The sequence below is a fragment of the Collinsella sp. An271 genome, assembly GCF_002159695.1.
GTDB classification, from domain to species: domain Bacteria; phylum Actinomycetota; class Coriobacteriia; order Coriobacteriales; family Coriobacteriaceae; genus Collinsella; species Collinsella ihumii.
On record NZ_NFJE01000002.1, the window covers coordinates 1 to 115,343 of the forward strand.

At 62.6% G+C, this 115,343-nt stretch carries 98 protein-coding genes, 1 other RNA gene and 1 pseudogene (1 of these 100 running past the window's edge); 23 read left to right on the forward strand and 77 right to left on the reverse strand.

Translation table 11 applies throughout. The features are described 5' to 3' along the window. Positions 1–78 precede the first annotated feature (78 nt). The 14 genes from B5F74_RS01645 to B5F74_RS12330 form a co-directional block, all read right to left on the reverse strand. Positions 79–786, reverse strand: a complete 708-nt coding sequence (locus tag B5F74_RS01645; protein WP_158095659.1) for a helix-turn-helix domain-containing protein — start codon at positions 784–786, stop codon at positions 79–81. Between the two features lie 2,236 nt (positions 787–3,022). Then, positions 3,023–3,856 carry a hypothetical protein gene (locus B5F74_RS12175; RefSeq protein WP_143753726.1) on the reverse strand — a complete coding sequence of 278 codons (834 nt, stop codon included), beginning with the start codon at positions 3,854–3,856 and terminating at the stop codon, positions 3,023–3,025. 26 nt (positions 3,857–3,882) lie between these two features. Beyond that, complete coding sequence (locus tag B5F74_RS01650) at positions 3,883–4,455, reverse strand: hypothetical protein (RefSeq protein ID WP_143753727.1); 573 nt, start codon at positions 4,453–4,455, stop codon at positions 3,883–3,885. Positions 4,456–4,765: 310 nt separating this feature from the next. Beyond that, positions 4,766–5,245 (reverse strand): 3-deoxy-D-manno-octulosonate 8-phosphate phosphatase, encoded by a 480-nt coding sequence (locus B5F74_RS01655; RefSeq protein WP_087199500.1) that lies wholly within the window; start codon positions 5,243–5,245, stop codon positions 4,766–4,768. 51 nt (positions 5,246–5,296) lie between these two features. Then, positions 5,297–6,886 (reverse strand): aldolase catalytic domain-containing protein, encoded by a 1,590-nt coding sequence (locus B5F74_RS01660; RefSeq protein WP_087199502.1) that lies wholly within the window; start codon positions 6,884–6,886, stop codon positions 5,297–5,299. Between the two features lie 54 nt (positions 6,887–6,940). After that, positions 6,941–7,585 carry an acylneuraminate cytidylyltransferase gene (locus B5F74_RS01665; protein ID WP_087199505.1) on the reverse strand — a complete coding sequence of 215 codons (645 nt, stop codon included), beginning with the start codon at positions 7,583–7,585 and terminating at the stop codon, positions 6,941–6,943. A 23-nt stretch (positions 7,586–7,608) separates the two neighbouring features. Continuing rightward, positions 7,609–9,012, reverse strand: a complete 1,404-nt coding sequence (locus tag B5F74_RS01670; protein WP_087199507.1) for an oligosaccharide flippase family protein — start codon at positions 9,010–9,012, stop codon at positions 7,609–7,611. Then, the gene (locus B5F74_RS01675) at positions 9,012–10,070 is read right to left on the reverse strand and encodes a hypothetical protein (RefSeq protein WP_087199509.1); all 1,059 of its coding nucleotides are present in this window, start codon (positions 10,068–10,070) and stop codon (positions 9,012–9,014) included. Before B5F74_RS01675 ends, B5F74_RS01670 begins: the two co-directional genes overlap by 1 nt. A gap of 47 nt (positions 10,071–10,117) precedes the next feature. After that, a complete protein-coding gene (locus B5F74_RS01680) occupies positions 10,118–11,251 on the reverse strand; it encodes an O-antigen ligase family protein (RefSeq protein ID WP_143753729.1) in 1,134 nt (377 codons plus the stop codon). Positions 11,252–11,379: 128 nt separating this feature from the next. Further along, positions 11,380–12,372, reverse strand: coding sequence for a glycosyltransferase family 2 protein (locus tag B5F74_RS01685; RefSeq protein WP_143753731.1), 993 nt, complete (start codon positions 12,370–12,372; stop codon positions 11,380–11,382). A 68-nt stretch (positions 12,373–12,440) separates the two neighbouring features. Further along, on the reverse strand, positions 12,441–13,259 hold the full coding sequence (locus B5F74_RS01690; protein ID WP_087199515.1) for a DUF4422 domain-containing protein: 819 nt from the start codon (positions 13,257–13,259) through the stop codon (positions 12,441–12,443). Beyond that, positions 13,259–13,996 carry a sugar transferase gene (locus tag B5F74_RS01695; protein WP_239283314.1) on the reverse strand — a complete coding sequence of 246 codons (738 nt, stop codon included), beginning with the start codon at positions 13,994–13,996 and terminating at the stop codon, positions 13,259–13,261. The genes B5F74_RS01690 and B5F74_RS01695 overlap by 1 nt, the downstream gene beginning before the upstream one ends. A gap of 84 nt (positions 13,997–14,080) precedes the next feature. Further along, positions 14,081–14,602: an antiterminator LoaP gene (gene loaP, locus B5F74_RS12325; protein ID WP_158095660.1), complete on the reverse strand. Its 522-nt coding sequence runs from the start codon at positions 14,600–14,602 to the stop codon at positions 14,081–14,083. 206 nt (positions 14,603–14,808) lie between these two features. Next, complete coding sequence (locus B5F74_RS12330) at positions 14,809–15,408, reverse strand: hypothetical protein (protein WP_158095661.1); 600 nt, start codon at positions 15,406–15,408, stop codon at positions 14,809–14,811. Positions 15,409–16,087: 679 nt separating this feature from the next. Between B5F74_RS12330 and B5F74_RS01705 the strand changes: the two genes are divergently transcribed. Next, positions 16,088–17,203 carry an ATP-binding protein gene (locus B5F74_RS01705; RefSeq protein WP_087199518.1) on the forward strand — a complete coding sequence of 372 codons (1,116 nt, stop codon included), beginning with the start codon at positions 16,088–16,090 and terminating at the stop codon, positions 17,201–17,203. Positions 17,204–17,207: 4 nt separating this feature from the next. Then, a complete protein-coding gene (locus B5F74_RS01710; protein WP_143753733.1) occupies positions 17,208–17,993 on the forward strand; it encodes a hypothetical protein in 786 nt (261 codons plus the stop codon). A 395-nt stretch (positions 17,994–18,388) separates the two neighbouring features. Here the strand turns inward: B5F74_RS01710 and B5F74_RS01715 are convergent. Together B5F74_RS01715 and B5F74_RS01720 are read right to left on the reverse strand one after the other, a co-directional pair. Then, positions 18,389–18,688: pseudogene (locus tag B5F74_RS01715) on the reverse strand (peptide chain release factor-like protein); the annotation flags it as partial. Between the two features lie 270 nt (positions 18,689–18,958). Then, positions 18,959–19,537, reverse strand: coding sequence for a xanthine phosphoribosyltransferase (locus tag B5F74_RS01720; protein WP_066832947.1), 579 nt, complete (start codon positions 19,535–19,537; stop codon positions 18,959–18,961). Positions 19,538–19,903: 366 nt separating this feature from the next. On the opposite strand from B5F74_RS01720, the gene B5F74_RS01725 reads away from it, so the two are divergent. The 4 genes from B5F74_RS01725 to B5F74_RS01740 all read left to right on the forward strand — a co-directional run bounded on the left by B5F74_RS01725 (position 19,904) and on the right by B5F74_RS01740 (position 24,406). Next, entirely contained in the window at positions 19,904–20,986 is a 1,083-nt protein-coding gene (locus tag B5F74_RS01725; RefSeq protein WP_066832950.1) for an ATP-dependent 6-phosphofructokinase, read from the forward strand. A gap of 152 nt (positions 20,987–21,138) precedes the next feature. Continuing rightward, positions 21,139–21,618 carry a large conductance mechanosensitive channel protein MscL gene (gene mscL / locus B5F74_RS01730; protein WP_087199521.1) on the forward strand — a complete coding sequence of 160 codons (480 nt, stop codon included), beginning with the start codon at positions 21,139–21,141 and terminating at the stop codon, positions 21,616–21,618. 256 nt (positions 21,619–21,874) lie between these two features. Then, on the forward strand, positions 21,875–22,150 hold the full coding sequence (locus tag B5F74_RS01735) for a metal-sensing transcriptional repressor (protein WP_066832956.1): 276 nt from the start codon (positions 21,875–21,877) through the stop codon (positions 22,148–22,150). Between the two features lie 144 nt (positions 22,151–22,294). Next, the gene (locus B5F74_RS01740; RefSeq protein ID WP_087199522.1) at positions 22,295–24,406 is read left to right on the forward strand and encodes a cation-translocating P-type ATPase; all 2,112 of its coding nucleotides are present in this window, start codon (positions 22,295–22,297) and stop codon (positions 24,404–24,406) included. Positions 24,407–24,960: 554 nt separating this feature from the next. Here B5F74_RS01740 and B5F74_RS01745 read toward each other — a convergent pair. Continuing rightward, positions 24,961–25,911: an alpha/beta fold hydrolase gene (locus tag B5F74_RS01745; RefSeq protein ID WP_087199524.1), complete on the reverse strand. Its 951-nt coding sequence runs from the start codon at positions 25,909–25,911 to the stop codon at positions 24,961–24,963. A 196-nt stretch (positions 25,912–26,107) separates the two neighbouring features. Next, positions 26,108–27,388 carry an O-acetylhomoserine aminocarboxypropyltransferase/cysteine synthase family protein gene (locus tag B5F74_RS01750; RefSeq protein WP_066832964.1) on the reverse strand — a complete coding sequence of 427 codons (1,281 nt, stop codon included), beginning with the start codon at positions 27,386–27,388 and terminating at the stop codon, positions 26,108–26,110. Positions 27,389–27,797: 409 nt separating this feature from the next. Here B5F74_RS01750 and B5F74_RS01755 point away from each other — a divergent pair, with 409 nt between their 5' ends. Beyond that, the gene (locus B5F74_RS01755) at positions 27,798–30,503 is read left to right on the forward strand and encodes a cellulose biosynthesis cyclic di-GMP-binding regulatory protein BcsB (RefSeq protein WP_158095662.1); all 2,706 of its coding nucleotides are present in this window, start codon (positions 27,798–27,800) and stop codon (positions 30,501–30,503) included. 332 nt (positions 30,504–30,835) lie between these two features. Here the strand turns inward: B5F74_RS01755 and B5F74_RS01760 are convergent, their stop codons facing one another. From B5F74_RS01760 to B5F74_RS01770, 3 genes are all read right to left on the reverse strand, one after another. Next, complete coding sequence (locus tag B5F74_RS01760) at positions 30,836–31,471, reverse strand: YigZ family protein (protein ID WP_087199527.1); 636 nt, start codon at positions 31,469–31,471, stop codon at positions 30,836–30,838. A 231-nt stretch (positions 31,472–31,702) separates the two neighbouring features. Then, positions 31,703–32,326, reverse strand: a complete 624-nt coding sequence (locus B5F74_RS01765) for a DUF47 family protein (RefSeq protein WP_087199529.1) — start codon at positions 32,324–32,326, stop codon at positions 31,703–31,705. Between the two features lie 96 nt (positions 32,327–32,422). Further along, positions 32,423–33,475, reverse strand: a complete 1,053-nt coding sequence (locus tag B5F74_RS01770; protein WP_066832973.1) for an inorganic phosphate transporter — start codon at positions 33,473–33,475, stop codon at positions 32,423–32,425. Between the two features lie 295 nt (positions 33,476–33,770). Between B5F74_RS01770 and rnpB the strand changes: the two genes are divergently transcribed. Beyond that, positions 33,771–34,132: RNase P RNA component class A (gene rnpB, locus B5F74_RS01775), an RNA gene on the forward strand. Positions 34,133–34,270: 138 nt separating this feature from the next. Here rnpB and B5F74_RS01780 read toward each other — a convergent pair. The 21 genes from B5F74_RS01780 to B5F74_RS01880 form a co-directional block, all read right to left on the reverse strand. Beyond that, positions 34,271–34,969, reverse strand: coding sequence for a DivIVA domain-containing protein (locus tag B5F74_RS01780; RefSeq protein ID WP_087199531.1), 699 nt, complete (start codon positions 34,967–34,969; stop codon positions 34,271–34,273). Between the two features lie 60 nt (positions 34,970–35,029). Further along, on the reverse strand, positions 35,030–35,275 hold the full coding sequence (locus B5F74_RS01785; protein ID WP_273341262.1) for a YggT family protein: 246 nt from the start codon (positions 35,273–35,275) through the stop codon (positions 35,030–35,032). Between the two features lie 36 nt (positions 35,276–35,311). After that, a complete protein-coding gene (locus B5F74_RS01790; protein ID WP_066832981.1) occupies positions 35,312–36,037 on the reverse strand; it encodes a cell division protein SepF in 726 nt (241 codons plus the stop codon). Positions 36,038–36,107: 70 nt separating this feature from the next. Further along, positions 36,108–36,842, reverse strand: coding sequence for a YggS family pyridoxal phosphate-dependent enzyme (locus tag B5F74_RS01795; protein WP_087199535.1), 735 nt, complete (start codon positions 36,840–36,842; stop codon positions 36,108–36,110). Between the two features lie 135 nt (positions 36,843–36,977). Beyond that, positions 36,978–37,835 carry a PhoU domain-containing protein gene (locus B5F74_RS01800; RefSeq protein ID WP_087199537.1) on the reverse strand — a complete coding sequence of 286 codons (858 nt, stop codon included), beginning with the start codon at positions 37,833–37,835 and terminating at the stop codon, positions 36,978–36,980. Positions 37,836–38,142: 307 nt separating this feature from the next. Beyond that, a complete protein-coding gene (locus tag B5F74_RS01805; protein WP_087199539.1) occupies positions 38,143–38,925 on the reverse strand; it encodes a polyphenol oxidase family protein in 783 nt (260 codons plus the stop codon). A 178-nt stretch (positions 38,926–39,103) separates the two neighbouring features. Next, positions 39,104–40,246 (reverse strand): cell division protein FtsZ, encoded by a 1,143-nt coding sequence (gene ftsZ / locus B5F74_RS01810; RefSeq protein WP_087199541.1) that lies wholly within the window; start codon positions 40,244–40,246, stop codon positions 39,104–39,106. Positions 40,247–40,678: 432 nt separating this feature from the next. Then, the gene (locus B5F74_RS01815) at positions 40,679–42,238 is read right to left on the reverse strand and encodes an FtsQ-type POTRA domain-containing protein (RefSeq protein WP_239283316.1); all 1,560 of its coding nucleotides are present in this window, start codon (positions 42,236–42,238) and stop codon (positions 40,679–40,681) included. Next, complete coding sequence (gene murB / locus B5F74_RS01820; RefSeq protein WP_087199543.1) at positions 42,195–43,106, reverse strand: UDP-N-acetylmuramate dehydrogenase; 912 nt, start codon at positions 43,104–43,106, stop codon at positions 42,195–42,197. The genes B5F74_RS01815 and murB overlap by 44 nt, the downstream gene beginning before the upstream one ends. A gap of 3 nt (positions 43,107–43,109) precedes the next feature. After that, a complete protein-coding gene (murC, locus tag B5F74_RS01825; RefSeq protein ID WP_087199545.1) occupies positions 43,110–44,534 on the reverse strand; it encodes a UDP-N-acetylmuramate--L-alanine ligase in 1,425 nt (474 codons plus the stop codon). Positions 44,535–44,651: 117 nt separating this feature from the next. After that, positions 44,652–45,779 carry an undecaprenyldiphospho-muramoylpentapeptide beta-N-acetylglucosaminyltransferase gene (murG, locus tag B5F74_RS01830; protein WP_087199547.1) on the reverse strand — a complete coding sequence of 376 codons (1,128 nt, stop codon included), beginning with the start codon at positions 45,777–45,779 and terminating at the stop codon, positions 44,652–44,654. Continuing rightward, complete coding sequence (gene ftsW, locus B5F74_RS01835) at positions 45,769–47,355, reverse strand: putative lipid II flippase FtsW (protein WP_143753735.1); 1,587 nt, start codon at positions 47,353–47,355, stop codon at positions 45,769–45,771. The genes murG and ftsW overlap by 11 nt, the downstream gene beginning before the upstream one ends. 8 nt (positions 47,356–47,363) lie before the next feature. Then, a complete protein-coding gene (gene murD / locus B5F74_RS01840) occupies positions 47,364–48,770 on the reverse strand; it encodes a UDP-N-acetylmuramoyl-L-alanine--D-glutamate ligase (RefSeq protein WP_087199551.1) in 1,407 nt (468 codons plus the stop codon). A gap of 9 nt (positions 48,771–48,779) precedes the next feature. After that, positions 48,780–49,811, reverse strand: coding sequence for a phospho-N-acetylmuramoyl-pentapeptide-transferase (mraY, locus tag B5F74_RS01845; RefSeq protein WP_087199553.1), 1,032 nt, complete (start codon positions 49,809–49,811; stop codon positions 48,780–48,782). After that, positions 49,812–51,248: a UDP-N-acetylmuramoyl-tripeptide--D-alanyl-D-alanine ligase gene (gene murF, locus B5F74_RS01850; protein WP_087199555.1), complete on the reverse strand. Its 1,437-nt coding sequence runs from the start codon at positions 51,246–51,248 to the stop codon at positions 49,812–49,814. Between the two features lie 142 nt (positions 51,249–51,390). Then, complete coding sequence (locus B5F74_RS01855; protein ID WP_239283317.1) at positions 51,391–53,238, reverse strand: penicillin-binding protein 2; 1,848 nt, start codon at positions 53,236–53,238, stop codon at positions 51,391–51,393. 22 nt (positions 53,239–53,260) lie between these two features. After that, complete coding sequence (locus tag B5F74_RS01860) at positions 53,261–53,740, reverse strand: hypothetical protein (RefSeq protein WP_066833020.1); 480 nt, start codon at positions 53,738–53,740, stop codon at positions 53,261–53,263. A 95-nt stretch (positions 53,741–53,835) separates the two neighbouring features. Continuing rightward, complete coding sequence (gene rsmH, locus B5F74_RS01865) at positions 53,836–54,801, reverse strand: 16S rRNA (cytosine(1402)-N(4))-methyltransferase RsmH (RefSeq protein ID WP_087199557.1); 966 nt, start codon at positions 54,799–54,801, stop codon at positions 53,836–53,838. 27 nt (positions 54,802–54,828) lie between these two features. Then, positions 54,829–55,263, reverse strand: coding sequence for a hypothetical protein (locus B5F74_RS01870; protein WP_066833023.1), 435 nt, complete (start codon positions 55,261–55,263; stop codon positions 54,829–54,831). 725 nt (positions 55,264–55,988) lie between these two features. Then, positions 55,989–56,957 (reverse strand): site-specific tyrosine recombinase XerD, encoded by a 969-nt coding sequence (gene xerD, locus B5F74_RS01875; protein ID WP_087199559.1) that lies wholly within the window; start codon positions 56,955–56,957, stop codon positions 55,989–55,991. A gap of 13 nt (positions 56,958–56,970) precedes the next feature. Further along, positions 56,971–58,632 carry a CTP synthase gene (locus B5F74_RS01880; RefSeq protein WP_087199561.1) on the reverse strand — a complete coding sequence of 554 codons (1,662 nt, stop codon included), beginning with the start codon at positions 58,630–58,632 and terminating at the stop codon, positions 56,971–56,973. 301 nt (positions 58,633–58,933) lie between these two features. On the opposite strand from B5F74_RS01880, the gene B5F74_RS01885 reads away from it, so the two are divergent. Genes B5F74_RS01885 through B5F74_RS01895 form a run of 3 tightly spaced genes read left to right on the forward strand, consistent with a single transcriptional unit; the run spans position 58,934 to position 61,549 of the window. Continuing rightward, entirely contained in the window at positions 58,934–60,217 is a 1,284-nt protein-coding gene (locus tag B5F74_RS01885) for a hypothetical protein (protein WP_087199563.1), read from the forward strand. 4 nt (positions 60,218–60,221) lie between these two features. Continuing rightward, the gene (locus B5F74_RS01890; protein WP_087199565.1) at positions 60,222–60,926 is read left to right on the forward strand and encodes a hypothetical protein; all 705 of its coding nucleotides are present in this window, start codon (positions 60,222–60,224) and stop codon (positions 60,924–60,926) included. Then, positions 60,914–61,549 carry a PrsW family glutamic-type intramembrane protease gene (locus tag B5F74_RS01895; protein ID WP_087199568.1) on the forward strand — a complete coding sequence of 212 codons (636 nt, stop codon included), beginning with the start codon at positions 60,914–60,916 and terminating at the stop codon, positions 61,547–61,549. The genes B5F74_RS01890 and B5F74_RS01895 overlap by 13 nt, the downstream gene beginning before the upstream one ends. Before the next feature lie 152 nt (positions 61,550–61,701). On the opposite strand, the gene B5F74_RS01900 is transcribed toward B5F74_RS01895, so the two are convergent. The 3 genes from B5F74_RS01900 to arcA form a co-directional block, all read right to left on the reverse strand. Further along, complete coding sequence (locus B5F74_RS01900) at positions 61,702–63,183, reverse strand: DUF1846 domain-containing protein (protein ID WP_087199570.1); 1,482 nt, start codon at positions 63,181–63,183, stop codon at positions 61,702–61,704. Positions 63,184–63,479: 296 nt separating this feature from the next. Beyond that, on the reverse strand, positions 63,480–64,475 hold the full coding sequence (argF, locus tag B5F74_RS01905; RefSeq protein WP_066833057.1) for an ornithine carbamoyltransferase: 996 nt from the start codon (positions 64,473–64,475) through the stop codon (positions 63,480–63,482). Positions 64,476–64,595: 120 nt separating this feature from the next. Beyond that, a complete protein-coding gene (gene arcA, locus B5F74_RS01910; RefSeq protein WP_087199572.1) occupies positions 64,596–65,846 on the reverse strand; it encodes an arginine deiminase in 1,251 nt (416 codons plus the stop codon). Positions 65,847–66,619: 773 nt separating this feature from the next. Between arcA and ppk1 the strand changes: the two genes are divergently transcribed. The 5 genes from ppk1 to B5F74_RS01935 all read left to right on the forward strand — a co-directional run bounded on the left by ppk1 (position 66,620) and on the right by B5F74_RS01935 (position 73,522). After that, positions 66,620–69,655 (forward strand): polyphosphate kinase 1, encoded by a 3,036-nt coding sequence (gene ppk1, locus B5F74_RS01915; protein ID WP_204212390.1) that lies wholly within the window; start codon positions 66,620–66,622, stop codon positions 69,653–69,655. A 240-nt stretch (positions 69,656–69,895) separates the two neighbouring features. After that, positions 69,896–71,209 (forward strand): 23S rRNA (uracil(1939)-C(5))-methyltransferase RlmD, encoded by a 1,314-nt coding sequence (rlmD, locus tag B5F74_RS01920; protein ID WP_087199574.1) that lies wholly within the window; start codon positions 69,896–69,898, stop codon positions 71,207–71,209. Positions 71,210–71,320: 111 nt separating this feature from the next. Continuing rightward, on the forward strand, positions 71,321–71,866 hold the full coding sequence (locus B5F74_RS01925; protein ID WP_066831816.1) for a DJ-1 family glyoxalase III: 546 nt from the start codon (positions 71,321–71,323) through the stop codon (positions 71,864–71,866). Between the two features lie 9 nt (positions 71,867–71,875). Next, positions 71,876–72,460: a Maf family protein gene (locus B5F74_RS01930; protein WP_087199575.1), complete on the forward strand. Its 585-nt coding sequence runs from the start codon at positions 71,876–71,878 to the stop codon at positions 72,458–72,460. A 66-nt stretch (positions 72,461–72,526) separates the two neighbouring features. Then, complete coding sequence (locus B5F74_RS01935) at positions 72,527–73,522, forward strand: P1 family peptidase (protein ID WP_087199577.1); 996 nt, start codon at positions 72,527–72,529, stop codon at positions 73,520–73,522. 492 nt (positions 73,523–74,014) lie between these two features. Here the strand turns inward: B5F74_RS01935 and hydF are convergent, their stop codons facing one another. From hydF to B5F74_RS01955, 4 genes are all read right to left on the reverse strand, one after another. After that, positions 74,015–75,253 carry a [FeFe] hydrogenase H-cluster maturation GTPase HydF gene (gene hydF / locus B5F74_RS01940; protein ID WP_087199579.1) on the reverse strand — a complete coding sequence of 413 codons (1,239 nt, stop codon included), beginning with the start codon at positions 75,251–75,253 and terminating at the stop codon, positions 74,015–74,017. A 100-nt stretch (positions 75,254–75,353) separates the two neighbouring features. Further along, positions 75,354–76,802 carry a [FeFe] hydrogenase H-cluster radical SAM maturase HydG gene (gene hydG, locus B5F74_RS01945; RefSeq protein ID WP_066831826.1) on the reverse strand — a complete coding sequence of 483 codons (1,449 nt, stop codon included), beginning with the start codon at positions 76,800–76,802 and terminating at the stop codon, positions 75,354–75,356. A 78-nt stretch (positions 76,803–76,880) separates the two neighbouring features. Further along, positions 76,881–77,975 (reverse strand): [FeFe] hydrogenase H-cluster radical SAM maturase HydE, encoded by a 1,095-nt coding sequence (hydE, locus tag B5F74_RS01950; RefSeq protein WP_087199581.1) that lies wholly within the window; start codon positions 77,973–77,975, stop codon positions 76,881–76,883. Further along, a complete protein-coding gene (locus B5F74_RS01955) occupies positions 77,965–78,243 on the reverse strand; it encodes a TM1266 family iron-only hydrogenase system putative regulator (RefSeq protein ID WP_066831830.1) in 279 nt (92 codons plus the stop codon). The genes hydE and B5F74_RS01955 overlap by 11 nt, the downstream gene beginning before the upstream one ends. Positions 78,244–78,590: 347 nt before the next feature. On the opposite strand from B5F74_RS01955, the gene B5F74_RS01960 reads away from it, so the two are divergent. After that, positions 78,591–79,997 (forward strand): serpin family protein, encoded by a 1,407-nt coding sequence (locus B5F74_RS01960; RefSeq protein ID WP_158095663.1) that lies wholly within the window; start codon positions 78,591–78,593, stop codon positions 79,995–79,997. Between the two features lie 119 nt (positions 79,998–80,116). Here the strand turns inward: B5F74_RS01960 and B5F74_RS01965 are convergent, their stop codons facing one another. Then, entirely contained in the window at positions 80,117–81,163 is a 1,047-nt protein-coding gene (locus B5F74_RS01965; RefSeq protein WP_204212392.1) for a glycosyltransferase family 2 protein, read from the reverse strand. After that, entirely contained in the window at positions 81,156–82,358 is a 1,203-nt protein-coding gene (glf, locus tag B5F74_RS01970; RefSeq protein ID WP_066831839.1) for a UDP-galactopyranose mutase, read from the reverse strand. Before glf ends, B5F74_RS01965 begins: the two co-directional genes overlap by 8 nt. Before the next feature lie 164 nt (positions 82,359–82,522). Here glf and pta point away from each other — a divergent pair, with 164 nt between their 5' ends. The 5 genes from pta (at position 82,523) to B5F74_RS01990 (ending at position 87,073) form a co-directional block, all read left to right on the forward strand. After that, complete coding sequence (gene pta, locus B5F74_RS01975) at positions 82,523–83,509, forward strand: phosphate acetyltransferase (RefSeq protein ID WP_087199586.1); 987 nt, start codon at positions 82,523–82,525, stop codon at positions 83,507–83,509. A 663-nt stretch (positions 83,510–84,172) separates the two neighbouring features. After that, positions 84,173–84,439 (forward strand): PqqD family protein, encoded by a 267-nt coding sequence (locus B5F74_RS01980; RefSeq protein ID WP_087199949.1) that lies wholly within the window; start codon positions 84,173–84,175, stop codon positions 84,437–84,439. Between the two features lie 3 nt (positions 84,440–84,442). Beyond that, positions 84,443–85,516: a radical SAM protein gene (locus B5F74_RS01985; RefSeq protein ID WP_087199588.1), complete on the forward strand. Its 1,074-nt coding sequence runs from the start codon at positions 84,443–84,445 to the stop codon at positions 85,514–85,516. A 17-nt stretch (positions 85,517–85,533) separates the two neighbouring features. Then, complete coding sequence (locus B5F74_RS12335) at positions 85,534–85,701, forward strand: hypothetical protein (RefSeq protein ID WP_158095664.1); 168 nt, start codon at positions 85,534–85,536, stop codon at positions 85,699–85,701. 241 nt (positions 85,702–85,942) lie between these two features. Next, complete coding sequence (locus tag B5F74_RS01990; protein ID WP_087199590.1) at positions 85,943–87,073, forward strand: radical SAM protein; 1,131 nt, start codon at positions 85,943–85,945, stop codon at positions 87,071–87,073. 216 nt (positions 87,074–87,289) lie between these two features. Here B5F74_RS01990 and B5F74_RS01995 read toward each other — a convergent pair whose 3' ends face one another. The 26 genes from B5F74_RS01995 to rnd all read right to left on the reverse strand — a co-directional run bounded on the left by B5F74_RS01995 (position 87,290) and on the right by rnd (position 115,231). Then, positions 87,290–87,664: a hypothetical protein gene (locus B5F74_RS01995; RefSeq protein WP_143753737.1), complete on the reverse strand. Its 375-nt coding sequence runs from the start codon at positions 87,662–87,664 to the stop codon at positions 87,290–87,292. Positions 87,665–88,131: 467 nt separating this feature from the next. Beyond that, positions 88,132–88,995: a LytTR family DNA-binding domain-containing protein gene (locus B5F74_RS02000; protein WP_158095665.1), complete on the reverse strand. Its 864-nt coding sequence runs from the start codon at positions 88,993–88,995 to the stop codon at positions 88,132–88,134. A 122-nt stretch (positions 88,996–89,117) separates the two neighbouring features. Further along, the gene (locus B5F74_RS02005) at positions 89,118–90,869 is read right to left on the reverse strand and encodes an ABC transporter ATP-binding protein (RefSeq protein WP_087199596.1); all 1,752 of its coding nucleotides are present in this window, start codon (positions 90,867–90,869) and stop codon (positions 89,118–89,120) included. After that, positions 90,866–91,381, reverse strand: coding sequence for a S24/S26 family peptidase (locus tag B5F74_RS02010; protein WP_087199598.1), 516 nt, complete (start codon positions 91,379–91,381; stop codon positions 90,866–90,868). Before B5F74_RS02010 ends, B5F74_RS02005 begins: the two co-directional genes overlap by 4 nt. 2 nt (positions 91,382–91,383) lie before the next feature. Further along, complete coding sequence (locus B5F74_RS02015; protein ID WP_087199600.1) at positions 91,384–92,211, reverse strand: hypothetical protein; 828 nt, start codon at positions 92,209–92,211, stop codon at positions 91,384–91,386. Positions 92,212–92,600: 389 nt separating this feature from the next. Then, a complete protein-coding gene (locus B5F74_RS02020) occupies positions 92,601–93,464 on the reverse strand; it encodes a LytTR family transcriptional regulator (protein ID WP_087199602.1) in 864 nt (287 codons plus the stop codon). Positions 93,465–93,680: 216 nt separating this feature from the next. Then, positions 93,681–94,562 carry a LytTR family DNA-binding domain-containing protein gene (locus B5F74_RS02025; RefSeq protein ID WP_158095666.1) on the reverse strand — a complete coding sequence of 294 codons (882 nt, stop codon included), beginning with the start codon at positions 94,560–94,562 and terminating at the stop codon, positions 93,681–93,683. A 710-nt stretch (positions 94,563–95,272) separates the two neighbouring features. Next, the gene (locus tag B5F74_RS02030; protein WP_087199605.1) at positions 95,273–96,394 is read right to left on the reverse strand and encodes a radical SAM protein; all 1,122 of its coding nucleotides are present in this window, start codon (positions 96,392–96,394) and stop codon (positions 95,273–95,275) included. A 2-nt stretch (positions 96,395–96,396) separates the two neighbouring features. Next, positions 96,397–96,663: a PqqD family protein gene (locus tag B5F74_RS02035; RefSeq protein WP_158095667.1), complete on the reverse strand. Its 267-nt coding sequence runs from the start codon at positions 96,661–96,663 to the stop codon at positions 96,397–96,399. Positions 96,664–96,831: 168 nt separating this feature from the next. Next, entirely contained in the window at positions 96,832–98,286 is a 1,455-nt protein-coding gene (locus tag B5F74_RS02040; RefSeq protein ID WP_087199608.1) for a bifunctional dTDP-4-dehydrorhamnose 3,5-epimerase family protein/NAD(P)-dependent oxidoreductase, read from the reverse strand. 29 nt (positions 98,287–98,315) lie between these two features. Then, complete coding sequence (gene rfbA, locus B5F74_RS02045; protein ID WP_087199610.1) at positions 98,316–99,200, reverse strand: glucose-1-phosphate thymidylyltransferase RfbA; 885 nt, start codon at positions 99,198–99,200, stop codon at positions 98,316–98,318. Between the two features lie 123 nt (positions 99,201–99,323). Continuing rightward, positions 99,324–100,862 (reverse strand): lipopolysaccharide biosynthesis protein, encoded by a 1,539-nt coding sequence (locus tag B5F74_RS02050; protein ID WP_087199612.1) that lies wholly within the window; start codon positions 100,860–100,862, stop codon positions 99,324–99,326. Then, positions 100,859–102,109 (reverse strand): nucleotidyltransferase family protein, encoded by a 1,251-nt coding sequence (locus tag B5F74_RS02055; RefSeq protein WP_158095668.1) that lies wholly within the window; start codon positions 102,107–102,109, stop codon positions 100,859–100,861. The genes B5F74_RS02050 and B5F74_RS02055 overlap by 4 nt, the downstream gene beginning before the upstream one ends. Next, positions 102,102–103,511, reverse strand: a complete 1,410-nt coding sequence (locus B5F74_RS02060; RefSeq protein ID WP_087199616.1) for a polysaccharide biosynthesis tyrosine autokinase — start codon at positions 103,509–103,511, stop codon at positions 102,102–102,104. Before B5F74_RS02060 ends, B5F74_RS02055 begins: the two co-directional genes overlap by 8 nt. Before the next feature lie 96 nt (positions 103,512–103,607). After that, complete coding sequence (locus B5F74_RS02065; protein ID WP_087199618.1) at positions 103,608–104,657, reverse strand: glycosyltransferase family 2 protein; 1,050 nt, start codon at positions 104,655–104,657, stop codon at positions 103,608–103,610. Then, on the reverse strand, positions 104,654–105,814 hold the full coding sequence (locus tag B5F74_RS02070; RefSeq protein WP_087199620.1) for an EpsG family protein: 1,161 nt from the start codon (positions 105,812–105,814) through the stop codon (positions 104,654–104,656). Before B5F74_RS02070 ends, B5F74_RS02065 begins: the two co-directional genes overlap by 4 nt. Positions 105,815–105,883: 69 nt before the next feature. Further along, entirely contained in the window at positions 105,884–106,846 is a 963-nt protein-coding gene (locus B5F74_RS02075) for a glycosyltransferase family 2 protein (protein WP_087199622.1), read from the reverse strand. Continuing rightward, positions 106,839–107,807 (reverse strand): glycosyltransferase, encoded by a 969-nt coding sequence (locus tag B5F74_RS02080; protein ID WP_087199623.1) that lies wholly within the window; start codon positions 107,805–107,807, stop codon positions 106,839–106,841. The genes B5F74_RS02075 and B5F74_RS02080 overlap by 8 nt, the downstream gene beginning before the upstream one ends. Continuing rightward, on the reverse strand, positions 107,804–108,412 hold the full coding sequence (locus B5F74_RS02085; RefSeq protein WP_158095669.1) for a sugar transferase: 609 nt from the start codon (positions 108,410–108,412) through the stop codon (positions 107,804–107,806). Before B5F74_RS02085 ends, B5F74_RS02080 begins: the two co-directional genes overlap by 4 nt. A 220-nt stretch (positions 108,413–108,632) precedes the next feature. Further along, positions 108,633–109,148, reverse strand: a complete 516-nt coding sequence (loaP, locus tag B5F74_RS02090) for an antiterminator LoaP (RefSeq protein WP_202615094.1) — start codon at positions 109,146–109,148, stop codon at positions 108,633–108,635. 426 nt (positions 109,149–109,574) lie between these two features. Then, complete coding sequence (locus tag B5F74_RS02095; RefSeq protein WP_066831883.1) at positions 109,575–110,744, reverse strand: acetate kinase; 1,170 nt, start codon at positions 110,742–110,744, stop codon at positions 109,575–109,577. Positions 110,745–110,927: 183 nt separating this feature from the next. Next, positions 110,928–111,263 (reverse strand): histidine triad nucleotide-binding protein, encoded by a 336-nt coding sequence (locus B5F74_RS02100; protein WP_087199627.1) that lies wholly within the window; start codon positions 111,261–111,263, stop codon positions 110,928–110,930. 128 nt (positions 111,264–111,391) lie between these two features. Then, positions 111,392–111,661, reverse strand: coding sequence for an exodeoxyribonuclease VII small subunit (gene xseB, locus B5F74_RS02105; RefSeq protein ID WP_066831887.1), 270 nt, complete (start codon positions 111,659–111,661; stop codon positions 111,392–111,394). Between the two features lie 2 nt (positions 111,662–111,663). After that, positions 111,664–113,151: an exodeoxyribonuclease VII large subunit gene (xseA, locus tag B5F74_RS02110; RefSeq protein ID WP_087199629.1), complete on the reverse strand. Its 1,488-nt coding sequence runs from the start codon at positions 113,149–113,151 to the stop codon at positions 111,664–111,666. A gap of 81 nt (positions 113,152–113,232) precedes the next feature. Then, complete coding sequence (locus B5F74_RS02115) at positions 113,233–113,943, reverse strand: zinc metallopeptidase (protein ID WP_087199632.1); 711 nt, start codon at positions 113,941–113,943, stop codon at positions 113,233–113,235. 154 nt (positions 113,944–114,097) lie between these two features. Continuing rightward, positions 114,098–115,231: a ribonuclease D gene (rnd, locus tag B5F74_RS02120; protein ID WP_087199634.1), complete on the reverse strand. Its 1,134-nt coding sequence runs from the start codon at positions 115,229–115,231 to the stop codon at positions 114,098–114,100. A gap of 90 nt (positions 115,232–115,321) precedes the next feature. Between rnd and B5F74_RS02125 the strand changes: the two genes are divergently transcribed. Then, a protein-coding gene (locus tag B5F74_RS02125) for a diacylglycerol kinase family protein (protein ID WP_087199637.1) crosses the window boundary here: on the forward strand, positions 115,322–115,343 show its 5' end (the start). The gene runs 908 nt beyond the window's last position; 22 of the gene's 930 nt are visible here — the first part of the coding sequence; it begins with the start codon at positions 115,322–115,324; the stop codon falls past the right edge of the window.

The following is a 115,343-nucleotide window of genomic DNA, read 5'->3' on the forward strand; positions in this document are numbered from 1 at the left end:
GCCCGTTGGTCGAATCGGTGAAAGTACGTTGGTGCGATCGGCGGATATACGTTGGCGGAATCGGCGCCGCCCGTTGGCCTAAACGGCGAATCTTAGATTAGCGGTAACAACGTAGCGGTAGCCGCGCGAGCGCCCGGCGCCCTCGAACTCCTCGACGACCGCCGCGCGCGCCTCGGCCCACTTGTCGGGCGCGGCGGCCGCGGCCCGGGCGTAGTGGTAGCTGGACGCGGCGATGCCGAGCCTAGAGGCCAAACAGCTCAGAGAATACGTCCCCCTCATCGCGTCGATCACCCGGGCCTTCTCCCTGTTCGAGAGGCGCGTCGGGTCGACGCAGGGGTCTTTTTTTACGAGCTCGACCACCTGCCGCATGAGGTCGTTCTCGAGCTGGAGCTCGAGGACCATCCGCTTGAGCTCCCCCGCGTCGTCGGGCAGCGCGCCCGCGTCCGCGCGCGGCCCCGGCGCGACCACGTCCCCCTTGGCCATGAGTGCCCCGATCCCTCCCTCTGCATAGGCGTCCCGCCAGCGCAGGACCGCCGAGGCGGAGGCCCCGACGTCGGCGGCGACGGCGGCGCAGCTCTCCCCGGACAGGACGCGCCTGGCGGCCGCCGCCTTCTCCTGCGCGGGGTATCTTACCGCACGCGGACGGGCGCAGGCGCCGTCCCGGCGGGCGATCCAGCCGTAGAGGCAGCGCTCGCTGGGGTAGCCGAGCTCGGCGACCACGGCGGGGACGCTCCCGAGCCTGTCGTAGAGCTCGAGCGCCGCCTCCCTCTCCTCGGGTGTGAACATCGCAGTTCCTTTCCGCCCCGGCGCTCCAGGATTCCTGCCGCACCCCCCTTTCAAAAGCATCGATCAAGAACGAGATACATTTTTCAACTGAATAATCTCTCCGCGGATTCAGACTGACCAACACGGCTTCCACAATCGGATCCGAAATCGATAGTTCCAATGCGCTCGTTGAGAAAAAGTAGTCAAGAGCCCCATCCCATATGCTCATCAGGAGATGAATGAAGGTGAGAAGCACCTCCGAAAATCTGTCTCCTAGGTTCTTGGCTATAAACGCGTCAAACGTCTCTCCCGCATCATTATCCTGATCGTGAATCACCATATCTACAATTGATCGTGCAACATCTTTCCTATATTTCAGGGCATAAGAGAGCACATCCAGATTTAGAAGTCCTTTCCTACTCCACCCGAGTTCCTTGGACATATCGAGAACCTCTCGAGCATCCTCATCATCCAAACGATAATGCAAGTTAGGAATATCTCGACGAAGATGATGGATGTAATAATTCACGGCTCTACAGCGCCCTCCCACAGGATAGGTTGCCGCGTAGAGAGCATAATCCTGACGAATGTATCCGAGCTCAATCAGCTTACAACAAAGCGGGTTGCGGACAATCTGCGATACAGCTGAACCAAATGTCGCCATCGGCTCATCTGATTGCCCCTCGAGCTCCAGCACAATGTCCCAGCAATCAGAGAAATCAAGCCACTTCGGTCGTCGCATGTCGCCGTCAGCACTATGGACTACTCTTTGTCCGGAAACCAACGTTGTTGAGCCCTCTCCTGTTCGCTCGGGCTCCTCAAGAAGCTTCTCCAGCAGCCGTTGATGCAAATCGTATACATGATCCAAATCGCTACTTCCGCAGCAGGCAATGATCTCATAATCGGATGGACGGGCGCACTTGTAGGCAGCCATAGCCAGCACGCCCTCCTCCGTGATGCCCAATTCGCTCGCCGATGAATTGTCCGTATGGCCCAAAAGAACATTCGTCATCAAAAGATATTCATTCCTGAGCTCTTTGAGCACTCGCATGTCGACAAGACGCGGCGCGACGACCCTCAGCACATCCCTAGATTTCTCCGATTCCAGCAATCCATCGAATAGGGGCAAAGCCATTTCAAAAGCGTTGACAGACGAAAGGAACGGAATGACAGGGACAATGGCGTCAAAGAACTTTACCCTGTTGCTGCCGGGAATCTCCGACATTCCCGCATCGGGATGGCAGCCTTCAGAATCCCATGCGGCAATCCTGTTTTCAAATACCCCATCCTTCAAAGCGTATATAAAACGGATGGGCTTGCCACTTTGAAGTAGACCGCGCTTTACGACTCCGGGCGCATTGTTCAAGATAAGATTGAGGTCTCTAAGCCCCATGTAAACATGAGGATTGTCAAAACGATCAAGGTCCTCGAATATCACCGTATCGAATGGATTGGTCTCAAGAAATAGATTATCTCATCCAAATACTTGTCGAAATAAGAACTCTCATCGCGCTCGACCGTCAACGACGCAATGCCGGTCGAGATTTTTCCACCCCTCAAATGACCTGCAATCCATGGAAGACAGCTAAACACGCTATAACAAAGTAGTAACAGGCCCTCACGGCAGTGGCGAGGGAAGAAGGCGCCTGAGAAAACAACTTAAGGGCAAGGTTCTCATCATGAATAAGAACTCCGAGGAAAACAAGAAACGCTATCAGAACCGCGTAAGCTGCCCTGCACAATCGCCCAACCGGGTGTATACGGTTGAAACGCGAGTACGGCATCTTTCTGTGTTTGCCGCTATACAAAATTTGTCGAACGATCTCTTGCTCGATTCTGCCAGCAGGAACCTCATGAGAAGACCCCTCAGAATCGTCCGATTGCGAGGTTAGGGACCACAAGCTGACAGCAAGCGTGCTTTTCTGATTCCGCCTTCTGTACTCCTCGAGAATGCTGCTCTTGCCGCAACCATACGGGCCAGAGAGCGCCACATTGAGGCAACGAGGATCACTAAGCGCATCAGTAAGCATGTCAAGATACGCCCCATGGCGTTCTTCGTCATACTCTGGACCTAGGTACTCATAGCCCGATTTGGGACCGGCTTCATCATGAAGGTCAGTAGAATTCATGTGACCAACTTCCGATGCTCTCGATTCAGGATGCTATTAACGACTGCCTTATTCAGAAATTCAGAATATTTATTTTAAACTGTGTATTTCTTACAGACCTACTAAACGGCAATGGATATAGAAAAGGGTTATATCAGATCGCTCTCGTCTATGGTTATGCCCCAATCTCTTGCTAACTGCCTAGCTTTCTGCAGCCTCCATTCATGAAAATGAACCAAGCTAATTACAGCAACAATCACGTCTATGACAGCAGAAACAAATAGAGAGATATTATTCTCAACTGTGTTATTTATATATATCGATATGACTGTGAGTAGTACAGAGGCAATTAGTATTGTGAAAACCAATTTCCTGATAGCATACATAGTACTAATGATGCTAATAAGCGCCTTCGCAGCACCATTCAGACTATTAATCGTAGAGGAAAGAGAATCGGTGCTTTCCTCCTGTTGTTTGCCAAATTTCTCCAGATCTTGGAGTATCTTTCCATACTTCTCGTCAAATGAATTCTGGTTTGCTGCCTCCGAATCTCGTAGATGATGAATATCTGATTTTATGTTGTAGATTTCCGATATGGTGCGATCATAATCGCTTTCTAAGCCTCTTATCCTGTCGTAGTTTCTGTCAATATCTTTTTGCAATGCTTTACTTATAATATTAAGTGGTGTTTCGTTGAAATCATTTGACGATGTATCTCTATCTTGTTGCGCTTTCGCATCGCCTATCTTTCCATCATCCAAGTCCTCGTAACTATCGTTTACATTAATCACGATTTTCTGCTGTTCAACTTTTACGGTGTTTACATTCGGCTCAGCATGCTTAATTACATCATAATACAGACCTGAAAATCCTTTTTCCGAATCAGATTTGGCGGGGCCATCCTTATTGGGCCCCTCATCTTGTTTTAATGAAGCCGGTTGATCATCCTCAAGATTGCTAATATCTTTATTACCTTCTAACATGGTATTAGTCTAAAGCAATATGCCTGTTATGCAAGCGAGCTTATAATATCAGACATTAACGTTATCCTGTTCTTTGTTTTCGGACGACGTCCTTCGGAATTAACCCTGCGAATACCCCTTTCTAGTATCAGTGAAGCCTTTGCTACCATCTTCCCCTCAATTCCGCCTACGGGCGCCTCGACGTAAGAAAAACGAACGACGGCGTCAAACGTGCATCCATCCGACCCTCCCGCATCTACGGCAGTTTGCAGGAGCCATGTGGCAGCATCGCCTTCTGCAAAAATGTCAACTCTGTCGTCATCGCCAATAAGACCGGGCCCAAACTCCACAGACCCTTCCACATTGACTGTATCTCCCACCGTCAAACCAAGCGACTCGACAAGCTCGTCTTTAAGCTTCCATCCTGAGAATTCTCCTCTTATGCAGAAACGGATTGTTGCTTCCTCACCTTTGTACCTCAACGGCCGAAGCCAGAAAAACTCAAACTTTTCCGCGCCTTTCCTGAGCTCTTCCTCCGATAGCTCGGATCGATCATCACTAGCTGTATTCTCAGACTCCATCTCTAAGGCATCATTCTCGATTAAGATTCCATCGGTCATGTCCATCCACCTTTCTTGTTTCGTACTTATTAAGCCTTTTCACAATACTCCTATCATCCACCCCCGTTTCGCATAACATTTTGCCGCCCACCGAAGGCTGCAAACCCGTGATATCCTTTCTGGAAGCCACTCGTCCGAGCGGCATGCGTCGCAATGACGCCGCGAGCAATATGCCGGTTGAGCGGAAAATAAGATTGGCGCATCTCGCAAAGTCGGCAGTCTGATTCGAAAGCAGTGCACTGCGCCAAGGTACGCACGTAAACACTCATGCCACGCGATGGAGTCGCGTATCCAGACACCTCCCCGTAAATTAGGGCAGCGAATCGCGGAGCCGCTCGATGAACTCCCTCACGGCGCCGCGACCTCCGTCCCTTGCACTCACGAAGTCGGCAATCAAGCGGACCTCGGGAACCGCATCCGCGGGGCAACCGACAACGCCGCCGGCACCCTTGACTGCCTCCATGCAAGGCAGGTCGTTGACGTCATCGCCGATGTAGGCGCAGCCGCCCAGACCGACACCGTGGCCCACGGCGATCTCGCAAAGCAACGGCAGCTTGTCGGAGACCCCCTGATGAAGCTCTGCGATGCCGAGCTCCGCGCACCGCCTTTCCAACATTGCGCTACTGCGACCCGTGATGATGACAGGAACGATGCCGAGGGCAGGAAGGATGTCGTGGATACCTAGGCCGTCCTTGATATCGAATGCCTTGAAAAGCTCCCCCTGCTCGCCGATATACACGCGACCGTCCGTCAGCGTGCCATCAACATCCATCACAAGCAACTTTGTCATACAGGCACACCCCTCCCCAATGAAAGAATGGCTGGAATCAAAGGCCAATGCCTACAACTCGTATTTTGAAGGCGTAACGAATCGCACCTTAATCCCGGATTCCGCCACCCTGCGAATAAAGCCCTTATAATATGCATTCCTCCGAACAGCTTGCGCCGAGCTGACCGGATGCCGCATCTCGGGGTTGCAGTAATTCTCATTGATATCTGCAGAGAACCCGTCGAATCCAGCAAGGAGCAGTTCTTCAACACCGCACGTCTTCAGCAGATTCATCGCAATGACTGCCGAGGAATCATGAGTCCCCTCGTCAACCTCTATCCACTTTGCGTAGTCGAGGACCCTGACATCGCCCCTGCCGCCTTTGGAGACATTCGACGGGACTATGACGCTCCTGCCTTCGGCGACCGCCCTTTCATATGCATCCTGCCTGGTCGTAAGTACGTAGTCAAACGGCAGGTCGAGGATCGAGTTGAGCCCGATGGATACCGTATCGGGCTCCCCCATGATCGCAAGGATGCGATTGGTTGCACCCAAGACGCTCTTCCCGGGCGCAACCAGGAGGACCTTCTTGCCCGCAAGACGCGCGGAGATTTCCCCTACCGCCGGGGAATCGTCGACCCGCTTCTCCTCGTTGAAGCGGCGGTACAGTCCCTCCGCATACTCCCTGTCAAATGAGACGCGCTTCTCCTCTTCAATCATAGCGAGCAATTCCCCAACCTGATCGATGGGGAGCATATGCTTATTGTAGAAATGGCTCGCATAGCTCGGCGTGCAGTGGTTGGCCGATGAAAGGTAGTATTCCACAGCGTATCCCCAGTAGTACTCAGAATGGAGCTGATTTATCACCTTGTCGATCACCTCGAGCAGAGGGGCTATCCTGTAGCTCTTTCCATAGAAGAGATTGAGGTGCTCAAGGAGGAGCTCAGTGTTGAGATTGCCCGCGCCCTTTCCCATCCCCATGATAGAGCTGTCAAGCATCAGATCCCTATTCGTGGGAAACTGCAGGAGCGCTACGGCGTTGGAATACGACATCTGTAGGTTGTTGTGCGAGTGAAACCCAAGCGTCATTCCAGGCGTTAGGTTGTGATCCACGAGATTCAGCACGCGGTCCATATCGTTCGGACGCATCTCGCCGAAGCTGTCGACGATATAAAAGCCGGAGGCGTCGGGCAGCTCCTGGTTCACCAGTGCGATGAGGTCCAGGAGCTCGGCGTCGCTGTAACGAAGGGTGATCATCGGCTGGATATAGAACTGATACCCTTTCTCGATTATCTTACGGCCCAGGGAGACGATTTCCCGCATATTCCTCTTATGGAACGCCAGGCGAATACCGTCTATGCCTTCAGGAACACGCGGTCCAAGCTCGTCCACATCGAATTTGCCGTAATCCATCATCGCGACGTACATCGTTCCAGGTTTTTTATGCTTAAGCAGGCACTCGGTTATCGCGCGCTCGTCAGCGTACTGGGTGCGGCCGCTTCGGCTGCCTTTCTTCTCATCGAGATATCCCATCTCGATAACATCCACGCCTGAAGCCTCCTGAGCAGCGAGGATCTTCTCCATGTACTCCTGACCGAAGTTGAAATCATTGACGCAGCCGCCGTCACGAAGCGTCACGTCCAGCACCTTAAGCGAACCCATCTCTCTCCTTTTCTAACAGATTATTTGGTAGGGCAATTCGGCGAAACAACGAGCTCAGACCTCAACATCGCAGAGCGCCTCTGCGAGAGCGAAATCCTCCTCGGTGTCTATGTCAACGGCCTCCCTGAAGGTGACCTCCTTGATGAAGGGACGGACCCCCACCCTCCGTCGATGCCTCTCGAAAACCTCCCTCGTGAAGACGTACACCCCCGATGTCTCCTTGAAAATCGGGTCGAGGTCCTGGGTGCGCGGCAGGTTTTCGGGATCGAAGTTGAGCGGTCGTCCGTTTTGCCAGAGGTAGTCTTGGAGCCTTTCTGCGCAGAATGCGGAGTCGTATTCCCCCGAAGTGACGGCCTGAATGCATTCCCGCATGGTGTCAACTGAAACGAAGGGCGCCGTCGCGTGGGCGTACACGTACGCATCCGCAGGGTGGGAGCTTGCGAACTCTTCGAATATCTGCGTGAAATTTGATGTTGGCAAGTCGAGATACGGGGGCCGCCTCTCGAATTCCACCCCAACGGGAAGATACGGAACGATAGCCTCATCGCTGCAGTAGACGATAATCCGCCCCACAAGGCCAGTTGCCTTGAGGCTCTCGAGTTCGTGCTGAAGCAGAGGCGCGCCTCCTAGACGCCTCGTGTTCTTGCCGGGGCATCTCTCGTTATGAAGCTTGATTGGCATTACCGCTATAACTTTCATACTTTTCGCTCCTATTCGAGCAACTATCTCCTGAACCGTTTCATAACAAGCTTCAACCCCCCAGCCATCTCATGCCTGAGAAGGAATGAAAGCGCAACCAAAAAGGCGGCCTGACATGCGATGACAGCCCATACCGACAACCCGCACACCATAAGCCCCGCCTGCATGCCCAAAAGGACATAGAGAAGAAGCGACCTCGCGGGCGCGAAACTGACCCTCATGTGCCTGCGCGCCCTGTGCGCTCGGAGCCCCCAGTTCGCCAGACCCGCGAGGGCACTCGAAAGGCACGCCCCCTGAACGCCGAGCGCAGCGACCAGCGGCACACCAAGGGCCACGTTCACCGCCCCCGCGAGGAAGGTCGACGTCGCCATGGGGCCCGGATCGTAGGCAGCAGAGAAGAACGGCCCCCACATGCCCGCCATCGTGTTCAGGACGGCGTAGACGAGCAGCAGGGGCACGTACGCCCACGCCGCGTAGAACTCACCGGAGAACATGAACCCGGCGATGAGGGGCGACAGCGGGATCATGAGCGAGCAGAGCAGGACGACCCCCGCCTCGACCGCCCTGTAGGTCCCGCGCAGGAAACCGTCGGCATCCGAGGGGTCGAACCCCTTGATGGCCGCGACCTGCCACGCCTGGATGAATATCCCCGCCACCGTGTTCAGGATGGAGGGGATCTTGTAAGCGGCGGAGTACAGGCCGTTCGCGTCTACCCCGCAGAACCAGAGGACTATGTAGCGGTCGGAGGTGTTGATGAGCCACCAGCCCACAGTGGTCGCGGCGAGAGGCAGCGAGTAACGCACCATCTTGGACGCGAGCGGCGCGAGGCCGCCCCTCGCCCTCCCGAATATCGGGCCTCGCATCCGGAAGACCAGCCAGGCGGAAGGCAGAAGCAGGCCCGCAACACTGGAAACGAAATACCCGTCCAGCCCCATGCCGGCGAAGACGAGAAGCAGGACGTTGAGCCCGACGGTGACCGCGGAGCTGGCCACGCCCGCGACGGCGATGTCGCGCATGCGCTCCAGGCCTCGCGCAAGGAGCGCGAGCGACTGGTACAGGGAAGTCGCCGCGAAAAGCGGCCCGAGCCAGCCGACGCCAGCGAACGAGGACCAGGGCGTCCCTGGAACGACCTGGGCGGCGAAGACCAGAACGCTGCCCGCCAAGGTAAGCAGCAACCCGATTCGGGCGATCGCAGGAACGTCCGCGTCCCCCTCCATCGGGAACCTGAGCAGCGCATCGGAGATGTTCATAGTGAGGATGGGGACGAGCAGGCTCACCGTGCTGTAGATGACATCATACGCCCCGTACTCCTCCGTCGACAGGACCGCCGTATACAGCGGCACCATCAGGAAGACGAGGAGCTTCGAGCTGAAGCTTCCGATAGCAAGGATGCCGGTGTTCCTGATCAGCGACGATGCCTTGCCCATCAGTCCAGAACCTCGAGGTCGAACCCTTCACTAATCGTTATATTCTCGCACTCGCCCTCGGACTTCAGCTTCCGCACAACCTCGCGAATCCTCTCCTCCTGCTCCCAAATTCGAGGTGGAACCTTCTCATGATGAGGCAAGAGGAACACGCCTCGCGTCCCGTCATCGAGCATCGCCGTCGACGTAAGGAATGACCCGGATGTAGCGGTAAGGAGAATCTTGCCGGTTACTTCGCCACAAATCTGAATTGCCTCCCAAGGGGTGCTGGAGTTTCCCATGACCGAAATGCCATAATCCTGAAACACCCTTCTCCCGTCTCGCGGGTGCATCTTCACAAGAAGGTTATCCCTTCCCACGTGATCAGCAAGTTTCATGACCAGTTCGGTCTCCCCAAACGGGAAACCATCGATATCGGAGGAAGAACAGAAGTAGATGTATTTCTGCTGACGCAATCCGGGGCCCGTCTCGAAGGCATCACGCAGAATACCCGTCAACTTCTCCCTAGTCTGCGACCAGCTTGGAATTTGAACGACTTCACACCCCTTTCTGTCCGACCGGTAAAGTACGGGATAGTAGCAGTAATACTTCTGAAGACCCGGGTAGGTCTTGAGTCTCAATGCCCCCCTGGCTCTGTTTGCTATAGCGACGGAGTTTCCATGCGAAATTTGACCAGTAGATAGAATCCCTTCATCGAAACCGGAGCAAATCAGACGGACATTGTCGGCCCTCAACGAAGTGATAATTGTGTACAGACTTTCGTCTAAATTGTAGAAAACCACCTCATCATAACCAGCAAAGGCACCGTAACGCTCGACTATCATATGAAGAGTTCTCAAAACCTTCGCTCGAAAGCTCGCATCCGAATCCCTTTCAACCGTCCTAGCGAAGCTCACGCTATGAAATAAGCCGACTTCACCGATTCTCTGCGCTACTTTCTCTGCGTGGCAGCTATGATCCGATAGAATCAAGTCAATCTGCTGTTCTTGAAACAGAGTCAATGCAAGCTGGATTGCAGATATTAACTGGTAATATGTATTGCATACAATCAGTTTTTTCACAATACTCCAGTCATATTTCGTAGAATATATTGCATTATTGTCTAATATTAGATATTAGAATATATCCTTTTTAGGGGCGTAGAACTACAAACTGGGAGACAGGACACGTTGCATGAAATCGCGAATATCATATGCATCAATGAAAAATCCATCGTATCGATAAGGGCGGCTAGGAAAAAGCAGGACAGGCCCGCTGCGAGACATCTCGCATAAGGCAAATCGCGGTTTTTATCGATGGACCTAATGGCGTTGTAGCATAATGCGCCGTACAATATCATCGCCGGAAAGCCGCCGCGAAAGGCGTAGTACAGAAAATTGTTGTGCGGGTGGTTGACCATGCAAGCAAAAACATAACCGGAGCTTGAATAGAAGAAATCTATTGCGCTGTCATTGGCCAATGCGCCCATCCCCGTCATAGGCTTGGTCTCAAGCAAACGAAGCACCGATTCCCAAAGATATGTTCTCCCAGCAAGGGTGATGTCTTTATGGAGCACATCAACGATTAGCCAGCGCAAAGACGGAAGAATTATATCGGCTGTAATCAATACATTTAATGCAATGACCACTATGAATATTACGCCTAATCTGCGTATCGCAAATCCGCCGGTGGTTTTTTTTGCCATGAAGCAGCCCCATAGCAACGGCCACATCAATATGCTGACCATTGCGCCTGCAGACCAAACCGCTGCCAGCTGAAGCAAGCAGACAAGCCAAACTGCCCAGGCGCCAACCGTGGCCTGGCCCCGTTCATAAATCGCCACTATGAACGAAACCACGATCCAGGGAAGGAAGTAATAGATCCAGCGATTGTCAATCCCCAAAAATGTGATAGGTATGTTTGCCATACCCGTTTCCTTGATGATATAGCTCAGCAGATTGAGGAAGTAGTAAAGCGATAGCAGATTTCTGATCCATTTCAAAAACGTAATGAAATCATGCTTCGATACGATATCGAACAACATGAAAGTGGAAATAAGCCCAACCGCCGGACCAAGAAAGGTCACGATCGAAGTACGAGTCAAAACCGTAGCCAAGCCGAGCCAAAAACAAAGAGCCGCCACTACGGTAGTGGCGGTCGAGGGCCTCTGCCTCAAGTACAGGACTATGATTATCAGCGCAGACGCGGCCTTCAGCCAGGCAAACACATCGTCCCAGAAGCTTAAACCGGAGTATTTGAACATCTGCGGCTCTGTGAACGGAAGAAACAACGCAAAGCACAGCCAGCTCCAATGAGCCCCGCCTAGCCGTGCGGGTCGCTCGTCACGTACTCCCCGGACCTCCGCCGCGGTAACCACTCTCGCCGTCAAATCTATCTCATCTTTCTTATAATATGGTTAATCTTTAAATACATTGCACTGATAATCAGTGCCGCTATTTTTCTGTTTATAGGCATGGGCCCTTTGAGGAGCATCGCCATATTGCCGCGCAGCCGACCGAGACAGGCATCGCGCTCCTCGGAATACCGCTTATCCGATTCTTCATCGCCGTGAAGGAGCATGTCGCACAGAATGGTGAAGTCCGCACGCATCACATTGTAGCCGCACGCCTCCGCCCATTCGGGAGCCCTGGACTCCGCAATCGCTTCGACGCGCTGCCAGACATGGCTCAAGTTGAGATAATTCTCCCCGAAAGATGAACCGGTGATGCTCGATGCGTTGCGGTAATAGTAGTAGAGAACTCGCCCAGTCTCGGCCACCCGCGACGCGTTCAGAGCGAACTTGAACGCCCCCTCGACGTCCTCGTTAAGAATCCCGAGCGGGAAGTGCCCATCCTCGACGACGGACCGCCTATACAACTTGCTGGGAGCGTAATGCAGGGCCCGGTTGCCCCGGATCCTTAGGAGCATGCTCATGTACTCGTCTGCTTCGTATACGCGCTCCCGGGACCGCCCCACCTTGCTGCAAGCCGGGCATCCGTCTTCTCCGTCCGTGCGAACCCACTGACCTATAGCGATATCGCTATCCGTTCGCACGAGCAAGTTCAAAAGAACCTCGACGAAATCCTTAGCGATCCAGTCGTCGCTATCAATGAACGCGACGCAATCGCCGGTATAGAGCTCAACCCCCTTGTTCCTTGCAGCGGAGAGCCCGCCGTTGCGCTGGTGAACGACGTGAAACGTCGGATTACTGAACGCCCATTCTTCGCATATCTTGCCGGATCGGTCGGTCGACCCATCATCAACCAAAATAACCTCATCGAAAGGACGGGTCTGATTCCTGATAGATTCCAAACAACGCTCGAGATACTGCTCGACGTTGTACACGGGAACAATTGCGCTGACCGTCATGTCATTAATACTCAAGTTAAATTCCAAGCTCTTCGCATGGGCATAGAGAACCTACACCCTCCTAACTCCCCTGGCTCAAAGATTCAGAAGCTGCTCCCGTACTTCCTCCCGAGGAACTTCGCCGCGAGGAACGACGAGCCCTTCCTGACCCAGTCGACCGGCTCGGGGCTCACCGTCGGCATCTCCGCATAGGGAACATGCTTTTCGGACATCCAGGCATCCAAAAGGAGCTCGGATATCCTCCCGGGGTACCTGGCGGCAAAGGCGTCGTAGCGGTCCGGATCGTGCCTCTCCACCAGCTCGAAGATCAGCGGGAACAGCCACGAGCAGTACGCGTCGAGCACGTCGTCCCTCATGACCATCATGTTGAACATGTGTGCCCCGCGGGAGGAGAGAACCCTGTCGAGGCTCCCGAGGTAGCGGGGCTCCATGTCCGCCACCACGCCCCGGGCGGAGGCGAGCTGCCCCGAGGGCTGCGTGTGCTCCCAATGGGAGCCCACGGTCTCGATGACGTAGTTCCTCCTGGAGGGGAGAATCGCCTCCGCACCCCCGGACATCGCCCGCAGGAAGTCCCGCTCCGAGGCGATCCTGCCGAACCGGTCGCCCGCCCCCTTGCCGCCGGCCCGCCTCGACGCGAAGTGCCTCCTGTAATGGACGAGCCCCTTCCAGTCTGCGTCGACGTTCCTCCAGAGCCACCACAGGCCGGTCAGCTCGCAGAGGGAGGCGTTCGAGCCCGAGATGGAGTCCCCGCTGTCGTCCCCGAGAAAGCCCTGAGCGTCCATCTCGGCGGTGAGCTCCGGGTGCAGGGAGCGGCCGACGTGGAGGGGGATGTAGACGGAGTCGGACGGCATCCTGTAGGGCTTGTGGGACGCGACAGCGATGCGGATCTTGGGGCGGGGCATCAGTGCGCCCCCTTCCCGGTGAAGACGACGGCGACCGTCTGGATAATCAGGACGAGATCGGCCTTCACGCCGCGCCGTGCGATGTAGCCGAGGTCGAGCCTCACCATGTCGTCGAAGTCGAGGTTGCTGCGCCCGCCCACCTGCCAGGGGCCGGTGAGGCCGGGCTTCACGGCCAGGCGCTGCATGGCCCACTCGTCGTACTGCTCCACCTCGCGGGGAAGCGGCGGCCTGGGGCCCACCACCGACATCTGGCCCAGCAGGACGTTGACGAACTGCGGGAACTCGTCGATGGAGTGCTTTCTTATGAAATGACCGATGCGGGTGACCCTGGGGTCGTCGGCCATCTTGAACATGGGGCCCTCGACCTCGTTCCGGTCGAGGAGCCCTTCCAGCTGCTTGTCGGCGTCCTTCACCATGGAGCGGAACTTCCACATGGTGAACTCCCTCGGCCTCCCGTCGGGGCCTATGCGCCCCACGCGCTTCTGACCGTAGAGGGGCCAGCCCGGGGACTCCAGGCGGATGGCGATGCAGAGCAGGATGGACGGCACCAGGGCAACCAGGATGACGGCCAGGCTGAACATGATGTCGAACAGCCTCTTCACGACCCGGTACCCGAGCCGCGAGCGGTCCCAGGCCTCGGCGGAGCGCATGAGCGAGTAGCGCTTGCCCTTGCGGGTATCCTTCTTTGCCCTCTCGCGTGTGCCCGAAACAGACGCACGCACCTCAGCCGGAACCACAAGACCGCCTTCGCCTCGCGCCTCCCCTATTCGATTCTCATCAGTCAGATCCGACACACTCGACCCAACGTGGCTACACGACCGTCAGCGCTTGCTCACGATCTCCAACCCGACCCGAATCCTCTTCACCCGGCCGAGCATCGGCACCTCCAGCTCCGCCTCGCGCTTGTGGCGGTCGATCTTCTTGATCTCGAACTCGTGGCCCTTCAAGGGCCCGCGCAACACGATGACCCGGTCGCCCTCGATGACGCCCGAGCTCATCCTCACCACGTGCTCGTCGAGGTCCGCGTAGCGCGTGAGCCACGCGACCTCGTCGGCAGAAAGCGGCATGAACTTCTCCCCTTCCGCACCCAGCAGGCGCGCGAACACCGGTGCCGCGCGCAGCCGCTCGAGCACCGTCTCCGGGCGGCGCGTCTGAACGAACACATAGCCCGGCAGAAGCCTGAGTCTCACGGTCCGCCACTCACCACGCTGCGCCCGCAGCGCCTCGTAGGACGGCGTGAAGACGTCCTCGGCGGCGTCGCCGAGCGCGCGCTCAAGCAGTCGGCACATCCGGTCCTCGGTGCCGGAACGCACCTGGACCACGTAGAGCTTCGCTTGCGCCATAGGACCCCCTGGGTTCGTATGGCCGGGCCGCCCCGCACCGACTGCACGGCACATGGGAAGATATTCATGCCCTCGCTGGATCCGCCAACGCGATACGCGACGATTGCCGGCCGGAAGGATTGTTCTCATGCAGGGCAGCTCCCTGCGCGCGCCCCGCGGGCCATGTCCCCGTGGAGCGCGCGAAAGAAGCTGCAAGCCCGGAGCCGCTAGGTCTTGATGGGCACGTCTATGGCCATCAACTCCGAGAAGCCCCCGAGGGCGCCGTCGCCCACGTCCACCATGCAGCGCCTGCGATGACGGTCCACATCGCGCACGTGCGCCTCCTGGCCCATGAGGGGGCCTTCGGTCACGTGCAGGATGCCGTCCTCGATCACCGCGGTGGAGCCCCGCAGCACGTGACGCTCGTCCATGCTGTGCGCGAACCACGTCTGGGCCGCGGGCGACAGCGGCATCCAGGCACGGCCGTCCGCCCCGCAGAGCTCGGCGTGGGCGTTGGTGCCTGCAAGCTGCTTGTACAGCGCCGCCGGGTCCGAGGTCACCGCGAACGCGTAGCCCCGGTACGCGGGAATCGTCTGCAGCGACCACGCTCCCCCGCGCTTGAACCAGCGCTCTTTCTTGATGCAGAAGCAATCGGTCAGGATGTCGCGCGGCACAAGGCGCAGCAGCTTCTCGCATGTGGCGTCCTCCGCGCGCTCACGGACCCTGAGGAGGTACCAGCGCTCGCTGCCGCGCGGCACGCGACGGCCACACGGGAGCCCCATGGCCATGCGCGACGCGCGCTTGACCTGCGTCTGTGCGACGACCATTCCGACCCTCCCTTGTCCGTGCCCGCCTGCGCGCAAAGCGCAAAAAGGTACACCTTTTGAAACACTTACGTTCGACCCAATTATACACATCGTTGAGGGGTGGCGTGTAAAGAAACCGCAGCTTCACATAGCGGCGCTGACCTTAGCGTTTGTTAATTCAACCCTCCTCAAAAGGTGTACATTTTGACGAAGGTCATACCCTTGCTGACCTGCGGAGTATGGCCTGAAGCAGCGTGTCTGCTCTCCCCTACGGCCTATTGCGATCCCTTACCAACGCTTCGCAGACTGCGCACAAATGGGGTCCAAGGCAACACGAATGGCCGCACGTCCCGTGTCTAACCGACACCTTCACTGACAACTTCAGGCGCCCGATGCGGCACGCCCAAGCTATACCGTCACCGCTCATACGCCCCGGTCTCCACTCATCCTGACTCTCCGCGAACCGAACAAGGATAGGTTGAATTCCGAGATGCAGCGGTGTTGCGTCTCCAGGAAGGGATCGTATTTGGCGAAATCGTTTTGCATCTCGATGATCGTTGTTACCAAGCGGGCCTTTCTCAGAAGCGTAGCTTTCTTACGTAATGCCCGTAGAATAACTACGATTGAAATTGACCTAAATACGCAGCAGGCATAACCTAGCAGTATCGAGAGGTAAAATGCAGAGAAAGGGAGTTCGGTCGTGCTGAGGAAGTTCTCGGTTTCCAATTTCAAGTGCTTTGAAAAGTGGACCACGTTCGACTTGTCCGACCCCGCAAACTACGTCTTCAACCAACAGGTCATTCACGAGGGAACTAAGACCAAGGGCATCGTCTACGGTGCCAACGGCAGCGGCAAGTCAAACCTGGCCCTCGCCATATTCGACATAATCCTCCATCTCACGGACAAGGAGAAGCTTCTTGCGAGGTACTCTCCCTACCTCTGCTTGGACTCGAAGAATCTCATGGCCGAGTTTGAGTACGAGTTCCGCTTCAATGGGACTGAAGTCGTCTACCGCTACGGGAAGACGGACCCCCTCACGCTGGTGTACGAACGCCTCTCCATCGGCGGCGAGGAGGTGCTGGGCTACAACTTCGCATCGCGCACGGGTTTCGTCTCCCTGGCCGGCACCGAGTCGCTGGCGCTTTCCTCCGAGCTCCCCGCCGAGACCGACAGGCTTTCCCGCGTGAAGTACGTCAGGAGCAACGCCATACTGCAGGAAAGCGACGCCACTAGGGCGTTTATCGCATTCATGAACTTCGTCGACAACATGCTCATGTTCTACTCGCTCGATCAGCGCGGGTACCAAGGGCTCTCGGTCGGCCCGGACAGCTTCACGCAGGGGATCATCCGGGAGGGGAAGCTCGAAGACTTCCAACGATTCCTGGAGAAGCAAGGCATCTCGTACGACCTTGTCTCCGTTGACGTCAACGGTTTGCCGGAGCTGTATTGCAGATTTGAGAACAGCAGCGTTCCGTTTATGTCGGTCGCGTCCACCGGGACCACGTCCCTTGCGCTGTACTACTACTGGTACATCAGGATGGGGAAGGCGTCTCTTGTGTTCATTGACGAGTTCGACGCCTTCTACCACTTTGAGCTCGCGCGGGCTATCGTCGAGATGCTGCGAGACCTCGAAGGCGTACAGGTCTTTATGACCACGCATAACACAGACCTCCTCTCGAACGACCTCCTACGGCCCGATGCGTATTTCATCCTTCAAGACGGCAAGATCCAATCGCTCGAAAAGCTCACCAACAAGGAGCTGAGAGCCGCGCACAATCTGCAGAAGATGTTCAAGGCGGGATCCTTCAATGAATAGCCCTGTGACGCTCTTCATCGTTGAGGGGGAGGCGCGCGACCGTCGCTTTGCCAACGAGATGAAGCAATGCTTCCTAAGACCACGCGATGATTTGAGGGTCGTTTGCCTCCCTGCGAGCCAGAACATCTACATGCTCTACCAAAGGCTCGCGGCCGATGACTTTGAGACGGATGTCGTTGAGGTGCTGAGGGAGTCCGTGCCTGCTGCGGCGAAAAGCTTGGAAGGGGTATCGCGAGACTCCATCGAGCAAGTCTATCTGTTCTTCGACTACGACCCGCATCAGGACAACGCCGCCGATGGCGAAGCGGACGATATGCTCGAGAAGATGATCTCCGCTTTTTGCGATGAGCATGAGGGCGGGAAACTGTACGTGAGCTACCCGATGGTTGAGGCCCTCTACGATTACCGCGCAGGGCAATGCCAGTCGCATTCGGGATGCTTCGTCAGCAGGGAAGGCATTCCATCGTATAAGCGGCTTTCCGGCGAGGGCAACCTGAATACGAGCAAACGCATGGAGTTCGAGCAGTGGAAGGATTCCATTTCGTGCTTTGTCCTGAGGTGCAAGTGCCTATTTGGGATGGATGAAATCTCATTCGATCTATATCGGGAACGGGTGACTGTCGAAGCGATCTTCGACAAGGAGAGAGGGCTGCTGCGCAAGGAGGGGAAGGTTTTTGTGCTGTCGGCCTTTCCCGAGTTCCTGCTGGACTATTTCGACAGCAAGTTCTTCACGGCCATTGCCCCGCTGCGCAATCTGAAGTTTGACGAGTGCCCACTTGAGCGGGGTTGACGCTACGGAAACGCCGATTGATTCCGCCCTGAAGCCGGTCCGGTCACCTGCATTTCCCGTGTTTTACCGACACCTTCACCGACGGCCTTCGTCGGTGAGCAACGCGGTCAGGCCTTGCCGTCTCCGCACAGGTGCATTGGTTTCCGAGCGAACCGCTTCTCGCAGACCGAACGAATCGCGTGCCCCCCTAATAGGCGTCGTCCCTTTCAAAGAGATCGGAGCACCGCCCGCAGCGGACTTTGCTGATGCAGACTCAAGTATAGCAAAATCTATTATGTTTTATGCTGTTTTTTAGTTGTTAGATATGAGTAAGGTGTTGCAGGGACTCTGTTGGGACGTGGTTGGGGCTGCACCGATGCCAGCCGTTTTCATGCAGGCAGCCGATACCGCCGTCCCTACTCCTCCCCCATTACGCGGCGGCGCAGCATTTTCGTTTGCGCGCGCTGGCGCTTGTCTGCGAGGCGGCGGCGTTTGGCGGACGCGGGAACCTTGGTCTTCTTGCGCCGTTTTGGCGGACGGCTCCGCTGCTCGAACTGTTCGCGCAGCTTGGCGATGCACCGCGCGCGATTTTGGAACTGGCTTCTGCTCTCACGAGACGTGACGGTGATCCCCGTGGGAACGTGACGCATGCGCACGGCAGAATCGGACGTGTTCACGCCCTGCCCGCCCGGCCCGTGCGCATGAAACACCTGCACCTCGCAGTCGCGGGCGATCTCGTCGGCCGTCATCGCCGCAAACGCCGCAAAGTCCCTATGGGTCAGCTTCTGTCCCTCATCCATCCCGTCATCTCCCCTATATACGTAAAGAAGGCCCTCGACCAAGCCGAGGGCCCATCAAGAACAATCCGAAACCCGTCCGAAACCCAGGCGGTTCCCAGGTGCGTCGATGTAATGCGAAAGAGGAGGGAGCACGCCTCAGAACGTCGACCGACGATCGAATGCCGAATCAGCACGCCTAAAAACCTGCTAGGCGAAGGTGAGCTCGCCCGTCTCGCAGTCCATCCCGACCAGCTTGGCCAGGCTCTCCACGCGGTACCCGCGCTCGCGAAGCTTGTCGCCACCGCCCTGGAATCCCTTCTCGATAGCGATGCCGATGCCCTCGACCGTGGCCCCCGCGCTCTCGACGATGGCGATCAGGCCCTCGAGCGCGCAGCCGTTGGCCAGGAAATCGTCGATGATGAGCACGTGATCGCCCGGGGACAGAAAGCGCCGACCCACGATGACCGGGAACTCGCGCTTCTTGGTGAACGAGTAGATGGTCGTGGAGTACTGCTCGCCGTCCAGGTTGATAGACTGGGCCTTCTTAGCGAACACCACCGGCACGTTGCCGAAATGCTGCGCGGCGATGCAGGCAATACCGATGCCGCTCGCCTCGATCGTCAGGATCTTGTTGATGGGAACACCCTCGAACAGGCGGGCCCACTCGGCGCCCATGTGGTCGAACAGCTCGACGTCGCACTGATGGTTGAGAAACGCGTCCACCTTGAGTACGTCCCCCGCTTTCACGATGCCGTCCTGGCGGATGCGATCCTCAAGCTCCTTCATTGCAGCCCCTCTCTTATGCATGCGCGCGCCCGTGACGCGCATCCCCTGTGCCCCCATTGCGTTGTCTAGAGAAGCGCAGATCGATCGCTTTCGCGGCGCCCGGCACGGAGCCGCCGTCGTGTAAGGAATTGGTCAGCGCTTTCCTAGCAGAATATCACGTTCGCGTATAAGGCAGCGCGAAAGAGCCCGACCCGAGGCAATTTTGCGCAGGCATCTCGACTGTTTTGTCCGCTTCTTTATGGATGCCGCGTGGTGGGTGCGTAATGGTCCAGAAAAGGTTTGGCGATACCCGGTCTTGCCGGCCGCACCCCGCATCTGTTGCGCTACACTTTTCAAGTTCTACATCACCTTGTATGAGGGGGAATCATGCTGAGGATCGGTCTTCTCACGAGCGGCGGCGACTGCCAGGCGCTCAACGCCACCATGCGCGGCATCGTCAAGACGCTGGAGAACAACGTCGGCGCCGACAATCTCGAGATCTACGGTTTTGAGGACGGCTACCAGGGCCTCATCTACAGCCGCTTCCGCATCATGACGCCGCACGACTTCAGCGGCATCCTTACCCGCGGCGGCACCATCCTGGGCACGAGCCGCACGCCGTTCAAGCTTCTCGACACGCCCGAGGCAGACGGCGTCGAGAAGGTCCCGGCCATGATCCACACCTATCACAAGCTGCAGCTCGACTGCCTGTTCATGCTCGGCGGCAACGGCTCCACCAAGACAGCCAACCGCCTGTCCGAAGAGGGCCTGAACGTCATCGCCCTGCCCAAGACCATCGACAACGACACGTGGGGCACCGAGCGCACCTTCGGCTTCTCCTCCGCCGTCGAGGTCGCCACCGAGTGCATCGACAACATCCACACCACCGCGAGCTCGCACGGCCGCGTGTTCGTCATCGAGATCATGGGCCACAAGGTCGGCTGGATCCCGCTGTACGCGGGCGTCGCGGGCGGCGCCGACGTCATCCTCATCCCCGAGATCCCGTTCGACATGAAGAACGTCATCAACACCATCGAGCGCCGCATGGAGCGCGGCAGCCGTTTCACCATCGTGGCGGTTGCCGAGGGCGCCATCACCAAGGAGGACGCGAAGCTCTCCAAGAAGGAATACAAGAAGAAGGTCGCCTCCCGCACCTCGCCGTCCATCGTGTACGACATCGCGCGCGAGATCGAGGAGCGTACGGGCCGCGAGACCCGCGTCGCCATCCCCGGCCATACCCAGCGCGGCGGCGAGCCCGACGCACAGGACCGCGTGTTCGCCACGCAGTGCGGCGCCGAGGCCGCTCTCGGCTGCATCGCGGGCGAGTTCGGCTACATGATCGCGCAGGTCGACGGCAAGATGACCCGCGTGCCGCTCAAGGATGTCGCCGGCAAGCTCAAGTACGTCGACCCCACCTGCGACCTCGTGCGCGAGGCCAAGGCGCTCGGCATCAGCTTCGGCGACGAGTAGCTTTTGGCACCAGGCGGCGCCGCGCAACCGTTTTTCATCCGCTGTTGAGTGCGGTGCGTGCATGTCCGTCGCCCACCCGATCACCTGAGAGCGGCTGGAGGCCACACGGCTTCCAGCCGCTTTTTCGTACGCGTCCATCTGAAGGAGTGGATATGGCTCGAGCCAACAGGGGTATCATCCAGGAATTCGTCGAGTTCATCAGCCGCGGAAACGTAATGGACCTGGCCGTCGGCGTCATCATCGGCGGCGCGTTCACCTCCGTTGTGAACGCGCTCGTTTCCACGATCATCCAGCCGCTTATCGCGGCGATCGGCGGAAGCCCCGACGTCAAGGGCATGGCGGTCGTGCTGAACAGCCAGACCATCGACTTCGGCGCCTTCATCTCCGCCGTCATCAGCTTCCTGATCACCGCGGTCGCCGTGTTCGCCATCGTCAAGTCCGTGAACACGATGAACGACCTCAAGGAGATGGCGATCAAGAAGGCGGGCCTCGCGAGCATAATCGAGAAGGAGCAGGCTCCTGCGCCGCGCACCTGCCCGTATTGCAGGCAGGAGATCGCCGACGATGCGACGCGCTGCCCGCACTGCACCTCAAAGCTCGCAGGGTACGAAAACGCCATCGAAGCGCGCTGAGGGAACGCCGGTTGACGCTCCCCTGCGGCGGTCCATGGCACGTTCCGTATATTCTCGGCCCGAACCTGCATAAAAATCGGGGAAATCGGCCCCGTTCGGGCACTGCGGATCGGGAGGGGTCGAGGCCGCCGCGCGCGACTCCGTCCATGCGCTCGGCGCGGCGGCGGCGAACACGTAACGAATTGTTCAGCGGTTCCTTAAGGATTGCGGGCCCTCTTTTGGGTACTATGGGCACAACGCCAAAAGAGGAGCTGCAATGAGACAATGCATGGATGCCGACAACCTGCACCGCCGCCTGAGAAAGATCATCGGACAGGTTCAGGCGATCGACCGGATGGTGGACGAAGACGTCCCCTGCGAAGACGTGCTTTCGCAAATCAACGCCGCCAAGAGCGCGCTGCACCGCTGCGGGCAGGTCGTGCTCGAGGGTCACATCCAGCATTGCGTGCGCGACGGTATCGAGCACGGAGACGCCGACAAGACCATCGCCGATTTCACCAAAGCGGTCGAGCGCTTCGCGAACATGGGCTGACATCCGCAGCCAAGCCGCCAAGCCACCTCGTCTCGCACTCCGTACACCTTTTCCAAACCTTGACTTTATACCCCTGGGGGTATATAACTCGATTTGATACCCATAGGGGTATTGGTAATCGACGTGTAACGGAGGAGTTCGGCCATGAAGCAGCGCATCGACCGCATCATGGGGCGCCTCGAGGAGGCGCTCGGCTGGGGTGGTGTCAAGAAGGACATCGCCCTGTTGGCCATCGGCGGCATCGCGCTGCTCATCAGCCTGTTCGAGCCGCAAGGCATGCGCGAGGCGCTTCCCTTCGACCCGGCGTGGATAGCGATCGTGCTGTGCGGCATCCCCATCCTGTGCGAGGCGGTCATCGGCCTCGTCACCGAATTCGACATCACCGCAGACGTGCTGGTGGCCATAGCGCTCATCGCGAGCGTCGCCATCGGCGAGACGTTTGCCGCAGGAGAGGTCGCCTTCATCATGCAGCTCGGCGGCCTGCTCGAAGAGCTCACGGTCGAGCGGGCGCGCGCCGGCATCGAGAAGCTCGTCCACCTGACGCCGCGCACGGCGCGCCTCATCGCCCGCCCCGGCGCCGAGCTTGCCGAGCGCGTGCAGAACGCGCTGTCATCCGCCCGCATCGACGGGACCCCGGCCGAGCTGGCATGCGCCGCCGTCCTTCCGCGACTCGACCATGCATCCGGGGAGCAAATCGCGGCGGAGAGCGTGCAGGTGGGCGACCTTTTGCGGGTGAACCCCGGCGAGACCGTCCCCGTCGACGGCGTGATCGTGGCGGGACAGACCTCCATCGACCAATCCGTCATGACCGGTGAATCCATCCCCGTCGACAAGGCCGCCGGCGACGAGGTCTCCTCGGGCACGCTCAACCAATTCGGCAGCTTCGACATGGTGGCAACGCGCGTGGGCGAGGACAGCTCGATTCAGCGCATGATCCGCCTCGTGCAGTCGGCCGACGCGAGCAAGGCCAACGTCGTGCGCCTTGCCGATCGCTGGGCAGTCTGGATCGTCATCATCGCGCTGAGCGCAGCCGCCGTAACGTGGGTCGCAACGGGCGAGATCATCCGGGCCGTCACGATCCTCGTGGTCTTCTGCCCGTGCGCGCTCGTGCTGGCGACGCCCACGGCCATCATGGCAGCCATCGGCAACGCCACCAAGCACGGCTTCATGGTGCGCGAGGGCGATGCGCTCGAGCGCCTGGCGTCCGTGCGGGCCGTGGCGCTCGACAAGACCGGCACGCTCACTTACGGAACGCCGCGCGTCGTGGCCGTCGAGAGCGCAGACGATGCGGACGGGCGCGCGGCCGAGGAGCTGTTCGCCCTCGTCGCATCAGCGGAAACCAAAAGCGAGCATCCGCTGGGACGCGCCATCGTGGAAGGATACCGCGCGCGCTCGGACGCATCGGGCGCCAGCGAGACGCTGCGCGCACCCGCGTCGTTCTCCATGATCCCCGGCCGCGGCGTCGAGGCGGTCTGCATGGGCGAATCGGGTCCCGTCACGGTGATCGCGGGCAATCTCGAGCTCATGGCGGAGCGCGGCATCGACCTTTCCGCGTCGCTGCTCGAGCGCGCGCAGCGCCATCTGGATACGGGATGCACCGTCACCTACGCAGCCTGCCTCAATCCCCGCAGCGCGGACGCGCTCACCGTCGAGGTGGACGGCGCGCCGGCATCCGTGTCGCCCGTCGAGATCGCCTCGTGCCTCATCGCCCTCTCCGATGTCGCGCGCGAGAACGCCCGCGACACCGTGGCCCGCATCCGCGCAACCGGCGCAGAGCCCGTGCTCCTCACCGGAGACAACGAGGCGGCAGCCGCCGCCATGGCATCCCAGCTCGATATCCGAAGCTTCCGCTCGGGCTGCACGCCCGAAGATAAACTCGCCTGGATAGACGAGAGCGAGCGTGCGGGCCGGGCCGTCTGCATGGTCGGCGACGGCGTCAACGACGCGCCGGCCCTGAAGCGCGCCCGCGTGGGCATCGCCATGGGCGGCATCGGTTCCGACATCGCCGTCGATGCCGCCGATATCGCGCTCGTCTCGGACGACGTCGCCGAGCTGCCCCACCTGCTGGCGCTCAGCCGTCGCATGATCTCGACCATCAAGATCAACATGACCTTCTCTATGGCGCTCAATTTCATCGCCATCGCGCTCGCCATCACAGGCGTGTTGAACCCCGTCGTCGGCGCGCTGGTCCACAACGCGGGCTCGGTGCTCGTCATCTCCAACTCGGCGCTGCTGCTCGGCTGGAAGCGCCGCTAGCGGCGGGGTTACAGCCCGTGGAGGGCACCTGGATCTCTGGGCTGGCAGGGGCGACCCGCGCGTTCCCCTCCCCGCCGACCGGGCTCCCGGGGTGCGAGAGGGCCGCTGTATCCGCTCGTGTGCAAAACCGCACCTTGATAAAAGGTTTTCCAAGGTGCGGGGACGCCCCGTTTTGAATTTGGCATCAAATCTTGGACAAGAAGGGCCTCTTGAGAGCGAATCGGAAGCCCCTCCCGGGTCCACTAAGATCGGCCGGCCAGAGAAACCGCAGGTCAGAAGCTTGTCAGATATGGCCGTTTTCCATGTATACTTCCCGATTTGATACCAAATTCATTTTCAGAAAACTTTGACCCCCTCAATCCTGCGGATTTGCGGTGCGGTTTCCCCACCGCGCGCATACAGGACCCCGGAATCCGCCCGTCGCGCGGTGGCGGAGCGCGAAAGGCGCCCCGGAAGACCGCAGCTCACGTATAGGCCATCCATCTTTGCGCGCAGCGCCCCGCGCGACCGTGCCTCCGCGTCCTACACGAGGGGACGGATTGGTCTACGCTTCCCTAGAGCCTGTGGCGCTCGAGCCATGCGAGCACGTCGGTCTCGACCTGGGCACGGATGGGCTCGTTGAGGATCTCGTGGCGAGCCCCGGGATAGATGATCTCGTCGACGTCTTCGATACCCGCCGCACGGCACTGCTCGACGGCGCGATGGACACCGCGCCCGCGCTCCCCCACCGGGTCCTCGCCGCCCGCGATGAACAACATGGGAAGCCCGTGCGGGATGCGCGCGACCAGCTTGGGCGATTGCGCGTCGGCAGCGAGCCTTGAAAGCGTGCCGTACCCGCCGACGGTGAACACCTGGCCGGAGAGCGGATCGGAGAGATAGTCGTCGACGACCTCGGGGTCCGTAGAAATCCAGTCGACATCGGTCCGCGCGTCCTTGATGGCGCGGCCGAATCCGCCCGCCCCGAGCGCATGCGCGATGCGGCTCCGATGGCGCTCGCCGCGAACCGCCGACACGATACCCGTGAACACGCGGCCGACGCCCGTGAGCAGAAGCGGCTGCTGGCCGGTGCCGCAGATGATCGCGGCGCGGACGCCGAAGGCGTAGCGCGTGAGGTAGATGCGCGCGATGAAGCTGCCCATCGAGTGGCCGAACAGGATATAGGGGGTGGAGATGCCGAGCCGGGCGATCGCCTGCATGCGCAGCGCATGGACATCGCCGATCAGGACATCCTCGCCGTCCTTCAACGGCATATGGCCGAGTTCCTCCTCGGAGGCGGCGGTGCGGCCGTGGCCCACATGGTCGTTGGCGCACACCGCGAAGCCGTGGTCGCACAGGTACTCGATGAACGGCAGGTAGCGGCCCGCGTGCTCGGACATGCCGTGGATGATCTGGACAAGGCCGCGCCTTGCCGCAGGAGCCTCGGCATTCCCGTCGGGCTCCCACAGCCAGGCGCGCACGGTGGAGACGCCGTCGGCGCTGAGATAGGACAGGGCTGTGGTCTTCATGGGCGGACACCTCGCAACACGCGGTCGTTTCCCTACCATCCTAACGGGTCGCCCCGCCTTTGCGAGACCCTCATCGGTATCCGGCAGGCGGCGCCCCGGATCGGTCGCACAGCCCGGCAAACGACCGCGGGTCAAGAAAAGGGTGCCGGCGAGATCCAATCCCGCCGGCACCCTATCGACAACGATTGCTCGGCCGCTACACGGCGGCGAGGGCCTGCTCGACGTCGGCAATGAGGTCTTCGGTGTCCTCGATGCCGCAGGACAGACGCACCATGTCGGGCGCGATGCCGGCGGCAGCCAGCTCCTCGTCATTCATCTGACGGTGCGTGGCGTTGGCGGGGTGCAGCACGCAGGTGCGGGCGTCGGCGACATGGGTGGCGATCTGAGCGACCTTGAGGTTCTTCATGAACTCCTCCGCGGCAGCGCGGCCACCGACGAATCCGAAGCTCACCACGCCGCACGAGCCGTTGGGCAGGTACTTCTGGGCGAGCTCGTACCACGGGTCGGTGGGCAGGCCGGGGTACTTCACGAAGCGGACCTTGGGATGCTGGGCGAGGAACTCCGCCATCGCCTGGCCGTTCTTGCAATGCTGCGGCATGCGAACGTGCAGGCTCTCGAGGCCGAGATTCAGGTAGAACGCGTTTTGCGGCGACTGGATGCAGCCGAAGTCGCGCATGAGCTGCGAGGTCGCCTTGGTGATGTAGGCGCCGGCCTGGCCGAACTTCTCGGTGTAGACCACGCCGTGGTAGGTCTCGTCGGGCGTCGTGAGGCCGGGATACTTGTCCGCATGGGCATCCCAGTTGAAGTTGCCGGAGTCCACGATGGCTCCGCCCACGGCGGCGCCGTGGCCGTCCATGTACTTGGTGGTCGAATGCGTCACGATGTCGGCGCCCCACTCGATGGGGCGGCACATGATCGGCGTGGGGAACGTGTTGTCGACGATCAGGGGCACGCCGTGCGCATGCGCGGCGTTGGCGAAGCGCTCGATATCGAGCACGTCGAGCGCAGGATTGGCGATCGTCTCGCCGAAGACTGCCTTGGTGTTGGGCTGGAACGCCGCCTCGAGCTCCTCATCGGTGCAGTCGGGGGCCACGAACGTGCTCTGGACGCCCATGCGCTTCATGGTGTGCGCGATGAGGTTGTACGTGCCGCCGTAGATGGCGGAGCTCGCCACCACGTGGTCGCCCTCGCCTAGGATGTTGAACAGCGCGAAGAAGTTCGCCGCCTGGCCGGAGCTCGTCAGCATACCGGCGGCACCGCCCTCGAGCTCGGCGATCTTGGCCGCAACGGCGTCGTTGGTGGGGTTCTGCAGACGGGTGTAGAAATACCCCGCCTCCTCGAGGTCGAACAGACGACCCATGTGCTCGGACGTATCGTACTTCCACGTCGTCGACTGGTAGATGGGGACCTGACGGGGCTCGCCGTCGCCGGGACGATAGCCGCCCTGCACGCAGGTCGTTCCAAGATGCTCTGCCATGCTCTGCTCCTTTTGCTTGAGACGTTGCGTCGTTAGCAAGGATACTGCAAGGCGGCCGGTGCGGACACAGATGGCGAGCGATGTTTCGAACAAAAGTCATGCCGCGCCCGCGCGAAGATTGCGCGCGCGCCGATCATTGGTACCGCATAGGCCCCACGTTCGATGCCCCATCCGCCCGCCCAGGCTCCATTTCTAGGCATTCTCCCTGCTCTAGGCTATAGTTTTCTCTATATGGAGCATGCCTTCTTCTCACTGCAGCATAAACGGACCGGACAAGGGGGCGATTGCATGCACGCTATCTCAAGCATCGGAACAGCCCGCCGTGCGGTGTGCGGGAACGCGGCGCCGAAGCATCGCCCCGTGGCGCCCTCGCCTGCCCCTTGTCGCCTCTTTTCGCGGAGCCCCATCCATGAGCAGGTCCGCTAGCTCCACTCGCACAACGGCGCTTCGCGGAAGCCACCTCCACCTTGCGCGCATGCACGCGACGGCCCGGCTCGCCGTCGCGCTTTCGCTGACCGCGACGGCCGTCGCCCTCACGCCATCGCTCGCCGCGGCAGAGCAGGACGCGACGGGTGCCGTAGACGAGACGATCGTCGACAGCACCGCGAGCACGCTTGCCGCCGACGGCCATGCGTTCGACGTGTACGCCGACCATGTCGACATCCAGATGTTCTCCGGACGCCAGACCCTGGATTCCGCGGATAACCTGCAGACGTTTTTCTTCACCATCCCTGCGGGCGTGGAGCTCGATGGGACCTGCACCATGAATCTGCTCGTCTCCGCCAGCGAGCATCTCGATGACGACCTCGCGCTGACCATCAGCCTGAACGGAACGGTCGTGCAGTCGATCCCCGTGCAGAAGATCGGATCGGACGGGACCGGTTGGCTCGTCTGCAACATCCCCTCCCAGGTCTTCAAGGTGGGCGCGACCAATTCGGTCACGCTTGCGCTCGTCCTCGCCGACGTCTCCTCCGACGCCTCCGACGTGCAGGATTACGAGGCACGCTTCACCTCGAGCGATACGAGCAACTGGGTCGAATTCGACGCGTCGTCCACCATGCAGATGCGCGTGAAGAGCCTGCCCGCCTGCACGAACGCGACGTGGTACCCCCTGCAGTTCGGCAGCGTGCTGAGCGACCCCAAGACCTCGCTCTCCTTCATCACCGACGGCCAGACATCATCGCGCAACGCCGCCTTGTGCATCGCATCGGCATTCGGCGCGCAGGTCCCCTACCAGTCGGCCATCGACCTGAGCGCGGCGGGCAGCGCCGAGGAGGCAAACGTGCTGGTCGGAGGCATTTCCGACTGGAAGGGCCTGTTCGGCGACCTCGATGTGGCGCGCGCCGGCGACGGGGAGGGCATCGTCGCGACCGCGGGCTCGGTCTCGTACACGTCGATCCCGCGCCTGCTGGTGTATGCGCAAGACGACCAAGGCCTCTCGCTTGCAGCGGACGCAGCATCCGATCCCGACACCATGGCCGAGCTCGAGGGAACCTCGGCGGTCATATCGTCCTTTGCATCGGCGTCCTCCGTGACGCCGGAGGAGCGCGCCGACGGCACCTACCAGCTCTCCGATTTCGGCTACGAAGACGTGACGCTGCAGGAATCGTCCGGCGAGATCGCCTCGTTTCGCCTGACACAGCCCGGAGGCGTCGCGAGCGGACCGGGCTCGACGGTGACCATCGAGTTCAGCCATTCGGACAACCTCGACCCTGCGCAGGCGGAGCTGACCGTCTACATCAACGACGAGCGCGTCGACAGCGTGAGCCTGTCTGACGCCAACGCCGACGCCGGAAGCCTCACCGTGTCGATTCCCCAAGCGGCTCGCACGAGCCCCATCATCGACGTGCGGGTCGAGGTCAACAACTACACCGGGGACGTCGACCCGACCAAGAGCGAGAACGCCGGCTCGACCACGATCTCGAGCTCCTCATCGGTGCATCTTGCCCACAGCGACGAGAGCATCAGCCCGTCGCTGAGCAGGCTGTTTGCATTTGCATCCACAAGCGGCGAGGAGGACGGGACGGTCGTCGTCCACGCCAACGGCTTCGATGACGCGCTGCTGAACCTCGCCATGCGCATCGGTCAGGCGAACCTGCAGGCCGTTGACTTCGAGCTGGCGGAGCCGAGCAGCACCGCAGACGAGCGGGACCGTACTCACGACCTCGTCTACATGAGAAGCGCCTCGACCATCGAGCTCCCCGACGAGATCGCGGAGGCGCTCGACGCCGTGCCGCGCTCGGACGGCGCGTACCGCACCGACCGGAGCCTTCCCCTCGATACCGACGATCTGGCCGACGCCGTCGTGTTTCAGACGGTGCCGTCGCCTTGGGACCCCGCGCGCACGGTGTACGTCATCACGTACCCGGAAGGCGCAGAGGACCGGGCCTGCGGCGTGCTGTGCAACGGAGAGATCCTCGGCGCCCTCGACGGGGCCATCGCCGCCGTCTCCGCGGACGGAACCGTCCTCTCCTGCGATACGACAAGCGTGCACAAGGCCGCCTCCGATGAAGCGGATTCCACCCAGACAGTGTTGCAGAGCCTGATCGGATACCTGCGCAGCCCCGTGGTAATCGCTTGCGGCATTGGCGGGCTGGCAACCGCGCTCATCGTGGCGATATTCCTGCTGGCGCGGCATATCTACCGCATGGGACGCGAGCGCGGGGCCGCGGAGGCCGCGGCGAATCGTGCCGAGCAGACAGCTCATGAGGACGCGGCCGTACACGAGTTGGGGGAAGAGGCCGACTCCGATTTCGGCATCGGATCGTTCACGTTCGAGGCACCGGCAAGCGATTTGGAACTGGTGGAAGCGGAAGCGCAGGATGAGGCCGAACACGGGACCGATGCCGAGACGGCGGCGGAGCCCGATGAAGCCGAGCAGGCACTGGGGACCGAAGCGGATACCAGGGCAGATCGCGAGCCAGCACCCATGACCGACGCCGCCGCTGCAGACGCGCCCGCAGCCGAGATGGAAGCCGAAGCGGAGGCGAGCCCTCGTTCTGAGGTGGAATCGAAAGACGAGCCCGCAGATCTTGCTTCGCCATCGGAGCCCGCGCGCGCGGTCGAGACTCGCAGGCGCAAGCAGGTCCCCGGCTACTACGTCTACGACGACTGACGCCACGATCCGCCATGCGGGCGCCCTCGGATTCTGTCCCGCACTCTTTCCGCCCAGTGCCCCGCCCCCCAGATCGACGGTACGCTATAGGCACGCCGCCCTATCGAGAGTACGCCATAGGCACGTTTTTCGTCTGAAAGCGTGCCTATGGCGTACCGTGGATTGAGCTGTGTGCCTATAGCGTACCGTCGTTCACGCGCCCGCGCTCCAGGATTCCCGCCACACCCCATACGTTCGCTCATTCATGAATCAACGGAGCGCTTTTTGGCGTTTGCCCAGGATTCTCATTTTTGACACCCCCGTTCATTCATGAATGAACGGGACGAGGGCGCCTAGAACTCGGCGAACCGCGGAGAACCGACGTCGACGTCCTCTTTTCCGGCAAGCAGCTCGGTGAGAGCGGCCAGAAACGGCTCCTCCTCCCCCGCCTTGAAGACAAGGTGCAGGCACACCGAATCGGTGAAGTCCGTTCCCGAGACGTGCGCGCCGGCATGGTCCGCCACGTGCAGCACCTGCTCGTACTGAGGATAGGCGATGCGAACATCCACCGGCACGACGCTCGTCATCTCGACGAGCTGGCCCGCCGCGCGCGCCGCCTCGATCGCCGCCTGCGCCGCCGCCGTGTACGCGCGCACCAGGCCGCCCGGCCCGAGCAACGTGCCGCCGAAATACCGGGTCGTCACGCAGCAGACGTCGCGCAGGTTCGCTCCGCGCAGCACCTCGAGCGTGGGCATGCCGCTTGTGCGCTGCGGCTCGCCGTCATCGCTTGCCCGTTCGCGGCCGTCCGCCAGAATCCACGCCGGCACGTTATGACGCGCGTCGAAATGGCGGGCGCGCATGGCCGCCTGGTGGGCAGCAGCCTCCTGCTCGGTCTCCACGTGCACAAGCTGGGCGATGAACCGGCTCTTGCGGTCGATGAACTCGCCGGTCGCTTCGACCCCTGCCCGCATCGTGATATAGCTCTCCATACCCGTCCCTCGAACTCAACATGGCGAAAACGAACCGCTACCAATCGTATCAAGTTTTGCAGGAAGACGGGCCGGGACCATAGGCGTCGGGCGATTCTGCCGTAAGGAGCCAGACCGATGCGACGCAAAAAAACAAACGGACCCCATGCAAGCGACATGGGGCCCGTTATCGGCTTCGCAAAACGTACCGTCAATCTCCCGCAGGCGCGAAAGCGATTGACCGGCGCATTCCTAGCTGTTCTTCATCACGATGGAGCCAACCGTGTCGGCAACGTGCTCGACGCTGTCGACGCAATACTCCAAGAACGTGTAGACCTCGTGCCACGTGAACACCTGCATGGGGTCGTCGCACGACGTGTGCAGCTTGCGCATGGCGTTGATGTAGACCTGGTCGGCCTCCTCCTCGATCGAGTTGATCGCGATGACATGCTCGCGCAGGGAGTTGGTGCGCCTGAACTGCGGCAGTTCCTCCAAAAGCTTGCACATCTCCTGGCAGCTGCGCTCGATCATCTCGACGAGCTGCAGCGCGTCGGGACGGATGGACTGGATGTTGTCGAAGTACAGCCGAAGCAGCACGCCCTCGATCCGGTCGACCACGGTGTCGAGGTAGTCGCTCACCTCGGCCAGGTCCTCGCGGTCGATCGGCGTCACGAACGCCGTGCTCAGGGCGTCGAGCACCTGATGCTTGTGCTCGTCCGCCTGCTGCTCGATCGCATGCATGGCGTCGATGTTCTCGCCGATGCGATCAGAGTCGAACGTGCGCATGATGTCGGCGAGCAGCTGAGCCGCCTGGCATGCGAGTTGACCGCACGAGGTGAACGAATCGAAGTAGAAAGAATCCTTTTTCCTGGCCACGAGACCTGCCTCCCAAGTAGCAGTCGCTATACTTTCATCTTTCGCGCGCAGACAGACGGCCCGCGAAAGTCCATTGCGAAACGGTTGATACGGACGTTAGAACAGCAGCATGAACAGCTTGGCCATGACGAAGCTGATAAGGCCGCATCCCGGGAACGTGAAGACCCACGTGAGCATCATGTCGCGCACGACGCTCATGTTGATCGCCGAGAGACGCTTGACGGCGCCCACGCCCATGATGGCGCTCGTCTTGGTGTGCGTGGTGGACACGGGAATGCCGAACACGGTCGAGAGCAGGATGCAGAACGCGCCGGCAAGGTCGGCCGAGAAGCCCTGGAAGCGCTCGAGCTTGACCATGTCCATGCCCACGGACTTGATAATCTTCTCGCCGCCCACGCTCGTGCCGACACCCATGACCGTGGAGCACAGGAGCATCAGCCACACCGGGATGACCGCGCCCGAGAGGTCGGGCTGCCCGTTGGCGAACGCGACGCCGAGCAGCAGCACGCCGATGAACTTCTGGCCGTCCTGCGCACCGTGCATGAAGCTCATGGCCGCCGCGGCGAAGATCTGCAGGTACTTGAAGGCCCCGTTGGCTTTGCGCCGATCTACGTTCGCGCAAAGATACGTCAGTGCCTTGCAGATCGCCCAGCCGATGGCGAAACCGAGAACAAGGCTCAGCACCAGGCCGTAGATGACCTTGATCCACTCCTGGCCGTTGACGCCGTCCAGACCGTTCTGGATGGCGAGCGCGGCGCCGGTGAGGCCGGCGATCAGGCTGTGGCTCTCGCTCGTGGGGATGCCGAATATCGACGCGCCCACGCTGTAGACCACGATGGAGAACATCGCCGCGCACAAGGCGATCAGCGCTTCGTGGGCGTTGCCGCCAAAGTCGACCATATTGGAGATTGTTGAGGCTACTGATGCGTTGAGGTGCGTCATGATCAAGACGCCCAAGAAATTGAAGATCGCGCTCATGATGATCGCGGGACGCACGTTCATGCAGCGCGTCGAGATGCAGGTGGCGATAGCGTTGGGGGCATCCGTCCATCCGTTGACGAAGATGACCCCGAGGGTAAGCAACACCGATATCGCCATGATCGGGTTCGAGGTTACTTGACCCAAGAATTCAGCTAGAGAGACTTCCAAGACGCCAACTCCTCCGTCGTAACGCATGCGCATACAGTCCGAACGATCGGTGGAGCACCCGGGTCGTTGGGACCATACAGCACAATAGGGCGGGCATTATTGTGAAACAGCCCGTGGACCTGCGCGTATGCGCGTGACAAGGGTATCACTTTACCGTTTCTTAGCCAATACGTTACAAGCAACCTTGTTTGTAAGCTCTTTGTAAGCTCGAGGTAAGCCAACCCCTGATAGACAGTGTGAGAGATCGCCCGAGGCCGCGCCTCGCTCGGGCGCGGCATGCTATAATGCCCTTCGCAAAGCGGGCCAGACGGTCGCGCGACCGAAACGTCCATTTCGGCGTGAGGAAAGTCCGGGCTCCACAGGGCAGGATGCTGGCTAACGGCCAGGCGGGGCAACCCGACGGATCAGTGCCGCAGAAAAGAAGACTCCCACCTACGGCGTGCCGTAAAGGGAAAAGCTGAAACGGTGGTGTAAGAGACCACCAGCGTCGTGGCAACACGGCGGCTTGGTAAACCCCATCCGGAGCAAGCGCAAATAGGGGCGCCATGGGTCGGCCCGACCCGCGTCCGGGTAGCGTGCGAGGAGCCGCATGGAGACATGCGCGCCGAGATAAATGACCGTCCTCGACAGAACCCGGCTTATCGGCCCGCTTTGCCCTTCTTATTCTCATTACGCACATCGGGGACGCAAGCGCATGGAGCCTGCGTCCCCGATCGCGTTCAGGGGCCGCAACGAGAAAAGGCCGGCTGCACAGGTAGTGCAACCGGCCCTAGAGACTGCAAAATAGCCTGAAACCTAGTCGAGGTCGTCAACGCCGAAGTTGTCGATCGGGGCAAACGGATCGGCGACCGGGGTGGGCATCGGTGCGGGAGCGGGCTCGGGCACCGGGGTGGGCGTGGTCATGGGCGCCGGATCGGCCGCAGGCACCGCGGCGGCGGAACCGCTCGGGGTGGAGCTCAGCAGGTCCTTGGGGAACGAGTTCTGGGCGTCGTCCATGAAGTGCTGAATGAGCTTGAGGTACTCGCTCTTGAACTCCTCGCGGGAGGCCTTGAGACGGTCAATCTCCTCGATCTCGGTCTGCTTCTCGGCGAGCGCCTGGCGGATGACCTCGCGCGCCTTGGCGTCGGCCTCGTTGCGGATGCGCTCGGCGTTCTCGCGCGCCTCGGAGATGATGTTGTCGGCGGTCTGCTGGGCGGCGATGAGCGCAGCGGAGATCTGACGCTCGCTGGCGGTGTACTCGGGCGCCGGAGCGGGTGCGGGGGCGGCAACGGGCTCGGCCTGGGCGGCAGCCTGAGCGGCGGCGAGCTGGGCCTGCGTATCGGCCAGATCCTGCTCGGCGGAGGTCAGGCGACCCTTCAGATCGACAATCTTGTTGAGCATGGCGTCGACTTCGGCAGAGACCTGCTCGAGGAACACATCGACCTCTCCGGGATCATAACCGCGCTTGGCCTCGGAGAAGGTCTGCGCCTGGATGTCAGCAGGTGTGATAGCCATGGTAGTTCTCCTTTTCGTCACTGAGGCGCATCCAGGATGCGGCGTGCGCCTCGTGTCATCTTACAGCAAAATGTTGACGAGCAGCCGAAAACCGAGGTTCAACGCAAGAAGCGCAATAACCGGCGAGAAGTCGAGACCGCCCATCGGGGGGATGATGCGGCGGAACAGATTGAGATACGGCCCGACCAGGCTGTTGAGGACCATCGCCACATCGTACATAAATCCACCCTGTCGGATGGGAAAGAAGCTGAACAGGCAGTAGACGACGATCAGAATCTCGTAGAAATTCACGAGCGTCGAGAGCACTTGAAGCAAGGTGTAAATTGGTATCGAACTCCTCGGTTACTTGAGATAGCCGTCGTCCCGCAGCTTGGCGAGGTCGGAATCCTTGATCTCGCAGCCCTGGGGCAGGACGATGAAGACGCGGTCCCCCAGCTCCTTGACCGAGGCGCCGAGGCCGCAGGCGAAACCGTAGCTGAAGTCGAGCACGCGCTTGGCGATCTCGGTGCGGACGCCCACGAAGACGAGCGCGACCGGCTGGCGGGTGCGCACGCGGCGCACGACCGTCTCGACGTCGTCATAGCTCTCGGGGCGCAGGATGTAGGCGGGCAGCTGCGGATTGCCGTTGACCACGGCGCTGATGTGCGCGGTGGTGTCGGCTGCTGCCGGAGAGGGCGCGTATGCGCTCGCGGCGGCCTGGCGACGCGTCTCGGCATAGCTCGAGGGCGTGTCGTAGGCGCCGGGGCGGTACGCGGCGTCGGCGCTGCGCGCCGGCGGGTTGAACGTCGTGGCGTGACGATCGGCATCGCCTACGAGCTGGCCGCTGCGCGTGTACACGGCGACCGACTCGGCCTCGCCGCGATGGGTCTGGCCCAGCACGCCATGGCTGGATTCCTGGGGCTCGTATCCGTAGGACTCGGATTGGCCGTAGCCGCGCTCGTCGTAGGAACCGTCGGCTTCATCGTAGTAGCCGTCGGCGTAGCCCTCCTCGTCTCCATACGAATCGTTCCCGAAACCGCGATTCGTGCGCTCAGAAATCCTGTTCTTGATGTCGTCTAGAAAGCTCACGATGGTACCTCTCTGCCCGTGGTGCATGTGGCGTATAGATGGTGCAGGTCGGGCATGCGCCCAGACACCCCTATTGTAGTGCAAAAGAAGGGTCGAACACCACTCGCCCAAGGCGAACGATGGTAGAACCCTCCTCGAGCGCGATCTCGAAGTCCTCGCTCATGCCGCACGAGAGCTCCGGAAGCACGATGCCGTGGGCGACCTGAAGCTCATCGCGCAGGTCGCGCAGGCCCGAAAACGTCCGGCGCGCGGCATCTTTATCCCCTCTGGGGGCCATGGTCATAAGGCCGCGGATGCGAATACCCATAAGCTCCACGAGTTGACCCATGCAGGCGCGCAGCTCGTCCGGGGCGAAACCCGACTTGGACTCCTCGCCGCTGACGTTGACCTCGAGCAGCACATCAACCGGAGCCTCAAGCTCGCCCGCCTCGATGCGCCGCGCCGCGCGGCTGGACACCGCCTCGGCAAGGTGCTGGGAACGGATGGAGTGGATGAGCTGGGCGCGGCCGAGCACAGCGTTGATCTTGTTGGTCTGCAGGTTGCCGATCATATCGAAGCGCACCGGCGGAAGGCCGTCGCGCTCGGCCAGGTCCGCGAGCTTGCGGACGAGCTCCTGGGGGCGGTTCTCGCCGAAGGTGCGGTACCCCGCGCGAATCGCGGCGATAACCTCGTCCGTGCCGACCGTCTTGGAGACGGCGATGAGCAGCGCGTCGTCCGCACCGCGCCCGGCGCGTGCCAAGGCATCCGCCATGCGCTCGCAGATCTCCTGGCGACGGCGTGAAATCAGTTCTTCATAGCGTTCCATAGGTGCCTCTTTATCTGTTGCGGTACGAACACCATGGTAACGCGAAAGCACGGCCCCGCCTGCGCGAAGCCGTGCTTTGGCAATCGTCTGTACATATATGCCAGATGTCAGACGACCGATCGTATGCGAAGGAGGCTACTCCTCGTCGAGGACCTCGTCGTCATCGCCGGCGGCAGCGCGCGCGATGAGGGCCTTGAGGCCGTCGGTGATCTCGTCCTCAGGCAGGTTGGACACATAGCGGGCATCGGAGACCGGCTGCAGGATGACGTCCTCGCCGGACGGGATGCGCATGGACTCCAGCTCGTCCTCGTCGATCTCGGCGATATCGGAGATGCTCAGGCGCTGGCCGGTGAGCAGGAAGGACAGGGAGCTCGTCGCATCGATGGAGATGCTCGCGATGCGGTCGAGGTACCGGGAGACCATGATGGCGCGGCGCAGGTCGTCGTAGGAGCTGTCGTCTGCGAGCTCGACGGAGGACATGCGGTTGTATGCGCGGAAGAACTCCTCGTAGAGCTCGTGCACCGTGTCGTCCTGCACGAGCAGCTCGCGCATGAGGGACAGATCGTTGCACACGAGCACCGAGATGCAGCGGCCCACGATCTTGTAGACGTAGGAGGCCTCCTGCTCGATGATCTCGACGAGCTCGGCGGGCAGCTCGATGTCGGAGTTCACCTTGTGCTTGGCGGCGCGGGCGATGCGGCGGACCTTGTCGCAGATGCGCTGCAGGTTGAACTCGATGTTGATGACGGTCTGGAGCAGGCGGAAGTCGGAAGCGACCGGGCTCTGGGTGGCGATCAGGTTGTAGCACACGGCCTCGAGGTTCGCGCAGCGGGCATCGATCTGCAGGGTCTTCTGCTGGGCCTTGCTGGCAAGCTTCTTGTCGTTGGTCACGAAGGCGCGGACCGCATCGTGCATCGTCAAATCGAGTGCCTCGTAGATGGAAAGCATCTCGTGACGCGCCTCAACCAGCTGACGTGAGAACATCTTACGCATTACTGAATCTCCAATCGGTCGACTTAGGTATCTCTACCCGCCAACGACGTGTACGTGCGACTCGTCCACAGAACGGCTCGCGTTCGGAAAAGACCACACTTAGTGTACAGAGGCGATGTCAAGCGCATGTAAAGACTGCGCAGGAATCTGATTACACGCATGCCGGGGGGTGCAAATCGGGGACGTACCTGTTGCGTGCACGCGTGCCGGGTGTCCCCGGCACGCGTGCACGCAACAGGTACGTCCCCGATTTGCACCCCCCGGCACCCGGCACGCGCCCCGATTTGCACCGGCCCAGAAGGCCCCATCAGCGCATGAGGGCCACGGCGGCGTGCCTGCCGCAGGTTCCCGCTTCCTTGCGATAGGAGAAGAACCGGTCGTTTTCGCGCATCGTCGACAGCCCCGTGTCGCATATGGCGTCCGCGGAAAGCCCCTCCCCTTCCAGCGCCTCCGCTATCGCGGCCGACAGGTCGAGCAGACGTGCGGCGTTCATCTCGATCCGGTCGAACCGGTCGGCGAAACGCTGGAGCAGATCGCGCGAGACCTCGTACTCATCGCCGAGGATGTGCGGACCGATATAGGCGCGGATGCTCGCAGGGTCCTCTCCGGTGCGGTCCATGAGGATGCGGGCCGCCTTGGCGGAGATGGCGGCGATCGTCCCCTTCCAGCCGGAATGGACGACCGCAAACCCTCCGGGACAGGTGAGCACGACCGGCACGCAGTCGGCGAAGCAGAGCATGACCGGGACGTCGGGGACGGTGCAGACGATGGCGTCCGCCCCCGCCGCGATCAGCTCGCGGACGCGGGAAAGAGCCTCGGGTTCGGCCGAGTCGACGACGACCACGTCGTCCCCATGGACCTGATTGGGAACGAGCAGGTTGTCAACAAGGTCCTCCGCGCCGAGCGCCGCGAGGACGCGGCGACGGTTCTCGGCCACGGCTTTGGGATCGTCCCCCACATGGGCGCCCAGATTCAACGATTCGTACGGGGCCTGGGAAACCCCGCCGGTGCGCTCGGTAAACGCGAACCTGACCGGACCGTCGAAACCCTCCACCAGCGAAACCGTCCCGTGCTGCACGCGCTCGACCATAGTCGGCCTCCCTTCAATCGATTCTGAGCATAGTATCCCCCGCCTGCCGCATCCATGACGCGCGCGGGCGATTTCTCATCGCATCTCTCGCATGCAGGGATCCGGCCCATGCATCGCGCGAGACAAAAAAAGCGCCCCAGCCGCAGTCGGGGCGCTTTGAAGACAATGTAAGTTCGGCTTAGAAGTTGCCGCGCTTGAGGAAGTCGGGGAGCTCGAACTGGTCGTTGCCGAAGTTCGGCAGCTCGGTCCCGCCGATGTTGCGGGTCGGGGCGCTCTGGGAGCCGGAGGGGCGGGCGGCATGCTGCGGCTCGGACGCGCGCGAGCTCGCCGAGGACTGGCCGAACAGCTGATCCTGGCGGTTGACGTTCGCATCGGAGAAGCCGGTCGCGATGACGGTGATGCGCACCTGGTCGCCCAGGGACTCGTCGACGACGGTACCGAAGATGATGTTGGCCTCGGGGTCGACCGCGTTGGCGACGAGGTCGGCGGCGTCGTTGATCTCCTGGATGCCGAGGTCCTTGGAGCCGGCGATGGAGAGCAGGACGCGCGTGGCGCCGTCGATGGAGCTCTCGAGCAGCGGGCTGGAGATGGCCTGCTGGGCGGCGTCGACCGCACGGGTGTCGCCGGACGCGGTGCCGATGCCCATCATGGCGGTGCCGGCCTGCTTCATGATGGTCTTCACGTCGGCGAAGTCCAGGTTGATGATGCCGGGGACGGTGATGAGGTCCGTGATGCCCTGGGTGCCCTGGGACAGGACGGCATCGGCCATCGCGAAGGCCTCGAGCATCGTGGTCTTCTTCTCGGCGATGTCGAGCAGCTTGTCGTTGGGGATGACGATCATGGTGTCGACGCACTCGGAGAGGGTCTGGATGCCCTCCTCGGCGGACGCCTTGCGCTTGCGGCCCTCGAAGGTGAACGGCTTGGTGACGACTGCGACGGTCAGCGCGCCCACGTCGTTCATGGCGATGTCGGCGACGATGGGCGCCGCGCCGGTGCCGGTGCCGCCGCCCTCGCCGGCGGTGATGAAGACCATGTCGGCGCCCGCGAGCGCCTCGGCGATGTCGTCACGGGACTCGTCGGCTGCCTTACGGCCGACCTCGGGGTTCGCGCCGGCGCCCAGGCCGCGCGTCAGGTCGGTGCCGATGTGGACCTTGATGTCCGCGTCGGAGATGGCCAGCGCCTGGGCATCGGTGTTGATGGCGACGAACTCGACGCCGCGGATGCCCTCCTCGATCATGCGGTTGACGGCGTTGGTTCCGCCACCGCCAACACCGACAACCTTGATGACGGCAAGGTAGTTGTTGATCTCGTTCTCGTGCATGTTACGGTCCTCCGAACATCGGTGTAAGCGCTTGGCGGCCTGTCGACTATAACCCTCAAGTACAGATTAAATGTCGAGGTAAACTGCTGTATCTTTGCATATAATCCGGCGTCAAGTCAACTTTGGCATCCTCTAAATGTGAAATTCGCAGGTAAATCCCTCAACCGTTCGCGGACGGCGAACGGTGCGGTCCGCAATCGTCGCAGGTCAGGCCCAATCCATGGGGTTCCGCGCGCCGAACAACCATCTGCCCGCGTGCAGCGAGAGGACAATTGAAGGTACGCTCTGGTCACACCGCCTGATTGACGGTGCGCCTCAGGCACGCTTTTCGCACAAAAGCGTGCCTGAGGCGCACTCTCAATCAAGCGGTGTGACATATGCGTACTGTCAATCCACGCGACGCCACGGGACGCGCAGCAAACCGGCGAAGCCCTACACCGTGGCGCTCCGGAAGGTGTAAGCATCGGCCACGCGAACGTTGATATAGGTCACGCCCTGCTCCTGCTCCAGCAGGCGGCGCACGACCTGCTCCTTCTGCTGGATGTCCTCGGGCTTGCCGAGCGACACCTCGACGCCGGACTCCAGATCGCACGAGATGGCCTCGACCGAGGGGATCGAGATCTCCTTGATCTGGCTCAGGAAGTCCGCGCTGAAGCCCTTGGCGTATTCCAGGCCGGCAAGGACCGTGTCGTCGGTGACCTCCTGCCCGCTCGAGGGGGACACGTCGGTCCCCACGTCGGAGAGCAGCACGGCGCCCGCATGGCGAGCGAGCGCCACCGCCGCGTCGATGCTCTGCTGGTTGCTGGACGACGCCGACGCGGCGGTCCCCGTGGTCCCCGTGGCCTCCGCATCCGTCGACGAGCCCTCGCCGCCATCCCCCTCGGCGCTATCCGTCGAGGTCTGGCCCGTGCTCGCGGAGGCGAGCGAGACCGGGGCGATCCAGTGAGAGTCCTCGCTCACCGCCCACGCGATGTCATCGGCGGACAGGTAGACGATGGCTTGAACCTTGCGTTCAACCGGCGTGATCACGATGGTGTGCGGGAACTGCCTCTCGATATCGACGCTGCTCACCCAGGGGTTCTGCAGCAAGGCGGCGGCGATGTCCTCGTCGCTCACGTTGAACAGCGTCGACCCCTCGGGGACCGACACGAGCTGCTCGACGGTCTGCTGCGGGACGTGCTCGCTGCCGTTGACGACGACGCCGGTGACCGAGAAGAAGCTTGAATTGACCAGCACGGCGGCACCGAGGCCGAACACGAGCACGACCGCGAGCACGACGGCCACGATGATGCGGGGCGCGGACGGCAGCGTCGGCTTCACGCGCGCGGACGCCGCGGCGGACGGCTGCGCGGAACCCGTCGGAGCGAACCCCTTCCGAGCGGTCGAGAGCGCGGCGCCGGCACCCGCCAGAAGCTTGACGGGCTGGGAGCTCTTCAGATCGAACTTGTGGGACGTCGGCCCCTTCGCCCGCACCTGGCCGAGCGAGGGCGCGGATTTGACCGGCTTCGCCTTCTGTTTGACGGGGGCCTTGACCTTGGGGCCGGAAACGGGCGCGGCGAGCTTGGTCTGGGGTGCGCGCCGGGCGGGCCGTGCCGCGGGGCTCGCGGCGGCGGCGCGAGCAGGAGCTGCCTGGCGGGAAGGGACGCGCTTGATGGAGGTAGCGACCTTGCGCTTGGTCGGCGCGGCCGACGCGCTCGCACGCGCCGCAGGGCGCACGGAGGGAGATCCCGACCGCGTGCCCAGGGGCTTTGCCGACATCTGCTTGGAGCGCGAGGCGCGCGCAGAGGAGACGTGGTTGACCGCGGCGCGCTTCGTGGGCGCCACGTACGTGCGGGCAGGGGCATGCGCGCTATGGGCAACCGGCGCCGGCGATGCCGCTTTCGGCCGAGCGCCCGAGGCGCTGCGTGAGGAAGGGGCACCGGTCGAGCGCCGGAAGGTGGGCTTCTGCTTAGAAGCCGAGGAATTTGACTTCCGGCTTGAGCTCGACGCCATACGTTTCCTTTACCGTCTTGTACACGTGCTGGATGACGGCGACCACATCGCTTGCGGTCGCCGTGCCGTTGTTCACAATAAAGTTAGCGTGAACCCGCGACACCTCGGCCCCGCCGACGGAAAAACCCTTCAATCCGCATTCCTCGACCATAGCTCCCACACTTCTGTCGGCGGGATTGCGGAACACCGACCCGCATGACGCCGACCCGATGGGCTGGGTCCGCCGACGCCTGACGAGCGACTGCTCCATCTTCGAGCGGATCTCGGACTTGTCGCCCGGCTTCAACTTCAAGGTGACCTCGAGGATGATCTCGTCACGGGGAATGCCGCTCTCGCGGTACGCCCAGTACACGTCGTCGTGGCTGTAATGGCGGATGCCCGAGCCGGGCTTGTAGGTGACAACGTCCTCCACGAGCGAGCCGATCCACTCGGTGCGGGTCCCCGCGTTCATGGAGACGGCCCCGCCCACGGTGCCCGGGATGCCGACGGCGAACTCCAGGCCCGACAGCCCGCGTGACAGGGCGTCGTTCACCAGGCGGGCGAGGATGACGCCGGCTCCCACAGTGAGCGTGCAGCCGTCCTCGGCAAGCACCGAGCGCTGGAACTCGCGCCCGAGCGTGATGACCGCCCCGTCGTATCCGGAGTCGGAGACCAGCAGGTTGGAGCCCTTGCCCAGGATGACCCACGGCACGGACTCGCGCGTCAGCACCTCGACGGCGCGGCGCAGGGCATGGTAGCTGTGACAGGTGAGAAACAGCGCCGCCTTGCCGCCGATACGATAGCTCGTATGGCGAGCGAGGCGTTCGCCTTCGATCGCATCGGTGTCGATGGCGCCCGAGAGCGCCATCACGGCGTTGAACAGGCCCATCGCCTATCGGCCGTCCCTGTTCGCCTCGGCGACGTGGTCGAGATACTCCGGCCCGACCTGGGTGACGTCGCCCGCCCCCATGGTGATGAGCAGGTCGCCCTCCTCCACCTCGGCGTCGAGATAGCCCATGAGGGTCGCGCGGTCGGGCGCGTAGAGCACCCGCTTGCCCGGATGGCGCTCGGCCACCAGGTCGGCGAGCATCTTGCTCGTCACACCGGGGATGGGCATCTCGCCGGCGGGGAACACGTCGATCAGGATGAGCTTGTCGGCCTGGGCGAACGCGTCGGCGAAATCGTCGGCGAGCGCCTGCAGGCGCGAGTAGCGGTGCGGCTGGAACACGACGTCCACGTGCTTGAAGTCAAGCGAGCTCGCCGCGTTCAGCGTCGCGGCGATCTCGGTGGGATGATGGCCGTAGTCGTCAACCAGCGTGACGCCGCGCACGTCGCCCACGTGGGTGAAGCGACGGCGCACGCCCTCGAACGAGGACAGCGCCTGCGCGGCGGCCTCGGTGTCCTCGCCCACGGCCCATGCGACGGTCAGCGCGGCGGAGGCGTTCAGCATGTTGTGGCGACCGGGGTTGCTCTTGATGGTCACCTGGCGCTCGGTGCCGTCGGGCAGCTTGACGCCGAACCGGGAGGCCAGCCCGTGGCCGGCCGCATCCGGCGTGCACACGACGTCGCAGGAGGCGTCGAAACCGTAGGTCACCACGTGCAGGCCGGTCGAGCGCGCAAGATCGACCAGGTGCGAGGACTCGCCGCACACGATGACGGTGCCGTCCTCCCCCACGAGATTCATGAACTTGACGAAGGTCGCCTCGATCTCCTCGATGCCCGAGTAGTGATCGAGGTGGTCCGCCTCGACGTTGGTGACGACCACCACGTTGGGGTCGAGATACAGAAACGAGCTGTCGGACTCGTCGGCCTCGGCGACGAAGTATGCGCCCTTGCCGTTGCGGCCGTTGGTGTCGTAGCCCTCGACGATGCCGCCGATCAGAAAGCTCGGATCGAGCCCCATGCGGTCGAGCATGGTGGCGCACATGGACGACGTCGTGGTCTTGCCGTGCGTGCCGGCGACCGCGATGGTGGTGTATCCCTGCGAGAGCGCCGAGAGCATCTTGGCGCGCGGCCACACGGGGATGCCGAGCTCGCGGGCGCGAACGACCTCGGGGTTGGTGTCGGGGATCGCCGTGGAGACCACCACGACGTCGGGCATGACCTCATCGATGGTCTTGGCCTCGTGGCCCACGCGCACGTCGACACCGGCCCTCGTGAGCTGGCGGATGTAGCGGGAGGTCTTGAGGTCGGAACCCGTGACGTCGAAGCCGCGCTCGTGCAGGACGAGCGCGATGCCGCTCATGCCCGCTCCGCCGATGCCGATAAAGTGAGCGCTCTTGAACGAAGGCGCGATGGTGGTGCTAGTCTGTGCCATGTCGAATTGGTCTCCCCTTGGGACGACGATGTAATGCAGCAGCCTACTACTCTAACGCAAACGGGCCGCGCGCGGGGAGATTGATTGGCCGGCCACGCCGTCTGCACGCCTGAACGGTCAGCGGCGCAGCCCCTCCACGGCATCCGCCAGGCGCACCGCCGCCTGGTCCTGCGCAAGACCGCGGGCGGCCGCGCGCATGCGGTCGCGCTCGGCGGGATCCCCGAGCAGGCCGATGAGCTTGTCGGCGAAGGGTTCGCCGTCGATATCCGCGTCGGCGAACATGACGGCGGCGCCGGCGTCGACCAGAAAGCGCGCGTTGGTGGTCTGGTGGTCCGCCGTCGCCAGCGGGTACGGCACCAGGATGGACGGGGCGGCCAGCGCCGCGATCTCGGCAACCGACGAGGCACCGGAGCGGGAAAGCACGAGATCGGCGGCGGCGAGCATGTCGCCCATGCCGTCGATATAGGGCTGTACGCGATAACGGAGGGCCTCCTGCTCCGTGCACGCCAGCGCGTCGCGCGTGGCCTCGAAGTCATCCTTGCCCGTCGAGTGGACGACATAGACGCCATCGAGCCCCAGCAGGCGCTCCTTGAGCTCAACCATGCGTTGATTCAGGTGATGGGCGCCGAGCGATCCGCCGAACACGAGCAGCAGGGTCGCATCCTCCGGAACCCCGAGGGCGGCGCGACCGCGGGCGCGATCGCCCGCGAGCACCGACCGGCGCACGGGGTTGCCCGTGAGCTCGATCGCGGTCGAGGGGCCGGCGTGCTTCTCGAACACGGAGCGCACGCTCGGCTGTGCGATGGCGATCAGCGCCGCGCTCTTGGCGGACTGCTTGTTGGCAAGTCCCGGCACCGAGTTCTGCTCATGCAGCACCACCGGGATGCCGAGCTTTGCCGCCGCGCGCATGAGCGGCAGCTCGACGTAGGCGCCGAAGCCCACCGCGACGTCGGGCATGAGCGATGGGTCGGCCTTGAACGCCGCGATCAGGCGGCGCTCCTCGCGCACCAGATGCGCAAGCGCCGTGACGAGGGTCCAGGGTCGGGCGCGATCGAACCCCGTCACCTGGACGGGGAAGAACTCGAATCCGGCCTGGGGCACGAGCGTGCCCTCCAGGCGGCGCGTCTCCCCGAAGAAGCGAACGGAATCGCCGCGGGACGCGAGCTCCTCCGCCAGCGCGAGCGCCGGGTTCACGTGGCCCGCGGTGCCGCCGGCGGCAATGGCAACAGAGAGCTTATCGGTCATAACGATCCCTTCTCGATGATGTCCGCGGCGCACGGCGCACCTGCGGGCCGCGGCTTCTCAGGCGATCGGCGCTATCGGGCCCCAGGTCGACGCGCCCAAAGGAGCCGTCGCGGGCGGGACGCGCCGTGCGCGGGTGCGCGGGCGCAGCCTGGCGGCCGCCCGCACCCGCTCCATCATATACGGAAAACCCGCTGGTGCGACGCGGACGCGCCTCGCCCGCCGTCGACGTGCCCACATGCGCCGAGCCCGCGTCCCCGCGAGACATCACGGCGAAGCTGTCGCGGCGCATGTCGTAGACGGTCTGCGCCTCGGACTCGATCGACGCGCGCAGGATCAGGCCGGCGAGGATCATGCTCGCGATCATCGAGGATCCGCCGTAGCTGATGAAGGGCAGGGTCTTTCCCGTCATGGGCAGCACTCCGATGATGCCGAGCGCGTTGACGAGGAACTGCACGGCGAGCACGACGGCGCAGCCCTCGGCGACCAGGCGGCCGAACACGGTCTGGGACTCGCTCGCGATCTTGAACGCGCTCCAGATGAGCAGCGCGAACACCGCGAAGAACAGCACCGTGCCCACGAACCCGAGCTCCTCGCCGATGACGGCCAGGATGTAGTCGTTATGGGCCTCGGGCAGATAGTTGTACTTGATGGTCGAGTTGCCGATGCCGCGGCCGAACAGCCCGCCCGACGCGAACGCCATGATGGCGAGCGTCGCCTGGTAGCCGTCTCCATACGGATCGGCCCAGGGGTCCATCGTGACCAGGAAGCGCTGGAGACGGTAGGGCGCCGCGATCATGGCGAGAACGCCGCCCACCGCGATCACCGCCACGAAGAACAGGGCGTAGCGGACAGGGAGGCCGGCCAGGAACATCATCGTGAACACCGTCATGCCGATGATGAGGGTCGTGCCGAGGTCGGGCTGGACGATGATGAACACGAGCGGCACGCCCACGGCGATCGCCATGCGGGCCGCATACGTGTTGATGTCGATCGCGCGCTCCGCATAGTACTCGGACAAAAGCTTGGCTACCACCAGGATGAGCGCCGGTTTGAGCAGCTCGGAGGGCTGCAGGGTGAAGAAGCCGAGGCTGATCCAGCGCTGCGCGCCGCCGCCGACCATGCCGACGAGGGTCACGGCGGCCAAAAGCACGAGGGCGACGCCCCACAGGGGCCACGCGAGCCAGCGCTTGAAGTGGTCGAACAGGTTGGGGATGAAGGCCATCACCACGATGAGGATGGTGCCGCCGAGCGCGAACAGCGCCTGGCGCTCCAGATAGTGCGTGGGCGCGTACCCGTCCGAGGCGGCCTCGACCGCCGAGGCGGAGTACACCATGAGCAGGCCGAACGCGACGAGCGCAACCAGGCAGCACAGGAAGATGAGGCGGGGGCGCATGATGCGCGCGGGGACGCCGGCGATCAGGCGCTCGGCGATGCCGTCCTGCGCGGTGCCCGACTGGCGCTGGGCTCCGGCGCGGCGGCGCTCGGTGCCAGCCTGGTCCCGGCGCGTCGGGGCCCCGCCCCGCGCGTCCTGCCGCGGGTGCGGCGTCCGCTCCTGCATCTTCGTGTCGTTACCCACGCTCACCCTTATTCCTCGTCATCGTGCGCCTGGCGCAGCTTCTCCACATACGATTTGAAATACCTGCCGCGCTCCTCGAACCCGGAGAACTCGTCGAACGACGAGCAGGCGGGAGACAGCAGCACCACGTCCCCGCGCGAGGCGAGCGATCGCGCGACGTCGACGGCGTCGCGCAGGTCATCGGCCTCGGCGATGTCCACGTCCTGGTTGCGGTCGGCGTCCTCGATCGCGCGGCGGAACCGGGCGCGCGCCTCGCCGTAGCACACGACGGCGCGCACGTGGTCGCACACGTAGGCGGCGAAGTCCTCGAGCGGCGTGCCCTTGTCGTGGCCTCCCAGCAGCAAGATGACGTCGTCGTCGGGAAACGCCGTCAGGGCCTTCTCGACCGCATCGGTGTTCGTCGCCTTGGAATCGTTGTAGTAGCGCACGCCGTCGAGCTCGCCGCACGGCTCGACGCGGTGCTCGAGCGGGCTGAACGTGTCGAGGCCCGCGCGGACGCAATCCGCAGGCGCACCGCAGTACAGGGCCGCCGCGGACGCGGCCAGGGCGTTGATGACGTTGTGCTGCCCCGCGATCGCCAGGTCGTCGGCGTGGACGAGGTCGAACTCCTCCCCGTCCAGGCGCACGACAAGGCGGCTCTCGCGCACGAAGGCCGCATCGCGCGTTCCCGCGTCGGCCATGCCGAGCGACAGCACGCGGTGCCCGCCGGTGAAGATCCGGTCCGCATACGTCATGACGCCCTCGTCCTCGACGTCGACGATGATGAGGTCGTCTGCGGTCATGTTGTCGAACAGCTTGATCTTGGCCAGGGCGTAGTTCTCGTGCGTGCGGTGCCACGCCAGGTGGTCGGGCGTGATGTTGAGCAGAACGGCGACGCGCGGGTGCAGCTCATGGGTCGTCGCGATCTGGTAGCTCGACAGCTCGGCCACCATCCAGGCGTCCGGGCCGTGCTTCTCGGCCTCCTCGATCGCCGGCGTGCCGATGTTGCCGACCGCCACGGACTCGATGCCGGCGCCCTGGAGCAGGTGGTTCACGAGCGTGGTGGTCGTAGTCTTGCCGTTCGTGCCGGTGATGGCGCACCACGGCGCGCGCGACAGGCGCCAGGCGAGCTCGGGCTCGCCCATGATCTCGCCCGCATGCGCTGCGGCGGAGGCGAAGAAGTCGGAGAACTCGGAGATGCCGGGGCTCGCCACGCAGATATCGTAGTCGCCCTCGACCTCCTCGGTGCCGTAGACGAACCGAACGCCCGCGGACTCGAGGGCCCGCGTGCGCTCAGTGGGCTCCGACGAGGCGCCCCCGTACACGGTGATCGAGCTCACGCGCGCGGAGCCCGCATCGAGCGCCCAGGTCACAACATCGATCCCGGTCAGCCCCTGACCGAGCACCAGAAGCGAGAATGTTTGAGGCAACGGCATGAAGAATCACTATCCCAGCTGGAAGAACAAGGCGAAGCCCAGGGCGCCGAACGCCGCGGCGACGATCCAGAAGCGGATGACGACCTTGGTCTCGGCCCAACCGAGTTTCTCGAAATGATGGTGGATGGGGGCCATGAGGAAGACGCGCTTGCCGGTGAGCTTGAAGCTCACGACCTGGATCATGACGGACAGCGCCTCGATGATGAACAGACCGCCGATGATGAGCGAGGCGACCTCGGTGTTCGTGATCAGGCCCATGCTCGCGAAGGCGGTGCCCAGCGCGAGCGAGCCGGTGTCGCCCATGAAGATGCTCGCCGGGTAGCAATTGAACCACAGAAAGCCCAGGCACGCGCCGGCGCAGGCGGCCCCGAAGATCGCCAGGCCCGGATCGCTGCGCATGAAGGCGATGGCCGCCATGATGAGCATGGCGATCATGGACGTGCCGCCCGCGAGGCCGTCGAGGCCGTCGGTCAGGTTGACGGCGTTGGAGAAGCCCGCGATCACGAGCCAGGTGAAGATGAGGTAGAGCCACGGGATGTAGTAGGCGCGGTCGCCGATCTGGAAGACGGTCTTGATGCCGGAGAGGTCGATGGTGAAGCCTCCCGGGAAGCGCACCGCGGGCGTGACGCCGCACAGGTTGACGGCGACCAGGCAGAACACGACGCAGATGAGGGTGAGGCCGATCATCTTGGCGTGCGGGGTGAGGCCGAGCGAGCGGCCGTGGGTGACGCTCGTGACGTCATCGATCAGGCCGAGCAGGCCCGTGGCGACGGTCGCCCCGACCACGAGCAGCAGCTCGACGGAGAAGCGGGCCATGAGCACGCAGGTGAGCACGACGGAGATCAGGATGACCACGCCGCCCATGGTCGGCGTGCCCTGCTTGACCAGATGGCGCTTGGGCCCGTCGGCGCGGACCTGCTGGCCGATGCCCTCGAACTTCAGGATGCGGATCCACAGCGGCATGAGCACGAGCGCGATGAGCGCGGCGATGCCGAGGGCGAGAAACGTCTGATAGGTAGGATACAGGGGGTTGCCGATCATTTAGCACACCTCTTCCACGAAGCGGTCGAGGCCAACGAAGCGCGACCCCTTGACGAGCACCAGGTCATCGGAAGCGATCGCGTGCGAGAGGCGCGCGATCGCGGCATCGGTGGTGGGCAGCACGCTCACGCGGTCCTCGGGCATGCCCATGAGGCGCGCGGCGGCGGCCATGTGCCCGGCGTTCTCGCCGCCGACGCACACGAGCAGATCCAGCTTCTTGGCGGCCGCGTAGGCGCCGGTGAGCGCGTGCAGGCGCTCCCCCTCACAGCCGAGCTCGCCCATCTCGCCGAGGACGGCGATGCGCGAGCCGGTCGCGGGCAGCTTTGCCAGAAGGTCGAGGGCCGCGGCCATGGATTCGGGCGCCGCGTTGTACGAGTCGTCGATGATGCGCGCGCCGCACGCGGAGATGCGGACCTCGGTGCGGCGGCCGGTGATCTCCAGCTTCGCGAACTGCTCGTCGATCACGTACTGGGCGACGCCCAGGCGGTGCGCGAGGGCGGCGGCGAACAGCACGTTCACGACCGACTGGGCCCCCGGGATCGAGGCGTGCGTCCTGAACTGGGCGCCGTCCTCGAACGAGATGGTGAACGACGGGCAGCCGTCCTGCTCGAGCTCGACGTCGCGCGCGCTCACGTCGTCATCGTCGGTCATGCCGCAGAGGATGACCTCGATGCCCGCGGGCTTTGCGAAGTTCTCGATGATGAAGGGGGTGAAGTCGTCCTCCCCGTTCAGCACGAGCGCGGAATGGTGCCCCTCGAAGTTCTCGGAGCTGGGCGGCATGCCCGCCAGGATCTCCGCCTTGGCGCGCGCGATGTTCTCGCGGCTCCCCAGAAGGCCGATGTGGGACGTGCCGATCTTGGTGATGACCGAGTACGTGGGCTGCGCGCAGCGCGACAGGCGCTCGATCTGGCCGAAGCCGTCCATGCCCATCTCCAAGATCATGATCTCGGTGTCGCGCGGGGCGGACAGGATGGTCAGCGGCATGCCGATGAGGTTGTTGTGGTTGCCGCTCGTCACGTGCACGCGGTAGCGCGTGGACAGCAGCGCGGCGAGGGTGTCCTTGGTCGTGGTCTTGCCGATCGAGCCGGTCACGCCGATGACCGTGCAGTGCATGCGGGCGCGGTAGCCCTGCGCCAGGTCGAGCAAAAACTGCGTGGGGTCCTCGCAGGTGAAGACGGCGCACTCGTGCCGGTCGGCCGCCTTGATGAGGTCGCGCGCGGGCTCACGCGTCAGCACGACGCACGCGGCGCCCGCCTCGATGGCCGAGGCGGCGAAGTCGTTGCCGTCGACGCGCTCACCGGGAAACGCCACGAAGATGGAATCCTGGGAGACCTCGCGCGAGTCGATCACGACGCCGCGACACACGCGGTCGGCGTTGCCCGTCCACGGCTTCGCGCCCGTGACCCTCTCGAGGTACTTGACTGCGATTTCTATCATGCATCGCTCCTTAACGAGCCGAATATGCCGACCGTACATTTTAGCGCGACCGGCACCCCAGTTCGTGCAGGCCCTGTGGATGCTCGCGCCGTCGACATGAGCGCAAGCGAGCCCGACCCAACACGCGCCAAACGGACGTTGCCTAGCGGGTCGGCTTGACGCCGAGTGCCTGCAGGGCCGCACCCATGACGGTCGCGAAGGGCTGGGCCGCCGCGACCGAGGTGTACCCCGTGCCGTCGAGCGTGACGTAGACCTGCACCTTCGGGTCCTTCGTCGGGGCGAACCCCATGAACGACGCCAGGTACTTCCCGAGCTCGTAGCCGCCGGTCTCGCTCGCGCGCTGTCCGGTGCCCGTCTTGCCCGACACCTCGTAGCCCTCGACCTGGCCGAGCTCTCCGGTGCCCTCATCCACGACGGTGAGCATCATGTCCGCGACCTTGGTCGCCGTCTCCTCGGAGAGCACCTGCTTGTCGTGCGCGGACCAATCGACCTTCACGCCCTTCTTGGCCATGAGGAAGTGGGGCGTGGTCATGATGCCCTTGTTGGAGATGGCCGAGATCGCGCGCGTCAGCTCGACCGGCGCCACCGAGACCGACTGGCCGAACGACATGGCCGCCACGCTCGCGCCGTCGTATTCGTCGCGCGAGCGCACGATACCGGTGTTTTCGCCCGGAAAGTCGATGCCCGACGCATGGCCGATCTCGTAGCGGTCGAGATACTCGGCGAAGTTGTCGGCGCCGACCTTCTCGCCCACCAGGATCATGCCCGTGTTCGACGAGCGGCGCATGATCTCGCGCAGCGTCATGGTCATCGCGTAATCGCGGTCGTCGACGTCGGTGACCTCGTCGTCGCCGGCGAGCACCACGGGCGGCACGTCGAACGTCGTATCCACGTCGGCCACGCCCAGATCGATCGCCATGCCGCTCACGAGCGCCTTGAAGACGCTGCCGGGCTCGTAGGCGTCGGTCACCACGCGCAGGTTCATGTCCTCGGTGCGCGCGGTCGACAGGTCGGCCTGGTTGTAGGTGGGGTACGAGCAGGCCGCGAAGATCTCGCCGCTCGTGGGGTCGGTCACGATGATGGACCCGTGGTAGGCGCCGCTGTTGGCCACCGCCTCGGCAAGCGCCTCCTCCGCCTCGCGCTGGATGTTGATGTCGAGCGTGAGCACCAGGTCGTCGCCGTCGACCGCCGCCTGCTTCTCGTAGGCGCCTCCGGCGATATAGCTGCCGTCGGCGCCGCGCTCGCGCACGATCCAGCCGTTTTCGCCCTGCAGGTCCTGCTCGTACTGCAGCTCCAGGCCCGAGATGCCCTCGTTGTCGGTGTTGACGACGCCGAGCACCTGCGAGGCGAGCTGGCCGTACGGGTAGACGCGCTTGACCGTCTGCTCGAACTCGATGCCCGCAAGGCCCTCCTCCATGAGGGCGTCGGCCACGTCCTGGTCGACCTTGCGCGCCACGTAGGTCCAGGTGGTCTCCTCGTTGACCTTGTCGTTCGCGAAGCTCTTCTCGACGCCCAGGTGCTTCACGAGCGCGTTTGCGACCTTCTTCTTGTCCTCGATGTTGTACGTGTTGAGCGCGATGTTGCTGCACTCCTCGCTCGCCGCGAGCACGTTGCCGTTGCGGTCGTAGAGCGTGCCGCGCTTGGCGTGCAGCGTCGAGTTGGCGATGCGGCGCGCCTCGAGGCGCTCCATGTTGACGTCGTGGTAGAAGATCTGGTGCTGCGAGAGCTTGAAGACGCCCGCGAGCGAAAACGCACCCAGCAGGCCCTTCACGATTGTGCGGCGGGACATGAGCGCGCCGTCCGATGCGGAGCCTCCCGCACCGGAGCCGCCGCGGCCGCGCCGGTTGCCTCCCCCGCGGGCTGCGCGCGCCGAGGCGCGGTCGCGGCGCTCGCGGGAACCGTAGTCAAAACGACCGTCGCCAAAGCGACGGTCAGCAAAGCGGTCGCTCCCGTAGCGGTCGCGACCGTATCCGTTTCTGTTCTGTGCCATAGATGCGCCCCTCTTGCGGCTCCTACTGCTGGTCTGCGGACGGCTGGCCCTCGGTGGCAGACGATGCGGCCGAACCGGAAAGGTCGAGCTCGACGGTGTTCTCGGCATCGACCATGCCCAGCGTACCGGACGCGAGGTCGCGGATGCGCGTGGGGGAACCGTACACCGACTGCATGACCTCGAGGTTGGAGCTCTCGTCACGGCCGGTCTCGAGCTCGTTGGTGAGCGCGGCGTTGTTGTTGAGCGTCGCCGCCGTCGCGCTCGCCAGGCTGACGCGGGCCAGGCCGACGACGCAGAACAGGGCGATGAGCACGCAGCACACCTTGATGACGCTCACGAACGCCGGGCTGACCGCCTGGTTGGCCTGGCGGCCCTCGCCGGTGACGACGTGCAGGCTCGGGCGCTCGGCGACGCGCGGCGCCTCGTTCTGGCGGAGGCGCTCCGGTGTTGCGGCGGGTTGCATATCATAGGCGAATGCTGCGTTTGACTGACGATAACCCATGGTATGCAACCCATTCCCCTCGAAGTAAGAGTAGTGCGATTAAAGTACGTTTATGCTGCCGCTCGGGGATGGCCGCACCGCGATCGCACGCAAGGTTACAAGCGCCTCGCCACGCGGATCTTGGCAGACCGGGCCCGGGGGTTGCGTTCGACCTCCTCGGCCTGCGCAACCAGCGGTTTACGGGTGATGATCTCGACTACCGGCACGTGCCCGCACACGCACACCGGAATATCCGGCGGGCAGATGCAGCCCTGGCTATGCTCCTGGAACAGCCGCTTGACGATGCGGTCCTCGAGCGAATGGTACGAGATGACGCAGATGCGCCCTCCCGGATTCGCCCATCTGACCGCAGCCTCGAGGCCGCGCTCGAGCACATCGAGCTCATGGTTGACCTCAATGCGGATCGCCTGGAAGCTCTTGCGCGCGGGGTGCCCCCCGTGGCGCCGGGCCGCGGCGGGAATGCCCGCCTTGACCGCCTCCACCAGATCTCCCGTGGTCTTGAGAGGCGCGTCCGCCCTCCTGCGCACGATCTGGCGCGCGATCTGGCGGGCGTACTTCTCCTCCCCGTAGACGCGAAGAATCCGGGCGAGGTCTGCTTCGTTGTAGGTGTTCACGACCTCAGCTGCGTTTAAGGTGTTGTTACCCGGATCCATCCGCATATCGAGTGGGGCGTCCTCGTGGTACGAGAAGCCCCTGCCAGGGATATCGAGCTGCGGGCTCGAGACGCCCAGATCGAACAGGAAGCCGTCGACACCGGGCACCTGGGCCGAGCACAGAAGCTCGTCCAGATCCCCGAAGTTCCCTTTCAGGAGCTTGCGGGGCACGCCCGGCGCCTCGCAGTCGAGGCGCTCGTGCGCCGCGGCCAGCGCCATGTCGTCCTGATCGATGCCGAGGAGCAGGCCCGTCGCACCGACCTCAGCGGCCAGCTTGACCGAGTGACCGGCCCCTCCGAGGGTGCAGTCGCACACGACCTCCCCCTCGTGCAAGGCGAGCTGCTCGAGCACTTCGTTGAGCATGACAGGTTCATGCCGATATTCGTATGTCAACGATCCCGTCTCCATGTTCGTGTTCTCCTCCGGACCGCTTCCCTAATCGAAGAAGTTCGCCAGCACGTTCTTGACCGCGGCCTGACGCGCCTCGTGCTTTGCACGGTCCCAGATCACCAGGCGGTCGCCGTTGCCGACGATCGTGACCTCGCGATCGAGACCGGCCTGAGCGCGATACGGCTCAGGAAGGCTGATGCGGGCGGCCGAATCGATATCGAGTGTAGCCGCCTGACCGTTCAGCGCCTCCCTGACCATGCGATGCTCTCCGTTCGTGGGGTCGTAACCGCCCTTTGCGCGGAACACATCGTCAAGCCAGGCCTTGAACGTGTCCTCGGTGAACACGTACAGGGCGTCGAGCTCCTTTTCAGGAGCGGGCAGCACGCGCACCTGCTCGTCGAACTGCTTGCGGAAGGCTGGCGGTAGAGACAGACGGCCCTTTGCATCGAGGTTTCGATCATAGGTACCGGTGAGATACACCGCCGCACCCCCTTAGGCAATTCGTGGGCTTGTGCGGGAGCCACCCCGCTGTCGACGTCTTCAATCTTATGGACTTTTGAACCCTTTCGCAACACTTTTTCCCACTTTCTCCCCCACCGGCTCCCACCAACCCACCCGACCTTGTTGAGAGGTTTCAGGACGCCACCGCCCCGACCACTACATCTTGTGTTTTGAGCACGAAAAGCCACCACCCCTCGCCGAAGGGGCGGTAAAGCATAACGTTCAAGCTGAGGTTGAACCGATTTTTCCGGCGGGGCGAAGTTGTGACGAAATCGAGAATCCGCAGGTCAGCGCGGTGGGAGAAAAAGTAGGCCTCTGACCAGCTGTTTTGCTGCTGCGGTCCGCGCTTTTGCAGCGATGTGCGCGCCCGCGGGACACCGGTGGGAGGAAGTGGGAACGCCGGTGGGAGGAAGTGGGGGCGCCGTGGGGGCGCCGACGCTGCGGTCGATGCGCGCCCCAGGACGGTCCCTCGGGTGCATCCCCCGCGCCGGGTCGGCCCCGTCGACCCGTTCATTGTCGAGCAACGACGACAGCCGACCCGCTCATTCATGAATGAAGAGGGGTGTCAGAAAATCGAATCCTGGGCAAACGCCGAAACGGGCCCCGTTCATTCATGAATGAACGGGTTTTGGCCCAAGGCGAGCCGGTCGATTCGGTTTCTGCGGATATGCCGGATGCGCCCGCCCCCCATGGCGAGCGCACCCTCATGCGCGCGGATGGGCCGCCAGGTAGACCTCGCGCAGCTGGGTGCGGTCGACATGGGTGTAGACCTGCGTCGTCGAGATGCTCGCATGGCCCAAGATCTCCTGGAGCACGCGCAGGTCGGCTCCCCCGGCGAGCATATGGGTGGCGAACGAGTGCCGCAATATGTGGGGATGGAGGCCCTCGATCCCCACCGTCCTTCCCGCGCGCTCCACGATCGTGTGCACCGACTGGCGCGAGATGCGGCCGCCGCGCGCGTTGAGGAACACCGCCGCCGAGACGCCGCTGCGCGCATGGGCGGCAAGCGAGCGGCGCGCGTCGGCGAGATAGGAGCGCAGGGCGCTTTCGGCCGTGCCGGAGATCGGCACGAGCCGCTCCTTGGAGCCCTTGCCCGTCACGCGCAGAAACTCGTCATCGAGATACAGGTCGCCCACGTCCAGCCCCGTGAGCTCGCTGACGCGCACCCCGCATCCGTAGAGCACCTCGAGGATCGCGTGGTCGCGCACGCCGGCATCGGTCTGGGGAAACGGCTGGTCGAGCAGGGCCGTCGCCTGCTCGATGGTCAGATATTCCGGCAGGCGGTCGTCTTTGCGCGCATAGCGCACGCCGGCGGTGGGATGCGTCTCGCTCATGCCCTCGCGCATCAGGAACCGATGCATCCCCTTGACCGCCGACAGCGTGCGATTGATCGACGACGAGGCGTAGCCCGCCTCGCGCCGCGCAGCGATGAAATCCTCGATGTCGCGGCGCGCGACGACATCGACATCGTCGATGCCGCGCTCGGACAGATAGGACACGTACGCATTGAGGTCGCGGCGGTAGGCGTCGAGCGTGTTGCGGGAGAGCCCGCGCTCGACGGCGAGATGCCCGAGGTATTCGTCGCGGCAGCGCTCGAGCGGGGTCCGCGGCGCGGGCGATGCGCCCTCGCGTCCCCGCCGCGGCCCGCGCGGCGCATGCGTCCGTCCGTCCATAGCGCCCGCCGCCCTACTGCTCGACCGGGTTGGTGGGGTTCACCTCGGTGCGGCTGACCCCCTCATGCTGCGCGACCGATGCGCGCACGAACTCACGGAACAGCGGCTGCGGCTTGGTGGGACGGCTCTTGAACTCGGGGTGCGCCTGCGTCGCCACGAACCACGGGTGGACGTCGCGCGGCAGCTCGATCATCTCGACCAGGCTCTCGTCGGGGCTCACCCCGGAGATGACCAGGCCGGCGTGCTCAAGCTGGTCGCGGTAGGCGTTGTTGAACTCAAAGCGATGGCGATGGCGCTCGTAGACGAGCTCCTCGCCGTACGCCTCGCGCGCGAGCGAATCGGCGGCGAGCTTGCACGGATAGGCGCCCAGGCGCATCGTGCCGCCCTTCTCGGTCACGTCCTCCTGGGAATCCATGAGGTCGATGACCGAGTGCGGGCCATCCGGATCGAACTCCGACGAGCTGGCCTCCGCCAGGTCGGCGACGTTGCGGGCGAACTCGCAGACCGCCACCTGCATGCCGAGGCAAATGCCCAGATACGGAATCTTGTGCTCGCGGGCGTAGCGCGCGGCGCAGATCTTGCCGTCGAACGCGCGCTTGCCGAAACCGCCGGGGACGAGGATGCCCGAAGCATCGCCGAGCATCTCGTCGACATTGGTCTCGTCCAGGCTCTCGCCGTCGACGAGCTGGACGTCCACATGGCGGTCGAAGAAGATGCCCGCGTGGTGAAGGGCCTCGATGACCGACAGGTACGCGTCGGGCAGCTGCGTGTACTTGCCCACCACGGCGATCTTCACCTTATCGGCGTGCTGGTTGGCATGGTCCTGCTTGGACAGGAAGCCGTACCAGTCCTCCATGTGGCGCTCGCGCGGGTCGAGCCCCAGGCGCTCGCAGACGCGTAGGTCGAAGTCCTGGTCCGCCAACAGGCGCGGCACGTCGTAGATCGAGGCGCAGTCCTCGTTGGTGAACACGCAGTCGTCGTCGACGTCGCAGAAGCTCGCGATCTTGGTGCGGATGGCGTTGTCGATCTCGTGGTCGCTGCGCAAAACGATGATGTCGGGCTGGATGCCGAAGCTGCGGAGCTCCTTGACGGAGTGCTGCGTGGGCTTGGTCTTGACCTCGTGGGCGGCGGCGATGTAGGGAACGAGGCTCACGTGGATGTAGCAGACGTTCTCGGGCCCGACGTCTTTGCGGTACTGACGGATGGCCTCGACGAACGGCTGGCTCTCGATATCGCCGATCGTGCCTCCGAGCTCGGTGATGACCACGTCGGCGCCCGTCTGCTCCTCGATGCGGCGGAACTTATCCTTGATGGCGTTCGTGACGTGCGGGATCACCTGCACGGTGCCGCCCAAGAAGTCGCCGCGGCGCTCGCGGTGGATCAGGCTCTGGTAGATGGCGCCCGTGGTGAAGTTGGAGTTGCGCGTGAGGTTCTCGTCGATGAAGCGCTCGTAGTGGCCGAGGTCGAGATCCGACTCGTAGCCGTCTTCGGTCACGAAGACCTCGCCGTGCTGGAACGGGCTCATCGTGCCCGGGTCGACGTTGAGATACGGATCGGCCTTCTGCATGGTGACCTTGTAGCCGCGGCTCTTGAGCAGGCGGCCGAGCGACGCGGCGGTGATGCCCTTGCCGAGCGAGGAGACCACGCCGCCGGTGACGAAGATGTGTTTTGCCATTGTTTTGTACCTGAGCTTTCCCGTCGAAGTCCTGTTGTCTTCACGGGTCTTTATCGTAGCACCGGGCAGAGGGCCCGGCGGCACAAGTCGATGATTTCATTCATTCGAAATCTCGGGGCACTCACGACGCCAATGGGTGACGAGGCGAGCACGATCGTACCCCCTCCCTTATTATGTGGTGCATGCGCACGAATGCATGCCCCGCGCGACACCAACAGCATGCCGTACGCACCCGAATCGCCCTTCATCCGAAGGGCAAACGTCAACCCGGAACCGACCAGGCCATGTAGAGGAGAACCATATGAAACTTCGCACCCCGTTTGCAGCGCTCGCCATCACGGCAGGACTCATCGGCGCGCTTGCGGCGCCGATGCCCGCCTTCGCCGACGAGCTCGAAGACGCCCAGCAGACCGTCACAGAGGAGACCCAGATTGTCGAGGAGGCAACCGAGCAAGTCGAGCTCATGGTGGAAGATCCCACCAACCAGCAGGCGACCGAGGCGGCATCCCGCGCGCTCAGCGTGACCCCGTCCCCATTCGACTCGCTCCTGAACTCCGGGCAAAACGCCCAGCTCATCTTCGCCCAGCTCCAGATGCAGCTCGCCCAGCAGAACAAGCAGCAGGCGATGGAGAAGGTCGAGGCGATCCGCGAGCAGCAGGATAAGAGCAGGGCCTGCACGGAGTTGATCAACGGGCTGAGAGCCCTCAAAAACAGTTATCCGTCCTCGGTCTCGGAACTTGTAGCGCTCGCCGGCTACCTCAAGCAGCTCAACGAGCTTTCGAACTCCGGCGGCACGCTATCGAATCAGCTCAAGAACGATCTGAAGTCCCACGGCGTCACCAAAACGGATGATGTCGCGTCCGCTGCCGAGGCGACCAAGGCCCGCCAAGATGAAATCGCCGCCTCGATCGGCGTGACGCTTACCGAGGAGCAGCGCACGAGCGTCACCTCGGCCAGCTTCAAGGGCATCAGGATCCCCCAGAGCATCTCCGAGCTCGCCTCGCAGGCAGAATATGAGTTCTCCGCGCCCAAAAACGCCGCCGACGGCTACACCGAAGAGGAGATCGACCAAATCATCGCCGATATCGAGGCGATGCAAGAAAACCTCGGCACCGACATCCAGCAGCAGATGGAATTCACCCAGGATTACATGGGTCAGTACAACAGCTACGTGCAGGGAGCGGCGAGCGCGGTCGCCGATGCCCAGGAGGCGCAGGCCTCTGCCTCCCGCGGGACCATCGACGAGGCGGACCAGATCCTGGCCGTGCAGTCGGAGCTCGTCTCCTTCATCTCGGAGCGCGCCGACAAGATCGAGGAGCTTAAGGGTGAGCTCGAGAACCTCGACCCCGCAAGCGCCGATGCCCAGAACGTCAACGACCAGATCGACGCCGCGCTCGACGAGCTCGCCATGGGCTGCGAGGCACTCCAGCAGGCTCAGCAGGGCGCCACGGGAACCGTCTCGGGCGGGTCCGGAGACAGCTTCGGCATGATCGCTGTCGGTGCCGGCGCGGGCGCGCTGGTCGGCGGCGGCGCGATCTATGCCCTCATGCGCCGGCGTGCATCGCAGGCCGAGCAGAAGGCGTAGCCGCATGCAGACCCTCATCGGGGCTGCGGCCCTCATCTCGACGATCTTCGGCCTGGTCCAGGGCACGAAGCGCGGCATCCCGCTGTTCTTCCGCATCGTGACCTACGGGTTTGCCTGCTACGCCATGGGAACGCTCTACGACATCCTGCGGACGGCCCTGGTGAGCTCGGGCGCGCTGCCCGCGCTCGCCTTGAAGCAGCTGTCCGCCGCAGACCCCGGCGCCGTCATGCCACTCGTCACCGGGCAGGCGGGCTTCTCCATCGGGCTCATCGGGTACGCCGGCGCCTTCTTCTTCCTGTTCTCCTCCTACGTGGGCGCGCTCGACACCCTGGCGGACGGGCGCGAGCCAAAGCTTCGCCCCTACCGGCTGGGCGCGCTGGCCGCGCCCGTGCTCATCGTGCTTGAAGGTGCACTCCTTCTGCCCGGAGCCCGCGATGCCATGGCGCCCATGGCGCTGGCGCTCATCCCGGTGGCGGGAACCTCCTACTTTGCCGCCAAGCACCTCGTGCTGCCCGATATCGAGATGGGCATCATCCGGGTCATGCGCCCCTACAACGCCTGCGTGCTGGCGATCTGCATCCTGCAGCCCGTCGTCCTGCTCGCGGCGGCAGGCGGCATCATGCACGCAGCCGCCTGCTTGACAACCGCAGCAGCGGTCCTGGCGGCGCTGCCCCTCGCAAGAATTGGGGTGGCAAAATGGTTTCGATAGCCTTTATCTGCTTCGCGGTCCCGCTCGCCCTCATGCTGCCCATCCTGCAGGGACGCTCGCGCTGGCTTGTGACCTATCTGCTGGCAGGATCTTACATCGCTGTCTGCGCCGGCGCCGTGAACGGCATGATTCGGCAGGCGCTGGGCATCACGTCGCTCGAGCTGTCGCTCTCGGTGGCGCCCATCGTGGAGGAGATCTTGAAGGCACTCCCCGTGCTCATCTACGCCGCGGCCCGCAGCGACCGCCGCTCCGAGGTGCTCGCGCTCGCCTTCTCCTGCGGCGTGGGCTTTGCCATCACCGAGAACGCCTACCTTATGATGAGCGTGGGCGATAGCGCCGCCGTGAGCTGGGCGCTCACGCGCGGGCTCGCCACCAGCCTGGTGCACGGCCTGTGCACCGTCACCGTGGGTCTGGGCTTCACGTTCGTGCACAAGCAGAAAAAGCTCTTCTACACGGGCGCGTTCGGCCTGCTCGCCGCCGCCATCACCTATCATGCGACATTCAACCTGCTGGTGAGCGCCACCGACCCGTGGTATCTCGCGGGCCTGGCGCTGCCGCTTGCGACCTATGCCGCTGCGGGCGCCGCGTGGGCCGCCCATCGCAGACGCCGCTCGAAGGCGTGAGCCGCCCGAATCTCCATCCAGATGAGATGCGGCCCTCCGTCGCCGGCCCCGAACCGGGGTGGCAGACGGAGGGCCGCTTGCATCATGCCCTGTGAGGAACAGCCCATCGCCTCACCGTGCAAAATGAGACGTTTGACCCCGTCCCCACCGTATCATTTGTGGTAGATGCCGCTGCGCTCGTACTTGGGCTCGCAGCACACGTTGATGCCGAGCTTGCGCAGCAGCTCCTCGTCGGAGGCCGAGATGATGACGGAGAAAAACGCGTCGCAGCCGCGCAGCTTCTTCAGGCCCTCGAGCACGCGGGCGGCGACCTCGCTGGTCGCCGATGTGATGGACAGGGCGATCAGGGTCTCGTCCGGATGCAGGCGCGGGTTGACGCTGCCCAGGCGGTGCGTCTTCAGGCGCTGGATGGGCTCGATGGCGTCGTCGCTGATGACCTCGGTCTCCATGTCCACGCCGGTCACGGCCTTGAGCGCGTTCATGAGCAGCGAGCTCGCCGCGCCTAGGCGGGTGGAGGTCTTGCCAGTCACCACCGAGCCGTCGGGCATGACCATGGCGCCGGCAGGCGCGCCCGTGGTCTCCTCGCGCAGCAGCGCGGCGGAGCGCGCAGGCGAGTAGTCCTTCGTCACGCCGGCCTTCTTCATGATGTTGCGCAGGCGGTCCACCTGCTCGGCACCCGCACCGGTGCGCTTGACCTGCTCGGCCGCGTTGAAGTAACGGCGGACGATCTCCATCTTGGAGGCCTCGCGGCAGGCCTCGTCGTCCACGATGGCGTAGCCGGCCATGTTGACGCCCATGTCCGTGGGGCTCTGGTAGGGGCTCTCCCCCATGATCTTCTCCATGAGGGACTTGACCACGGGGAACGCCTCGACGTCGCGGTTGTAGTTGACCGTCGTCTTGCCGTAGGCCTCGAGGTGGAACGGGTCGATGATGTTGGAGTCGTCCAGGTCGACCGTCGCCGCCTCGTAGGCGATGTTGACGGGGTGGGACAGCGGGAGGTTCCAGATGGGGAACGTCTCGAACTTGGCGTAGCCGGCGTTCACGCCGCGCTTGTGCTCGTGATAGAGCTGCGACAGGCAGGTGGCGAGCTTGCCCGAACCGGGGCCGGGGGCCGTCACGACCACGAGCGGGCGCGAGGTCTCGATGTAGTCGTTCTTGCCGTACCCCTCGTCGGACACGACCAGGTCGATGTCGTGGGGATAGCCCTCGATGGGATAATGCAGGTAGCAGGTGATGCCCAGGTCCTCGAGGCGGCGGCGGAACAGGTCGGCCGTGGGCTGGCCCGCGTACTGCGTGAGCACGACGGAGCTCACCAGGAACCCGTAGCCGCGGAAGATATCGGTCAGGCGCAAGACGTCCTCGTCGTAGGTGATGCCCAGGTCGCTGCGCGCGCGGTTCTTCTCGATGTCGTTCGCGTTGATGGCGATGACGATCTCCACGTCGTCCGACAGGCTCTTGAGCATGCGGAACTTGCTGTCGGGTTCGAAGCCGGGAAGCACGCGGCTCGCGTGGTAGTCGTCGAAGAGCTTGCCGCCGAATTCCAGATACAGCTTGCCGCCGAACTGAGCGATGCGCTCCTTGATGTGTTCCGCTTGCAGGCTGATGTACTTCTCGTTATCGAATCCCTGGCGCATTGGGCGGGGCTCCTCTCAGACGTCTGCTTGTGTGGCTCGGCCCGGCGCCCGCTGGCGACAAGCCTGCCTAAGTATAGTCGAGACGCATGCCGCCGCCCGCCCGGCAGCGGAATCGGGCCGACAAAACACACGCCGTGCGCCGCGGCGCCCGCGTTTTGGCGGCGGCGCCGTGAGACGGGCGCGGCCGGCGGCCCCCTCAAGGGCGCCGAACGCATGGGCCCTCCGGATGAATCCGAAGGGCCCATGGGCAGTACCGGTCGGTTGTTTTCACCGCGCCCGTCGCGGGCGCGCGGGCGCTATTTCAGCGTCGCGTACATGACCGCCTTGATGGTGTGCATGCGGTTCTCGGCCTCGTCGAACACCTTGGACTGACGGGACTCGAACACCTCGTCGGTGACCTCCATCTCGGTGACGCCGAACTTGCTCGCGATATCGGCGCCGATGGTGGTGTTGGTGTCGTGGAAGCTCGGCAGGCAGTGCAAGAAGATCGCCGAGGGGTCCGCCAGCGCCATGAGCTGAGAGGTCACGCGATACGGCTCGAGCTGCTTGATGCGCTCGGCCCAGACCTCGTCGGGCTCGCCCATGGAGACCCACACGTCGGTGTAGATGACGTGCGCCCCGCGGCAGGCCGCCTCGGGGTCCTGCGTCAAGGTGATGGTGCACCCGTTCTCCGCGGCGATCGGCGTGCAGGCGTCGATCACGTCGGAGGCGGGCATGCACTCGACCGGACCGCAGGCGACGAAGTTCATGCCGAGCTTGGCGCAGACGACCATGAGGGAGCGGGCCACGTTGTTCTTCGCGTCGCCCATGAACACCAGGGTCTTGCCCTTGATGTCGTAGTTGAAGTTCTCCTGAACGGTCAGGATGTCGGCGAGCATCTGGGTGGGATGCCACTGGTCGGTCAGGCCGTTCCACACCGGCACGCCGGACTTGGCGGCCAGCTCCTCGACGTCGGCCTGATCGTAGCCGCGGAACTCGATGCCGTCGTACATGCGGCCGAGCACGCGCGCGGTGTCCTCGATGGACTCCTTCTTGCCCATCTGGGAACCGCTCGGGTCGAGATAGGTCACGCCCATGCCCAGATCCATCGCGCCCACCTCGAACGAGCAGCGGGTGCGCGTCGAGGTCTTCTGGAACAGCAGGACGATGTTTTTGCCCTCGAGATAGCGGTGCGGGGTGCCGGTGCGCTTGAGGTCCTTGAAGTTGCGTGCAAGCGCGAGCAGGTACTCGATCTCCTCGGTGGTGAAGTCGAGCAGCTTCAGAAAGCTGCGTCCGGAGAGGTTCACGCCCATGAAGGCTCCTTTCGGTCATGTTCCTGTGGCCGGTCCCCCGGCGCAATCATCCATGTAGTATGAGGTCCGCCTGTTTCGAAACGATAAACCGCGAGGCGGGCGAACCGAGAGCGCGGCGTCTCAGCCCGTCGGGAGGTCGTCGCGCCAGAAGGGCATGCTCATGCACCTCGGGCCGCCGCGGCCGCGCGACAGCTCGGCGGACGGGATCACCAGCAGGTCCATGCCCTCTTTGTACAGCACGTCGTTCGTCACGGTGTTGCGCGCGTAGACGCAGATCTTGCCCGGGGCCACCGCCAGCGTGTTGGAGGCGTCGCTCCACTGCTCGCGCGCCGCGGCGATGGGGTCCCCGCCGCCGCACGGGATGAGCTTCACCTGGTCGATGCCCAAAGCGCCCGCCAGGATGTGCTCGAGCGTGTCGTTGATCTCGCGGATGGAGACCTCCCCCGAGCGCACGGACGGCGTCAGCTCGAACACGCGCAGGGTCTCCATGATGGCCGGGTAGATCGTGAACTTGTCGACGTCGATCTGGGTGAAGACCGTGTCGAGGTGCATGAAGGCGCGCGAGTTGGGGATTTCGAACGCCAGGATGCGGTCGACCTTGGAATCGGAGTCCCAGAACATGTTCTGCGCCATGACGTCGATCGCGGCCGCCTGCGTGCGCTGCGAGATGCCCACGGCGATGGTGTGCTCGTTGATGTTCAGCACGTCGCCGCCCTCGGCATGGAACGAGGCGTCGCGGCGGAAGTACAGCGTCGTGTCCTTGTAGTCGGGATGGTACTTGAAGAGGTACTTGCCGTAGATGGTCTCGCGGTTGCGCGTGGCGGAGTACATGCGGTTGAGGTTCACGCCGTTGCCGATGACGGCGAACGGGTCGCGCGTGAAGTACAGGTTGGGCATCGGGTCGATGGCGAGGTTGGTCTCGCTCTCGACGCGCGACACCGCGTCGAGCGGCAGCGAGCGCACGAGCGGCAGGTCGATCTCGTCTTTGGTGAGGCCCGCCATGGTCTTCTTCACGAACTCGCGGTTGTCGGCGATGGCTCCCAGGCACTCGCGGATGGCGGCGGGCAGGATCTTGCCCTTGATGCCGGCCTCGGCGAGGTACTGGTCCAGGAACTCCTCGCGGGCGGAGGGCATGGCGTCGAACGCCTCGGCAACGAGGTCCTCGAGGTAGACGACCTCGACCCCCTGGTCGCGCAGGGTCTGGGCGAACGCGTCGTGCTCGGCCTGCGCGTCCTCCAGAAACGGGACGTCCTCGAACAGGAGCCTGTCGAGCTCGCTCGGCGGAAGATTGAGCAGCTCGTCGCCCGGCCTGTGCAAGCAGACACGCCGAAGCTGCCCGATCTCGTTCGGGACATGCAGACCTTTCGCCATCGACCTACCCTTTCCGTGCGGGCCGCCGCGCAGCCCAGCCGCGCCCGCGTGCGCAGGCGCCGGTTCTCCACTCACAATCTTTTCGATTATCTCACGTCTTTCCGAACGCGCCCAAACCTTGGATAAAACCCATATTACGCGAGCTGGGCTGGGCTGAACGGCGCGCGGACCCCGGGACCTGGGGTGGTCCTGGGGACCCGGCGCCGCACGGTGGGGAAACCGCACCGCAAAACCCCAGGATAGAGGGGGTTGCTATATCTTGAAAACGAATTTGGTATCAGATCGGCAAGTACGGGTTGGAAGCGGCCATATCTGACAAGCCTGTGACCTGCGGTTTCCTTGTCCGTGCTGCTCTGGTGGCCCCGAGAGGGCACCCAGATCCGCCCTAAAGAGGCCCTTATTGCCCGCGAATTGATACCAAATTCAAAATGAAGCGCCTGCGCACGTTGGTAAAAGGTTTTATCAACGTGCGGTTTCCCACCCGGGCGGATACAGCGCCCTCTACGCACGTTCCGGACCGAGCCTGAGAGGCCGCTTTCCGGCCGCCTTTGCGGCGAACACCCTGCAGCGGGCGCAAGGCGGACCGATCGGCGCCTCCCTGAACCGGTCCCCGACCGTTCGTGTAAGCATCCCGATAAGCTTTGCCCGCGAGGCGCCCGCACGGGGCGCGAGGCCCTATGATGGAGTTGAACTATGCACATCGCGCAGGCGCCCTCGGCGGGGCGCGGGCGCGGTTGGTACCGTATGCCCCTTCGAGTAGAGACGGATCCGCCATGGCAGTCAAAGACAAAGACCGCAAGAAAGACGACAAGAAGAAAGACCCCGCGCCGCTTGAGGGCATCCCCCAGGCGGAGCGTTACGATTTCTCCTACACCCAGAACCGTGAGCTCTCCTGGCTGCGCTTCGATGACCGTGTGCTCGCCGAGGCATACGACGAGTCGGTGCCGCTGTTCGAGCGCCTCAAGTTCGTGTCCATCTTCGAGAGCAACCTCGACGAGTTCTTCATGATCCGCATCGGCGGCCTGTCCGACCTGGCAACGCTCAAGCACCAGCCGCGCGACAACAAGAGCAACCTCACGCCGTCCGAGCAGATCGACAAGGTGTTCGAGGCCCTGCCGCCGCTGTACGCCCGCCAGGCGCGCGCCTTCCACGAGCTCGAGGAGGAGCTCGCCGACCGCGGCATGGTGCGCCTGGAGCCCAGCACCCTGATCGGCGACGAGCGCACGTTCGTCGAGGGGTACTTCAAATCCTTCATCTCCCCCATCATCTCCCCGCTCGTCATCGACCCGCGCCACCCGTTCCCCAACCTGCGCAACGGCGGCCTGTACCTGGTCTGCAGCCTCGCGGCGTCGGCCGACGAGTCCGGCCTGCTCGGCCTCATCGAGGTTCCCGCCTCGCTGCCGCGCGTCATCGAGATCCCTAGCACCACGGGCGAGTACCGCTACATCCTGCTCGAGGACGTCATCATGTCCTGCATCGACGGGTGCTTCGGCTCCTACGAGCCGCAGGACCGCGCCGTGATCCGCGTCATCCGCAACGCCGACATCGACCCGGACGGCGAGGGAGTCGAGGAGGAAGAGGACTACCGCCAGCACATGAAGCGCATCCTGAAGAAGCGCCTGCGCCTGCAGCCGGTCTACCTCTTCATCCGCGGCAAGCTCGAGCGCGAGACCGTCAAGCCGATCCGCCAGGCGCTCGAGCTCTCCGGGCGCGCGACGGCGGTCGTGGACATCCCGCTCGATCTGGGCTACGTGTACTCGCTGGAGTCCCATATCCCGGAGGCGTCACGCCACGAGCTGCTCTTCGACCCCTTCACGCCGCAGAACAACCCCGGATTCGACTCCGGGCGCAGCATGCGCGAGCAGGTCATCGAGGGCGACAAGCTGCTGTTCTACCCGTATGAGTCCATGAACCCGTTTTTGGATCTCGTGCACGAGGCGGCCTACGACGACGACTGCTTCTCCATCCGCATCACGCTCTACCGCGTGGCCAAGCAGTCGCGCCTGTGCGAGTCGCTGATCGCCGCCGCCGAGAACGGCAAGGAAGTCACCGTCCTGATGGAGCTGCGCGCCCGCTTCGACGAGGAGAACAACATCGAGTGGGCCGAGCGCCTCGAGGAGGCCGGCTGCACCGTCATCTACGGCTCCGAGGGCTTCAAGTGCCACTCCAAGATCTGCCAGATCACCTACCGCGAGGGCATGGCGGTCACCCGCATCACGCTGCTGGGAACCGGCAACTTCAACGAGAAGACCGCGAAGCTCTATTCGGACTTCATGCTCATGACCGCGCACCCCGGCATCGGCGAGGACGCGAACTCCTTCTTCCAGAACCTGTCGCTGGGCAACCTGCGCGGCAGCTACCGCTATCTGGGCGTGGCGCCTGCGGGCCTGAAGCCGCTCATCATGACCGGCCTGAACCGCGAGATCGACCGCGCGCAGGCGGGCCTGCCGGCGCGCGTGTTCTTCAAGCTCAACTCGCTGACCGACCGCGAGGTCATCGATAAGATCTCCGAGGCGAGCCGCGCCGGCGTGCAGGTCGAGATGATCATCCGCGGCATCTCCTGCCTGCTGCCGGGCGTTGCGGGCAAGACCGAGAACGTGCACATCCGCTCCATCGTGGGGCGCTACCTCGAGCACGCGCGCGTCTACGCGTTCGGCGAGGACGCCGACACGGTCTACCTGTCGAGCGCCGACATGATGACCCGCAACACCGAGCACCGCGTGGAGATCGCGTTCCCCGTGCTCGACGCCGGCGTGCGCGCGCAGGTCATCCAATACATGGACATCCAGCTGAAGGACAACGTGAAGGCGCGCGAGCTCACGCCCAAGGGCCTGTGGGCCCCCATCGTGCGCGCCGTGGGCGACGAGCCCTTCATCGCGCAGGAGCACCTGATGACGCTTGCGATCGAGCGCGCCAGCTCCGCCGAGAAGGCCGCGTCCAAGCGCGCCGCCGCGCGCCCGACGGTCCCCATGGGGACGCCGCCGGCGGCCGCCGTCGAGGCCGATCACGAGCTCGTGCTCGAGGGCGCGGGCCATCCCGACGGCATGCCGGTGGAGCCCGCGCCCATCGTCGAGCCGCAGCCGGCGCCTGTGGCTGGGCCGCAGCCGGCGCCCGCGCCTCAGCCCGCGCCGGTCGAGCAGCCGGCGCCCGCGGCAGCGCCGCAACCCGCGGCAGCGCCGCAACCCGCGCCCGCGCCGCAGCCGGCGCCCGCAACGGAGCCCGAGCCGGTCGTTCAGCCCTCCGTGGCACCCGAGCCCGCACCGCAGGCGGCCCCTGCCCAGCAGCCCGCCGCCGAGGCGCAGCCCGCGCCTAAGCCCGCGCCGGCACCCGAGCCGGTCGCGGCGCCCCAGCCCGCTCCGACGCCGGAGCCCGCCTTCGAGCCCGAGCCCGAGCCTGAGCCCGCGCAGCCGCGCGCGACGTCGGTCAAGGCCACGATCATCGACCCGCAGGAGGATGCCGACGAGGTCGACGAGGACCTCGACGAGAAGGACGGCGGCACGAAGACCATCGTCATCCGCCGCATCGGTCGCGTCGCCACGGGCTTCGCGCTCATCGGCATGGGCTTCAAGACCCTGCTGTTCGGCAGCAAGCAGGAGCATGAGCGCGAGGCCGAGAGGCTGCAGCGCATCCAGCAGCGCCAGCAGGACCAGATGCTCAAGGCGCAGCGGATCGAGAACAAGCAGCGCAAACAGGCCCTGCGCCAGCAGAAGCAGCAGCAAAAGCAGCGCCAGCAGATGCTCGACCAGCAGAAGAAGGCCCTCAAGCAGCAGAAAAAGGAGCTGAAGCAGAAGAAGCGCGACATGCGCTAGCGATAAGCCCGCGTCCCGCACCGCATCGGCCGCCCGTGCGCTCCCCCGCACGGGCGGCCTCGTTTTGGCACCCATGGGTTCGTTGGGGACGGGTTCGTTTCAACCCATCGCGACCGAGGGGAGGCGCCGATGACGCGAACAGGGCGGGCAAATCCGTGGTCGGCTCGTGAATCCGTCGACATCTACCAGCGCTTTCGCTAAGCTGCGCATAGCACATATCACGTAATGGAAGGTTCCCTCATGAAACTCACCGTCGACAGCATGACCTACGGCCCGGACGGCCTCGCGCGCACCGAGGACGGCAAGGCCGTCTTCGTGTCGGGAGGTGTCGTGGGCGACGTCGTGGAGGCCGACGTGGTGAGCACGGGCTCCTCGTTCGACCGCGCCGTCGTCTCCGAGATCCTCGAGCCCTCGAACCAGCGCGTGCAGGCGCCCTGCCCCTTTGTGGGCATCTGCGGCGGCTGCCCGTGGGGCAACCTTTCGATGGACGCCCAGCGCGCGGCCAAGGAGGGCAACCTGCGCTCGACGCTGCGCCGCATCGGCCGCTTCTCCGACGAGGAGGTCGACGCGATCGTCAAGCCCATCCGCCATGCGAAGGACGCCTGGGGCTACCGCAACAAGGTCGAGCTCGCGCCCTCGTGGGACAACAACCGCTTCCGCCTCGGCATGCACGGGGTCGACCCCGACCAGATCATCAAGGTGGACAGCTGCCCGCTTTTTGAGAAGAAGTACCCGCGCGCGGTGAAGGCGGTCGCCGGCGCCCTGTCCTATCTCGGCAATTCCCGCGATCTGGGCCTCGAGCGCGTCGGCATCCGCGCCAGCCGCAGGACCAAGGCGCTCGAGATCGCGCTGTGGACCCCCACCGGCGCCTTCCCGCGCGCCCAGGTCTCGCGCGTGCTCACCGACGCCGTCCATCCCACGAGCGTCGTGCGCGTCATGTCCAAGGGCGACCGGCGCGCTCGCAAGGTCGCCGGCGTAGAGGCGCTTGCAGGCGAGGGCTCGTGGACCGAGAAGATCGCCGACGGCGAGATGCGCCTATCCGCTCCCTCGTTCTTCCAGGTGAACACCGCCGCAGCCGAAATCCTCATCGAGCTGGTCATGGACGCGCTCGACCCCGGTGCCGACGACGTCGCCATCGACCTGTACTGCGGAGCCGGCACGTTCACCCTCCCGCTCGCCCGCCGCTGCGCCTACGTGGCGGCCGTCGAGGCCTACGGCCCCGCCATCCGCGACCTGCGCCGCAACCTCGAGATCGCACGGCTGGACAACGTCGACCCCATCGGCGGCGACGCGGTGCGCGAGTTCCCCGACGAGGACGCCGACGTGCTCGTCGTCGACCCGCCGCGCGCGGGACTCGACCCCGCCGCCATCGACCTGATCGCGGGCACGTCGGTGCGCGACGTGGCCTACGTCTCGTGCGACCCCGCCACGCTCGCGCGCGACCTGCGGCGCTTCCTCGACGAGGGCACCTTCAAGGTCGTCTCCGCCACGCCGGTCGACCTGTTCCCGCAGACGTTCCACTGCGAGACGGTCGCCCATCTCACCCGCGCCTAGGGGCGCCCGGGTTCCCGGTGGCCGGACGTTCCCCCCAACGTTGCCGCACCCCATACTCGCCCGCGCGAAACAGGGTATAAACAGTCAATATCCCCGATGAAAGGATGCATCATGTCCGCCGTTGCCGTTCTTGCCGCTGATGGCTTCGAGACCATCGAGTGCCTGACCATCGTCGATGTGCTGAGGAGGGGCGGGGTGCGCGTAGCCCTGGTGTCGGTGATGTCGACGCGCGATGTCGTGACCGCCCAGCAGATCTCCGTCACCTGCGACTGCACCCTGGACGAGATCGATTTCGCCGAGTTCGACTACATCGTGCTGCCGGGCGGCATGCCGGGCACCGCCCACCTGCGCGCCGACGAGCGCGTATGCGACCTGGTCCGCGAGTTCGCCGCGACCAAGCACGTCGCCGCCATCTGCGCCGCGCCCTCGATCTTGGGCGAGCTCGGCCTGCTCGAGGGGCGCCGCGCGACGTGCTTCCCCGGCTACGAGAAGACCTTCCCGGAGGGCACCTTCGCAGGTCCCAAGACCGTTGTGGTCGACGGCAACATCATCACGGCATCGGCCATGGGGCAGGCGCTCCCCTTCGCCCTGGCCGTTCTCGGCGACATCGCGGGCGACGTGGCGGTGGACAAGGTCCGCCAGGGCATCCAGCTCTAGGACGCGCCCATGATCTTGGCATCGCAATCCCCGCGCCGCATCGAGCTCATGCGCGAGGCGGGTTTTGACTTCCGGGTCGCCCCCGCGGATATCGACGAGTCGCCGCGTGAGGGCGAGACGCCCTTCGAGCTGGTCGAGCGCCTGGCCGTCTCAAAGGCCGCGTGCATCGCGGGCACCGTCGCCGAGCCCGGCGAGCTGGTCGTCGCCGCAGACACCATCGTCGCCATCGACGGCGAGCTGCTGGGAAAGCCTGCGGACGCCGCCGACGCCCACCGCATGCTGCGCGAGCTGTCCGGGCGCACCCATCAGGTGGCGACCGGCGTATGCCTGATCGTCGCCGGCGACAGCTCCCGCGCGCCCCATTCGTTCGTCGACGTCACCGACGTGACCTTCTACGACCTGACCGATGAGGAGATCGACGCCTACGTCGCGAGCGGCGAGCCGCTCGACAAGGCGGGCGCCTACGGCATCCAGGGCATCGGCGGACGCCTGCTCGTTCGCGGCATCGATGGCGACTTCTACAACGTCGTGGGCCTCCCCATCGCCAAGACCGTCCGCGCCATCCGCCGCTACGCCGTGGTGGCCGGCAGCTGACGCAATCCGGCCCTCTCTGCATCCGTCCTTCCGCGCCCGTTGAGCCTGTTGAGAAATGAGTTGACCATGAGCGATTCTTTGGAGCCGATTTCCATAACCGATGTCGAGGGGTTCTCCTTCGGCCACTGGACAAACCGCGAAGCCGCGACCGGCTGCACGGTCATCGTCGCGCCCCACGGCGCCTCGGCCGGCGTCGACGTGCGCGGCGGCGCCCCGGCGTCGCGCGAGACCGACCTGCTGCGCCCCGAGAACACCGTCGAGCAGGTTCACGCCGTCTGCCTGTCGGGCGGCTCGGCGTTCGGCCTCGAGGCGGCATCCGGCGTGGCACGCGAGCTGGAGAGCCGCGGCATCGGCCTCGACGTGGGCCCCACCCGCGTGCCCATCGTCTGCTCGAGCTGCCTGTTCGATCTCGCGTTCGGCGACGCGTTCGTGCGGCCGGACGTCGAGGCGGGCGCAGCCGCGACCCGACTCGCGCTGGACGGCAACGCGATCGGGCTCGCCGAGGGCACCGTCGGCGCGGGAACCGGCGCGACCGTCGGCAAGCTGCTCGGAATGGATCGCGCCATGAAGGGCGGACTGGGCGCACGCGCCTTCTCGCTCGGCGCGCTCAAGGTCGGCGCCATCAGCGCCGTCAACGCGTGCGGCAACGTCATCGACCCCGTCACGCTCGAACCCGTCGCGGGCGCACGCGTGAGCGCAGACGGGACGCGGATCGTCGACCTCGAGGAGGGCATGCTCGACGCCGGGGCCAACCTCACCATGCCGCTCGACCGGACGAACACGACGATCTCCTGCATCGTCACCAACGCCCGCCTCACCAAGGCGCAGGCCACCAAGGTGGCCCAGATGGCGGCCGACGCCTACGCGCACGTGATCCGACCGACGCACACGACCAACGACGGCGACACGATCTACGTGCTCGCTTCCGGCGGCGCCGATGCGCCCGCCTGCCCTCTCGACCTGCTGGGGCTCGTCGCGACCCGCGCGCTCGAGGCGGCGCTGGTCGCCGGGTGCCGCGAGGCGGAAGGGATCTGCGGACTGCCCGCGGCGCGCGACCTGTAGGGAGGCGCCGTTCGGCTCATAGCGTGCATGACCAGCCCCCGGCCACGGGGGCTTCTTTTTGCCGCACCTATCCGCCCGTCATGCCCCGTGGTGTTGAACACCCGCTAACGGTACCCAGAACTGCGAGGGAGGGCCCCAAATCGGGCCCTCCCTCGCAGTTCTGGGTACCGTTAGCGGGTAACCTGCTAGGGGCACAGCGGTCAACAAGGTCCTCTCCCGGCGAAAGTGGCTAGAAATTTCTATTTTGCTGTCAGCCAACCCGGATGAGGGCGCCCGCCTTGGCCGTCATGTCCGCTTCGGCCGCCCATGACGCGGGCGCCAAGGTCCCAAACGCCTCGAATACGGCCTCAACAGGGTGAGCGGCGGCGCCGCGGCGGGCCTTCGGGCCCGATCGCGCGACGCCGCTACAGCAAAACAGAAATTTCTAGCCACTTTCGCCGGGAGGAGGGTACGGCCGAGCCGGGGCGTTGACCTCGGGCAAGACGTCGGACCCTACTCGAGGGAGGCGAGCGCCTCCGGGAAGGGCGCCAGGCTCCGGCGCAGGATGCCGTGCATGTGCGCGATGGCCACGCCGTAGTTCGTCATGGGCACCCCCGCCTCGGCGGCCGCGGCCTGGCGGCTGCGCATCTCGCGCGCGTTCAGCATGCACCCGCCGCAGTGCACCACCGCGTCGAAGGCGGACAGGTCCTGCGCCTGCGGGAACTCGGTGCCGCTCGTGAATGCGAAGTCGAGCCGTGCGCCCGCATGCTCCTGCAGCCAGCGCGGCATCTTGACGGTCCCGATGTCCTCGCATTGGCGATGGTGGGTGCACCCCTCGCTGATGAGCACCCGGCTGCCCTCATGCAGCCGATCGAGCGCGGCGGCGCCGCGGACCGCCTCCACCAAATCCGCCTTGTAGCGCAGCATCAGGATGGAAAACGACGTGAGCGGCACCCGCTCGGGCACGGTACGGGCGACCTGGCCGAACACCTGCGAGTCGGTCACCACGAGCGCGGGCGGGCTGACGAGCGATCCGAGCGCGTCCTCGAGCTCCGTCTCGCGGCACACGACCGGCAGGCAGCCGTGGTCGAGCAGATCGCGAATCGTCAGCTGCTGGGGCATGATCAGGCGCCCCTTGGGTGCCGAGGCGTCGATGGGGCAGACGAGCACCACCGCGGCGCCCGGGTCCACGAGATCCGCGACCACACAGCGCTCGCGCGCCGACGGCGTCGCCATATGCGCCAGGCGCTCCTTGAGCTCGTCCACACCCGCGCCCGTCTGGGCGCTGACGGCGACCGCATGCTCCGCGAGGTCGGCATCGCTCGCGGCAAGCGATGCCAGGCCCTCGCGCGCCTGGGGCACATCGCACTTGTTCCACGCGATGGCAAAGGGGACCTGTCGCGCCCGAAACTGGCCGATCAGCTCGCGGTCCGCCTTTGTGAGCCCGCGCCCGCCATCGACCACGAGCACCGCGATATCGCAGCTCGCGAGCATGCGGCGCGCCCGCTCGACGCGCTTTTGGCCCAATTCGCCCTCGTCATCGATACCGGGCGTGTCGATGATCACCACCGGCCCCAGCGGCAACAGCTCCATCGCCTTCTTGACCGGATCGGTCGTGGTGCCGCGCACGTCGGACACCACGCAGAGCTCCTGTCCGGTCACCGCGTTCACCACGCTCGACTTGCCGGCGTTGCGCACGCCGAAAAACCCGATATGCACGCGCTCCGCCGAAGCGGTGTCGTTCAGTCCCATGTCGCCCACCTCTCTCGTCTTTCGCCACGTTGTATACGGACGGGAACTCCGCGCCCTCCTCCCGGCGGCGTCGCCGGGGGACGGACCGGCCGGCGCTTCCCTAAAACCTGAAATCGCGGCGGTTGGAGTTGCGGATGTCCGCGATGTGCTCGGTTGCGATCGCGCGCGTCTTGTCCTTGGGGATGCGCCCCAGCTCTCGCTCGATCAGCGGCCAGCCGACCGCGGCGGTCTCGGGAGACGCATAGTCGACCAGGTATTCGGCGAGCGTCATGAGCGCGTTGGGGTGGCAGCAGTTCAGGATCTGCCCGCTCTTGCACAGGCTCATGAAGCGGTCGCCCGTGCGGCCCTCGCGATAGCACGCCGTGCAGAAGCTCGGGATATGGTCGAGCTGCATGAGCCAGCGCACCACCTCGTCAAGCGAGCGCTGGTCGGACACGTCGAACTGCTCCGAATCGTGCGGACGGACCTCCTCCTCGTATCCGCCCACGCTCGTGCGCGAGCCGCCCGAGATCTGCGAGATGCCCAGCTCCAGCGCGCGGGCGCGCACGGCCTCGTTCTCGCGCGTGGAGATGATCATGCCCGTGTAGGGCACCGCGATGCGAATGCATGCGATGATCTTGGCGAAGATGTCGTCATCGATGCCGTTGTCGAACTCGTCGGGATCGATATCGTCGGCGCGCTTCAGGCGCGGCACGCTGATGGTGTGCGGCCCGACCCCGTGCACCGCCTCGAGGTGCTCGGCGTGGCAGAGCAGGCCGGCGAACTCGTAGCGGTATTTCTCCAGGCCGAACAGCACGCCCAGCCCCACATCGTCGATGCCGCCGTCCATTGCGCGATCCATCGCCTCGGTATGGTAGTCGTAGTCGTGCTTGGGTCCCGTCGGATGCAGCTCCAGGTAGCTCTTCTTGTCGTAGGTCTCCTGGAACAGGATGTAGGTGCCGATGCCCGCGTCCTTGAGCATGCGGTACTCCTCCACCGTCGTGGCCGCGATGTTCACGTTCACGCGGCGGATGGCCCCGTTTTTGTGCTTGATGGAGTAGATGGTGTCGATGCACTCCAGGATGTACTCGATGGGGTTCATCTTGGGATCCTCGCCCGCCTCGATGGCAAGGCGCTTGTGGCCCATGTCCTGCAGGGCGATGACCTCGCGGCGGACCTCGTCCTGCGTGAGCTTCTTGCGCGCGATGTGCTTGTTCTTGGCGTGATACGGGCAGTACGTGCAGCCGTTCACGCAATAGTTCGACAGGTAGAGCGGCGCGAACATCACGATGCGGTTGCCGTAGTAGGCCAGTTTGATCTGACGCGCGAGCTCGAAGATGCGCTCGTTCAGCTCGGGGATGTCGCAGGCGAGCAGCACGCTGGCTTCGCGGTGGTTCAGCCCCGCGCACCGGTACCCGTTGCCGGATCGGCGCGGCTTCGCCTTCTCGAGCAGGCTCTCGATGAGCTCCCTGTTGTGCTTGTTGGCCTCCGCGTAGTCGAGCGTCTCGCGGATCTCACCATCGTTGATGAACTCCTCGGCATACCGGGAGCCCAGATCGAACTTCGCCATATGTTCCTCCCCTTCGCGGTCAGGCGAAAAGCCTTCCCCCTCAGATTCGTGCGCGGCAGGCGATTGCCGCGAAAGCGGTTAGTCGGCGCTTCCCTCGCGCCCCGCTTCCATGCGACGCTTTGCGTCCCCGCGATCGACCACCACGCGATAGCCGATCGCCTCCATGCGCCGCGACAGGTCGGCCAACCCCTCGGCAGCCTCGCTTCCGGCGCACGCCTTATTATCATACAGCTCGTACTTTTTTCGAACGTCGGTCGGCGAAAGGTTGGGCATCACGACGTTCGCGCCCGCCAGCATCCCGCGCTCGCGGCCGTGCGGATCAATGGTGCCGAGGGCCGTCGTGGCGGGCAGGAGCAGCTCCGGACCGATCAGGCGCAGAAGGCTCAGCAGATAGCAGGTCATATCCGCCGTGCCCGCGGGTTCATGCGCGAACGGCGTCGCATGATGCGGCACGAACGGCCCGATGCCGACCATCGCCGGCCGGAACTCCTCGATGAACTTGAGATCCGCCGCGAGCGTGGCCGGCGTCTGGAAGGGAGACCCGACCATGAAGCCGCATCCCACCTGATACCCGATGTCCTTGAGGTCGCGCAGGCACGCCATGCGGCGGTCCCATGAGAGGTCCGCCGGATGCAGGCGCTCATAGTGCGCGGGGTTCGCCGTCTCATGACGCAGCAGGTAGCGGTCGGCCCCGGCATCGAAGAGCGCCTGGTAGCTGCCGCGATCCCGCTCACCGAGCGAAAGCGTGAGGGCGCAGTCGGAGTGCGCTTGCTTAATCGAGGAGACGATGCCGCACGCGACCTCGTCGGTAAACGCCGCGTCTTCCCCACCCTGCAGCACGAACGTGCGGAACCCGAGCTCGTATCCGGCGTCGCAGCAGGCAAGGATCTCCTCGGCATCCAGGCGGTACCGCTCCGCCATGCGATTCGAACGGCGCAGCCCGCAGTACAGGCAGTCGTTTTTGCAGTAGCTCGAGATCTCGATCAGCCCGCGGATGTAGACGTCTGTGCCGTAGACCCGGGTGCGCAGCTCCACGGCGCGCTCGGCGGCATAGGCGGCGATCTCCGGCGTGAACCCCTCGACTAGCTCCTCGTATTCCTTGAGATCCAAACGGTGCTCGACCGCAAGCCGGTCGATGAGCTCACGGGTCCGCGCGGGAGCGCTATTCCGCATCGGCGCCGTCCCCCTCGGACACCACGTTGGAATACAGGGTCTTGACGCTGACACCCGGCAGGGCGCCGATCTTGCCCGCCAGCGCCGACGTCTTGTCCTGCGGGGCGTCGAGTGCCACCGACATGACGCTCACCTGGCGCTGACGGTACGGCACGCCCATGCGCCCGATCACATAGCGGCGGTACTCGTGCAGCAGCTCGTTGAGCTCCTCCACCGCGTCCATGTTCTCCACGATGATCCCCATGATGGCGACGCGCGTCTTCTCCATTGGATCCTCCGCTCTTTTGCCTTGTGTTGTCTGACAGCGCGATTATACCCATGCCGCCCCCTGCGACGGGCTGTCGGCCGTCGGACGTGGGGGCGCGGATGCCGGGAACGCCCGGCGCACCCGGTGCCACGACCCCGACAAGATGCATAACCGCAGGTAGATGGCCTGCTGGGTGGCACGCGGGAAAACCGACCGCACGCACAATCAGGATGAAATGCCGGAAATCTAGGCATTTCACCCCCGTTGTCCCCTTTTTGTCCCCCGCCGGTGCCCTGGCGATGTTTCTAGAGCAGAATGCACGTCATCTGGGTATCAGCACCATAAAGGACCATGCGAGGGGAGGCGCCATGAAACCCCGTCCACCGCAGCAACGCCGAAAGACCGCCGTTATCGCCATCATCGTCGCGGCCGTCGCGCTGGCCGTCGTCGGCATCGGGCTTACCTGGGGATTCCTCCTGCCGGGCGGCTCGCCTCGCCCCGCATTGAAGGCGACCGAGCTGACCCGCGCGAATAGCGGAGGCGCTCCTGCCGTGGACGACTCCCATGACGATCAGGGCGCCCGCGCCCTCGCAGGGCTCGGGATCCGCCTCCTGCAGCAAGAGGACGCCGTTCAGGCGGCGGACAACGCCCTCGTCTCCCCCATCTCGATCGCAAGCGCCCTCGGCATGACGGCGAACGGGGCGGAAGACGCCACGAAGGAGCAGATGGAGTCCGTGCTCGGCATCGAGACGGACGCGCTCAACGAATACCTTGTGGCCCTTCGGCTCGACTCCCCCAGCGAACCGGAACGGGAAGGCGATCCCGCGCTTCGCCTCTCGAACTCGATCTGGTTGCGCGATACGCCCGAGCTCAGCGTCGAGCAGTCGTTTTTGGATGCCGCCTCGACGTGGTACGCAGCATCGGTCTTCTGCGCCCCCTTCGACTCCTCGACCGCACACGACATCAACGAATGGGTCGGTTACGAGACCGACGGCATGATCGACCGGCTTCTCGAGGAGGACAAGCCGCTTCCCGAAGACGCCATGCTCTACCTCATCAACGCGCTGGCCTTCGAGGGCGCATGGCAGGACCCCTACAGCGACGCATTCGTTGAGACGGCACCTTTTACCTGCGAGGATGGATCCCAGCAGCGCGTCGACCTCATGTATAGCTACGAGGACACCTATCTCGAAGCGGACCTTGCAAACGGGACGGTCGTCACAGACGGACAGGCCTCCGCCGCGATTCCGGACGCATCGCGCATCACGGGCTTCATGAAGCGCTATCGGGGCGGGACCTACGCGTTCGCAGCGCTGCTGCCACCCGAAGGGACCACGGTCGCCGACACGGTCTCGCGCCTGAGCGGCGAGGTGCTTGCCTCCATGCTCGAACAGCCCTGGTCGACACCGGTCGACGCCTACCTGCCCGCGTTCAGTTACGATTACAGCACCGACTTGGCCGAGTCGCTCAAAGCCCTCGGCATGACCGACGCGTTCGACCAGTACGTCGCGGACTTCTCCGGCATGACGGAGAGCATGCCGCTCCACATCTCGAAGGTGCTGCACAAGACCCATATCGACGTCGATCGCAAGGGAACGCGTGCCGCCGCCGTCACCTCGGTGCAGATGGAAGCGGGGGCGTCCGCCCCGGGAGAGCCGGTCGAGCCGAAGACGGTGCGCCTCGACCGTCCGTTCATCTACCTGATCGTCGACACGCGGACCAACACGCCGCTGTTCATCGGCACGTACCTGCATGGCGATGAGGGTGCCGCCTGATTCGGCCTGTGCCTTTCGCCCCGCGACCCTGCTGGGAACATGGGCGAACACGGCCCCGTCCAAAGCGCCGCAAAACGTATCAGCCCCCGTGTCTTGCATGGGACACGGGGGCTGGTTCCCTAGTTGAACTTGAAGATCTTGCTCGCAAGATGGTATGCGCCGATGGTCAGCTTGTCGCCGGCGCGCGTGGGCAGGTTCGTCCCCACGCCCAAGACGCCGTATCGCGCGTGGCGATACATCCGCTCGTCATAGGCCTTGAGGTCATGCCACAGCTCGCGGATCCAAGTCTTGGCCTCAGGGTTGTCCGAAAGCTTGGAGAACACCGAGCAGATGGTCATCATCATGGTGAAGTAGTGCATCATGTACGAGCGCAGGCGCGCGGGCTCCACGTCGTCGTAGAGATGGTAGGCCTCCATCATGATGCGCGTGATGCGGAACTGCTGGTCCAGACGCCTGACCATCGTGGTCTCGTTGACGCTTTGGCCCTCGCGGCCGATGAAGTACCGGTACAGGTCGATATCGGCGTAGTAGAGCGTCTTGCAGCGCGGCAGGGGCACGTACGCATAGATGTTATCCACGTAGAACGTGTGCGCGGGAAGCGGGAGATCGGCCTCGCGCAGCACGTCGGTGCGATAGCACAGGCTGTGCATGAGCAGGTTCTGGTCGGGGCGGAAGCGTCCCACCTCGTCCCACGAGAACACGCGCTTGCGCGGCAGCGCCGAACGGTAGCTGATCGCCGTATGCGTGCCCTCGTGCAGCTTCTCGTACACGTAGTTCGAGATGAACAGGTCGACGCGGTTGCCGCGCTCCTCGAAACCGCGCAGGATCGTGAGCATGGTCGACAGCGCGGACGCATCGAGCCAGTCGTCGGAGTCGACCACCTTGTAATAGGTGCCCGTCGCCTCGCGCAGGCCGGAGAGGACGGCGATGCCGTGACCGCCGTTCTCCTGATGCACCGCGCGGATGATGCCCGGGTAGCGGGCCTCCCACTCGTCGGCCTTGGCGGGCGTCTCGTCGACGCTGCCGTCATCGACGATGATGATCTCGATGTCGGACGCATAGCCGGACCCCTCCAAGATGGAGGAGATGCAGCGATCCATATCTCCCGCCGCGTTGAACGACGGGATGCCGAACGTGATGACCTTGTGCGAAGCGCTCTTAGGCATGGCAGGCAATGATCTCATCCGACAGCGTGAGGGCGGAATCCGTCACGGCGTCCATGTCGTAGTAGCGGTACTCGGCCAGACGGCCCACCGGGTGGAAGTTCGTGAGGTTCACCACGCGGTCGAGATAGCGCTCGTACAGGGCGCGGTTCTCAGGATCGAGGATCGCGTAGTACGGCGTCTGGCCGCTTCCGGGCTCGTAGGAGTGGCTGTACTCCTTCATGATGGTGGTCTTGCCGGGCACGACCTGGCCGGTCATGTTCTTGAACTCGGTGATGCGCGTGAAGTCCTCGCTCGTGGTGTAGTTCACGGTGCCCACGGGCTGGTACTGGTCCATGTCGAGGGTCTCGAACTTCATGTCGAGCGTGCGGTACGGCAGCGCGCCGAGGTCGAGGCCGAACAGCTCGTCGAGCGGACCGGTGTAGACGATCTCGCCGCCGTAGACCTTGCCGCAAACCGACACGGTCGTCTCGCCGATCTCGAAGATGTCGCGGGCGTCGACGTCGCAGAACACGTCGATCAGGTCATGGTCGAGCATGTTCTCGAACATATGGGTGTAGCCCTTGGCAGGCATGCCCTGGAACGGAGCCTGCGGGAAGTAGCGGTCGTCGTCGCCGATGAAGATGGGCACGCGGCCGGTCACCGACGGGTCGATCTGGTCGGGCGTCTGGCCCCACTGCTTCATGGTGTAGTGCAGAAAGACGTTCTCGTACACGTAGTCGGCGACCTCGACGAGCTCGGGGTCGTTCTTGGCGCGCAGCTCCATGATGGGGACCTTCTTGTCCTCACCGAAGGTCTCGACGAGCTTACGGTACAGCTGCTCGCCGCGCTCCTCGCCGAACGCGAGCTTCAGACTCTTGTGGTTGAACGGAACGGGCATGAGGGTGCCGTGGATGTTCGCAAGGACCTTGTGCTGATAGTCGGTCCACTCGGTGAAGCGCGACAGGAAGTTGTGGACGCGCTCGTTGAACGTGTGGTAGATGTGCGGACCGTACTCATGGATGAGGATGCCCGCATCGTCCAGGCAATCGTATGCGTTGCCGGCGATATGGTTGCGCCTCTCGAGCACGGCGACACGGAAACCAGAGGTCTCGGCCAGGCGGCGAGCGCACACCGCGCCTGCGTATCCGGCACCCACGACGATCATGTCGTACGAATCGGGATTGAACGTCTCAGGTAGACCAGACGTGATCTGCATCGAAGCTCCTTGCAAATAAGTCCCTATACCAAAAAACACTTGCAACGCATCTCGCGGCAAAATGTTTCAAGGATTATAGCGCTCAAATCCTATAATGAACCTTGCCACACAAGGAAAGCTCAACACGCTAACAAACGTGCTGGGCGCTGTACATGAGGAGAATCATGAGCGATTTCCTGAACCGTATGAAGGCCGCCGCCAAATCCGACCTCAAGACCATCGTGCTCCCCGAGGGTGAGGACCCCCGCACCATCGAGGCCGCCAAGAAGATCGTCGAGGAGGGCCTGGCGAAGCTCGTCATCCTCGGCAACCCCGAGGAGATCGACATCGAGGGCGTGCCCGTCATCGATCCGACGAGCGCCGACGCCCCCAACCATGAGGCCTATGCGCAGAAGTTCGCTGAGCTCCGCGCCAAGAAGGGTGTCACCATCGAGCAGGCCCGCGCCCAGATCATGGACGCCACCTACTACGGCACCATGATGGTCAAGATGGGCGACGCCGACGGCCTGGTCTCGGGCGCCTGCCACTCCACCGCCAACACCCTGCGCCCGGCGCTGCAGATCCTGAAGACCGCCCCGGGCACCAAGCTCGTCTCCGCCTTCATGGTCATGTGCACCAAGACTCCCGAGTTCGGCGCCGACGGCACGCTCGTGTTCGCCGACTGCGGCCTGAACATCGACCCGACCTCCGACGAGCTCTCCGAGATCGCCATCGCCTCCGCGAACTCCTTCAAGACCTTCATGGGCGACGTCGAGCCCAAGGTCGCCATGCTCTCCTACTCCACCATGGGCTCCGCCGGCGGCGACACCGCCAAGAAGGTCCAGGAGGCCACCGCGTTCGCCAAGGAGAAGGCGCCCGAGCTCGCCGTCGACGGCGACCTGCAGCTTGACGCCGCCATCGTGCCGAGCGTCGCCGCGCTCAAGGCTCCCGAGTCCACCGTCGCCGGCCACGCCAACGTGCTCGTGTTCCCGAACCTTGAGACCGGCAACATCGGCTACAAGCTGGTCCAGCGCTTCGGTCAGGCCGAGGCGTACGGCCCCATCCTGCAGGGCATCGCCAAGCCGGTGAACGACCTGTCCCGCGGCTGCTCCGCCGACGACATCGTGGGCGTCGTCGCCATCACCGCCGTCCAGGCCCAGATGGCCGAGTAGCGCACCGCACGACTCGCACTGACCAGCGCCCCGAGAGCAAGCTCTCGGGGCGCTTTTTCTTTTGGGGACGCCGGCTTCGCTGCCGACAGCTCGATATGGGTATCGCCGCCCGTTCGTTCATGAATAAGCGACGACCTGAGCCTGAGGACCGTTGGTCAACTCCCCGCCGACCCCCGCGAAGGAGTGAATACGAGTTTGTCATTGTTTTTGAGTGCCATCTCGCCACACGAGCCGCACCCGTTTGCATTTCCGCAGGATTCAACTGGGGAAATGCTGAGGGGTGCAGCGCATGTTGGGAAAGGGCACTCAAAAACAATGACGAACTCAACCTATGACCCTTATGGGTTTTATTTTGAGCAGATTTTTATGCATTATCGAGACGTATCGAGACGGAAATGTGCAGTCTGCGCCACGAGAGCTCTTCAGTCGGCTTCCCGACCATCGGCCTTGGCGTTTTACGCACGTCGCAACAGGCTGAACGCGCAATATCGAGTACGGTCATCAAGCTGGATGAGCGCATTCGTTAGCGCACCGGTCGCCATTGGTGCACGGCATTCCGATCCTGCGGACCTGTCGGCATTCTGGCACGTAGAATCATCAATGTTGCTCGCGTCGCGCCCGGTGCGCGTCCGCATCGTCCAATACGGAAACGAGGTCGATTTCATGAAACTCAAAGACGGATTCGTGCTCCGCGAGGTCGCGGGTTCTTACATGGTCGTCCCCGTGGGCAAGCGCACCGCCGAGATCCCCGGCGTCATCGCCCTGACCGAGACCGGCGCCGTGCTCTGGAAGCTCCTTGAACAAGGAGCCACCGAGGACGAGCTCGTTTCCGCCCTGCTCGACGAGTACGAAGTCTCTGCCGACCAAGCCGCCGCCGATGTGCATGCCTTCATCGAGAAGGCGGGTGCCCAGGGTCTACTCGAGGAGTAGCGCATGGACTCCATCGAGGAGCTCACTTGGCATGGGCTCAATGATGAGCTCTGGCTCAAAGCCCGTCGTGAATGCCTTCCCCTGTCGGGAACGTTCGAGCTGCTCCCTTTGTGCAATTTTCGGTGCCGCATGTGCTATGTGCGTCTTGACGCCGAGAAGATCGAGCAATTCGGACGTATCCGCACAGGAAAAGAATGGCTCGACCTTGGACGTCAAGCTCAGCAGGCTGGCGTGCTCTCACTCACCCTATCTGGAGGAGAGCCGCTCTTGCACCCAGACTTTATGGAAATCTATACCGGCCTATCGCGGATGGGATTCATGGTCTCAGTTCTCAGCAACGGCTCTCTTGTCACCGACGAGCACCTGAAACTGTTCAGCGAGTATCGACCCACCCGCATCCGATTCACCCTGTACGGTGCCTCGAATGAAACCTATGAGAGACTCTGCGGGGCACCCAACGGTTTCGACCGCGTCATGAGCTCCATAAGAAGGCTGCTCGATGCCGGCATGCCGTTATCGCTTTCGTTCACCGAGACGCAAGAGAATGTCGACGACTTCGACGATATCATGGCCATCGCCAAACAGCTCGATATCCCTCTTATGGTCTGCACCGATCTCGACAACCCGGTGCGCGGAGCCGTTAGCGATACCGCAAATCTTCGCGTCCCCCCACAAAACCAGCGCCTACCTCAAGATGACGAGCGGCTTCAAACGGCACGAGCGAATCACCTGATCAAACAAGCGCAGAAAGAAGGCCTTCTTGACGGTCTTTTCAGCGATTGCAAGCCGTATCGAACGAGTTTCTTTGTCACATGGAACGGCCACATGGAAAACTGCGGATCTATGTCGTATTGCCGCAGCGCCCCTTTTGAAGATGGGTTCATGGCGGCATGGGCCGATATGCACGATAAGCTATCCCGCCTGCAGCTTCCTCAACCCTGCAGGACGTGCCCCTCTCTTCACTTCTGCACCGCATGCCCGGCAAAACGGGATGCGGAGACCGGAAGACCCGATGGGATTCCCCGACGATACTGCGAGGAAGCCCATTGGTGGCAAAAGCAATCATTCCATACGTAACTAGGAGGTGAGCATAGATGAAGAAAGACTACACCACTCCCAACATGGCGGTCCTCGAGGTCCACGCAGACGAGCGGTTCACCGCCGAATGCGGCCCTGTCAAGGAATTCGGCAACGTTGGCGATACGGTCAACCGCTGCACGATCACCCATGGTGGTCCCCAGTACATCCCGAACAACTCCTAGAAGCGTGTCCGGGAAATCAAAACCGTCCGCACATTCAACCTCAGACGGTTTTCAATTGAGGTCCGCAGGGTTTCTGGCATCCATCGCAATGCCTCCTGTGGACCTCTCCTGAGCACACTGGTTTATTCCAGCGCTATCCTTCGTTCATAACAGTATCGAGTTGTCCATTATTGCAATTGAAGCTTCATAAAATGAGAGCCTAGCATCCTGCTGGAACCAAAGATTACGCGGGAGGCGAGACATGGGACAACTCAAAGCGATGGGCTGGAAGGGCTTCAGTGGTGACATGTGGGCCAACGCCCGCAGGAACTGCATACCGATTTCCGGCACGTTCGAGCTCACCCCGCTGTGCAACTTCCGTTGTCGCATGTGCTATGTGCGCTTGGATGCCAGCGAGGTCGCCCGGCATGGCCGGCTTTTGAATACCGAGGAATGGCTCGATATCGCCACCCAAGCGATGAAGCTGGGCACCTACCACCTCACCCTCACCGGCGGCGAGGCGCTCACGCGGCAGGACTTTCCGGAACTCTATCGCAAGCTTATCGAGAAGGGGCTGTTGACTTCCGTTCTGAGCAACGGCTCGCTGGTTGATGACGCGACGGTCGAGCTCTTCCGCACATACGCGCCGACCCACCTCCGCTTCACGCTCTACGGATCGTCCAACGAGACCTACGAGCGCCTCTGCGGCGTCCCGGACGGATTCGACCGCGTCATGGCATCGCTGAAAGCGCTCAGACGCGCCAAGGTGGCGTTCTCCCTCGCCTTCACCGTGACCAGGGAAAATGTCAACGATACGGAAGCTGTGCTGGATATTGCTGAATCCCTGGGGGTCAACATCGGGGTCACCGCGAACCTGCTCCCTGCCGTGCGCCACGCGAAAAGCGACGCCGAAACCCTGCGCCTGTCTCGAAGCGAGGAGCCCCGGATCACGCGGCCCATAGACAACTATCGCCCCAATCCCCTCGGAACCCATCGGCATGAGCTGGCAGATGACCTGTTCAGATGCTGCAAATCATATAGAACGTCGTTTTTCGTTGACTGGAACGGTCGGATGGAAAGCTGCGCGTTCATGAGCGGTCACGGAGCGAACCTGCTGAACGAACCGTTTGAGCTCGCATGGAAACATCTTAACGACCGCCTTTCGTCCCTCATCGTCCCCGAAACGTGCCGCGCTTGCCCGGCATGGGAGCGATGCCCGATATGCCCGGGAATGCGCCAGGCAGAAACAGGGTCGGCAGATGGGATTCCTTCCAGCCGGTGCGAAGAGATTCGCGCCCAGCTGAGGAATAGCGAATGTACATGCGATCCCAAGGAGGTGAACTGCAATGAAGAAGACGTACGTGACACCGGATCTGGAGCTGTTCTCTGTTAGGCCTGACGAGCAGATTGCCGCTACCTGCATGTGGGAGAACAACGGCTATGACCCAAGCGCCCCCACAGGAGCAAGCGGCTACGACTGCTTTATGGGAACCGATCCGGGCCTAATCTACGGAATGCAGGGCTCATGATCAAACGGATCAGGCCGTCCGCAACACGCATGCGGACGGCCTGATGCATCCGCATAGGGGATGCCTAGACGATTGCCCCGCTATTTCCGAAACGGTTTCGATATCGACGTGTGCAGGTGGACGAATTCACGGCAGTCGTCCTCCCAGTGCAGCACCGCGGTGACATATTCCGTGTGCATGCAGGGCGCCTCGCCTTGATAGCCGTCTTCGAACTCAATCTTTCCGGCGACGACGCGCAGAGGGCCACTCGGAACCGTCTCCTCGAAGCACTCGTCGACAATCTTGAAGCCCCTAAACGAATCGCGGCGCGCAAGATAGACCTCTTGCGCTTGAGCGCGGTCGAGGCACGACTCCTCCTCCGCCAGCGCGATCCAAATGAAATCTTCCGCCGTCGCACCGACAAGCCAGTCGAGCCCGTCACCTTCCCACAATGCGTGAACGAACGCACTCGTCATTTCGGTTGGAGACCGATGTGCCAGTGGTACTCGCATGCCGCCCCAATAGTTCCATGCGCATGCGACGCGCACGCCCGTAGACAGGCGGCCGCAAGCGCCTCCCAACAAGACGGCCCGCCCGCACAACGCAAGCACTGAGACTCTGCGGTACAAACGGGCCGCCCTCTTTCCATCACCGGGAGTCATTGTAACCTACGTTTTTCTTCCCATTGCAATGATTGGTATTAATTTGCGGCAGAAGGCACTATTTTTAGCTTACTTCAGCCTTACAAAACCATGATATTCGCGAAACAATGCGCCGCCTTGAAGCGGTCGATCATGCAAGTACGCCGCATCCATTTCAAGGTTTCCGCACGAATGCAAAGCAAGACCCCTTGCTCGTCAACGCACGAGCAAGGGGTCGGGATGCACATATCGAATCGCTCAGCCGGCAACCGCTTGATTACCGGCCGTCCGCCTCACATGGGTCATCGAGCTGCCCCAAGTTCCGCTGGGAGAGACCCCCCCCCGCTTATCACCAATTGGCGAAGCTGCTCGATCTTCTCGCGCACCTTCATCGACCTGCGGACCGGTATGGGGATCTCCACGCCGCCGGTCAGGCGGACCGAATCGGCATCCCACGAGATGACATGCAGGATGTTCGCGATGCTTCCGCGCCGCACCTCGAAGAACCGGTCGGCAGGGAACTTCTTCGACAGCTCGCCGATGCCCTGACGCGCGCGCAGGGTCTTGCTCAGGCAGTGGATCATCGTGTATTGACGGTCCGCCTCGAGGTACACGACGTCGAACGTGCGCAGCACATGGGTCGCGCCGCCGATCTCGCGCACCTCGATGCTCTCGCGATCGCTGTACTGGCTCGCGAGCATGCGCACGTAGCGATACGCCTCGCGTGAGAACCCTACCGGAAAGTACTCCCCTTTCCTCGAGATCGTCACCGGATTCGACATGTGCAGATGCACGATCTCGAACGGCTGGTCGCCGACGAGGTCGCGCAGGATCACCGTCAGGCGCTGGCGCGACCCGAACGCCGAGCCCATCTCGGGATTGTTAATGCCGTAGTACCATCCCGTCACGACCGTGACGCCGCCCTCCGAGGCAATCGCCTCATAGCTCTCATCGACGAGCACGACCTCGGGCGTGCTCTGGCAGATGTTGCGGTACAGGTCGACCGACTCGTCCCGATCGAGCCGGTACTGGTCCTCCTGGGCCGCAATCCAGACGAAGTCCGCGGCGAGGACCTTCTCGAAAAACGCGAAGTCGTTACTCCAGAACCTGTGCATGAATTCACGGACGAACGACTCCGCTGCGCGACAATGCTTTGCCGTATCCATCTTCATCACTCCCGACCTATCGTGTCGACTACAGTTTCCCACCTTTACTCCCCTGTTCGCTGCTCAGGGGAATGAAGGGCGGGGAATTAGAAATAAAAGACGGCCCGAGGCGCGCCAGCCCCTCACGAAGTGGGGACGGACTCCTCCACCAGGCATCCCCCACCATCCGGCCCCGAGCGCAGGGCGAGCACCCGGTCGCAGAAGGGAAGCACCTCCCGGCGATGCGTGATGAGCACGCAGGTGGGACGGGGCTTGCGCTCTCTCAGCGACCGCATGATCGACAGCTCCGTCGCCTCGTCGAGCGCAGAGGTCGCCTCGTCGAGCAGCAGGAGCCCCGATCGCCGCAGCAGGGCGCGCGCGATGGAGATGCGCTGCGCCTGGCCCTCGGACAGCCCGAGCGCCCGCTCGCCGATGCGCGTGCCGAGCCCCTCGGGAAGGCTGCTCACGAAGTCGAGGGCGGATACGTCCGCCAGCGCTCGCTCGATCTCCCCGTCGCTCGCATCGGCGTTCCCCACCTGGAGGTTCTCGCGAATCGTCCCCGAGAACAACGTGTTGCCCTGCGGCACGTAGCCCACGCGGGGACGCGCCTCGATGCAGGATTGCGGCATGCCGTCGCACGTGAGGGTGAGCGTGCCCGACGTGGGCTCAAGCAGCCCGAGCAGGAGCCGAACGAGCGTCGTCTTGCCCGCACCCGACAGACCCATGAGGGCAACGACCTCACCGGGGGCGATTGAGCAGGAGAGGCCGCTGAGCACCGCTTGGCTCTGACCTCCCGCGCCGCCTGCGCCATAGGAGAAGCTCACGTCGCGCGCCTCGATACCCAACGCGGGGCTGGGCGCGCCGCTCGGGGCATCCACGCGCACGGGGGCCTCCTGCTCGAAAGCAGCCACCTCGCGCACGCGCGCCACCGAGGCCATGACCGACGCGGCGCGCGGAAGGATGCCGCCCAAGCTCGCAAGCGAGGACTGCACCTGCGACACGAGCGACAGGAACGCCACGAAGGTGCCGTAGGTGACCGTGCCCCCCATGATGCCCAAGATCCCGTGCAGGAAGGCGAAGAGGTAGGCGCCCACGAAGGTGAACGACATGACGCCGTTGGCGACGGCAGACAAAAGGGCGCGCTGGGCGACGAGCCGCTCGTGCTCCCCTTGCAGCTTCGAGAGGGTCTCGGCCTCGTCCGACTCAGCTCCGAACGCCTTGACGACCTCGATGTGCGCGATGGTCTCCTGGGCGCGCTGGCGGTAGTCGGCCTCTGCTTGCTGGACCTTCTGCTGCAGCATGCGCAAGCGGATGCTCAAGACGGCGCTCGTCAGCACGGCGACCGGCGTGAGCACCGCCACGAACAGCGCGAGCGACGCGTCGTAGTGGATGAGGAGCGCGAAGGCGGCGACCGCCTGCACAACCATCGCCAACAGGCTCACGGCGGTGCCGGTGAGACCCGACGAGATGGACGACACGTCGCTGGTGAGCCTGCTCAGCAGCTGCTCGCTATGGTGGCCCGTCAGGGCGTCCCACCGTCCGCCGAGCAGACGGCGGTAGAGCTCTTCGCGAAGATGGTTGGACAACCGCTCGCCGAGCATCGTGGAGAACCACGACAGGCCGATCGAGACCGCGCTCGTCGACACCTGGACGACGACGAACAGGCCGATGGCGAGCCAGATGCCGTCAGCGTGAGACACCGCCGCATCGATGACGCCGCGGTTGACCGCCGCCGAGGCGACGCCCAGCAGCACCGTCAACGTGCGCAGGGCGCTCAGCAGGCCCAAGCGGGCGCGGTAGCCGCCGAGCATGCCGAGCAGCCAGCGCGCGGCGCCGATCCAGTCATCGGGAAGCTGCCCGAGCTTCTGATCCAGCCAGCCCTTGAGTTCGCTCATGCGCCGCCACCGCCCCTCACCAGGCTTCCGACACGGCGCACGACGCGCTTGATCGGCGCCGGCAGCCCCCACAGCCGGCTGCGGATGGGCAGGCAGCGCAGCCACAGCGCGCCCCAGACATACATGATGCCCGTCCGCATGGGCAGCACGCGGCGGCCGCGCTTGAAGCGCTCGACGACGGCGAACACCCGGCTGCGCGGGACCTCTTCGCACCAGAGCTGGCCGTCGCCGTTGATGCGCAGGATATCGGGTGCGGCCATGCCCACAATGCGATGGAGCACCACCTGGCTCCCGCGCCAGAAAAACACGATGTCACCGATGTGCAGGGGCTCGTCGGCGTCGACGGCGCGCAGGTAGACCGTATCGCGGCCTTCGCGCAGCGTCGGCACCATGCTGGTGCCCTTCACCACGAGCGGGCACAGCGCGCCATCCGCCCCGAGCGCCGCGACCAGCGCGGCGAGCTCGCCAGCGCGATATGCATGGCGCTCAATATGTCTGTCGCGAGCGCTCATCGCTACGCTCCGAACACCGCATCGCGCGTCATGCGCGCCGCTTCCTCGTCGGGACGACATGACAGCAGGTGGATCGGGACCTCCTTCATCATGGCGTCAAGCGTGGCGAGCGAGGCTTCCGTTGCCGCCTGATCCCAGAACGGATAGCGGATGTTGTTGTAGAGACGCGGCATCATCTCCAGGGCGCCCAGCGGACGAATACGGTTGCGCGGCGCCTGCTCGAGCACGACCACGGCCGCCAAAGGGGCCCATACGTTGCGCACATAGGGCGACGAGCCGGACCACGGTGAACCGTAGGCGTTCCATTGGCCGTCGATGCGGCGGATGAATGCGCGGTCGCCGTTCATGATCTGGGCCCCGAGGTGCTCGACCCACAGGTCGGCCTGCGTCGACTTTCCGGTTCCCGACGCCGCCGTGAACGCGACGGCGCGCCCGTCGTACTCAACCAGCGAGGCATGGACCAACAGGGTCCCGGCGCGCGACACGACCGGCAGCAAGGAGAGCATCACCATGTTGAGAACGGAGCACTCCCAGGTGTGCGGGCCTATGAAAACGGTGGCGCGGACGCCGTCGAACTCGAGGACGGCGGTGCGGTCGGGCATGCCCTCGTAGGTGTTCCAGCCCACGAGGACATCGCCTCGATGCGCCATGGCCGTGACCCCCGTCACCACTTCCGGCTCCGGAACGTCGGGCAGGGCGTCTACGGAGCGGCCCTCGATGATCAACCGGGGACGATCGTGCTCAGCATCGGCCCGGCCGAAGACCGCCAGATCACGCGGGCAGTCGGTGCCCCTCCATTCAATGGGTATGTCGCAAAGTGTCAAGTACATATGCAACCTCTTGCGTCATGTCCTCAACGATTACCGGTCAAAACTGACTCATAGCAGAACGACTTTCGTGTTTGAATCATTGTATGTACGCAACCTTGAGCCGACCTTAAGACTGAAAAGGTGTTAACGAATGTGTGGCACGGCCGAAACGAATGGGCGCCCCGAAACCCCACATGGGGCGGATTCAAAACCAGATAAGCCTCGTTCGTATCGTTTCGCCTGTACAAAGGGCCTGATGATGAACGGCGACGACTTGAATTTGAAATCTGCGCCGAACGAACGGCCCGCATCTCGAGAAACGAAGGGCATCTCGTTCGTTCACAATTGATAACGTTCGTTCCTGTAGTCAAGAACGGGCCGCCAGTGCCCGGTGCCGGGCGAGGAAGCGATTAGTCGGTGCTTCCCTCGGATGCAGCCGCCTCGCTTGCGCGCTCGATGAACGCCGCGCGCTTGAGGCGCAGCACGCGGCGGATCTCCTCGGAACGGCGAGAGGGCAGCTTTACCGTCACGTCACCGGTAAGCAGCACCTCATCGGCATTCCAGCCACGCACATGGGCGATGTTGGCTACGCACCCGCGCCTCAGAAGTACGAAATCGTTTTGAGGAAGACTGCTCCCGACGGCACCGATGCCCATTCGGACGCAAAAGGACCCATCGATGCAATGAACGTATGTGCGCTGCCGGTCCGCCTCGAGCCGAACGATGTCAAACGGCCTCAGCACATGGGACCGCCCCGTCACGTCGCGCATTTCAATCGACTCGTCATCGTGGTACTGCGCGGCCAGCAACGCGATATGCCAGTATGAATCCTTTGATAGGTCCAGGGGCAGCCCCCTGCCCTTATGCAGGAGCGCCGTCGGATTCGACGCATGCTGATGCACGAGCTCGTAGCCGTCCTCGGTCTCGCGCAGCACCGCCGTGGTGCGTTGGCGCACGCGATATGCATGCCCTTCTTTCGGATTGCTCGTTACGACAAATGTCCCGATCACCACATGCACGCCGTCTTCAGATGCGATTTCACGAAAGTCCTCGTCGGAGATCACGACGTCCGGGAGCGTCTTCGCGATGCCCCCTTCGTACATAGCCCTCGTCTGCTCGCGATTGAGCAGGTACTGGCTCTCGAGAGACCCCACCCATGACAGGTCCCGTGCGGCCAGAAACGCATCATCCCAGTCGATCGCCCCGGCCCAGGATGCCCTGCAGAATGAACGCACCAGCTCAACAGGCTTGCTGCTCCTATCGGATTCGCGCATACACCTCGCCTCTCATGCAGGCATGCCTGCACACCGCATCGTTTTCCTATGAATACCAAAAGATGGCTCGCGCGCCTCGCGTTATGTCAGCCATTCTAAAAGAATCCTATACGCAACCGCATAAAAGCGATATGCGCGACACGAGAATGAAACCGTTTGCCGCTCCAAGGGGACGCGAAGATGCGCACCCTTGGAGCGCCCCTCACGTTTCGGGGGTCATGCGCTCGGCAAATCCCGATGATCCCGATCAAAACCCTGCAGGTCCCAAGAGCTTCCCGACACCGCTCTTCGAAGCTCCTCGATTCGCTCGCGAACCTCGGAGGACCGGCGAATCGGAATGGGAATCTCGATATCGCCGGTAAGAACGACTTTGGAGGCATCCCACGACAGCACGTGCAAGATGTTCACGATGCAGCCGCGACGCACCTCGAAGAAGCGATTCGCCGGAAAGCGCTTGGACAGCGCGCCGATTCCCTGGCGGGAGCGCAAGGTTTTCGAAAGGCAGTGGATCATAGTGTACTGACGGTCCGCCTCAAGGTACACGACATCAAAGATGCGCAGCACATGCATGGCGCCCCCGATCTCGCGCACCTCGATGCTCGCGCGGTCGCTGTGCTGGCTCGACAGCATGCGCACGTAGCGATATGCCTCGTGCGAGAAATTCACGGGATAGTACTCCCCTTTGCGCGAGATCGACAGAGGATTTGAGATATGGAGGTGAACGACCTGAAACGTATCGCCGGGGGCGTCGCGCAGCACGGCGGTTACGCGCTGGCGCGCGCTGAAGGCGACGCCGGAATCCGGATTGCTGACGCCGTAAAACGAGCCCGATACGACCGTGACCTCGCCTTTCGTCATCACGGTGGTGTAGTCCTCGTCGATGATGGCGATATCCGACACCGAGCGCATCAGGTCTCGATACAACGCAAGCGCCTGGTCGCGGTCGAGACAGTATTGATCATCCTGCGCCGCGATCATCACGAAATCGCTCGCCGCGACGCGCTCGATGTACGCCTCGTCGTTTTCCCAAAACCGACGAAAGAAGTCGCGTACGAACGCCTCCGCCACCTGGCGCTTGTCTACCATCTCAGAGCGCATACCTTCACACCACCTTTTATCTCGACCAGACGTACGTTGCAACGCGAGCGGCATCGAGCTGCCCGCCGACACCGACGGCGGACTTTTGCAGATGGCCCGCCCTGCATAAAGATCGAATCTCGTCACGGCACGTTCGACTACCTCATGTTCTTACCCGCCGGCACGCGTTCCGGTTCAGCGAAACGCCCGACAACACAAGTCGGCCCATCGCGGCGCATGGATTCCAACCTGGCGCAGACCCGCGCGTCGAGCCTCGGAATTGGTACGCGTGCTATGACGTGTGCCGCATGTTTGCGCCCCGGACCGCTTCCAACCATGTTGACCGTGCGTAAGGGCGCTTGGACGGCCCGTCCAAGCGCCCTTTGCTGTAATTTGGTATTAACAGTCTTCCGGTTTTCGGCCGTTGGCCGGAACCAGGCGTCCTTTAGCCCATGGTCGTTTTGCGTTACCGCAGGTCATACGGTATGACACATCGATGTGCCCCGTACCAAGGCGGGAGATTTGATACCAGATTTCCCCAGATGTCAAAACCATCACCGCACGAAACGGCAAAAGGGCTTTTTACGCCGTGCTATGCAGACCCTTGGTTCATCGTTCCGAACGTGCAAGAACAGTCGCTCGCGCCACCAACCAGAATCTCCGAACAGCCATCGACGATCTGCGTATAGCAGGATCCTCCGTAACACGCCGCCGTCACGCGTTCGTCCGCGTCAATCACATAGATTTTCATGATAGGATCCGTGTATTCCCTTTTCATGCTCTTCAACTCCTTTCTTGAGGCGTCCAACCTCTTGGGCCAATGATCGAGCCGCGCTGCACATCCGATCGCACACGCACTCAGGTGAGCCAGTTTCTGCCTCCAAAACGCCCGGACACGCAGCACACAGATATCGATGATTGCAGTCCGCGCATTCGCTGGGAGACCGAATGCCGTCTAGGTACTCGAGAAGCTGCCGCCATGCGGGCGCAAACCCATCTTCAAAGGGCTTGGCTTTACATGAGGACATGAAGCTGCACATCTCCATATCCCCATTCCAGTCAATCCAAAACGAGTTGCGATACGAACGGCACCGCGCGAACGGATGCATAGCAGGTAGCCTATCCTTACAATCGCCCCCAGTCCGATTCGTTCCGAACGAAACGTTGGATCGAAGCACCTTCGGCTTCTCAACCCGCAGGTTATCGACTGAATTCGCCGCGCCCCGCACACCGGGAACAAGTCCTGTGCCAAAAACAATCGGAACATCAAAACCTTGCGCTATGGCGCACACGCCATCGAAATCCTGAATATTGATGGACGTCTCGGTAAACGCAAGAGAGAACCTGATGCCGGCATCCTGCAACATGCGCAAACCGCTCATCACTCGGTCAAATCCGTTATCGACCCCGCAAAGCAGCTCATACGTCTCGTTCGAAGCGCCGTACAGCGTGAAGCGCAGATGCGCTGGAGGACGCGTGGAGAACAGCCTGACGATGCTCCCATCGACCAGGGACCCGTTGCTCAAAACCGACACCAGAGCGCCCTGATCGACGATCCCCTCGTAAATCTCAGCGAAATCCGGACGGGTCAACACCTCGCCGCCGGTCAGCGTGATTCCGACCGTTCCGGCACCCAGGGCCTGCCGCGCCATATCGATCCACTCGTCCGCCGTGCGCAGGCGACCGAGTTCACGCATGCGCTCCGGATCGAGCCGCACGTAGCACATCTTGCAGGCAAAGTTACACAACGGCGTCAGCTCGAACGTTCCGAACGCCGGCGTACCGAGCTCGCGCGCCTGGCTGCGCACGTGATCCTGGAACTCGACCCATCCCTTGTCCGAGAAGTCGAACATCGCTAGTCCTCCAGCCAGCCCTTGTCGGCGAGCTCTGCCACAAAGCCGCGAACCCCCGCTTCGGCACGCTGCCTGTCCACGTCATACTCTACGAGCAACGCATCGACAAGCTCTTCCTCGGTGGCACCGTTTTCCAGTTTCCGCCAAATGAAGTCTCCCGTTTCTGAAAGCGCTATCACACCGGGGATGTCTTGTGTCCGCATGCCGACCGGCACAACCATGTACGAATCGCCGACCGCCCGGCGAACGAATCCTTTGGCAATTTTCATAGGCACCTCCCTCCGAGGAGCTGGTGAATTCATTGTATGGATGGTCGAAGTCGACATCGTGTCACATTATTCGACGTGACACGGATGGTGAGCAATTGCGAAACGAACGGCAGCCTGTCCCTAAAAACAGAGGAACCCGTGTGGGCAGCTGAGCTGCAGATGCTCACGTCATCTTCCGCAAACATACTCCTCAAGCCGCAGCTCCCAGTCGGGCGCGCAGAATCCCGTCGCCTCGATCTTCGACAGAATGAGCGTCGAATGCGTGGGGCGAGGCGAATACGGCCCCGCAATGCCCGAGCGATAGCGCTCGGTATTCACGGGAACCACCCTTTCCTCGTTCTTGTGCTTCAAGGCAAATACACGCCGCGCGATATCCGCCCACGATGCAACCCTGCCGGTATTGGTCATGTTGTAGATGCCATAAGGGGCGGATGTGTCCAGAAGGTGCATGATTGCCCGAGCCAAATCCGATGCAAACGTCAGGCGCCCAAGCTGATCGTCAACAACCTGCACCTCATCCAGCCCATCATCTTCGTCCGTGCAGCGATCAGAGAGAGATTCCATGGTCCTTACGAAATTATGCCCCTCACCGACCACCCATCCCGTGCGGACGATGTAATGATGCGGACAGACCGAAACCGCTGCGTCTCCCGCGGCCTTGCTCTGCCCATACACGCCGAGCGGCGCAGGCAGCTCACGTTCGTCATGGAGGTCTCTCACGCCATCGAACACGTAGTCGCTCGAGATGTGCACCAAGATGGCACCGCTTTCTGAGCACGCGCGGGCAAGCAGGGCAGGCCCAGTCGCATTGGCTCTCCAACAGGATGCACGGCCCTCTTCCGTCTCGGCACGGTCGACGGCCGTCCAAGCCGCGCAATTGATAACCGCACCGTACCTACTCCAGACAATGCGGTCGTAAGCCGATGGATCAGCGATATCGAACGTATCGATATCGACGAAATCGTAGCGCCCCGCCTCTCCCCGCAGTTCGATCTCGTGTCGCAACGCACGGCCGACCTGTCCAGAGCATCCCGTGACAAGTACGCGACGAGAAGCCATGGGCGACACCTCACACAAAGGCGGATGATGCCGGTCCGCCTCGGACAACGAGCAACGGTCAAGCGGAATGGGCCATGGGATCTTGAGCGTCGGGTCGGCAAGGTTGACATATGTATACAGGTCCCTGCTGTCTGCAGACCAGTGGTCGTTGACCAGATACGAGTAGATCGTCTCGTCCTCGAGCGCTTGGAATGAGTTCCCGACGCCGCGCGGGACGAACGCCGCGCGACTCGGATCGAGAACGCACGTGTACACCTGCCCAAAGCACGAGCTATCCTCCCGCAGGTCGACCCACGCGCAAAAGGCAGAACCACGTGCAAGCGAGATAAACTTGTCCCATGGCTCCGCATGGATGCCGCGCGTCACTCCCCGTCGGAAGTTGAAGCTGACGTTGTTCTGCACCGGCCTGAAGTCCGGAACACCAAGCGCCACCATCTTCTCCCGCTGCCAATTCTCCTTAAACCATCCGCGTTCATCACCATGAACGGGGAGCTCAAGGATCATGAGCCCGGGGATGTCCGTTTGCTCAGCGCTCAGGCGCTTTTCAAATTCCCATGACGTCATCCGTGCCACCTGATCTCTATTACCGCTGTTCACCGAATGATCTCCCCTGCTGCAACGCGTTCGAGATGCCTGCCGTACACGCTTTTTCCGTACGCGTGCGCCGCATTCAGCAAATCCTCCGTAGAAATCCACCCGTTTTCCCAAGCGATTTCCTCCGGAACGCTCACCGGAAGCCCTTGACTTCGCTCGACGGACCGAACGAACTCGGAAGCCTCGTGAAGGCTCTCCGTCGTCCCCGTATCCAACCATGCGAATCCACGCCCGAGCGTCTCGACGGAAAGAGACCCCGCCTTGAGATACAGTTGGTTCAGATCTGTAATCTCAAGCTCCCCACGCGCTGAAGGCTTCACGCGACGCGCGTAGTCGCACACGCGCTCATCGTAGAAATACAAGCCGGTCACCGCATAATGGGATTTAGGCTGCTCCGGCTTCTCCTCGATGGATACCGCCTGCCCGCGCTCGTTGAACTCCACGACGCCAAAACGCTGCGGATCGTCGACGTGGTAGCCGAAAATCGTAGCGACACCCTGCTGCGCCCGCGCCACGGCGTTGCGCAGCCTGGCCGACAGCCCGCCTCCATAAAAAATGTTGTCTCCGAGCACAAGGGCGCACGGTCCTCCACCGGCAAACTCCTCACCGATGATGAACGCTTGGGCGAGGCCGTCCGGCGAAGGCTGCTCGGCGTAGCTCAATGAAAGACCGAACCGAGTGCCGTCGCCGAGCAGCCTCTGGAAATTCGGAACGTCCCATGGCGTCGAGATAATCAGAATGTCTCGAATGCCCGCAAGCATGAGCGTTGAGAGCGGGTAGTAGATCATGGGCTTGTCGTAGACGGGCAGCAGCTGCTTCGACGTCACAAGCGTGAGCGGATACAGCCTCGTACCCGTTCCGCCCGCTAGAATGATTCCCCTCATGAGACCTCCCTGCTGATGGGGCAGACAAGAGAATCCGACGGCCTGCCATGCGCCTGTCCGCCCGCTCTGCGCGCACGACGTTTCCTGCGTCCACGTGCGCAGCCGTTTTCGAGGTAGGACCGGCTATCGATGCGTGAACAGGCGCACAACGTAGGAGCGCTCCCCTTCGTTGGAAGAAACTGTCCAGAACACGGCAACAAACGCAACGACGTACATCGCGCCGAAAAGAAGGAAGGCGAGCCAACCAAGGTACTCGCATGGCACAACGGCACGCAGGACAATGAAGGAAGCGACCGTTGCGACAAGCGGAGCTCCCACCGAAAAGATCTCCCGCCAGAACAATCCGATATCGACACCGAGCTTGACTGCGTAATACCAGTTCATAACGATGCCATTGCCGACAATCATGCAGAGCGCAGTCACCACCACAACGCCGATGATGCCCGAAGTCGGAGCGACAACCAAACAGGCGACGATGTTGATGACTGATAGCGAGAAATACACGACGCCGCGGAATCGGTATCTATCGAGAACCTGCATAATCGTAATGCCCATGTTTTGGACGACCTCGATGGTCATCGCACCCATGAGTATCAGCGCAATCCAAAATGCGTCCTCATACCCAGGGCCCGCCCAAAGATGGACAAAATCTCTTCCGAGCACCACGAAGCCGCCAAGAATAAGCATGCAGACAACAAAAGCAACGCGTCCAACCCGAGCGAACAGCGAAGAAACCGCCTTCATATCGTGATTATCATGAATCAGCTCGGTTACACGTTGAAAGAACACGCCGCTGACCGTGAGACCGGCAGATTGGTAAGCGGTATAAATCTGAGAGCCCACACCATAAACCGCAACAGCGCCTGCTCCCAAATAGTAGCCTATGATCAATTTTCCCGAATTCCAGAACAGCTGATCGGCGGCACTCACCAGCACCACAGCAGACGAAAAGCCGAGGATGCATTTAACGAGCTGGCGATCCCATCCGTGGAACGTGAACCGGGCCTGCAAAACATGACACACATACAAGCGCTGAACAGCCGACCAGATGGCATTCGTCGCAAACGCGACAAGAGCGATGGTCAACGCGTGCGGATACCATTGCGTGAGGACCAAGATCAACAACGGCTGGGAAATAAGCCCCACGAGCTGCGTGACTTTGGGAAACGTGAAGCATTCATGAGCGGTGGCCACGGCAAGGCTGATGGAGTTGTGAAACGTCACGACCATGTTGGCAGCCAAAACGGCAAGCATGGCCACGCATTCGTTAATCTGAGACTCGGTAAAGGACGAGGAGTAGACGAATCGCACTGCCGGAATCAACGCCGCGATGATCGCAACGGCGACAAAGGAGACGCCCCAGAACAGACGCCTCGCGATTGCAAGCGTATTCTCCATCATGCGGGTGTCGCCGTCGGCAGTATAGATACTGTAGAACCGCCCGACGCTCGCAGACAGCACGCCGTTGACCGAAACGAGATACGCCATGATAGACCCGACGAACTGGTAGAGTCCGTACTCTTCCTGCCCAATCGTCGAAAGCAAAAGCGGTACATAAGCGAGGTTGACGACAATCTGGACCACCATGTTGACATACGAGGCAATGACGCCCCGTTGACGCCGCACGGACGCATCGGGCAAGGCGCCGCCACGAACCGTCATCTTTCACCCTGCCCGAACAGCAGATAACGGATCTTGCGCAATTGCTCGTGAGGATGCGCGATCGCTTTCGATAGGAACATCGCTATGCGCGCAAAGGGGAAGAGGGGGCGCAGCAATCCTCGTTGCGCAAAAGGACGCAACGAGCGAGGGCATGCCTCTTCAGGTGAAAAGAATCGTCTGATCTCGGAAAAGAGCATGTTGCCAGATTTGGCTTCATCGGATTTCCGCAGGAGACGCAAACGAAACTGTTCGTCCTCCGTGCCGTACGTGCCGCAGGCAATCATGTAATGCAGCGCACGCTCCGCATCTTCATCGAATGGCCCGTCCGCCACTACCGTACATGCCAGACACCACAATTCGCGCTCGAAATCGAGCAGGCCGAGCACCGCAAGCTCGCGATGGACATATTCCATATCGAGCTCATGTGTATATGCCCGGCGATAGGCGATTAAATCCGCCAGTATCCGAATCCCCGCCCCGCTTCGCCTGAAATGCTTTGCCGCATGGGTGACGAGGTAAACGTAATGGTCTTCAAGAGAGAAATGAAATTCTCCGGATACATCACCCGGCGTCGCGCCTGTTTTGCGGGCGCGTCGCCATGGGTTGGCATAGTAGGAATAGAAGGGGGAATCGATCTCCATCAACGCATGGTGCAGCTCAAAGGACAAAAACGGCGGCTTGGCAAAATGAATGTCGCATGCATCGGGAAGCTGCTCAACAACCGTATATCCCAGTTCTCTCATGATCTTTTGCACAGTGGCCTGGGAACGTTCGATTGTGTAACGTCGATCGCGCTCGGTCATTCCTGCAACGCGATACTCCCCCGACGATGGATCTGCTTCAATGATGCCATACAAGATGTCGTTATCCGCCATGGAACGATGCTCCATGGCGTCGTATGCCCTCGCAACAACCGGCCCCTTGATGACGATGTATCCGAAACCGGCACGCGCAAGCGATTCGCAGACGACGGCTCGCTCCGCCTCGAATTGCACCGCGCGGAGCATGGTCATGTTCGCGGATGCGGCCCATGCGGACGCGACATCGTTCGGGATCGACGATACGTGTTTTACGGATGAATAGAGAAGACCTGGGATGCTGTTCTGGCAAGCGAGGTCGAATATGGAACGCCATGTGCAGCTGTCAGGCAGGTCACGCGCCGGCGCGCCCGAAAATGCGCACGATACCAAATGGATCAGATACCGTTCCGCAGAATTCAGACCTCCTCTGATTGAATCGCTAGGCACAGGCATCCTCCCTGTCCCCATGCAAAGAGAGGCTCACGACCGACTGTTCCCGCTCAGCCTGCCTTGCATCGACGCTAGGGAATTGCGTAACCCCCGGAAGCGGGGATGCGCAATTGAGCACAATGCCGACATGCTCAACGTGGGCGCGGCGCAGTTGCTTGGTCGCTGCGCGCAGATCCGCTTTTGTCGAGTGGCCCTCACGAACCACCAGCAGCACAGCATCAGCTTGGGCGGAAAGCAGGGACGCATCTGCATACGCGTTGAGCGGAGCGGTGTCGATGACGACATAATCGAATCTCTTTTCGAGCGCATTCATCATGTCCGCAAAGGCCATCGAGGCGATGAACTCGGTGGGGTTCGTAATGCGAAGCTCAGAATCCAACAAATACAAGTTCTTCTGCTTCGTCTTCGATACGGAATCGAGCACGACTGTCTCACCCGTCGTGAGACCGATCATGCCTTTCCGCGCATGAACATCGAGAAGGTCTGCAAGGGCGGGGTCGCGCAGGTTGCATTCGACGAGCAGCGTGTTACTTCCTCCACGGGCCATGGCCTGAGCCAGCAAAAACGCGACGGTCGATTTTCCCTCATCTGCCGCCGGCGAGCAGACGACAACGCTGCACGGCCTGCTCCCCTCTTTGAAGAACAGCAGGTTTGCCAGCAATCGCCTCGCCGCGTCCTGAATGTCCCCTATTGTGGCCACATGCTTATTCGTCTTCTTTTTAGCGTGGACATCCGTTACCGCAAGGCGGGGGATCAAGCCAAGCAGGGGAAAGCCGCTTATGTTCTCTACCGTACGGCCATCGCGAACCTTTTTGTCCAGCGCACCCGCAAGACAAATGCCCACCACAGAGAGTCCCAAGCCACCGATTGCGCCAACGACTACGTAGCGGATTCTGTTCGGCCCACTCGGAGTCCGAGGCTCGGTCGCCAAATCGATGACATTTATGCTTCGAACACCCATGATATCGCGGGCAAGTTCAGAAGAAACCTCCCCGATGGCGTTTGCGACATCGGCAACACCAACGGAATCATAGCCTGTTACGTACACGCGCAGGATGCGTGAGTCCTCGTCACCAGACATTACGGAGATGCTATAACCAGATAGGGACGATCTGCCAAGCAGCTCAGCCGCCTGGCTTCTTACCCGGTCGCTCGAAATAAGCTGCGAAACATCATTTGAAATCTGGGCGCTCACGCTGAAATTATTCGATAGAAGATTGTATGCCGCTTCCTCGGAATAGTCTTGAGATATAAGAACATACAATGTCGTTGATGCTCTATAGGTATCACGCAGCATTGTATATGCATAGGTTCCAGCTGCCAGAGCACCAAGCATCGTCACGACGACCACGAACGCCATGTGCTTTCTGAGCAAGCGCAGATAATCAAGAACGGTCATATCGACTCTCCGAAGTCATTATTTGGTTATCCTCCACGCTGCAATCGCACCATACGGAAACGAGCAGACCGTCTAGCATCAAATCGTTAGGGGGCTTCAGCATCTCCCACTCCCCCCGATGCGACGGGCAGCATGTTTCATGCAAACCAAGGCATCCGTCACACCCAATCTCCCCGCAAGTAGCGCGCGAACTGCCATCACCTTATCTGCGCGCAGCCCACTGACTCGCCGAATCGCGCGAACACGGCCCATTCCGTCAAGCGAAGCGATCTGCCAGTACAGCTCCAAACGCTCCCCACGATCAGGCACGGTCTCTCCAATAGCATGCAAACCTGCATATACGATGTCATACAGCAGCGTATCGCGTTCCCCGCTATCGACTCCGAGACTGCGGGCATACGGTTCAACCAGATCCTCGACATACAGCTGATCGATCAGATTGTTGATTGAGAACCGCTTTCTGGTTATCGACTGGTCGCTTGGTCGATAGAAACAGAACAGCTCATCAATGAGGGCGACAGAGGAACTTGCGCGGAATAGATCGAGCGTTTGGAGTCGATCTTCGACCATCTGTAGACGCGGAGGATTATCCAAAACGGTTGCCACAGAGCGTTTATATGCCTTGAACGTGATGTTGTTGATATCGTAATGCATACAGAAATATTTTGCAAAGATATCTTTTTCGATGAGACCCTGTCGGGTCCCAGCTATGCGCTGATAGTCAATGTAAGGCACCTGGTCAACAAGCGACCGAGTCCCATTGAACATCACCATGTCGCAGTCCAGCCGCTCGAACGCTTCGTAGATTTTCTCTAATGCCCGCTCATCCATGATGAGATCATCGGCATCGAGCGGATAGATCACGGCACCATTCGCGCACTTCAGCAGTTTCATACGCGTTGGCAGCAGCCCTTCATGAACCCCGCGAATGAAGCGGTAGCATTTGGGGGATAGGATCTGCTGTGTTTCGCAAATGAGCGGCGTATCGTCAGTCGACCCGTCATCGTACACGACGACTTCCCAGTCATCGAACGACTGCTTCGCGACGGATTCAAGCGCCTTGTGCACAACAGCACCGCAGTTATACACAGGAATGCAGATAGAAAAGAACGGCTCATGAGCGGCATCGGCTGAGAGCTTTTTCATTGCCAAACCCCTAATATGTCAGAAACATACGGCAACGTATCATGATTGCCCCACACGACAATTTGGACGTACCACAAAGCAAACGCGATGAGGATGAGTGCCGCAATCGCCACGAACTCGCGATCGACGACACGCAGCAGGTACCCCGCGCGCGACCGCTCCGCCGGCGCAAGGCCGACAACGCCCAAGATCAAGGGATACATGAAGTAGGTTCCGAATCGCCACAGATGCTCGGAGTAACTCACGAGCAGATACATGACGATACCGTAAAGAAAAGAGAGTGCGGTGAATCTTCCTTCGATGACCAGGTCGCGCTCAATCCACAGGATGCCCAGGACAGCCAAGTAGGCGACGATCAACGATTGGGGTAATGCGGTACCCCCACTCGTAAGATATATCGTAAATCGATCGGGAACGATACCCAGCGCTTCTGCGAACGACATCACAGATGCAAAGGACATGGAGAACACAATCGGCAACGCCACCATACCCGTAAGCGCCAAGGCACGCGCGGGCTTCATGTTGACGATGTGCTTTCTATCAAAGGTAAGCATATCGATCAAGTGAAAGATCGGAAGATACATCAATCCGATCACCGCACTCAAGTGAAACCCAATACCGCATAGCAAACAAACGGCGTACCGCACGAAACGCCGTTGATACAGAAACGCCAGGGCCAGCAGAAGGATACCCATAGCAAGGGATTGCCGCGCTACGTTGAGCGATTCATTGAAATGAAGGAGCAGGTAGAGTAAATACCCGAGGGATAGACCGCGCCCTTTGCCCGTGATATACAGCGCCGCGACCACCACTATGCAATTGAATAGCTCTATAAAGAATAGGAGAGCCTCAATCGAGCCGAACAAGTTGACGCTGCAGTAAACCAGCAGAAGGAAGAGCGGTTCGAAGCGCGCAAGCTGATCAGCGAAAAATGCCGGCAGTGAGGACGCAGAACCCGCAGCGTCATACAGCTCGATCACATACCCGCTGGTATCGGTCCCCACCGACGTGCTGCGCAAGCCAGCCACAAGCGAAGGGATAAGAATGGCGCAGCCAAGCAGTACGAAACCCCAAGCGCGCTGTTCACACCGCTGCAGCGCCGTCGCGATGGAGGCGCATATTGCAGCGAGGGCAAATGTCGACAGATACAGAATCATCAGGCCACGCACGGCTTTCGTATCAGGAGTGTCACCATGCGGATCGCGCTCCCATACATACCCTCTTGACTACACCGAAATGCATGCCTTCATGTTCGCTTTCAATCGCAGAAGCACTGCGGCCTGGAATAGCGCACTCGGCAAGCCCCGTTTCCAGAAGCCATACCTGTTTACAACAGCAATCCTGCGGAAGACCCCACACTGGGGCAATCTCGCATAAGCGGAAACGATCTCGCGCACATCGTTCGGCATATCATTTCCGTATATCTCCAAAAACGATACGGCCTGCCGAACGGAAGACACCGCGAGGCGTCGCGAGAATGCAAGGTTGCCAAGCTTGTTGAGCAAACGATCTTCCACAGCACCGGCCTCGTTCGCACCATGCTGCCTGTACTGAACCAACTGGTCGTCGATTCCAACCAGCTTTCCAAATGATGCGGCGAGCAGCGCGAGCCACCAGTCATGCATGATCATGTAGGACTTCGCGTGAGTCGCACGGGCAAGCTTGACGAGCGCCGCATTCATCATGGAGGCACATCCGGTTACAGGGTTTCTCACCAAAAGGTCGGAAACGGCCGTACGCTTCGAATCAAGGCCGGTAAAACTCCAAAAGGACGGGGAGATCCTTTTCAACTTGTCATCGACGACTTCAAGATCGCAAAACACCAACACGGGAACTTCAGGGTCCTGGGATTCGATTTTTCTCATGCAATCGAGCATTGCCTCGATTTTATGCGGAAGCCAGACATCATCCTGATCGCATAGCATGACATAGGGAGCATCTGACAACGCAAGCAAGTGCATGAAATGCATGCGAGCAGAACCGAACGGCTTGTGCCGGGGAAGCACCTGGATGCGCATATCATCGTCCCCCGCTGAGCGCGCCACATCAAGCGTGCCATCGCTCGACCCGTCGTCAGAAATAAGTAATCTCCAATTCCTATACGTCTGGGCTCTGATCGAAGCGATTTGCTCGGCAAGGAACGGTGAGCCGTTGTATGCCGCCAACAGAATGTCCACACGATTAGCCATGCTGTGCCCCCTCAAAAGCCGGAGCACGTTCCGAGCACTGGGGGATATAGGGATCGACGGCGGTCGCCCTGCCGTCGCGAATGCCCCTCATGAACTGCTTGAGCTTTGCTCTCTTGTCGCTCTCAAACAACAGCGTCAGGATGATCTGGACAGCGATTTGCCTTGTCCCTTCAAAGCCCTTGTTGCCTCCGCACAACCGGTATTTTTTGGTGAACAGCACTCTGTTTCGAGCTTTGTAATAACAGCGGAACGCCTCATGTCCGAACGTGCAGAAACGTTCAAGACACCATCGCCCGTCCTGCCCCCTGCGAGGAACGATAAGAAACGTCGGCACCGCCTTGCCGCATTCGTGAAGGAGATAGGTCTCCCCTGTCCTGATGAGGCAGAATCCCTCAAGGAGCAGCCTCTTATTCAAGTCGTAGTCCACGTAGTCGATGAAAAAGCGTTCGTCATAGCCGCCAACGAGAAAAAATGCCCTCAAGTCAACCAAGGCCCCCGATGTGATGATGCCCTTGCGTGCAGCCGATGCCACCTTGTACGTCTTGTGATCGAGGCAGGCGGCGGGGTCGGAAGCACCCTCTTTATTCCGATCGACAATCTGGGGAGCCACAATTGCGATACCAGGGCCTTGGTATCGCGCGAGCACCCGAACCATGCCGGGGGCGGCGATGCTGTCCTGATCAAGGTAGAGCATTGAGCAGAACCCGCCTCGCACAGCCTGCCGCGATGCCACGTTCATCGCAGCAGCCAAGCCTCGATTCTCATCGAGCTTTATCAGCACGGCATTTGCAAACCCTTTTACGAGCGATGCGATTTCATCGGCGTTTTCCGATCCGTTGTCAACGAGGTACACAGCATGCACCTGCGACGATATGGCATCGAGATTCTCTTTGAGACGGTCGATGTCAGGATTGAACGTTACGATGCTTGCACTGATACGAGTCACGGAAAGCACGCTCATCGACCACTCGGCTTATAGAACATGACGGAAAACGTCTTGAAGAAGATCCGGACATCTCGACCGATCGAGGGGCAGGCACAATACGAAAGCTCAAGCTTCTGCCGCTCTCCACTTTCAAATGACGCATCAGTCCGAACACCGACCTGCCATTCGCCCGTGATTCCACAAGGACAGGAAAGCAGCAGGCTCGCGTCGTCGCCGAACCAGGAGAGCTCTTCGCGCGTGATGGGACGCGGACCGATAACGCTCATATCTCCTTTGAGAACATTGATGAATTGCGGGAGCTCATCGAGACTCATGCGCCTCATGACGGCACCCCAGCGTGTTATCCGCGGGTCGCCGTCGACCTTGCGCTCGCTTTTCCACTGAGCCATCTGCCCGGCATTCAGGTATTTTTCAACGTTATCAGCATCGCTCACCATCGTTCGTAGTTTGTAGATGGAAAACGACCGCCCGTATTGCCCGATACGTTCTTGGGAGTACACCGGAAACGCTTTTGAGGATATCGCTGTGATGGCTAAAACTAAGGCGGTTATGGGAAGCAGAATCACGCACAACGCGACGAACACCATGCTGAACGCGATATCGAACCCGCGTTTCACCACACGGTAGCCACGCGTCCTTCTGTCTCGCGATCTACTTACCCGAGCGAAACCATCGCTTCCGATTGCGAATTGAGAGCGCGTGCCTTCTGCGTGCGCAGCATGAGCCTCTCGATATTCCACGTGCAATCGTTCGGAAGGCGAACAACCCTTAACGAATGCAGCCTCTCCAGCAAACATGATGGCTGGCAATCCGGAATCGAACGGCGCCGCTTCCGCGACGTTAGAGCGTTTTTTTGACAATTTCCAATCCGACTCTGATCGATTTAGTCCTGCCCAAGATGTGAATCTCGAGCGTCGCCAAACGCTTATGGCGATCTATCTTGCGAATCATGCCCTCGAGGCCCGCCAGCGGGCCGCTTTGCACGATCACCTTGTCGTGCTCGATAATCCCCTGCGAGATATCGATGACCCGGTGACCGACCTTCGTCAGAGCATCGATCCAAGCAACTTCGTCCATATTGAGAGGAACGAACGATCCGTTTGTGCCGAGCAGGCGCGTGAACGCCGGAACCTCGTGCAGCGCGTGCGCAACATGCTCGATGTCCTGGGAGACGACGAACAGGTAGCCGGGCGTCAGCTTCTTTTCGACCATGCGCCACTCGCGCTTATAGCTCTTTTTGACAACATAGGTCGGATAGAAGCACTCCTCGACCGAGGGAGCCCCCACCATGCGCTCGACAAGATGCTTCACGTGGCGTTCTTGACCGTTGATGGTCTGAATGACGTACATCCCCATGAGGCACCCCTTGCTTCTCATGTCGCATGGGCACGCCTACGGCCACGCCCTAGGGCCCTTGCGACAAACGGATATTCATCCTCTCTTGGACGATGTGCAACGTGCTCAAAGGCAGCGATTCCACGGTCCGCAAGATATGTAAAGCCGGTTGCCCGTCTATCGCAGCACTCGAACGCGCAGCAGGTATGGCAGGAAAACCAGCTCACAAGATATGATGCAGCAGCGGTAGCAGGCCCGCTTTGCTCGAAAACGAATGAGGGGTGAGGAGAAAACCAATGTATTACGTCATGTCATTCACACTCAAAACCGCCACTTCCATGCGCCGAAGCCGCGCGCGATTGCGGCCGCGCCTCCTCGGCGCATAAAAAACGAGCCCCTGCATCATCGCAGAGGCTCGTACGGTGAGCTTTAGATGCGGGCTGTATCCTACTTGCCCAGCAGCTCCTCGACGTCGAGGGCGATCATGAGCTCCTCGTTGGTGGGAACCACGAGGACGGTGATCGCGGAGTCCGGCGTGGAGATGACACGCGGCTCGTCGGAGCGGATCTTGTTGAGCTCGGGGTCGATCTCGACGCCCATCCACTTGAGGCGCTCGGCAACGCCGGCACGCATGGTGACGGAGTTCTCGCCGATGCCCGCGGTGAAGGCCATGGTGTCGACGCCCTCCATGGACGCGGCCATCTCGGCGAACAGCTGGGAGGTGCGATAGTAGAACATGTCCATGGCCATCTGGCAGTTGGCGTCGCCGCTGTTGGCGCCCTCCTCGATGTCACGGGAGTCGGAGGACTTGGCGGAGACGGCCAGCAGACCGGACTGCTTGTTCATCATGGTGTCGATGTCGTCGATGCTCATGCCGGCGACGCGGTTGAGGTAGAAGACGGTGGCCGGGTCGACGGTGCCGCAGCGGGTGCCCATGATCAGGCCGTCGAGCGGGGTGAGGCCCATGGTGGTGTCCATGCACTTGCCGTCCTCGATGGCGCACAGGGAGGCGCCGGAACCCAGGTGGCAGGAGACGAGCTTGTGGGTCTTGTCGCCCATCATCTCGTGCACGGTGCGCCAGATGAAGCGGTGGCTCGTGCCGTGAGCGCCGTACTTGCGCACGTGGTACTTGTCGACGACGTCACGCGGAATGGCGTAGCGCCAGGCCTTCTCGGGCATGTTGTAGTGGAACGCGGTATCCGGGACGATGACGTTGCCCAGCTCGGGGAACATCTCGCGGCAGATCTCGATGACGTCGGCCTCGGCATAGTTGTGCAGCGGCGCGAGGGGCGCGACCTCGCGGACCCAGCCGAGCGTCTCGTCGGTCACGACGGCGGACTCGGGGAAATACCAACCACCCTGAACGACGCGGTGGCCGATGCCCTCGATGGGAGCGTCGACGGTCTTCAGGATGTCGAACACGTGCTTGATAGCGGTGCGGTGATCGGGCAGCTCGACCTCGAGCTTGTCCTTCACGCCGTTCTCCTCATGACCGATGAAGGAACCGTCGATGCCGATACGCTCGCAGTTACCCTTGGCGAAAACCTCGCGCGTATCGGTGTTGAGCAGCTGGTACTTAAGGCTCGAGCTACCTGCGTTGACAACGAGAACGTTCATGGATCTCCCATCTCATCAATTCTGTTCCGCCATACATCCGACGGATAACACAACACCTTTTATCATACGCCCATTTGGGGCTTTGCGTCCAAAAAGAACCACGCCCGGGACAATTTGATTACCGAAACCGCGCTTCCCCCTTACCGAATGGTACAGAGCACAGCACACGGTGCGCAGCGAGAGCTACAGCAGGTTCTCGCCCAGATCTTTGCCGCCCAGCACGTGCATGTGGAAGTGCATGACGGTCTGACCTGCCGCAGCGCCCGTGTTCGCGATGACGCGGAAGCCGTCGTCGAGGCCCTTCGCCTTCGCGACCTCCTGGATGGCATGCGTCATGGCCGCGAGCGTCTCGGCGGGAACGCCGTCGACGATGTTGGCGTAGTGCTGCTTGGGGATGACGAGCGTGTGCACCGGCGCCTGGGGATTCAGGTCATCGAACGCCATGACCAGGTCGTCCTCGTACACGACGGTCGAGGGGATCTCGTGCGCCGCGATCTTGCAGAAGATGCAATCGTCCATGATTCGTCCTTTCTGTCGAATGACGGCCCCATTGTATAAGAGCAGATGGGTTGGTTGGGGACGGGTTCGTTTCAACCCATCGATGGGTTGAAACGAACCCGTCCCCAACCAACCCATCTAGGGTTTCCCTAGAAACTCAGGCGATCGGAGGTGTCCGCCGCCTCGCCCGCCACGAGCTTATCGGTGCCGTCGACATCCTTGAGCAGCACGCTCACCTTCTGCTCGGCGTCCTCCAGACGCGCGCGCAGGCTGCGGAGCAGCTCGACACCGCGCGTATAGCTCTCGAGCGACTCCTCGAGCTCCATATCGCCGGACTCGAGGTTGCGGATGATGAGCTCGAGCTCCGTGGAAGCCTCCTTGTAGGTCAGCTCGTCGACGTTCTTCTTGCTGGTTGCCATATCTATCTCCAATCTCGGGTCGCGCACGGGCGTGCGTCCCCGTTGTCCTTTTCCACCGAGAGGGCGCGAGCGCGCACATCTCCATCAGCGAGCCTGATGCGCAGCTCGTCATCGGGCTTGACGTCGGCGGCGCTCGTCACTACCCCGGACGGGCCGTAGGCGATTGAGTATCCGCGGGCGAGGACCTTGAGCGGCGAGAGCGCGTCGAGCGAAGCCGCCCGGGCCCCCAGCTCGGACCGCAAGTCCGACAGCAGGGCGCGCCCCTCGTTGCCCAGCCGCGACGAGGCGAGCGCAAGCTCGTGCTCGCGCACCGCAAAGCTCGACGCGGTCGCGGAAAGCCGGGGCGCCAGGCGCGCGAGCGCGGCCTCGAAGCGCTCCTGCGCATGCGCCGCAGCACCGCCCAGGCGGTCTGCGCTCTGCTCGAGGTCCGCGAGGCGACGGTCGACCATCCATGCCGGATCGCGCAGGCACGGCCGTGCGGCCGCCGCATCGAGCGCCATGGCGAGCCGGCTCATGTAGCCTCCGAATGCGCGGTCGGCGCGCTCGCGGAGCGCGGCGACATCGGAGGACGCGGCACGCACCGTGCCCGTGAGCGCCGTCACCATCCGGCGTTCGCGGGCATCGAGCACGTCGACCAGGTCGCTCATGGCAGGCGCCACCGACTCCGCCGCCGCCGTGGGCGTCGAGCAGCGCCGATCGCTCACCATGTCGCAGATCGACGTGTCGGGCTCGTGCCCGATACCGGTCACCACGGGCACCGGGCAGGATGCCACGGCGCGGGCGAGTGCCTCGTCGTTGAAGGTCATGAGGTCCTCGAACGAGCCGCCCCCGCGCACGAGCAGGATGCAGTCGGGCGCGGGATCTATGGCCGCCGCGCGCGCAAGCCCCTCGATGAGCTCGGCGGGCGCCCCGTCGCCCTGCACCTTCGCGCCGACACAGATGAGCTCCACGAGCGGGTTGCGGCGACGAAGCGTTCGCTTCACGTCGTCGATAACCGCGCCCGACAGCGAGGTGACCACCGCCACGCGCGTGCAGAACACGGGGATGCGGCGCTTGCGGGCGTCGTCGCACAGGCCCTCGAGCCTCAGCTTCTCGGCAAGTGCCGCGACCTGCTGGCGCAGCAGCCCCTCCCCCGCCAACGTGAACGACTTGGCCACGAAGCTCATGCGGCCGGTCGCCTTGTACAGGTTGAAGTTGCCCGTGAACTGGACCTGCATACCGTCGCGCAGCTCGAAGCTCCGCTTGGCGTACGATCCGCGCCAGATGATGCAATCGACCGCGCAGGCATCGTCTTTGATCTGGAAATAGCAATGGCCGCTGCGGGCGTTCGGGCCGCGGAACCCCGTGACCTCGCCGATGACCGTGAGCAGCGGAAGCGCGTCGAGCGCCGATGCCGCCATCTCCACCGCCTGCGAGACGGACAGCGCCTCGTCGCCCTCGGACGCGCCCTGGGCGCGCGGGGCGGTGCCCGTTAGATTCCATCCCGGCATGGTTCCCCCTTTCATCTGATCGATGGGTCCGCTCAACGATACCGCGCCGCGCGGACATGCTCCCCGCTCGACGCGCGCACGCTACTCAGAATCGTTTCTCGTGCGCCCGAGCAGGTAGAGCAGCTGCAGGATGGAGGTGAGCGCCGCCGCGACGTACGTGAGGGCCGCCGCGGTCAGAACCTTACGCGCCCCGCGAACATTGATCTCGCTCATGCCCGATTCGCGGATATAGGCCACAGCCCTGCGGCTCGCGTCGATCTCGACGGGCAGCGTCACCACCTGGAACAGGACCGAGAAGGCGAACAGGATGATGGCGAGCGTGGTCAGGCCCGCGATGTTCATGGCGACGCCCGCGATGAACACGATCATCCACATGCTCTGCGAGAAGTTGACCACCGGCACGAGGGCAGTGCGCACGCGCATCATGAGAAAACCGCGCTCGCGCTGCACGGCGTGGCCCGCCTCATGGCAGGCGACAGCGACGCTCGCCACCGAACCGCCCGACAGGTTGTCGTTCGAGAGGTAGAGGTTGTTGTCGCGCGGATCGTAATGGTCGGTGAGATGGCCGGCGACGCGCCTGATCCCCACCGTCGAGCAGCCGCTCTCATCGAGCATGCGGCGCGCGACGTCGGCACCGGACTCGCCGTCGCTTCTCACCTTGGACCATGTCCGGTACGTGCTGTTGATGTAGCTCTGCGTGGCAAGTCCGAGCACGAGCGAGACCACCACGAGCACCAGGTAGGACGGGTCGATACCAAAGCCGTACCCGAATCCATAGCCCATATACGGCATATTGAGCACCTTTCATAGAGCGTTTCCTTGCACCCGTTGTACCCAAACGACGCGCCCGTCGGGACCGGCGTTGAAAAAAAGGCACGGTTCGGCAGGGCGCCGGGCGCCTCATGCCGGGGTGGGCGAACACGGCCCCGTCCCAAAACGAGCTGGCTTAGAGGATCTCGACGGCGCCGTCTTTCACGGTGAGGCCGATGTTGCCGGCAAGCAGGTCGTCGAGCAGCGATCCCACGAGCTCGAAGCGCCATCCCTCGCGCAGGCGGCTGCGCGCGGGCTGTTCGATGTAGTCGAGCAGCTCGTCGCGGCTCGCGATGAACGCGGTGGCGACGCCCGAACGGTCGGACACGAGGCGCAGCAGCGCGTAGAGCAGGTCGCATACGCTCTCGGCCTCGGGGCTCGGCGCGTGCCGCGCATGGCCGGGCGTCGGCATGTTGGCGACCGGGCATCGGGCCCCGTTGGCGATCGCGGCGAGCGCCGCCTCGACATCGCGGTCGCTCAGCTGCTCGGTCCCCCGCACGCGACGGAAATCGCCCACGTCGCGCGGGGCGCGCTTGACGAGAGCCACGAGCACCTCGTCCGAGATGATCCACTTGCGCGGCACGTCGTTTTGGATCGCGCGCCGCTCGCGCCAGGCGGCGAGCTCGCGCGCGATCGCCAGCTGGCGCCGCGTGCACGCGTTGATGCGCTTGACGCGCTTGTAGGCCTGACGGGGCTCGACGACGTAGTGCGCGGCGTTTTTCAGCGGCCGCATCTCGTCTTCGACCCAGCCCATGCGGCCGAGCTTGGAAAGCCGCCGCTCGATGACCGTGTACGCCTCAATGAGGTAGCGGACGTCATCGAGGGCGTACTCGATCTGGCGCTCGGTCAGAGGACGGCACGACCAGTCGGTCAAAGACTCACTTTTGGGCAGCGTGACGCCGCAAAACGCGTGCACGAGCCCGTTGTAGGAGATCTGCACGCGCTCGCCCAGAAACGCCGCCGCGATCTGCGTATCGAAGATCGGCGTCGGCAGCACGCCCAGCGTATGGTAGAGCACCTCCATGTCCTGCGAGCACGCGTGAAAGACCTTGACGGTCTCGGGGCGCGCCAGCAGGTCGGATAGCGGCGAGAGGTCCTCGATCGCCATCGGATCGATGACCGCGCACTCGTCATGCGTCGCGACCTGCACGAGGCACAGCTTCGCATGGTAGGTCTTCTCGCGCAAAAACTCGGTATCGATGGCGACGGCGGGAACCTCCCCCGCACGTCGGCAGAACGAATCCAACTCCTCGTATGTGGAGATATACATACCTCACCCGTAGTTTGGCTCAACCTCCGCATGGAGGGTATAACGACATTCATCAACTACTATACTCGGCTTCACAAGATCGGGAAACACATGCGCTGCCTCATCATCCATA

Coding starts and splice junctions, on each gene's coding strand:
- B5F74_RS01645 (WP_158095659.1), bottom strand. CDS start 786: ATGTTCACACCCGAGGAGAGGGAGGCGGCGCTCGAGCTCTACGACAGG.
- B5F74_RS12175 (WP_143753726.1), bottom strand. CDS start 3,856: ATGTTAGAAGGTAATAAAGATATTAGCAATCTTGAGGATGATCAACCG.
- B5F74_RS01650 (WP_143753727.1), bottom strand. CDS start 4,455: ATGACCGATGGAATCTTAATCGAGAATGATGCCTTAGAGATGGAGTCT.
- B5F74_RS01655 (WP_087199500.1), bottom strand. CDS start 5,245: ATGACAAAGTTGCTTGTGATGGATGTTGATGGCACGCTGACGGACGGT.
- B5F74_RS01660 (WP_087199502.1), bottom strand. CDS start 6,886: ATGGGTTCGCTTAAGGTGCTGGACGTGACGCTTCGTGACGGCGGCTGC.
- B5F74_RS01665 (WP_087199505.1), bottom strand. CDS start 7,585: ATGAAAGTTATAGCGGTAATGCCAATCAAGCTTCATAACGAGAGATGC.
- B5F74_RS01670 (WP_087199507.1), bottom strand. CDS start 9,012: ATGGGCAAGGCATCGTCGCTGATCAGGAACACCGGCATCCTTGCTATC.
- B5F74_RS01680 (WP_143753729.1), bottom strand. CDS start 11,251: ATGTTCAAATACTCCGGTTTAAGCTTCTGGGACGATGTGTTTGCCTGG.
- B5F74_RS01690 (WP_087199515.1), bottom strand. CDS start 13,259: ATGCCCCGCCCCAAGATCCGCATCGCTGTCGCGTCCCACAAGCCCTAC.
- loaP (WP_158095660.1), bottom strand. CDS start 14,602: ATGGCGCAAGCGAAGCTCTACGTGGTCCAGGTGCGTTCCGGCACCGAG.
- B5F74_RS12330 (WP_158095661.1), bottom strand. CDS start 15,408: ATGGTCGTCGCACAGACGCAGGTCAAGCGCGCGTCGCGCATGGCCATG.
- B5F74_RS01720 (WP_066832947.1), bottom strand. CDS start 19,537: ATGAAGGAGCTTGAGGATCGCATCCGCCAGGACGGCATCGTGAAAGCG.
- B5F74_RS01725 (WP_066832950.1), top strand. CDS start 19,904: ATGCTGAGGATCGGTCTTCTCACGAGCGGCGGCGACTGCCAGGCGCTC.
- mscL (WP_087199521.1), top strand. CDS start 21,139: ATGGCTCGAGCCAACAGGGGTATCATCCAGGAATTCGTCGAGTTCATC.
- B5F74_RS01735 (WP_066832956.1), top strand. CDS start 21,875: ATGAGACAATGCATGGATGCCGACAACCTGCACCGCCGCCTGAGAAAG.
- B5F74_RS01740 (WP_087199522.1), top strand. CDS start 22,295: ATGAAGCAGCGCATCGACCGCATCATGGGGCGCCTCGAGGAGGCGCTC.
- B5F74_RS01745 (WP_087199524.1), bottom strand. CDS start 25,911: ATGAAGACCACAGCCCTGTCCTATCTCAGCGCCGACGGCGTCTCCACC.
- B5F74_RS01750 (WP_066832964.1), bottom strand. CDS start 27,388: ATGGCAGAGCATCTTGGAACGACCTGCGTGCAGGGCGGCTATCGTCCC.
- B5F74_RS01755 (WP_158095662.1), top strand. CDS start 27,798: ATGAGCAGGTCCGCTAGCTCCACTCGCACAACGGCGCTTCGCGGAAGC.
- B5F74_RS01760 (WP_087199527.1), bottom strand. CDS start 31,471: ATGGAGAGCTATATCACGATGCGGGCAGGGGTCGAAGCGACCGGCGAG.
- B5F74_RS01780 (WP_087199531.1), bottom strand. CDS start 34,969: ATGGCTATCACACCTGCTGACATCCAGGCGCAGACCTTCTCCGAGGCC.
- B5F74_RS01795 (WP_087199535.1), bottom strand. CDS start 36,842: ATGGAACGCTATGAAGAACTGATTTCACGCCGTCGCCAGGAGATCTGC.
- B5F74_RS01800 (WP_087199537.1), bottom strand. CDS start 37,835: ATGCGTAAGATGTTCTCACGTCAGCTGGTTGAGGCGCGTCACGAGATG.
- B5F74_RS01805 (WP_087199539.1), bottom strand. CDS start 38,925: ATGGTCGAGCGCGTGCAGCACGGGACGGTTTCGCTGGTGGAGGGTTTC.
- ftsZ (WP_087199541.1), bottom strand. CDS start 40,246: ATGCACGAGAACGAGATCAACAACTACCTTGCCGTCATCAAGGTTGTC.
- B5F74_RS01815 (WP_239283316.1), bottom strand. CDS start 42,238: ATGGCGTCGAGCTCAAGCCGGAAGTCAAATTCCTCGGCTTCTAAGCAG.
- murB (WP_087199543.1), bottom strand. CDS start 43,106: ATGGGCCTGTTCAACGCCGTGATGGCGCTCTCGGGCGCCATCGACACC.
- murC (WP_087199545.1), bottom strand. CDS start 44,534: ATGGCACAGACTAGCACCACCATCGCGCCTTCGTTCAAGAGCGCTCAC.
- murG (WP_087199547.1), bottom strand. CDS start 45,779: ATGACCGATAAGCTCTCTGTTGCCATTGCCGCCGGCGGCACCGCGGGC.
- murD (WP_087199551.1), bottom strand. CDS start 48,770: ATGCCGTTGCCTCAAACATTCTCGCTTCTGGTGCTCGGTCAGGGGCTG.
- mraY (WP_087199553.1), bottom strand. CDS start 49,811: ATGATCGGCAACCCCCTGTATCCTACCTATCAGACGTTTCTCGCCCTC.
- murF (WP_087199555.1), bottom strand. CDS start 51,248: ATGATAGAAATCGCAGTCAAGTACCTCGAGAGGGTCACGGGCGCGAAG.
- B5F74_RS01855 (WP_239283317.1), bottom strand. CDS start 53,238: ATGGCACAGAACAGAAACGGATACGGTCGCGACCGCTACGGGAGCGAC.
- B5F74_RS01860 (WP_066833020.1), bottom strand. CDS start 53,740: ATGGGTTATCGTCAGTCAAACGCAGCATTCGCCTATGATATGCAACCC.
- rsmH (WP_087199557.1), bottom strand. CDS start 54,801: ATGGAGACGGGATCGTTGACATACGAATATCGGCATGAACCTGTCATG.
- xerD (WP_087199559.1), bottom strand. CDS start 56,957: ATGGACGGACGGACGCATGCGCCGCGCGGGCCGCGGCGGGGACGCGAG.
- B5F74_RS01880 (WP_087199561.1), bottom strand. CDS start 58,632: ATGGCAAAACACATCTTCGTCACCGGCGGCGTGGTCTCCTCGCTCGGC.
- B5F74_RS01885 (WP_087199563.1), top strand. CDS start 58,934: ATGAAACTTCGCACCCCGTTTGCAGCGCTCGCCATCACGGCAGGACTC.
- B5F74_RS01890 (WP_087199565.1), top strand. CDS start 60,222: ATGCAGACCCTCATCGGGGCTGCGGCCCTCATCTCGACGATCTTCGGC.
- B5F74_RS01895 (WP_087199568.1), top strand. CDS start 60,914: ATGGTTTCGATAGCCTTTATCTGCTTCGCGGTCCCGCTCGCCCTCATG.
- B5F74_RS01900 (WP_087199570.1), bottom strand. CDS start 63,183: ATGCGCCAGGGATTCGATAACGAGAAGTACATCAGCCTGCAAGCGGAA.
- argF (WP_066833057.1), bottom strand. CDS start 64,475: ATGGGCGTGAACCTCTCCGGACGCAGCTTTCTGAAGCTGCTCGACTTC.
- arcA (WP_087199572.1), bottom strand. CDS start 65,846: ATGGCGAAAGGTCTGCATGTCCCGAACGAGATCGGGCAGCTTCGGCGT.
- ppk1 (WP_204212390.1), top strand. CDS start 66,620: ATGGCAGTCAAAGACAAAGACCGCAAGAAAGACGACAAGAAGAAAGAC.
- rlmD (WP_087199574.1), top strand. CDS start 69,896: ATGAAACTCACCGTCGACAGCATGACCTACGGCCCGGACGGCCTCGCG.
- B5F74_RS01925 (WP_066831816.1), top strand. CDS start 71,321: ATGTCCGCCGTTGCCGTTCTTGCCGCTGATGGCTTCGAGACCATCGAG.
- B5F74_RS01930 (WP_087199575.1), top strand. CDS start 71,876: ATGATCTTGGCATCGCAATCCCCGCGCCGCATCGAGCTCATGCGCGAG.
- B5F74_RS01935 (WP_087199577.1), top strand. CDS start 72,527: ATGAGCGATTCTTTGGAGCCGATTTCCATAACCGATGTCGAGGGGTTC.
- hydF (WP_087199579.1), bottom strand. CDS start 75,253: ATGGGACTGAACGACACCGCTTCGGCGGAGCGCGTGCATATCGGGTTT.
- hydG (WP_066831826.1), bottom strand. CDS start 76,802: ATGGCGAAGTTCGATCTGGGCTCCCGGTATGCCGAGGAGTTCATCAAC.
- hydE (WP_087199581.1), bottom strand. CDS start 77,975: ATGCGGAATAGCGCTCCCGCGCGGACCCGTGAGCTCATCGACCGGCTT.
- B5F74_RS01955 (WP_066831830.1), bottom strand. CDS start 78,243: ATGGAGAAGACGCGCGTCGCCATCATGGGGATCATCGTGGAGAACATG.
- B5F74_RS01960 (WP_158095663.1), top strand. CDS start 78,591: ATGAAACCCCGTCCACCGCAGCAACGCCGAAAGACCGCCGTTATCGCC.
- B5F74_RS01965 (WP_204212392.1), bottom strand. CDS start 81,163: ATGCCTAAGAGCGCTTCGCACAAGGTCATCACGTTCGGCATCCCGTCG.
- glf (WP_066831839.1), bottom strand. CDS start 82,358: ATGCAGATCACGTCTGGTCTACCTGAGACGTTCAATCCCGATTCGTAC.
- pta (WP_087199586.1), top strand. CDS start 82,523: ATGAGCGATTTCCTGAACCGTATGAAGGCCGCCGCCAAATCCGACCTC.
- B5F74_RS01980 (WP_087199949.1), top strand. CDS start 84,173: ATGAAACTCAAAGACGGATTCGTGCTCCGCGAGGTCGCGGGTTCTTAC.
- B5F74_RS01985 (WP_087199588.1), top strand. CDS start 84,443: ATGGACTCCATCGAGGAGCTCACTTGGCATGGGCTCAATGATGAGCTC.
- B5F74_RS12335 (WP_158095664.1), top strand. CDS start 85,534: ATGAAGAAAGACTACACCACTCCCAACATGGCGGTCCTCGAGGTCCAC.
- B5F74_RS01990 (WP_087199590.1), top strand. CDS start 85,943: ATGGGACAACTCAAAGCGATGGGCTGGAAGGGCTTCAGTGGTGACATG.
- B5F74_RS01995 (WP_143753737.1), bottom strand. CDS start 87,664: ATGACGAGTGCGTTCGTTCACGCATTGTGGGAAGGTGACGGGCTCGAC.
- B5F74_RS02000 (WP_158095665.1), bottom strand. CDS start 88,995: ATGGATACGGCAAAGCATTGTCGCGCAGCGGAGTCGTTCGTCCGTGAA.
- B5F74_RS02005 (WP_087199596.1), bottom strand. CDS start 90,869: ATGAGCGAACTCAAGGGCTGGCTGGATCAGAAGCTCGGGCAGCTTCCC.
- B5F74_RS02010 (WP_087199598.1), bottom strand. CDS start 91,381: ATGAGCGCTCGCGACAGACATATTGAGCGCCATGCATATCGCGCTGGC.
- B5F74_RS02015 (WP_087199600.1), bottom strand. CDS start 92,211: ATGTACTTGACACTTTGCGACATACCCATTGAATGGAGGGGCACCGAC.
- B5F74_RS02020 (WP_087199602.1), bottom strand. CDS start 93,464: ATGCGCGAATCCGATAGGAGCAGCAAGCCTGTTGAGCTGGTGCGTTCA.
- B5F74_RS02025 (WP_158095666.1), bottom strand. CDS start 94,562: ATGCGCTCTGAGATGGTAGACAAGCGCCAGGTGGCGGAGGCGTTCGTA.
- B5F74_RS02030 (WP_087199605.1), bottom strand. CDS start 96,394: ATGTTCGACTTCTCGGACAAGGGATGGGTCGAGTTCCAGGATCACGTG.
- B5F74_RS02035 (WP_158095667.1), bottom strand. CDS start 96,663: ATGAAAATTGCCAAAGGATTCGTTCGCCGGGCGGTCGGCGATTCGTAC.
- B5F74_RS02040 (WP_087199608.1), bottom strand. CDS start 98,286: ATGACGTCATGGGAATTTGAAAAGCGCCTGAGCGCTGAGCAAACGGAC.
- rfbA (WP_087199610.1), bottom strand. CDS start 99,200: ATGAGGGGAATCATTCTAGCGGGCGGAACGGGTACGAGGCTGTATCCG.
- B5F74_RS02050 (WP_087199612.1), bottom strand. CDS start 100,862: ATGACGGTTCGTGGCGGCGCCTTGCCCGATGCGTCCGTGCGGCGTCAA.
- B5F74_RS02060 (WP_087199616.1), bottom strand. CDS start 103,511: ATGACCGTTCTTGATTATCTGCGCTTGCTCAGAAAGCACATGGCGTTC.
- B5F74_RS02065 (WP_087199618.1), bottom strand. CDS start 104,657: ATGAAAAAGCTCTCAGCCGATGCCGCTCATGAGCCGTTCTTTTCTATC.
- B5F74_RS02070 (WP_087199620.1), bottom strand. CDS start 105,814: ATGATTCTGTATCTGTCGACATTTGCCCTCGCTGCAATATGCGCCTCC.
- B5F74_RS02075 (WP_087199622.1), bottom strand. CDS start 106,846: ATGGCTAATCGTGTGGACATTCTGTTGGCGGCATACAACGGCTCACCG.
- B5F74_RS02080 (WP_087199623.1), bottom strand. CDS start 107,807: ATGAGCGTGCTTTCCGTGACTCGTATCAGTGCAAGCATCGTAACGTTC.
- loaP (WP_202615094.1), bottom strand. CDS start 109,148: ATGGGGATGTACGTCATTCAGACCATCAACGGTCAAGAACGCCACGTG.
- B5F74_RS02095 (WP_066831883.1), bottom strand. CDS start 110,744: ATGAACGTTCTCGTTGTCAACGCAGGTAGCTCGAGCCTTAAGTACCAG.
- B5F74_RS02100 (WP_087199627.1), bottom strand. CDS start 111,263: ATGGACGATTGCATCTTCTGCAAGATCGCGGCGCACGAGATCCCCTCG.
- xseB (WP_066831887.1), bottom strand. CDS start 111,661: ATGGCAACCAGCAAGAAGAACGTCGACGAGCTGACCTACAAGGAGGCT.
- xseA (WP_087199629.1), bottom strand. CDS start 113,151: ATGCCGGGATGGAATCTAACGGGCACCGCCCCGCGCGCCCAGGGCGCG.
- B5F74_RS02115 (WP_087199632.1), bottom strand. CDS start 113,943: ATGCCGTATATGGGCTATGGATTCGGGTACGGCTTTGGTATCGACCCG.
- rnd (WP_087199634.1), bottom strand. CDS start 115,231: ATGTATATCTCCACATACGAGGAGTTGGATTCGTTCTGCCGACGTGCG.